We start from the raw sequence: 114,191 nt of genomic DNA on the forward strand, positions 1-114,191 counted from the left end.
TGTCACCCGGCACATGTATATCACAACCCGTAAGTTTCTGCCCCCCGTCTATTGCAAGCACATTGCCCTGTGTCTCAAGATTTACCCCGAAGCATCCAAGCATCCGTTCAGTGTGATCCCTTGACCCTCGAATCTCCTCCACTGATGTCTTTCCCCGTGCATACAATCCTGCAAGGAGTAATGCAGACTTCACCTGGGCGCTTGCAACAGGCAGTTTATGACGGATACCCTGCAGCTCACCCCCCTTAATGGCAAGGGGCATAAGGTCTCCGTCCCGTCTTCCAAGGATGTTTGCGCCCATACTCCTCAATGGGACTGCTACCCTCTTCATGGGGCGACTCCTGAGAGAGCTGTCACCTGTCATGACTGAAAAGAAATTCTGGCCGGACAGGAGACCGCAGAGAAGCCTTGCGCTTGTACCTGAGTTTCCCATGTCCATGACATCAGCAGGTTCAGTCAGTCCATAAAGGTTTTTACCCTCTATGCGCAACGAACTTTCATGAATGTCCTCAATGGAAATCCCCATAGCCCTGAAGGCATTCATCGTTGCCCTGCAGTCATCAGAGGGAAGGTAATTTGTAACGGTTGTAACACCCTTTGCTATTGAACCAAGTATGATGGACCTGTGTGAAACAGACTTATCACCCTGGATCTGAATATCGCCGCTGAGCCCCTTAACCGGCCTGACTATCATTTTGTGCACTGGAAAAATCCCCGTTCAAATCCCCTCTCTCCCCCCTTTTCTAAAGGGGGGGAACTGCTTTCCCCCTTTGGAAAAGGGGGACTGAGGGGAATTTTCATCATCCTCTGTGAGACAAAGCTCCTTTTGCCTAAAGCTTTTCCCTCACCTGCCTCGCCCTTTCGAACTCGCTGTGCAATCCATCCGCATCATCATTTCGAATCATAGATTTTAACCTGGCTATACTCTTTTCATACCTGTCGAGCATTTCAAGGACATTTTCCCTGTTCATGAGGCATATATCACGCCACATCTCGGGATGGCTTGCAGCAATGCGGGTAAAATCCCTGAAACCGCCGGCAGAATATGAGATTATCCCGGCCGACTCCTTCTCAAGATCAAGGAGCGTATTGACAAGGGCAAATGCAACAACATGGGGGAGATGGCTGACAGCAGCAAAAATCCGGTCATGCTGCCATGGGTCCATCCTCTGTACCCTGGCCCCGGCTGCCTCCCACATAGCCTGGACTGTATTTACGGCATCAGGATCGGTCTTTGCCGTGGGCGTCAGTATACACTTTGCATCCTGAAATAGCTGTGGAAATGCGGCCTTAACACCCGATTTTTCCTTGCCGGCAATCGGGTGTCCTGCAACAAAATGTGTGCCCAGCGGCAGAATATTTTCTATTTCTGTAAGAGGACCTTTAACACTGCCAGCATCTGTTACGATAGCGCCGGGGGAAAGGTGCGGGGCAATCTCACGTGATAATCTGATCAGACTCCTGACAGGCGTGGCAAGTATAACAATGTCTGCTCCCTTTACTGCATCCTCAACCCTGAAGGTATAACTGTCAATAGCCTTCAGTGCTACGGCATCCTTCAGGTTCTGCTCACTCCTGCCAACCCCGATCACCTCTGATACTATCCCCTTTTCCCTGCAGGCAAGGGCGAGGGAACCGCCTATCAGGCCCACTCCAATAATGACCATCCGCCGGAAATGGGGAAGGGGAATCATATCTCCCTGCCAACCGCCTGGGCTATCAACCTGACTTGCCTCATCATCTCTTTAAAGACCGACATCTTAAGGGACTGCTCACCATCAGAAAGGGCATTCTCAGGATTAGGATGTATCTCGACCAGAATACCGTCAGCTCCTGCTGCTACGGCAGCACGCGCCATAGGGGTTACCAGGTCCCATTTCCCGACGCCATGGCTCGGGTCAACGATTACCGGCAGGTGTGTCAATTGTTTAAGAACAGGGACTGCGCTCAGGTCAAGGGTGTTTCTGGTAGCAGTCTCAAAGGTACGAATCCCGCGCTCACATAGTATAACCTTGTGATTACCCCTCGACATAATATACTCTGCGGACATCAGAAACTCTTTTATTGTTGCAGACAGGCCTCGCTTCAGTATCACGGGCTTGTCATAGTTGCCGACCTCCTGCAGCAGCCTGAAGTTCTGCATGTTTCTGGCGCCTATCTGAATAACATCTGTATATTCATTCACCATCTCCAAATCACGCGGATCCATAAGCTCTGTCACCACCCGGAGTCCGGTTTTCTCACGAGCCTCAGCAAGGTATTTAAGGCCTTCGAGCCCAAGTCCCTGGAAAGTGTAAGGGGATGTACGCGGCTTGAATGCGCCGCCTCTTATAAACATTCCACCCTGGTCTTTGATCTCTTTGGCAATCCCGATCAGCATCTCCCTGTTTTCTACAGCACAGGGACCGGCAATAAGCTGTATCTTCTTATCTCCAATCACAGCTCCGTTGATGTCAATAACCGTGTCCTCAGCATGGAACTCCCTGCTCGCAAGTTTGTATGGCTTTAATATCGGGACAACCTTTTCCACACCAGGGATGGCTCCGATAGGCTGATCCATGAGCAAACGCTCGTCTCCTATAGCTCCGAGAACTGTGCGCTCCTTGCCCTTTGAGGCATGAACCGCAAGGCCAAGGGCCTCAAGTCTTTCCTTAACATGAGCAATCTGCTCGTCAGTTGCATCAGGACGCAATACTATAATCATAATATTCCTCCGTTCAAATGATCCCCAGCACCTTCCTCAGCGCTGCTGTAAATTTTCTGTTCTCTTCCGGCAGTCCTATGGTAACCCTTAAATCGCGCCCGCCCATATGTCTGATAATAATCCCTTCTTTCAGCATAGCATCAAATATCGCCCTGCCATCATCGGCCCGGAAATAGATGAAGTTTGCCTCAGTGGGTATATACCTGATTCCCATTGATTCAAACTCTTTGTACAGATATTCCTTTCCTTCCCCGTTTATCCGGCGGCTCTCCTCCACATGCCTCTCATCTTCAAGGGCAGCAAGCGCCGCAACCTGTGCAAGGGCATTGGTATTGAAGGGCTGTCTGACCCTGTTCATCATGTCCGCCATTTCAACAGTAGTCAGGCCATATCCTATGCGCAGTCCGGCCAGTCCGTAGATCTTTGAAAAGGTGCGCAGAATAGTTACATTACGCCCGTCTCTCAGGTAGCCGAGTGAATCAGGATATTGATCTGATGTCACATATTCCGCATAGGCCTCATCAAAGACGACCATAACGTCCTGCGGAACTTCCTTCATGAAGTCCCTGACCTCCTGAGCCGTTGACATAGTTCCGGTAGGATTGTTCGGATTGGCTATAAAGACAAGGCGTGTCCGTGAGTTTATTTTTCCGGCCATTGACTTCAGGTCAAACCTTTCATCCTTCATCGGCACTGTAATTATCGCTCCGTTTGCCGCTGTCATAATAAGCCTGTAAACAGAAAAGGTATTCTCCGATGTAACGGCATTGTCACCCGGAGATACAAGGGTCCTGATCAGGAGTTCTATGATCTCGTTAGATCCATTGCCGAGGATTACAGACTCCTGAGAGATACCCCATTTTTCTGCAAGCGCCCGCCTGAGGTAGAAACCTCCACCGTCCGGGTAGCGGTTAACCTTTTTATCAATATATACCTTTATAGCCTCGATTGCTTTTCGGGACGCACCAAGCGGATTCTCGTTTGATGCAAGCTTGATGACCCCCTTTATCCCGAGTTCTCTCTCAAGCTCCTCAATTGGCTTGCCCGGCTGGTACGGCACAAGATTCTTTATATTGTCACTTACGTATTTAAGCATTGCCCAACTCATTGCTCATTGCTTCTTCTAACTCATTGCTTATTATCATTCCCCTGCCGGATATGACCCTAGAACTTTAAGAAATGTGCACTGCTGTTCCAGTGCGTCCAGGGCCTTCCTTATCTTCTCATCCTCTATATGACCCTCTATATCAACAAAGAATATGTATTCCCACATCTTCTTCCGTGATGGCCTCGACTCAATCTTTGTAAGATTTATCCCGCTATCAGTGAATGTCTTAAGACAACTGTAGAGTGCCCCTACCTTATCCTTGATCGAAAACATCACTGAGGTCTTATCCTTTCCGCTTTTTTGTACATGATTTTTTGCTATAACAAGAAAGCGGGTAAAGTTGCTCGAATAATCCTCGATGTGGCTCCTGATTATCCTGAGACCGTAAAGCTGCGCTGCAAGCTCACTTGCAATGGCTGCTGCGGATGGATCCTCTGCACACATCTCAGCAGCCCGTGCAGTACTCGACACCTCAACAACAGGGATGTTTACAAGATTCTTCTCTATCCACCCCGAACACTGGGCGATCGGCTGCGGATGGGAATAGACACACCTGATATCCGCCAGATTCCCTGTCAGGGACAGCAGGTGGTGACTTACCTCCTGTAATATCTCTGAGGTTATCTTAAGGTTGGAATCTATAAACATATCGAGCGTGTGATTCACAACACCTTCCGTTGAATTCTCTATAGGAACAACGCCATAATCGGCTAACCCCTTTTCAACCTCTGTAAAGACCTCCTTAATGCTGTTCACAGCTATATAGTTGGCAAAGACACCGAACTGCTTCATGCAGGCAAGATATGTAAATGTGGCTTTAGGTCCGAGATAGGCAATTCGCAACGGCTGTTCCAGAGAGAGTGAGGCAGACATGATCTCCCTGAAAACAACCCTGATAGCCTCATTGGGAAAGGGGCCCTGATTCTCCTTCTCAATCCGCTCAAATATCTCCCTCTCCCTCTGCGGGACATGGGCCACCATCTTCTCTTCCTTCTTGATCTTACCGATCCCAATGGCCGCCTTAGCCCGTTCATTCAGTAATCTTACGATCTCGGAATCAATCCTGTCTATCTCTTTGCGCAATTTCTCCAGCTCTTTCATAGAGGGATATGATACCGTATTCTATTGGGGTTTGCAACAGAAGTGAGGCAATGATGCCTTCAAAAAGAAACCAGTTATTACAGCAAACTTCCCTGCTCTGTCCCATCAGATTTGACGATCCCAAAGTGCCTGTATGCATTGGGAGTTGCAAGACGTCCCCTTGGCGTCCTGTGGAGGAACCCTTCCTGGATCAGGAATGGTTCGTAGACGTCTTCAATTGTATCCTTGTCTTCACTGATTGCAGCGGCTATCGTCTCAAGTCCTACAGGTCCGCCGCCAAATTTATCTATAATGGTCAGAAGGAGTTTTCGGTCCATGATGTCAAAACCCCTCTGGTCAATCTCAAACATGGCAAGGGCATCCCTGGCAACCTCTCTTGTAATGATACTATCTGCCTTAACCTCAGCATAGTCCCTTACCCTTCTTAAAAGACGGTTTGCTATTCTCGGGGTTCCTCTGGAGCGGCAGGCAATCTCGTCTGCACCGTTGTCGTCAAGCTGCACATTAAGTATCTTTGCTGATCGCAGCAGTATCATCCTGAGCTCTGACGGCTTGTAGAAATCAAGCCTTGTAATAATCCCAAACCTGTCTCGTAACGGCGAGGTAAGAAGGCCGCTTCTCGTTGTAGCTCCTATCAATGTAAATCTCGGGATATCGAGTTTTATAGTCCTGGCTGCAGGTCCCTGACCTATTATGATGTCTATCTGATAATCCTCCATTGCCGGATAGAGTATCTCTTCAATGGCAGTATTGAGCCTGTGGATCTCATCAATAAACAGGACCTCATGTTTCTGCAGATTTGTAAGTATGGCCGCAAGATCTCCCTGCCGTTCAATTGCCGGACCTGATGTGGCCTTTATACCTACGCCAAGCTCCCTTGAGATGATGTAGGCAAGGGTTGTCTTGCCAAGACCTGGCGGGCCGTAGAAGAGGACATGATCCAGTGCATCTCCACGCCTTTTCGCTGCCTCGATGAAGATGTGAAGGTTCTCCTTGACCTTATCCTGGCCAATATACTCATCCAGTGTCGGAGGTCGAAGTGTAGCCTCATATCTTTTTTCCTCTTCATCCAATTGCGCTGTAATTATGCGGTCCTGCATATAATCACTCGAAAATCTCCGTTCAAATCCCCCCTCCCCCCCTTTACTAAAGTGGGGAACTGATTTTTCCCCTTTGGAAAAGGGGGACTAAGGGGGATTTTCATGCCCCTTTATCCCCTGGACAGCATCTTTAATGACTCCCGTATAATAGCTTCAATCGACATCTCACTATTGCCTTCACGAACCCTTTTGATAGCCTCATAGGCCTGTGTCCTCTGGTAACCAAGGTTCATAAGCGCTGAAAGCGCATCAACCGCTGCAGAATGATCTATATGGATTTCACCTTCAGGAGTGCTCAGGGCAGGCAATTTCTCCTTCAATTCCAGTATAATCCTGGCCGCTGTCTTCTTTCCTACTCCAGGTATCATGCTAAGCCTCTTTGCATCCTCGCTTTCAACTATTTTCATCAGGTCAGATAATGATGAGCCTGACAATAAATTTAATCCCATCTTTGGCCCCACTCCTGAAATTGAAAGTAGGGTAGTAAAGAAATCCCTCTCATCAGCGCTCAGGAAACCATACAGGCTCAGGGTATCTTCACGGACATGCGTATATGTATGCAACATTACATCTCCGTTATCGTGCGGCAATCTCGTAAATGTGGAAAGGGGGATAAAGACCTTATAACCAAGGCCATTTACATCAACAACAACAAACTGAGGCGTTTTAACAACAAGATGTCCGCGGACATGAGCAATCATCGAAGCTCTCTGAACTTATATGAATTGAGATGGCAAATTGCAATCGCGAGCGCGTCCGAGGCATGGTGCGAACCGGGCGGTGCCTCCATCCTGAGTATTTTCCCGACCATGTGCTGAACCTGCTCTTTCTTCGCCGCGCCATAACCGACTACCGACTGTTTGACCTCAAGCGGCGTATATTCAAAAAGGGATATACCGGAATTGACAGATGTCAGCATTATTACCCCGCTTACCTGAGACAATCTGACCAGTGTCTGCACATTTTTTGAATAGAAGCCCTTTTCAATGACTACTGCATCAGGCCTGCATGCCTGAATGATCTTGTCAATCTCAATATGTATCTGCTGGAGGCGTCTTGAGATGTCAGACTTCTGCGGAAACTGTATCGTACCGGAAGATACGTGGAAGAGTTGATTGTCTTCTTCGTCTACAAGGCCGTAGCCAGTAACAACTGTACCAGGATCAACCCCCAGTGCACGCATAGAATCTCCTACCCACTTTCCATTTGAATAATAGACGTTACAGCTGGCGAATGTCAAGGGGAACTACCCCGACACTTTAAATGATTTAGGCACAGGCATAGATTCAATTCCTTATAGGCGCAATGAAATAAATGCGTACGGCTACAAATACATTATTAAATTTAGGTTTCAATTCCTTATAGGCGCAATGAAATGTTGAGTGTTTTTCGGACTACTCTGTAATACCCTGGTTTCAATTCCTTATAGGCGCAATGAAATTTGTGCGCACCCGTGATGGACATACCTGTAGAAAATGGTTTCAATTCCTTATAGGCGCAATGAAATTTGACAGGGTTTAACTGTATATAACTGATCTAACTTGTTTCAATTCCTTATAGGCGCAATGAAATGGCCTCACGCACAAACTCTGAGATTTTCTTATCCTCGTTTCAATTCCTTATAGGCGCAATGAAATTGACACGGTCACGAGGAGCCATCTGTTTTATTTCGGCGTTTCAATTCCTTATAGGCGCAATGAAATCCCCATACTTATTGAATATTTTACCACTTGATACCGGTTTCAATTCCTTATAGGCGCAATGAAATCCGAAAGTTACAGTAGACCTTGAACTTATTAAGATGTTTCAATTCCTTATAGGCGCAATGAAATCGGGATACCGTAGCGGTCTTTTTCGACAATAATCCGTTTCAATTCCTTATAGGCGCAATGAAATATTGTTTCCATATCGGCACCCCCTTAATACTCTTCTGTTTCAATTCCTTATAGGCGCAATGAAATGGTGCTGGTGCTGCGGGAACAGGGTATATGTTGCACGTTTCAATTCCTTATAGGCGCAATGAAATAAGCGCAGTAACAGTAAATAAGGACTCCCTTATTACGTTTCAATTCCTTATAGGCGCAATGAAATTGCTGACGTCAACCTTGACCATCTTGTCGGGACATCGGCGTTTCAATTACTTATAGGCGCAATGAAATCAGTGCGACGTTATTTATGAATCCGATCTATGCTGGTTTCAATTCCTTATAGGCGCAATGAAATAATATATCAGATAGTAGACGAGACGATGAAAGCAGTTTCAATTCCTTATAGGCGCAATGAAATTGACTAAAATTCGATTCGCTTTGTATGCTCTGAGGCAGTTTCAATTCCTTATAGGCGCAATGAAATTATATACAAATCAGACTCTCATAGTCTATGAGAGGTTTCAATTCCTTATAGGCGCAATGAAATGTTTCGATGTGGGCAAACTGATATGGATGTAATAGCGTTTCAATTCCTTATAGGCGCAATGAAATTGAGCTACTCCGTAACAAGCCTTTAGTATCTCAGCTGTTTCAATTCCTTATAGGCGCAATGAAATTATTCCTGGTGAAGTACTATCAGCCGTTAATTTGTCCGTTTCAATTCCTTATAGGCGCAATGAAATGAGTGATGCCACCAATGTTACCTGTACGGATTGCGGTTTCAATTCCTTATAGGCGCAATGAAATGGAGCCACTAAAGTCTCAGCGCAGGCATTGTTCTTAGTTTCAATTCCTTATAGGCGCAATGAAATTAAACACGGAAAAAGATGTTGTCTCATATAAGCTGTTTCAATTCCTTATAGGCGCAATGAAATTTTATCTTGTAAAAGGCACAGGCTATAAAACATATTAGTTTCAATTCCTTATAGGCGCAATGAAATTTTATTGCAGTAACGGATTCCGATAATGCAAGTTTGTGTTTCAATTCCTTATAGGCGCAATGAAATGAGGAACCAATATCAGATGGCATTGACTGGCCGTAGTTTCAATTCCTTATAGGCGCAATGAAATTATGCCAGGAGTTTATGTCCTGACAGTGGATGAAAGGTTTCAATTCCTTATAGGCGCAATGAAATCAGAAATGCCCACCATAGCACATTCCGGTAGAACGTTTCAATTCCTTATAGGCGCAATGAAATCAAGTTTTGCCTAAGAGAAAAGTCCTTGCCTTTCCCGTTTCAATTCCTTATAGGCGCAATGAAATGGGAATTGACGGCAATCCTATTGCAAAGTTATATCGTTTCAATTCCTTATAGGCGCAATGAAATCAGACAAAAAGGTACTGGAGGCTTAAGATAACCCTGTTTCAATTCCTTATAGGCGCAATGAAATCGTATCAGTCCACGCAGGACCGTGTAGTATCATCCGTTTCAATTCCTTATAGGCGCAATGAAATCAGCAGAAAGAGAAATCACAGATGGGAACATTACCGTTTCAATTCCTTATAGGCGCAATGAAATGTTATACTTCTTGGCATGAAGCCGCCCTTGACGACCGTTTCAATTCCTTATAGGCGCAATGAAATCATCCGTGCTGCCCCGCATCCAGACTTCTATTACGAGTTTCAATTCCTTATAGGCGCAATGAAATCATATTCATACGCAAATGGATTGACTGCCATATTCGTTTCAATTCCTTATAGGCGCAATGAAATATTGCGCCATATCGGACACAAGCGGCAAAATGTCCGAGTTTCAATTCCTTATAGGCGCAATGAAATGGTTTACGAGGGGTCACTCAAGGTCAAGATTAACTGTTTCAATTCCTTATAGGCGCAATGAAATCGCAAACGCAAGCCAGGTATCCTTTTCGCTCGTAAAATGTTTCAATTCCTTATAGGCGCAATGAAATACCATAGACGCTGCTGGTCTTGCTAATGATGCTATGTTTCAATTCCTTATAGGCGCAATGAAATTTAGAAATAATGATGGAGCGGATATTGTATATAGTAGTTTCAATTCCTTATAGGCGCAATGAAATTCATAGCAAAAAGGACAAAGAGGGCAATTATATGAGTTTCAATTCCTTATAGGCGCAATGAAATGATTTCTTGCAACAATGCGTCTCGTCCCTGCGAAAGTTTCAATTCCTTATAGGCGCAATGAAATCCCCGTATATGGGATACGATAGATATATATTGCTCCGTTTCAATTCCTTATAGGCGCAATGAAATGATAAAATGAAAATGATTACGACTGAAGGTAATGCGTTTCAATTCCTTATAGGCGCAATGAAATGCAGGACCGTGTAGTATCGTCCCGGCTGTATGGTGCGTTTCAATTCCTTATAGGCGCAATGAAATTGAATCTATGCTATCTGTTATACGAGGCTAATAACGTTTCAATTCCTTATAGGCGCAATGAAATTTTGATCCTGTAATATCTTGGTATTTACAGAATAGACGTTTCAATTCCTTATAGGCGCAATGAAATGAGAAGGTTCAGAAGATATTTGAGCATGAATTACAGGTTTCAATTCCTTATAGGCGCAATGAAATCATAGACATAGGGTAAACACAACCCCTTTTGTAATCAGTTTCAATTCCTTATAGGCGCAATGAAATTATCAATAAGGCAGATGCTTTCCCCTGCTGGAAGATGTTTCAATTCCTTATAGGCGCAATGAAATGGCGGCGGCGGTTAACAAAAATTTATGTTTTTCATTGTTTCAATTCCTTATAGGCGCAATGAAATTCCGTTGACCCAACCCTTACTGATAATCCTGCGGCCCTGTTTCAATTCCTTATAGGCGCAATGAAATCTTGCAAAAGAGGATAAAGTACCGAAGCCAACAGAGTTTCAATTCCTTATAGGCGCAATGAAATGGATTATCACGCATCCCTTCTTATTCCATTCTTTTGTTTCAATTCCTTATAGGCGCAATGAAATTTCTATACTGAAAGGGCTGAATTTCAGCGGGAAATCAGTTTCAATTCCTTATAGGCGCAATGAAATGAGTATATATCCAAGGCTAACCCAGATTATTTAGTGAGGTTTCAATTCCTTATAGGCGCAATGAAATTCAGATACGGCGAATGCACCGTCTTCTGGACAAGTAAGTTTCAATTCCTTATAGGCGCAATGAAATTCCTGCTTAAAATTAATGTTGTAACCCCAGTCCCATGTTTCAATTCCTTATAGGCGCAATGAAATAACTACGCACTCGCTCCAGTCACCGAACAGCATGTGTTTCAATTCCTTATAGGCGCAATGAAATGATAAGCTCATGCCTCTCCTATGATGTATACTTCGTTTCAATTCCTTATAGGCGCAATGAAATGCGGACCATTAATGCCAAGGCCACGCTTGGATATATCGTTTCAATTCCTTATAGGCGCAATGAAATCCGATGCCCCCTTTGACCCTATGCCTCAGAAGATACGTTTCAATTCCTTATAGGCGCAATGAAATATTGATATATCGTTCAGAGCTGCGGCTGCTACAATCGTTTCAATTCCTTATAGGCGCAATGAAATCAAATTGAGCAGCCGCAGTAAAGTGTGCCTTTGCCGCGTTTCAATTCCTTATAGGCGCAATGAAATACAGCACCTTTAATTTAAAGATCGTCTGATCTTCTGCGTTTCAATTCCTTATAGGCGCAATGAAATGTTGCTTAAACGGAACATTTCTGAGTTCGATTACAAGTTTCAATTCCTTATAGGCGCAATGAAATTCTGCCGAAATCCTCACCAAAATATGTGCGTCCTTTGTTTCAATTCCTTATAGGCGCAATGAAATGAGGACCTCCTGAACACGGCTACGACTTATAAGATACGTTTCAATTCCTTATAGGCGCAATGAAATCTGTAAAGGCGTACTGCATCAGGTTCCCCATATCTACGTTTCAATTCCTTATAGGCGCAATGAAATATACGCATGCCGGATGAGAACTTTATCCTATATGAGGTTTCAATTCCTTATAGGCGCAATGAAATAGCAATCTGTACGGATGCCTCTTCCATCTCTAACGAGGTTTCAATTCCTTATAGGCGCAATGAAATAAGAATCCTGCCTCTTATCTCCCTGTCATCCAAAGTTTCAATTCCTTATAGGCGCAATGAAATTAGTGTCCGTGATTTTAACCTCAAAATTCATCACACGTTTCAATTCCTTATAGGCGCAATGAAATGATCCTAAGACATATTACAAAATGGCGCTGGCTTTAGTTTCAATTCCTTATAGGCGCAATGAAATAACTCTCCGCAAGCGACGTAAGGTCTGTGACACCAATGTTTCAATTCCTTATAGGCGCAATGAAATTCGTATGCGGTATAGTATTGATGAGAACTTTTCTGTGTTTCAATTCCTTATAGGCGCAATGAAATTATGAGTGAGAAGATGATTGAGCAGGTGAGATCTGGGTTTCAATTCCTTATAGGCGCAATGAAATATCATCAGCAGAGAATGTACTTCCGCCTGCATCCACGTTTCAATTCCTTATAGGCGCAATGAAATACGGCACAACAAGTACCTCTGCCGTGTTATACCAGTTTCAATTCCTTATAGGCGCAATGAAATGATCTCTTCCTCAATATCTGATTGTGTGCAATAAGACAGTTTCAATTCCTTATAGGCGCAATGAAATCGCATCACTGCAAACCTGATTTCCCGTTCGATGATCCGTTTCAATTCCTTATAGGCGCAATGAAATGCCTCCCCACATGGTAAGTGCCATTGCCGCCTTAATCGTTTCAATTCCTTATAGGCGCAATGAAATCGTTTTGCCACCCCAATAAAATAAGGGGGTTATGCAATGTTTTAATAACAAAAAAGCCACTGCTATTCGTCTACCTCCAATTATGTAAAAAGGCCACCCCTTCGACATGACAGATCTATTCCTTTGTATCTCATATTCCACAAGAGGTTACATATAATTTTCATACAGGCTCTCAAAATATGGGGTTTTCTTCCTGAGCTGCGCGATCTTATTCCAAATGGTTGACAGACTACAGAATATTATCCACCGGTTTCTTGTCCGCTCCAACTATTTCCTTTTCCAGCCATTTCTCATTACGCGACTTGAATATTATGAGTGAATCCTCCTCATCTTCTTTCATCACTTTCTTCGCTCTGACTTTCAGTTCCTCCAGTTTAGCTTCCGTTATTTCCCCCTCGAATACTGAGTTCTGTATGTGATGCAAATAAGTCCTGCATAATTTCAACATCCTGCCGCACCTTTTCTGGTCTACATCATACACAACAATTACATACATATCAATATCCGTTTATACCCTTAATATCAGTCAGTTCAGTTCTGCAGGTACTAAGTTCAACTACCAAGACTATTCGGGCTGCAGCATTACCACCAGATTTTAAAACCTTCATACTCCTGTTCTCCAATAAGGTGTTTTACTAATTTATAGCACTCCAGTCTTATTAAATGCCTGTAAGATACCTGTCTATCAAGCTTTTTATGAGTTATAATAGTCTTGAGTTTTTCATCATATTCTTTGATAACTGTCTTCCTCCCCTTTTCATTGAGATAACAGAAATTCACCTCAGTCATAAAATCCTTCTCTGATATCTGCTGTCTGTTAAGGATTGTAAATATTATCCTGTCACTAAAGATTGGTTTGAATACTTCAGCCAGGTCGAGGCTTAAAGAGAACCTCCTTTCTCCTGGTTCGTGAAGAAACGATATAAGCGGATTTAATTGTGTATGGTATATCTCACCAAGACATGTCGTATAGACCAGTGAATTCAGATAAGATATCAAAGCATTTACCATGTTGTCCGGAGGCTGCTTGACCCTCCTCTCAAATTCGATCTCCTGATCAATAATAGTTGGCCATGCCTTGTAGTATGCGTTGCGAATATTTCCTTCTATTCCCATCAGCCCGTCAACTGAATCAGAACTGGCTATCTGAGAACTGTATCCTTCAATCGTATTTATTACTCCGCCTAAATCCTTACCCCTGTTGTTATAGTACCTGAGGTTCTTTAGTATATTGAAAGAGGCTGACTCTATGAATGCACGTGCGAGAGTTATCCTTTTGTTACGATTCGTATAATGATTAACCTGTTTTACGAGGAGCTGGCCTGAGTTCAGCGTCTCACGCGGATAGTAACTGCCGGAATAGAATCCATAATAGTTGAATATATGTACTGCTATCCCCTTTTGAGCGAGATAATTAAACAGCTTGGTATTAAAGTCAATCTCACCAAACGCATAGATAGACTCAGTGTTCTCAATAGGTATGACAGACCTCGACCCATCTTCTTTTTCAAAAAAGATGGTATTCTCCTGCCTTTTAAGGCGTCCGCTATTGAAGATGTAAAAGTTTTGCTTCATATCCAGCACAACTCCCCATAACCGCAGTTCTTGCAGATCTTTCTCTTATCTGCTGATGGAGGTGTTGAAGCCCCGGTAATATCCCTGATCTCTTTCAGGATAGCCTCTATCTTCTCATCATCTCCTGTTTCCAGATATACATCCTGTGTCTTCCTGAGTTTGGGATAATTTATCTTTCCGGTTATACCCTCGACACCCTTTTGTTTAAGATACCAGATATAATATTTCAACTGCCATATATGGGGTTCCTCAACCTTGTCAGACTTTTTAACCTCATGTATTACCCTGTCCTTGCTGATAAAATCTATCCTTATGGTGTCATCAATATCAATCTCCTTTTTCTCGCGCTCATATGAGTTTTCATGAATCAGCTTGCCCAGATATACTGCATCACTATTCTGCTCCATTTGAATATAATGGCTGAAATACCACAGCTTCTTCCTGCAGAGAAAGTAATAATTTATTTCCGTGCCGGTGAAACGGATATGGGTAATAGCATCGTCCATTATTTTTTAAAGAACGCTAAGGTTTGTTATGCAGCTTCTTCAATATTTCTGCAAAGTCCTCCTTTTTGACTTTGCCTTCTACAAGGGCAAGCATATCTTCATAAAGCCTTCCCTTTGGATCAGAAATGCCTATGCCGTTCATATCAAGAAAAACCAGTGCAGATGCCAAAGCAGTTCTTTTATTACCATCAATGAATGGGTGGTTCTGGCAAATATGGAATGCATAAGCAGCGGCCATCTTGTAAATATCATTATGAAGGAATTCGCCATGAAAAGAAGCCTGAGGCATTGCTAAAGCAGAAGAAAGGAGATTTACATCCCTGATACCCTGTGAACCGCCATACCGATTGATCTGGTCAGTGTGGATCTCTATCACCTCCGCAAGTGTGAGAAATAAAATCTCTTTCATCTATTCCGCCAGCTTTTTCAAAGTCTTACCATGCCGATTATTTACATTTATCAATGACTCACGAAACCGCTTTTCCCTGCTTTTTTCCTTGACCGGTGATATAATAAGGTTTACACCATCCGTAGTAATTTCAAGAGGCGTATCCATATCAACTTTGAGAATGTCCAATATCGGCTTGTCAATTATTAATGCTGCGCTGTTGCCATGTGTAATAAGCTTTTTTATCATTATTCACCCCCGAATATAATCTACATTGTATCTACATTGTATCATCTATTTAATATAAAATCATTTCTTGCTCCCTGCAATGCTTCTTAACTTCTTCCTGTAGCCAAATGCAACATTAATATCCACAAATTCAGTATGTCCTGCCGGCAATAGTACGTAAGTAAAATGTCATGCCTGCGAAAGCAGGCATCCAGAAGGCTGGCATTACTGGATTCCCGCTTTCGCGGGAATGACGGTTTGTCATTATACTTATGACCTTCTTAGTATGATCAAATCCACGTCATCTTATCAATACAGATTTCTTATATTTCTTCCCGCTGCCGCACGGGCAAGGATCATTGCGTCCCATCTTTGGATAAATGAAAATGTACAGGCATCTGTATCAGGGTTAGAAATTGTGATAGCGGCAAGCCCCTCAATGCCTATTGAACGTATATACCAATCAGAGGTCTTATCACTTGCAATAGACTTAAGACCAGTCATTGCAACCATACCTATCTTCCCCAATATAGAAGGTAACACATCAGAAATCCAATCACAGTCGTAGACCACTGCCCATCTCATACCTTTTAGAAGCGGTAAAACAACTCCTTTTCCTCCGATACCGCCGAGAATATACATGGCATGAACTACTGCCCACCATTCCGGCAGGGGCTTTGTCCATTTGTATTGACCAGATACAATCTCGGAAAGCGGATCTATCATCCTCTCCCACCGCTTTATGAACTCATCCACCGCAGCACGAGGCAGACGATCCTCCTCGGTAAAGAGAAGATTTAATAAGTCATCGTCAGAAAGGGTTTGGTATTTCATAGAAAAGCTCCTATAAATGAAGATTAAGATATTAAAAACACTCTTGCTACATCAATCAATTATTCCTAAACCTTTCTCCATCTCATCTATCAATAAACCAACTTTGTCATCATATCGAACATCAGCCACCCAATATCCTTCACTTCTTCTGGATAGACGATTTGTTTGCCGAAGCTTGGCCCCTTGGCCAAATGAAATTGATGCAAGGAAACGCATGGCCTCAAAGTGTTGATTTCTTGCCTTACAATCAAGATATTCGCCTTCAAATCTAATCGGGATTACTTCCATGGATCGGATCAAGTCGTAAAAGTCATCTTTATCATCAGAATCGTAAAATGGAGTTAATGAAGCAATAACTCTCCTGAATGAATATAAGGCGCTCTGAAATTCAGCCTCCTCCTTACTGTTGTATCCTTGAGCGTAGACCTGTTCCACCTTCCTACACACAGCATCTTCAGTTAACTCCTCACCGTCACGGAAACATTCGACAGTTTTTAAAACTCTCTCTATGTCATAAAAGTATCTGTCCTTTTCAGAACCCATCGTACATATATGAACAGGCACAACCCCCTTGCTACCCTTTCTGTTAACCCTTCCAAGACGCTGAAGCAAGGCATCAATCGGGGCAGGTTCGGTGAGGATTGTGTCAAAATCAATGTCCAGGGACACTTCGATGGCTTGGGTACCAACAAGCAATTGAACTTTATCGATATTCTTTTCTTTATTCTCCCTATCCCGTAAAATAAACCTTCCGTGTAAAAGTTCTGCTGAATCCGAATAATCTCTTAACGACGAGTATAGTTCTTGTGCTCGTTTGACTGTATTAGAGACAACAAGCACCCTACTGCCTTTTTGCAGCTCCGATCTCATTATTTCAACATGAGAGGTTATGTCGCCATCCAACATCCTAACTCGATGCCTTGGAGTCCGTATTAACTTCTCTCCATCAATATCCCCAATCTCTGGCCCGACTACATTCATTCGGGGCAAAATCTTTTGAATCTTTTCCTTTAAGAATTTTGGAAACGTCGCTGAAAGAAACAGAAACCTCGCATCAATCCTTGCAAGTTCCTCTATAACTCCAATGATGAGTGCGGTGACGTGAGGGTCGTAAGCATGAATCTCATCAAAGATAAAAAGTCCTCCAGCCATTTCCGATATTTGACTTTCCCAGCCTTTTACCCCGAAAAAAGCCTTGACTATCTGAAAAGGTGTGAGCACCTTAATAGGGCGGTAGAGCTTTTTTGATAAATTCTGCGTTTCCCTTGCAAAGGCTGCTGCATTTTCAGGTGAATAATCTCTGTCCAAAAGAGTTTTGTATGCAAAATAAGTGGCTTTGCCATGGAGCACTCCAACATTTTCCTCGCCGAAGCGTCCCGACAATCTTGAGAACATGGCGTTTATACTTGCAGTATATGGAAGAACATAATATATCCGGCGTCCGCTGTCCTGATTATTCCCGGCCCAAAGGAGGCTTGCCTCAGTCTTGCCGGAACCTGTCGGCGCGGATAGAAAGGCACTGCCGGAGATCATGCCTGTCCTTGACTGGTATGGTCTGAACTGGCTAATCCCAAGTTTTGATGCAGTGTCCTTGATGCCTGCCACTATCTCGTTTTTCCCGCCGGACGCCAGATGGTCGCAGGCTATAAGAAAGCCCCGGAGAAAAGTCGGATATAATGGGTTCGCAATCGGTCTTTCTCCATCTTCTAACGCGTTTGCATACCACCTGATAAACCTTTGATAAGGGTCTATCATGGCATCCTGTCGAACAGGCAGTTTAAAACTGACACTGTCTGTGCCAAGATAGCGGACTGCTGCATCTTGCAGGTATTCTATAAACTGATTTATCCCGTCAAGGTTTTCAACCAATTCCCTGATCCTGGCTTCATAAACTTCTTTGCCAATCGGTGATGTAGTATTGAATCTCTCACGCAGTTCTGAAACTCCCTTGTGGTGTGTTGCGATAGCAAGCGCTATAGCCTTTGTAGTTATATCATCGTATGGCGTCAAGCCATTTACCAACGCTGCGGAAAGAAGTTCGTGCCTATATCCCCACTGAGTACCGCCGCTTAATTCCCTTTGGAAACCCGAAGCGCTCTTCCCAACGTCATGCAGAGCAACCGCGGCAAACAGATGGTCAAAGAACCTGGGAGCGCCGCACAAGTCCGGCAGAAACGGATAGTTTTCCCGCACGCTGTTAAATACCATAAGGCAGTTTCCAGTGTGTTCTACAAGCGTCTCCGGTGGTGAGGACTTTGCGAGAAGTTCAGTCATTTATGAAACCATACTCCCCAGCCCTTTTCGCCGTCATAAGGCATCGGCTGCTTATCGTAACCTATGAACGACTCTACCATGTAGTAGGGACGCGTTCCCTCGGCCCTCCTCGGTATCTCATCGGTGAAGTGGGTGGGAAGCGCCTGAAGAGGACCAAATATGCCGTCTAATGGGAAAGGGATGATTGTCCCGCCCAAGGGTACTCCTGTCCTTTGCTCCAATTCGATCTCCTTTATTTCCTCGACCATAGCCAACTCTGTTGAGCGCCCAATTAGCAAAGGATAATGTGGCTTGTCGAAGGCTTTCGCAATAGCATGGTTATCGAAGTAGAGATGAAGGCTCGGCTCAAAAAGCAGCACCCTCCGGCACACATTGGATTTAGCTTTCAACGGCTCAGCAAGCTCGTAAATGGTCTCCAGGTCAACAGCCTTTCCGCTGCTGCTGAAGACATAACCGACAGCCGCATCTGCAGGAGTGACAAGGTTCCCTTTCGCAGCCGAAATAAGCCCGTAAATAGTTGACAGAGGCGGAACAGAGAGTGTCGGCTGAAAGCCTGCAATAAAAACCGGATATCGAAAAGACGCGGTCCAGCCTCTTATATGAACTCGATATGCCTTCATAGCCACCTCACTCGATATGATTTTCAATGGTTTTTACAAACTCTTCCACGGCTTGCTTAGGCGACAGGCAGTGAACGGTTTTACCTGCAAAGTTCAGTCCTTTCAGGTCATTATCGAGTTCATCCATAAAACCTTCCTGCCTCCCGATATAAATGTCTGAAACTATGTTGCCGCTGTAGTCTGACAATACCTGCCGCAACGCTTTTACATTGACCGGTTTGTCATAGCTTTCGTTGGCAATGTTCATGAATATGTGATTGCCGCCATCTATAACAGCAAGAACGATAAACTTAGGGGTAACATCGGTCAGATGCCCTGCGGATTTCGTGGTGCTGTAAAGATAAGGGAGAACAGAGATTGTTTCTCTCGCTCTCTTTACACGCTCTGGCTTTGGGAGTTTCCATGAACCATTTTCTTTCACGGCTTCCGATTCATCTTTTGCAGATTTAATTCTTTCTATCTTCAGATGTTCATCGTCAAGGTTTTTAAAACCTGTTCTTGCACTTTCATAAAATATCCCCATGCTATTCAAATCTAAAGAAAATATTCCTTTAAGGATTGTAGAGTAAAATTGATGAGTGAAGGGGACGGGATCGCCCTCATGCCTGGACATTGAACCGTAATCATCGGTTGGTGCATGGCTAATGACAGAAATAAGAGGAGAGTTCTTTAGTGGAGAAAGTCGTGTAAGTGTTCCCTTTTCATCCTTTTTGGATGCACGCATATAACCAAAGATATCATCGTCTTCGCAAGTAAATGGATTAGCCGCAGTAAATGCCTGATTTCCTTTTCCACCAGACTTCTTGATATGTGTTATTTCTGACATGTTCCAACTATACTTTTCCTTCAAGGCATTTCGCCACCAGTAACGCCATGCCTGTGCAGAAACATAAGGATAAACACTTCTTCCTTTACGAATGACTTTTACATCAACTGTATTTTCTGTACGTGCCTCATCATCCTTTCCAGCATTGTTTAAAGCGGAATGAGGGGCATCAATCAAAACAAAGCCAAGGACATTTTTTGACATAAGCAATCCTCCTTAATAAGTAAATTTAGGAAACAGAAACCTCTTCAGACTCTTCTTCAATCTCGACAACCCCCTCGGAAATAAGCCACTGATGGAGCACTTCATAAAGCCTAAAAAGGAGCAAATCCTGAGTCTCCCTCCAGTTCATGACTCCTTCCGGGAAAAAGGATTCGACATAATCCTCATATGTAAAGAGCGGAACATCCCCCTTCAGTGCTACACGGTCCCTCATCAGGCGAAGCAACACGTTTCGCAGCGAGGCGTAACTTTCCGCTCTTTCAAGCTGTCCAAGCCGCTTCTTGCCATTGGATGAAGTCTTGACTATCTCAGCTATCTCGTCACCCAACTTCCGAATGGCCTCAATCCTTTTTTCATCCATCCTTCTCACCTCCTTCAAGTAATATTTCAGAAGATTCCAATCCCCTATTGCCTCTTTTGCCTTGTTGTTCAAGAAGTATTTCACAATTGACCTGCCTTCAAGTAACGACAGGTACACGGAATTTTTATAATTCCTGTATTCATCCTCCTTCTTTCCAGTCAAGTCCTTGTTATAACCTTTACGGACGACCTTCTGCCAGTCCCTGTACCTTGGATGAGGGCGAATATAAGCAAGGAACCGGAAAACCTGAGCAGGCAGATCATAAATATCCAAGTCCGCTCCTTGATTATAGTTTGTAAAATGATACAGACGAATGGAGGCGTTCTCATCAATCCACCTTTCATCATATGAAAGTATAAGGTCTTGTATTATGTGAAATAGGGCATTGGTCGCATTTGAGTATTGCTCATTAAAACAACCTGAATAATTCCTTGTAGCAATCTGCTTTTGGACATCTGCAATACAACGCTTTGCCCAGAATCTCATTATCTTTGGCGAACTGGAATGAAGGAGCAGAAGTTTTCCGCAAGCGTAGTAAACAAGAGGCGAACATTGAACTGCAAAGGTACAGGCATCGCAGTAGTCCGCTCCTTCAGTTTTAAAGGAGAAGAAATGCGAGCCTTCATAACCGGTCAAAGGAACATCCATTCTGTTTTTCCCATTAACCACCTTTCTTCTTCCGCAAGCGATGCAATTCCCTTTATCACCCATTGGTAAAATGCCTTCCGTAAAATTTTTATAATGCTCGGCTAATCTATGCTTCTTATCCTTAACCGCAGGGTTTGTTATTGGATTATTAGGAAAAACTGAAAAAAGATTCCTTTTCCAGCCTTCTGAGAGGTAAATATCCTGTATAGTTTTAGACATTTCTGCAATGTCGTCATTGCTTATTTCTTCAGGACTGGTTTTATATCGCCACTCTATTATTGCAGCCAGCCCAGCATCCACCCACAGATTCCCTGTCCATGCGAATAACTGCATAAGCCCTCCATAAAAAAAGTTATAAAATCTAAAGTGCTTCCTTACGGTTGGCAGTCCTGTATTTTGCACTACGCTCTTTGGCAACGAATCCAATCTTCCTTTTCTTCGGCTCCGTATGGCAAAGAACCGCCAAAATATTTCCAGTGTGGTATCACATTTTGTGATACCAGTTTTTCAGGTATGGACAACTGCTTCCATACTACTACACATCCTCTCAGAAACCTACTCTTTCGTCTTCTGGTCTCTACATTCATACATTGTAATCTACGCAACTCCATGCCTTCCCTGTCCAATTAAAGGCGTAGGGAAGATACTTGCTGTGTTGTCCCCTTTTTAAGGTGACAATCTGGCACCTTAAAAGTTCATGGTATTCTTCTTTAGTTAATTGAAACATGAAGTCATGGGGGAATCGTTCAATATTTCTTTTAACAGCACGATTAAACATCTTGTTTTCAACTCCATAAAGCACTGATAGGTCCTTGTCCTGCATTACCTTTCTGCTCATGCCTCCTTGCGTCTCGCTGTTTTATATCTTGCGCTGCCTTCTCTCACTGTTATGTGAGCGCATATGGCAGATAACGGCGACCGCCCCACAAACTTGAAGTCGCAAAATGCGACCTCAAGTTTTCATATTCATCATGATTCAACTGAAACATAAAATTATCAGGAGCTATGACGGGCAGCCCTGTATTTTGCGCCACGCTCTTTGACAACAAACCCGATCCTTTTTTTCTTCGGCTCCGGCGGTGATAGCAACTGCTTTATCGCATCAAACACTATTTTGAACTGATGGTCATACTTCTTTTCCATCTCTTCTATTTTCTTCTGCAAATCCTTATGCGTAGCAATCATCTCTCTGAGCCTTGTAAATGTCCTCATTATCTGGATATTAACAGTTATTGCTCTTTCACTACTAAGAACACTTGATAACATTGCAACACCATTTTCAGTAAATGCATACGGCAGGTATTTAACATTCTTTCCTTTCTTCAAGGTCACAAATTGTGACCTTGAAAGTTCTGAGGCTTCGTCCCAACTCAACTGAAACATAAAATCATCGGGAAAACGGTTAATATTCCTTTTGACCGCCTGATTCAGAACTTTGGTTTCAACTCCATAAAGCGCTGCCAGGTCCTTGTCCAGCATTACCCTTTTACCCCTGATCATAAAAATCTTTTGCTCAAGGATTTCATCCGCTACCATTGCCTGCATTTATTCCATCCTTTCCACATACCCGCACCCCATGCTGTTGTTCTGGCCAAATCCGCATTCAAGACCAATCCTTATCAATTCTTTTGACCCGCTGACAGAGAAGGGCTGGAGTGTCCCTTTTATTTCACCTGCGATCTTTCCATCTTTATAGACCTTAAATGATTTTATTAATTTCCCTTTTGCCGGATGATGTTCGAATCCAGGCTGGTCTCCCTCATAAGGCTTTCCATAGAGGGTTTCATACTTGTGAATCAGGTTTTGATTGAGGAGTTTTTCATAATCTTTATCACCAGGGAATAAATATACATCCCGGATTCCCTGTGGATCAGGTTTTTTGACAAATATGGGAGATTCCAGGGGTATCAGGTTCAATCGAATAAAACCATTTGGGCTGTTTGAATAATTTATATCAATTCCCTCTAATGGGTCTGCGAGGGTTTCTACACGATATACAATGACCCTTTGACTGCCGATTGTAATCTCCTGCCCCTCTTTGAAGATTCCATCTATCAAGTGTTGCAGGAATCTATTCACCGGGGATGCAATCTGGAAGGAAAAGGTGAAGGGGATGGCAGGAGATGCCCTGAAGTGAAAACCTGGCAAGCTGTCTGAATTATTTAATTTGGTACTTATCGGCCCGTAAAATGTCAGACCGGAATAGACAAAGAATTTGAATCTCTGTTCACGCTTGTATCTGTATCCCTCTTCATGGAGCCAGCCTGCATAATCCGGATCTGAGTTTGCAAGAAATTTATAGATAACAGCCTGTATCTGGTGCTGATAGTTAAAATCAATCCTTCCATTATCGTCGGCTGATAAGGTTATTTTTACTCTCACAAAATAGGCCTTTCTGAACGTTAATGTCTGGTAGTTTTTTGACTAATCCTATCAGAAACTTTTTCTTTTTGGTAGGGTATATTTTCTTCTATGTGTCCTTAAATCTTCTCCAACACCTCATCCCTTACATTAAAATTGGAATAGACATTCTGCACATCATCATTGTCTTCCAGCGCCTCTATCAGTTTTAAAGCCTGAACAGCACTCTTGTCATCCAGTTCCATATAGTTTTGCGGGAGCATGGTTACCTCTGCAAGGGCTACTTTTATTCCACCTTCCTCTATCTTTTTCCTGACAGTTTCCATATCTCCGGGAACTGTAATCACCTCGAAGTTGTCCCCGTCGCGCCTCATATCCTCAGCACCGGCCTCTACTATAATAGTCATCAGCTTTTCTTCATCCACCCTGCCGCCTTCAACGACGATATATCCCTTTTTATCAAACATCCATGAGACACAGCCGGCCTCACCCATATTGCCATTATGCTTGGTGAATATATGCCTGATCTCAGGAACCGTCCGGTTCCGGTTGTCTGTCATAATGGTTGCAATGACCGCAACGCCGCCTGGGCCGTATCCCTCAAACACAGCCTCTTCATATGTTACACCAGGCAGTTCTCCTGTCCCCTTCTGGATAGCCTTCTTAATGTTATCCGCAGGCATATTGGCCTCTTTGGCCTTCTGGATGACTGTCCGAAGTCTTGCGTTACCATCAGGGTCACCGCCGCCAATCTTCGCAGCTACGGTGATTTCTTTAATTATTTTTGTGAAAATCTTTCCCCTTTTTGAATCTATTGCGGCCTTCTTATGTTTTGTGGTGGCCCATTTTGAATGACCGGACATCTTACTCTCCTCCTTTTACCCCTATCTCCTTTGGCTCATAATCCGAGACCTCTATTTCTCTCACCCGTATCTTATCACCCTCTTTAGACGTAACGACCCTGAGCTTGATATTCAACGCTACATCAAGTATCCCTTCCATAACAGCATTCGTGATCCTCGTCACCTCAGGAACCGGCTTGCCAAGTTCTATGCTTTCCATTGTAATATGCGCATCAGATACAGACTGTCCAGCGCCTCTGTCAGATGATGCCGCTCCGGATGTATCAGACTCCATCCAACTCCTCAGGTCCTCTTTTCTCTCCGGTATTTGCTCCTCTGAAGCAGACAACTGTGTTCCCGGAGCTTCAGCCTCTGACTCCTTCGGAACAGGCATCCTCTTCCGGGGACGGCCGGTCTCTATCATCTCCCGGAGGTCGCCAAGAACCAGTTTGCTGATGGCTGTCAGTGTCTCGAGCACACCCTCACCTGTAGATGCAGCTGCTGAGAAATAGGGAACTCCCCGCGTATTCAGCGTCTTGTCAATAACCTCTACCGGGAGCACATTTGGAAGGTCTCTCTTATTGTACTGAAGGACCAGGGGAAAGTCATTGATATTGATCCCATGGTCTGCAAGATTCTTCTTAAGATTGTAGAGACTTTCGAGATTGGAATCCATCATTCCATCCTGTGAGTCAGCAACAAACACCACACCGTCAGCGCCCTTCAACACCAGCTTTCTCGTCGCATTGTAGAATACCTGACCCGGAACAGTATACAGATGAAATCTCATCTTGTATCCCTTGATCTCTCCGGCCTCGAGGGGAAAGAAATCAAAAAAAAGTGTCCTGTCTGAATAAGTGGGGAGGGTTATAAGCTTACCCTTCTTTTCCGGGATTATCTTCTCATAAATGCACTTGATATTAGTCGTCTTGCCGGACAACCCTGGCCCGTAATAGACTATCTTTGCATTTATTTCCCGTGACGTATAGTTAAATAATGCCATAGAGTAAGGGTAATGCTCAATGTTTTCCTGCCGTGTTAGTTTTATCAGAAAACAGCAAGAAGTGTCAACCTGCGTTTTTATGCCGCGAGATTACAGCCTTGACCATAGACGTTATCATACAATTAACAGGAGTTGGTATATTATGCCTTAAACCCTCCCGGCACACAAAACCATTGAAATAATCTATCTCAGTCGGCTTTCCCTTCATGAAGTCCTCATACATGGAAGTGTGATAACCCCGCAATTTCTGTGTAACGTTTATCTGCTCGTCCATTAGACTGGCATCAATAATAACGCCCTTCTTCCCTGCCACTGCCCTGATTTCCTGAAATATCGCATACGCCACATCCAGTGCATCCCTTGAATCAAGTATATGCTCAAGCGGACCATTCAGGATAACGGACACAGGATTGAATACAGCGTTCCAGCAAAGTTTCTCCCATTTGGTCTTAAGAATATCCTTCGATAGTCTGGTGGGAATCCCCGCATTCTTAAAAAGATTAACAATAGACTGTACACGAGCGCTCTCGCTGCCGTCAAGCTCCCCTATGCCAAGGGAGCCTGCTCCAATGTGGTTAACAACTCCTGGTTCTTCTAATTTGGATGCCAGGAAGGCAACACCTCCAAGGACATTGGCTTCAGGAAAGCGGCGCAGTATTTCCTCTTCGCCGTCAATACCGTTTTGTATTGTGAGTATTACAGTATCTTTGGTAACTACAGTGCGGATTGTATCAAGAACCTTGCCGGTATCGTATCGTTTAACAGCTATTATGATCAGGTCACACGGGCCAAGGTCTTCAGGCTTAGTTGATACAGAAGGCATGGAATTCCAGACCTCGCCTTTGCTCTTTACAGTCAGTCCTTTACTTTTAAGTACAGGAAGGTTCCGTTCGGTAACAAGAAATGAGACGTTTACTCCTGCCTTCATAAGAACGGCACCGTAATAGCCGCCTACCCCGCCTGCACCAACGATCATGATTTTCACTCGAAAATACTCCTAAGTACCCGTCATTCCCACGGAACCTGTCCCCGCAGGATTTAAGCGGGGAGTGGGAATCCAGAACCAGGCTCACGGTCTGGATTCCCGCATTCGCGGAAATGACGTTTTTGATGACCATTTGTGAGATTGCTCATTGCTTTCGACTCATTGCTTCCTTTTCTCGATCAACTCAATCTCGTATCTGTCAGGCGCATCAATGAAGCAGAACCGGCTGCCTGATGACGTACGGGTCGGCCCATCCGTAACAGCCACACCCTTCTGCTTAAGGGATGCGATCATCTTATCAAGGTCATCCACCTCAAAGGCAAGGTGCACAAGGTCTTCCTGGACGACTACCCTGCCGCTGGCCGGAAAAGAGCATAGCTCTATCTCTTCATCACTGTTGGGGATCTTCAGAAAGGCAAGCTCTGACCCGCGCGGCGACTCAGACCTGCGGGACACCTCCAGCCCGAGGACATCGCAATAAAACTGCAATGTCTCTTTCATATCGCTTACCCGCATTCGGGTGTGGAGGAGTTTGGTAATCAATCAGTTTCTTTACGGATCAGGATCTTGTAGGTCTCATCAGTTAATTTCTCAACGCCTATGATCTTATGACCCTCTGCCTTTACGCTCCTGGGGACATTCTTCATGGGTTCTCCATCATCGAGGATGACCTCAAGCACCTGGCCTACTTCCATCTCTTCAAGTTTTAACTTGGTCTTTACAAAGTTTATTGGGCAGAGTACGCCCGAAAGATCAAGTTTATCATCCGGACTTACAGTCTCACCTTTATTTGTCATAAAAATTTCCCTTCGCGTAGTATTTTCTTCTGTCTTTCTGATCTCTTATTGCTTCAAGGCCGAGAGGATCTACAACATCGTTCATATAGCGCTCAAGACCAAGTCTTTCTATAGCCGCTCCAATACGTTCGCGCCCTACTGCATTCTCCTGATACCAGCTCATTGTCTTTTCGATCAGTACATAGACCTGATCATCAGTAAGGAAATTGGCAATTTCATATGAGAAGTACGGGTGTTTGCCATGTTTTCCGCCAACCCTTGCAAGCCAGCCTATCCTGTTGCTGACCATTGCGTCAACCGGACAGACCTTTACACAGTCACCGCAGTGGATGCACTTATCCCAGTCCCTGACAGGTAACTCACCATCCATCTTTAAAGCGCCCTCATCACACGCCTTGACACACAGCTCACAGCCATTACACTCATCCTCTATAAGCTTAGGCTCAAGAACCCCCTGAAATCCAAGGTCCATTTCACGTGTACGGAAGCAGTCAATAGGACAGCCTGAAAAGGATGTCTTGAATTTGTGATGCCTCGTCTCAATGCCAAAGTAACGTTTGTCTACCTCTGCACAGATGCCCTGTGTGTCTGTGAGGCCGTTAGGATTGTAGGTACAACCTGCACAGGCCGTGGGAACACGCAATCTTGGTCCGCATGATGAAACTGCCCAGCCAATTTCTCTCAGGGACTCTGCCACAGCATCAAAATCTTTATAACTTACATATGGAACCTCAATTGACTGGCGGACAGATATGTGGATTTCGCCCCTTCCAAACTTATCTGCAATCTCCCCTGCCTTTCTCATCTGTTCGGCATTAACCTTGCCACCAGGACAGCGAAGACGCACAGTGAAGAGGTCCTTCTGCGTCTGTTTAATGAACCCCCCGCTTTTTAACTCATTGAAGTCAAGCTTTGCCTTCTTTGACTCCTTGCGAAGCTGCTCTTTAAGACCTTCCATTTCCGTCACCTGAGTATCATTATTGCTCATTTATAATCCTCCCCGGATGAGATGTCCTGACAGTTATACTATTTGCGATTTTTTATTGTCAACTTTAGCATAAGTGCAATTAACTTGCCATAAAATATCAGTTACAAGGATTAATTTATGATTTAATACTGCCGATAATTCAAGTTTGGAGGTATCCATACAACCATGAAAAAGTTATATACAAATGAATTCTTTTATGACGGAATCAAATTGCTTAAGGATCGGAGATACATAGATGCCCTGGATTCCATAAAAACTGCCATTAAAACAAGTGGATATGAAGATGCAGACAAAATCCCTGCCACATATCTGTCTTATCTCGGCCTTGCTACTGCCCTCGCTGAAAAGAAGTACAGGGCCGGTGCACTTATTTGTGAAAACGCCATAAAAAAAGAATTCTATAATCCCCTTTTCTACCTGAATCTTGGCAAGGTCTATGCTGCTGGCGGATACAAACTTAAGGCTATTGAAGCATTTAATAAAGGATTACAGATAGATGGAAGTTATGATGAAATTATAAATGAACTCAAAAAGATGGGCATCAGGCGCAGGCCTATCGTTCCATTTCTGACAAGGACCCACGCATTAAACAAGCACCTTGGTTTGCTTCTGTATAAAAACTTGTGAGACAGCCTATCACCCTCTGGTCAGATGCCTGTACTTGATCCTGTGGGGCTGGTCTGCTGCAGCGCCGAGGCGGGCCTTTCTGTCCGTCTCATATTCAGAGTAATTCCCCTCGAACCAGACAACCTTGCTGTCGCCCTCAAACGCAAGTATATGGGTTGCGATACGGTCAAGGAACCAGCGGTCGTGGCTGATGACCACTGCACATCCGGCAAAATTCTCCAGCGCCTCTTCAAGTGCGCGCATGGTGTTCACATCAAGGTCATTGGTCGGCTCATCAAGGAGAAGGACATTGGCCTCTTCCTTCAGCATACGGGCCAGATGCACACGGTTTCTCTCGCCGCCTGAGAGTGCCGAGACCTTCTTCTGCTGATCGCTCCCTGAGAAATTAAAACGTGCCACATAGGCACGGGAGTTGACCTGTCTCTTACCAAGCGGAACGACATCCAGGCCGTCCGAGATAACCTCCCACAGGGACTTATTAGGATCAAGGTCATTCCTGCTCTGGTCCACATATGCCAGCTTCACCGTCTCTCCGATCCTGAATGTCCCGGAGTCAGGCTTTTCCTGGCCGGTAATCATCCTGAAAAGAGTCGTCTTTCCTGCACCATTAGGCCCGATGATCCCTACAATGCCTCCAGGTGGAAGGGAGAATGTAACTCCATCCATAAGGATATTGTCACCGAAGGCCTTACTTACATTATTCGCCTCAACGACAACATTGCCAAGTCTCGGCCCAGGAGGGATGTATATCTCCATCTCTTTGAGACCCTTTTCTGTATCCTGACGCAGCAGTTCCTCATAAGACGTTATACGTGCCTTTGATTTCGCATGGCGTCCCTTAGGGGACATCCGTATCCACTCAAGCTCACGCTGTAATGTCTTCTGGCGTTCACTCTCTGCAGCCTCCTCCTGCTGAAGGCGGTTCTTCTTCTGCTCCAGCCAGGATGAATAATTCCCTTTCCATGGGATCCCCTGTCCCCGGTCGAGTTCAAGGATCCACCCGGCCACATTATCAAGGAAATAGCGGTCATGTGTCACAGCGATAACAGTACCCGGATAGTTCTGGAGATGATGCTCAAGCCATGCGACACTCTCGGCGTCTAAATGATTCGTAGGCTCGTCAAGGAGAAGTATGTCGGGTTTCTTGAGCAGCAGCCTGCAGAGGGCCACACGTCGCTTCTCCCCTCCTGAAATAATTTTAACAGGGGTATCTGCGGGGGGGCATCTAAGGGCGTCCATAGCCATATCAAGGCGGGAGTCCAGCTCCCAGGCATCCAGGGAGTCAAGCCTCTCCTGAATTTTCCCCTGCTGGTCTATAAGACTGGCCATCTCATCATCTGACATTGGTTCTGCAAATTTTTCATTAATCTTATTGTATTCATTAAGTGCATCAACCACTTCCTGCACGCCTTCTTCCACAACCTGTCGAACGGTCCTGGTTTCATCCAGTTCAGGCTCCTGTGCAAGGAGACCAACCGTGTAGCCGGGGGCAAGCACGGTCTGTCCGTTAAAATCCTTATCTATCCCGGCGAGTATACGCAAAAGGGAGCTCTTTCCTGAGCCGTTCAGACCAAGCACCCCTATCTTGGCCCCATAGAAATATGAGAGATAGATATCTTTTAGTACAGCCTTCTTGTCGTAGAACTTGCTCACTCCAATCATCGAGTAAATAACTTTATCAGGCCCATTGCTCATAGTAACAGGAAAATATCACAAAACCGGATTTTATACCAGTCCGTAATTTAACAAGGTTAATAAATTACAGAATTAATTGAATTTAAAATAAAAGATTGCTAAACTTCCCATGAAGGCAACCATCACGATAAATAACATGACCAATCTGTCAGCCAACGATAAATATAAAGATATATTCAATAAAGCATCTGTTGCAATCCTGGAAGAAGACTGCTCAGAGATTGTTGAGGCAATCAAGACACTCAAGGCGCAGGGGGTAGCGGATTTCCCGGGATATCTTGATGAAAACCCGGACTTCGTACGCAGGGCAGCCCGGATGCTGAAGATAGTAGATGTAAATGATGCGGCTGTAAGACTTTACTGCGCCAGAGACAGGACAGAACTGCTCAACTCTGCAGATAAGATCTTTACGCCAGGCTCATACCGGCAATTAAAGAGCGAATTAGCAGCTATTGCCGATGGAAAAGAACATTTTATAGCAGAAGATATAAACAAGACCCTCAATGGAGAGCTTATTCACGTATTATTATGCGTGACTCTACCGCAGGTAAAGGCGGGGATTACGAGCCGTCTTACCGTGATTACAGACATTACAGCCCGTAAACGCGCAGAAGAGGCGCTCCGTATTAGTGAGGAAAGGTTCAGACTTATCGCTGAACATGCACGGGACATAATATTCCGCTACGAGTTTTTCCCTCAGCGCCGTTTTGCCTACGTAAGCCCGGCGGTCACCAGCATAACCGGTTACACTCCGGAAGAACACTACGCTGACGCAGATTTGGGGATAAAGATAATACACCCCGAAGATCGTCCCTTGCTGGACAAGTATTTCCAGGGTAAGGCAGAGGCAGGGAAACCAATTGTCCTGCGCTGGCTGCATAAGAATGGGTCTGTCATATGGACAGAGCAGCATAATACCCCCGTATGTAATGATGAGGGTCATCTGATTGCCATGGAAGGAATTGCAAGAGATATCACTGACCGGGTAAAATTGGAGAATGATTTACTGAGGGCACAAAAACTTGAATCCCTCTCCATCCTAGCTGGCGGTATTGCACATGACTTCAACAACGTTTTAACAGGAATTCTGGGCAACATCTCCCTCGCAAGAATGTATGACATCCTGAATGATGATGTTTTAAGATCACTTATTGAGGCTGAAAAGGGGGGTATCCGGGCACGGGAATTGACCCAACAGCTCATCACATTCGCAAAGGGAGGCGCACCTGTTAAAAAAACTGTCTCGCTCACTGACATCATCAGGGACTCAGCCAGCTTCACATTGAGCGGCTCCAGGACAAGACCAGAGTTCAATATATCTGACGACCTTTGGGCGGCTGAAGCAGATGAGGGACAGATAAGCCAGGTTATTAACAACCTTGTTTTAAATGCGGATCAGGCAATGCCTCAGGGTGGCATTATTGAGATAATATGCGAAAATGCCATAATTAATGACGATCACATCTATCTTCCAAAGGGTAAATATATAAAAATTACAGTAAGAGACCATGGAATAGGGATCCCTGATGAGAATCTTCAAAAGATATTTGATCCGTACTTCACGACAAAACAAAAAGGGAGCGGGCTTGGGCTCGCTACTACCTATTCCATAATCAAAAATCATAATGGGCATATAACTGTTGAATCAGAGTTGGGCAGAGGCGCTACTTTCTGTATATTACTGCCAGCCTCTGAGAACCAGCCTGTTCACAGGAAAGACACTGATGAAATATGCAGTCAAAAGAGTGGAAGGATACTCATCATGGATGATGAGGCGATAGTCAGGGAGATTGCCGGCGCAATGCTGTCTTCGCTTGGATATAAAGCAGACTTTGCAGAAAGCGGCGCGACAGCGATTGAACTGTACAAAAAGTCAATGAAAGATGACAGACCATTTGACGTTGTAATCATGGACCTGACCATCCGCGACGGCATGGGTGGGTTGGATGCCATACAAAGACTCCTTGATATAAATCCAGACGCAAAGGCTATTGTGTCAAGCGGTTATTCCAATGACCCGGTAATGTCAGATTACAGGAAGTATGGATTCAAGGGGGGCATAGTCAAGCCATTCACAATTGCAGAGCTTGGCAGGGTGGTGGATGATGTACTTTCAGACAGGTCAATGGCGTAAATAAATGGCGTCCCCAGGGGGATTTGAACCCCCGTTTGCGCCGTGAAAGTCGTCAAACTGCCCATATTTTAGGCATCCATAGACAACCATAAACAAGCCGATTATCCCGATACCCCTTGCAATTACTGAGTTTCTTGTCTATCACTGTTCACCCTTGACTTTATGTGTTTATTCCCATATATTAAGTAAATGTTAAGTAAGCTATGTTTGCGCTGTATTGTACATTGTATCTTTTTACTTAATATTTACTTAATACAAAAGTCAGTATACAGAAAGGATGGGTAGAATTCAATGGCGAAAGCTACCAGAGATACCAGGTTAGAGAACAGGACAGCACGGGCAAAGTTGGTAATAAGACATCAACCCTACTTTAAATTGATAAGCGAAGGCCTGCACCTGGGTTATCGTAAAGGCAAGCAGTCGAGCAAGTGGATTGCACGTCTTTATAACGGCAAGACTTACATATTTCACGTATTGGCCGAAGCTGATGATTTCAGGGATTCAAACGGTATAGACATACTAAACTACTTTGAAGCACAGGATAAGGCCCGGAAATATGCAGATGATTGCGTAAAAAAAGAAGTAGGTACAACACTGGAGATCAGCAAACCCTATACTGTACAGGATGCTGTAAATGATTATCTGAACTGGTTCAAGCTACACAGGCGTTCTTATGATGATGCAGTGAGAAGATTTGACATGCACATATTACCCGTCTTTGCAAAGAAGCTCTTGTCCGAGATAACTACCAGGGAGATTTCAACATGGCAGCACGGACTATTAGACAGTGTAAAAAGTAATATTGCAAGTGATATGTCTGAAGATGAGATAGTACGAAGGAAGAAAGCCTCTATAAACAGGATACTAAATTATTTCAAGGCTGCGTTAAACAAGGCTTTCCGGGATGGCTACGTTGACTCTGATATTGCCTGGAGACGGGTTAAGCCGTTTGATAAGGTAGATCAGGCCAAAATAAGATTTTTATCTCAAGATGAATGTATACGACTCATTAACGCCTGTTCTGGTGATTTTAAACCACTGGTACATGCGGCACTATTAACAGGTGGCAGATATGGAGAACTGATAGCATTGAGATGCTACGACTATAACCATGAAGCAGGAACTATACATTTCCGGGAAACGAAAAACGGTAAACCGAGATATACCCCATTGACAGATGAGGGGAAACAACTCTTTGAGCAATTAACAGCAGGACGAGAAAAACAGGACTATATTTTCCTTATAAGGGGACGGCGCTGGACTGATTCCTTGCAGATAAGGCGCATGGTAGCAGCTTGCAAGGCCGCTAATATTAATCCGCCGGTGAGTTTCCATATACTACGACACAGTTATGCGAGTTTCTTGGCAGTCCAGGGTGTTCCCCTGCAGGTAATAGCAACCCTGATAGGACATAGTGACATGCGAATAACGACGAAACACTATGCGCATTTAAAGTCAGATTATGTTGCAGATACATTAAAGGCAAACCTGCCGAGTTTTGGTATCGAGAAAAGCAATGTCACAACTCTGAAATTGAAAAAAGGGATTGAAAGATGATAGGTCTTATTGAATTAAATCTTGAACTTGACGCGACAGAGAAAGAGGCCAGGGATATTCTAAAGAATGAGGGAATTGATCCTGATAAAATAGGCCGCCATTTTTTCGGCGGATGGCCTGAAACAAAGATACACTTCGTGGACATCGGCTATATCAACTCGAAACTCTCTGACTTCAATGAAGCTGCTCATTATGCTTACAGCTTACTGGGATTTGTAATACTTACGAGGGAGATGATAAATAACTGTAAGGATGAGGAGGAACTCCGGCGCATGGTCTACTCTATCAACCTGGGGAAGTTTTTTATATTGGCAAACGTAGGGCTGAATATCCCCGAGGCAAGGAAGTTTTTTAAAAGGGAAGCGTCCAGCATGGGTGGCAAAGGAAAAAGGGGCGCAGAGGGGCCAGTAAAGCAAACCGTCCGGCGCATTTTAAAGGAAATTGAAAAAGATAAGCTGAAACCGACTTTTAAAAACGTGATAGATAAAATGATTGACCCTGATTTCATGGCAGACCTGTATGAGACGTTAAAAAACCCTATCCCGCTTTCAATTCGTGGTGTCTACAGGTCAAATGGGGATTCGATCCATAGCGAAGATAAAGATTACGATTTAAAGAATTATTTTGAATATCACCTCAGAACTAACCCAAAGAAAAAAGAACCATTAAAGTTTAGAAGAATTAACGATACCCTCAATGAAATTTTGAAGAAGTAATTTTTTCCTCCCATTTACCCAAGATACCGCTATTTCAGTGAACCCGTCTGGTATGTTCTGTGTGTACACATAAACATGGGGGGTCAAAATGAATCAACAAAACGCTTTCACCATATCTGACTTTTGCGAAAGTCACAAGATTAGTAGAGCCTTTTTTTATCAGTTGGTCAAGGCTGGCAAGGGGCCGTTGATAATTAGACTTGGCAGCAAACGGCTTGTCACAAAGGAAGCAGCCGCAGAGTGGAGGAGGAAGCTTGAGGCTGAATCAGGGGCCGGCCGATGACCGGGGCAGGCGAAAGCTATCCGGAATTCGAAAAAAATTATGAGGCATGGTCACATAAACTCGATAAGCGGGTGAATGAGGCCATTAATCAGGCGCAGCAGCGGCCACAAATTGTCATTACGGATGCGTTCATGCGCCATTTGACGGCGGCTTCCCTTGATGCGATAGAGCGCAGCAACAGGCCAAACCCTTATATTTTCAAGCGAGGTGCGGCACTTGTACGTCTACATGGTGGTCGTGTTGAACTATTAACGCCAGCGGGCTTGCGAGGAGTGTTAGATCGTGTCGCTGATTTTTTGACGAAAAGCCGGGGTGAGTTCAAACCAGTTGAACCACCCCTGACGGTTGTTAAGGATATTCTGTCTTTGCCTGAATTCGATTTGCCTTTGCCTGAACTCCAAGGAATTAGCCGTGTCCCGGTATTTCTACCAGGGGGCCGCCTGCTTTCGACATCCGGGTATGATGTAGAGAGCGGTATATATCTAAGTCTCGAAGGTATGAAGAAATTAAATTCTGACATAGCATTGAATGATGCTGTCAGTCTACTTTTAGATGACTTACTTTCAGACTTCCCATATTCCGATTCGGCCAGCCGAGCCCACAGCATAGCTGCCCTGTTGCTTCCATTTGTGCGCTATATGATTGCGGGGCCCACACCGAATCACCTGGCCGAGGCGTCTTGTCGCGGTACAGGTAAAGGCCTTTTAATGGATGTCATTTCCGAAATTGCAACTGGCGGGCCTGCTCCTGTCATGGGATACTCGCGAGATGAGGGTGAAATGGAAAAAAGAATAACCAGTTTGTTACTGGAGGGGCAGCCTCTCGTCTTGTTTGATAATATAAGTTGCATTAAATCTGCAAATTTATGCGCCGCGTTGACTACCACATCTTGGCGTGGGCGCGTGTTAGGCAAGTCTGAAACACGGACTATTCCTAACTTTACCACATGGCTAACAACAGGAAATAATGTCGAGCTGTCTGATGAGGTTGTCAGGCGAACTATATCTATTCGTCTTGACGCAAACGTAGACCGGCCAGAGGAACGACGGGGGTTTAAACATCCTGACCTAATCGGATGGGTTAGGGAAAACCGGGCCTTTCTTGTCAGTGCGTGCCTCTCAGTCATAAAGGCTTGGGTTGATGCAGGTCAGCCAAGGGGCACGACTACTCTTGGCCGCTTTGAGTCGTGGGCTCAGGTGATAGGTGGTATCCTCAAAATAGCAGAAATAGAGGGCTTCTTACAGGATAGAGATAGATTACACTCTCAGAGTGACACCACATCCACCGAATGGGTCGCTCTTTGTTCTATATGGCACGAAAAACACGGCGAGCGGGCGGTAAGTTCCGGGGACATATATAAATTGGCGCATGAGTCTGAAATTCTACTCGATATTTGGGGTGGACGAAGCGCCTTAGCAGCGCAGCAGAGAATGGGTCATGCTTTATCAGCGAAAAGGGATCAGGTTTTTCGTGTAATCGGTGTTTCGGGTGTTTCGGGTGTTAAAATCTGCAGGGCCGGTCAGGACGGATACACGAAAAATCAGACATATCGCTTGTCTCCTATACAGGATATAAATTCATTTCACTTACAGCATAAAATAAAACACCCTAAAACACCCGAAACACCCCATATTGATACCTTCTTCAGTAATTTATCCGCTGAAACACAGGCACCAATTTTGGAAGGAGACTAAAGATGCGTCTATATGTCCTAAAACCTATCAAACTAATGAAGGCCGGAAAGGTCTTTGACGTGTCCCCTGGGGGTATCGTGGAAATATTAAAACCGGAGAAAGCGCAGGCATTAATTTCCGCCGGGTATGTCCGGCCAATATTGCCGGATGAGGTAAAAGATGTTCAAGCTGCGCGTATATTTTCAAAAACGTTAAATGAGGAGGTATGGATTTTAAGGGATCCGGAAGCTGCAACTTATATTCCTGAGAATGCTATCACATTCACGATTGCTGAACTAAAGCTGCTAAAAGGGGCGTCACCTGAAGAGATACAGGCGGTTCATCGGGTCAAAAAAGAGTTGAGCGGAACCTTAATTTCCGTCCTGGAGAGAAAGGAAAAATCATGCTGATATGTCGTTATTGTCATTGCAGAATTAATGAATATATCAAGTGGCTCTTTCGCGAAAAGAAGTAGGTCAAACGTTACGAATGTCCGGCTTGCGGGGTCTTGCACTTTCAGACCTTGCAGCCGTTGGAACTGGACCGCAAGCCGCTGCAGGAAGACCGGAAGCCGTTAGAGGAACCAGATAAAGGGTTGTTCAAGTAATGAGGACAGAAACGGATGCCGTCACACTTTCACAGGCGGCGAGAGTCTTAAACCGTGACACCAGCACATTGAGACGATGGATTAAAAAAGGCTGTCCCACTGTCCGCATGGGCGAGACGGGCCGGGAAGGATCGCTTGTTTGCCTGGACGATATAAAGAGATGGCGGGCCGGTGTAGACGGTATCGGCAGCACTGAACTACTGGAAACGTTTGCAACGGCACTCCTTGACTCACTCAAGCGTGATGAAGTCCATTTGCGGGCCGAGATTACAGAGCGTCAGACGGCCATCGCGTTGTTGTTGGCCTTTAACAGATTATTTAAAAATATGTATCATCGGGAAATTGATAAGGATGATCCCCTCCCTGAGGCAATCAGGCAAATACGCACGTTTGCGGTAGAATGAACGCATCAAACAATTTTGGAGGAAATTATCATATGGATATACTCACGCGAGCACAGTTAAAACGGATCGGGGAACTCTGTCTTTCAGCTTCACAGGGAAGCAACGAATTCTCAAAATTCAGTCTGGCAACCGCAATCCGGGACATGCAGCACAACCGCTTAAACGGCTATGAATTGGAAGTTCTCGAAGAGTGGTCAAGTAGGGAAAACCGGTCATTCGATAAAAACCGGGTCTTTATCCCGTTCTCCGAATTTAGAGACTTAAGTAAAGGCACTGCATCGGCCGGTGGCTACCTTGTCGCAACAGAGACGCCGGAAGCCGTGGATATTTTGCGGCCGTGGTCCGTCACGGCGAGGGCGGGAATCACGGTCGAGACCGGTCTTATCGGGGACCAGGCTATCCCGAAGACCACAACGAAGGCAACACCTTACTGGGTCAACGAAACGGGACAGGTCACGGCCTCAAACCCTTCCCTGACGCAGGTAGCTATGACACCGAAGACATGCGGGGCACTGGTAAACGTCTCACGGCAGCTAACATTGCAAACCAATGCAGAGGGTTTTATTCGTAGAGAACTTATGCGGACGATCGGCACAGCCGTTGACCAGGGGGTCTTAAACGGCAGCGGTGCATCGGGGCAGCCTTTGGGCCTACTCAACACAACCGGGATCAACACGGAAACCGGAACCTCTCTTGCTCAGGCCGGTGTCGTCTCAATGAAGCGCAAAGTTTCAGATTCAAACGCGATGGATGAGGATATATCGTTTATCAGTACACCATCCATTCGGGAACTTTTGGAAAAGCGGGAGCGGTCAACTGGTTCCGGCTTCATGTGGGATCGTGATATGGTTGCCTCCCGTCCGGCTTACGCTTCAACGGATGTCCCTACTGCCACAATGATATGCGGGGCATGGCCTTATATTTACTTGGGCATCTGGGGCAACGGTTTTGTCGTCGAGATTAACCCGTACGATAACACTGGGTTCAAAACGGGAATGATACAGGCAAGATTGCTTCTCAGTATGGATGTTTCTGTTCTGCATCCGGCGGCCTTTTGTGTGGCAACTTCAATTACATAGAAAGGGAATAAATGAGTTTCTTAACTAACTTCCAGTCATACGTTGTACGGCGATCCATTCTTGAAGAGGAAAGACAGGAGGAAAGACAGAGGGTAGCTTTTCTCAACGATAACTCCAAAATTCCCAAGAATGATCCGGCACTCTTCAGACCAACAAAGGTCCGGGTGTTGCGAGCCTTCTTTGTCAGGGGCGAGCGCGTTGAACCCGGTCAGGTAGTCGAGATCGAGAGACACCTTGCAGAGTCGCTTGCGTCGGTGGGTAAATGCGAGATTGTCGAATGACCAAAGCTCCTGGGCAAATGGAGCTTACCTTGATAATTTGCCAGAGGCGGGTTAACACGCTTTCATCATCATATCAGGGTAATCGTGATGACGCCGGTGACGATGGCGTTTACGGCCTGGGATCGTCAAGGGGACTGTTTACCCCTTTCTGCCGCCAGGCTGTTCCTCCTTTGGCATTGCGGGGCGGGGCCGGCATACCCTGTCCCCACAATGCTTCTTTGGGTCCTTTAGGCCGAACCCGGTTCGGGGCTCCGAGGCGTACGGTTTGATTAAATTCAGAAAAGGAAAACAAGGTTGACAATGACAAGAAATAATCTGGTTTCACAGTCAGAATACGCAAGGCGAAAAGGGGTCTCAAAGCAACATATCTCCCGCCTGACTCAGAAAGGAATTATCTCTTTAGATGATGGAAAGATAGACCCGGTTCAGGCGGACAAGCAGCTTGCAGCCGCAAAGGATCCAGCCCGGGACGGTCTCAGAAAGTCTGATAGTAAGGTTAAGAAGGGCGAGTCCTCCTACTGGAAAGCCCGGACGGAGCGTGAACAAATCAGGGCAAAACGCGAGCGCCTGGAATATGAAAAGGCAATCGGGCAGTTGGTGGACGCCGAGGAGGTCAGACTGTCTGCCTTTAATCGTGGGCGTATCTTAAGGGATGCTATCTTTAACCTGCCGGACAGACTGGCCCCTCTACTTGCTGCAGAAAGTGATGTCAAGAAGGTTAATGCAATCCTTCATAAAGAGTTAAGGGCAGCCCTGGAGGAGCAATCAAATGTTAAACCCTAACCAGGTCTACTACAATGGATTTAACTCAGGTCTTATGCCTGACCCTGATCTGACTGTCTGGCAATGGTCCGACACATACCGGATGCTACCCCGGAAGGGCGCATCTGAGCCGGGTCGGTGGAAGACTAATAGAACGCCGTATCTCCGGGAGATACTTGAGTGTCTTTCTCCATCCAGTCCTAATGAGCGAATTGTCTTTATGAAAGGTGCTCAGGTTGGAGGGACTGAATGCGGTATTAACTGGATTGGGTATATTATTCATCAGGCCCCTGGACCTGCACTTGTGGTTCAACCCACTGGAGATACGGCAAGGAATTGGAGTAAACAGCGGTTAGGAAGCATGATTGAGGCGTCCCCTGCACTGCATGGCCTCATCAGGGATTCCAGGGAGCGGGATTCCGGAAACACAACACTTTCAAAGGAATATCCGGGCGGTATTTTAATTATCGCCTCCGCAAAGTCTACCGCAAGGCTTCGCTCAATGCCGATTCGTTATCTCTTCATGGATGAGGTGGACGAGTACGCCGCAGATGTAGGCGGTCAAGGCGATGCAGTCTCACTGGCAGAAAAAAGAACATCCACTTTTTCCATGCGGAAGATTTACCTTGTCTCAACCCCAACTTTTAAAAACATCTCCCGGATAGAAAGAGAATATGAGGCATCAGACAAACGCAGATATTACGTCCCATGTCCTCATTGTGAATGGATGCAACCGTTAAAATGGTCAGGTATCATGTGGGATAAGGACGGAGAAAAACACCTTCCGGAAACGGTGCATTACGTTTGTGAGCGATGCGGGGAGCGGATTGAAGAATATCATAAGACCTCGATGCTTGAGGCCGGCGAATGGCGGTCTGAGACCCCTGGCATGAGCAAGATTGCAGGCTTTCACCTATCCTCTTTATATTCGCCGCTTGGCTGGAAGTCCTGGGAAGAGATAGTCAGGGAGTTTCTCGAGGCCCGCCGGCTGCAAAAGCAGGGAGATATAACCTCGATGCAGGTGTTCTCAAATCAGGTTTTAGGTGAGACATGGGAACTCGTAACTGAGCAGGCCGACTATGAGGGTATCCTGCAGAGAGTGGAATCCTATGGGCCTGAGATTCCCCTGGGGGCCGCGGTACTGACTGCCGGTTGTGATGTTCAGAAGGATCGCCTCGAGCTTGAGGTCGTTGCCTGGGGAAAAGGGGAAGAGTCCTGGTCCATTGAGTATAAGGTCCTCATCGGCGATCCTTCAAAGCCTGAAGTATGGACAGAGCTTGAAGGCTATCTGCAGAAGACCTGGCCTCATGCCTCCGGTCGCACCCTTCGGATCATGAGTGCTTGTATTGATTCAGGCTATGCAACGAAAGCGGTCTATGACTTCATAAGGGACCGGCAGGTCAGGGGAATTTATGCAATTAAGGGGTCTAACCAGACAGCAGCGCCTATCATCTCCGATAGGCCGCCAAAGAAGCACAAGACCAGTAAGGTCCATCTCTTCCTGATCGGGACAGACACGGCAAAAGCAGCGATATTCGGACGGCTTAATCTTGTTGAACCCGGTCCCGGGTTCATGCACTACCCTGATCACTATCCACCTGAGTATTTTGAGCAACTGACATCAGAGCGTCTGGTCCTTCGCAAGGGGAAACGGGTATGGGAGAGAAAACCGGGTAAGCGAGGGGAAGCACTTGACGCAAGAGTCTATGCGTTGGCCGGCCTTGAAATACTCAAGACGTTCTCAAATTTCAACCTTAACCAGCTGGTGGATTCATTCTCAAAAGTGAAGGAAAAGCAGCCGGCACAGCAGCAAAACATGAAGCAGCGGAGGGCCACTCAGCCGGGATGGGTCAACTCATGGAAGTATAAATGACTTGCCCTAAATGTAGCGGCTTGATGATTCCTGAGAGAACGCTTGATGGTTATTATGTGCTGAATATTGTCAGGTGCTTAAACTGCGGGAAGGTCACTTATCCCTTTGAATCAGCAAAACTTGATGGTATCCCCAGACCGCAGGACGGAAAAGAGCAGGAATAACCGTGTACGCTTTCTGAGGGGCATTTTTATTGTTGACATGGGTGCTGAGACGGGTTCAGATCACGAATAAAGAGTTGTTTCGGGTTTGCCATCTTTTAATGACGGAAGCTGAATCAGGATCAGGGGGGCAAGTGGGCCAAAGATTAGGGCTGCTACCAACCAAGCGAAGGTAAAGCGCCTTTTTAGTTTGGCAAGTGGAGGCGTAATGATGAATGCACTTATGATCCATACGTAAAAAAGCATGTCTTATTATATATTCATGCTGCTTCAATCTCAAGGTGCTGATGATAACTGAAATAACCTGTGTCCCTCAGTGATCCGCTCCTGCCTCTTTAACTCCCTACCCATGTTTTAAGTAAATGTTAAGTAAATCAGGATATTGTTTTATGTTTACTTTGTAACCTGTTGATTTTATTGGCGTCCCCAGGGGGATTTGAACCCCCGTTTGCGCCGTGAAAGGGCGACGTCCTAAGCCGAGCTAGACGATGGGGACGCTGATGATGAGCCGCGATGGATTCGAACCATCGACAGCCGCCTTAAAAGGGCGGTGCTCTACCAACTGAGCTAGCGGCCCATAGATGAGTTCAGAACATATATTAATATCATTTACCACTTGTAAATGTCAAATAATTTAAGAGGGGTCCTCCGGAATATCCTGTGACCCATTTAATTCCCGCAAAATTCCTGTGTTCCTTGGCTTCCTGTCTACCTGCTCAAGCGTTGGGATATCTTCACCTCCGGTAACGCCAAGTTCCTTAAATTTTCTTACAGTGGGCAAAATGCGCAATTCAAGGGAACCGATTACCTTGTTATACGTGTCAACGCTCCTGCCTATCGTACTGCCAAGGTCATCCAGGTGACCTGCTATGACACTTATCCTTTCATACAATTCTTTACCAAGGATGCTTATCTGCTTCGCATTGTTTGTCAGGTACTCCTGACGCCAGCCGTATGCAATTGCCCTTAATAATGCAATAAATGTCGTAGGTGTGGCTATAATCACACCTTTCTGAATTCCATCCTCTATAAGGGTGCTGTCCATTTCAAGCGCAGGGCCTAAAAATGACTCGCCAGGGATAAACAGGACGACGAACTCAGGCGACCTGTCGAACTGGCTCCAGTATTCCTTTGATGCAAGCTTGTTCATATGCGTCCTTATGTGCTGTCTGTGCCTCTCCATTTTGTCCCGTCTCTGGTCCTCGGTATTGACAGATATGGCATCGAGGTAAGCCTCAAGAGGCACCTTTGAATCAACTACTATCTCCCTATCCAAAGGAAGATGAACAATCATGTCCGGCCTGATCCTTCCCTTGTCTGTATCTACAGACAACTGCTCTGTAAAATCACAGTGCTCCGACATGCCTGAGAGTTCAGCAACCCTTCTCAATGTCACCTCACCCCATCTACCCCGCACCTCCGGTTTTCTAAGGGCAGAAACAAGATTACTTGTCTCTTTATGGAGCAGTTCCTGGGTTGACGCCAGTGTCTTTAACTGCGATTCAAGCCCTCCGTAAGCCTTATTCCGGTTTTCCTCGATAGACCTGATCTGCTCATCAAACCTTTTCAGCGCATCATTCAAAGGCTTTATCATTCCGTCCATCGCCACCTGATGCTCTCCAAGCCTTCCCCTGGTCTCAGAAACAATCCTGCTTAGATTTTCAGATGCAAGTTTCAGAAATTCCTCGCTGCTGCTCTTCAGAGCTGCAGATGAAAGGGCATTAAATGTATTGGTCATCTCCCCTTTCATCCCTTCTATAAGCCGTCGCTGTGCCTCAAGGTTCTCATTTGATGCCTCAAGTCTTGTAAGAGCTTCGACTTTGGACTGTTTCTCAGTTTGGATGTCATTCCTGAGCCTGCTCAGGTCAGCGTCCTTATTCTGAATCTGTTGCCGGAGCTCATTTACTATGGCCTCTGCACTCCTTGCCTTTCCCTCAAGCTCCAAAAGTCTTGCGGAGTGTTCTGTCCGGAGTTCAGCGGTCTCTTTTGAGTGAATGTCCTGCAATTTTGACCTTGCCAGGAACCATGCAATTCCGCCGCCTGTTATTACACCGATAATTATGTATATTATATTTTCCATAAACCTGTGGCTGTTCCGTTACTCCCTGTTGTTCCTGTTATTTTTCCTGAGCGGAAGGTCGAGCGACAGGATCTCATTTTCTATTACAACTGCCATGTCTTTTCTCCCAAGCTCTCTGTACAGATCAAGCAGCCTCTCAAGTATGACCATACTGTCAGACTTTCTGTCAGCCATATTCTTTGCCCTGAGAAAGTACCGTTCTGCAGACTCCGTGTCGCCAAGACTGTACATTGCATCACCGGCATTGATTATGACCCACATGTCCCGGGGAAAACGCATAATATTCTCTTCAACCTGCATTATGGCGTCTTCCCGCCTGCCTGCATCCGCCAGTATGCAGGCGGTATCTCTCAGAAAGTCCTGCGGCTGGCTGGAAAACGCGGCAAACCATCTTCCTATGTTTACAGCCTCATCTGTCATGCCATGCTGCAATAATTCATGTGGAATGCTGAGCAGAAATCCCTCAAAGTCGTTGCGTGCATACCACGTAAGATCATTGTAGAGATCCACATCAGGACTACCGTCTTCCCTGATAAGTTTATGATAGAATTCCCTCACCCGTTCATAAATATTTGACAGGAAATATTGTTCGTGCGACTCTGGACTTTCCTCATATGTGTTGACAATGTCATCAATGAATTCAGCCAGCATCTCAGGGGTCTTCTTCTCATATCCCAGATGCCTCCTCCATAATTCAAACACAGCGCCGTACAAAAAAGAATCTTCATCAGCACCGCCAATCCCGTACAAGTATGCCCAGTTTCCCGCAAGCATCTCAGGAGACCCTGCCTTAATTGCCTCAGCCCTGAAATCATCAATGGTTATATCAAGACCGCCCTCTCTAAGCCTCTCCAGTATCTCTTCATCAGTCAGGTCCCCCGGGTCAGGCATAAAGCCATCGTCATCTGTCCTGCCATGCCGCATTGATATCCTCCCAAACCTGATTAATTGAGCAATAAGCCGTATGAATTGTCAAGGTATTTTTAGATGAACTGTCATGAATCCCTGACTCACAAATGATCATGGAAACGTCATTCCAGCGTAAGCGGAAATCCAGACCGAGGCCTGATTCTGGATTCCCACTCCCCGCTTAAATCATGCGGGGACAGGTTCCGTGGGAATGACGGGTACACAGGAGCATTTTCATGTGAAATTATTTGTGTTTTTCTTGACACTATCAGGGTTTTACACTAATCTCAATCTCATGGAAACAGACATAATACCTGCAGAAGGGTATAATAACACTGACAGTCAAACGGATGACAGGTTCATGGATATGGCTATTAAAGAGGCCATGACAGCCGCATCTCTTGGTGAAGTGCCTGTAGGAGCTGTTTTAGCTGCAGGCGGCAGACTTATTGCTCGTGGATACAACCTGCGTGAGTCATTGCGTGACCCGACTGCCCATGCCGAGATTATAGTAATCAGGGAGGCGTCAGCCAAACTGGCCAGGTGGCGTCTGACAGACGCTACGCTTTACGTAACTATAGAGCCTTGCGCAATGTGCGCAGGAGCGATTGTCCTGGCAAGGATTCCCCGCGTTGTATTTGGAGCAAAGGATCCCAAAACAGGCGCAGGCGGTTCATTGTTTCAGATACTGCAGGAGCCGGCGCTAAACCACAGGGTTGAGCTTATCACAGGGGTGCGGGAAGAAATATGCGGCCGTATCCTAAAGAATTTCTTCGCAAGTCGCCGAAAAGTTGAAATAAAATAATACTCTGCTATAATAATTTGGTTTTACCGGTTTTCTATCATATGCCTACTGTGACAGAAGAAGTTAATTTCTCGGAGACACGGACGTCAGATGCTCCGGAGTATCATAAGGCAGGCATTTTTAACCGCTTTGTCGCCCGGATAATTGACCTGATCATTGCTGCTGCTTTCTCAAAACTGTTATATCCTGTCGGTTTTTTCGCGGGGCTCACATACCTCCTGATAGCAGATGGGTTCTTTGACGGCAGAAGCCTCGGGAAGAAACTAATAAACCTCAGGACTATAAAGAGTGACGGGGAACTTTGCTCATATAAAGAATCTGTCCTGCGGAATATGACCATAGCAGCCGGTTATCTCTTTTTTTTTATACCCTACGTGGGGTGGGTGTTTGCGCTTGCGATTTATGTTGTTGAGGCGCTTGTAATTATAGGCAATGAAAAGGGTCTCAGGATCGGAGACGAATTGGCAAAAACAACAGTAATAGAGAATGGAGGGGTGAAAATTGTTAAGTAGCATATTAGGGTGGTTTTCAACGGATTTGGCTATAGACCTTGGTACGGCAAGCACACTCGTGTATATCAACGGCAAGGGTATTGTCTGCAACGAACCATCAGTAGTCGCTATTGAGAAGAAATCAGGCAAGGTGCTGGCAGTAGGAGCAGAAGCAAAAAGAATGCTCGGCAGGACTCCTGGAAACATTGTTGCAATCAGACCTATAAAGGATGGAGTAATCGCCGATTTTGACATTACTGAAAAGATGCTGAGCCACTTTATTACAAAGGCACACAACAGAAAGGCATTTGTAAGCCCCCGCGTAATCATTGGCATCCCTGCAAAAATAACACAGGTGGAGCAAAGGGCGGTCCGTGATTCTGCAGAACTGGCAGGCGCCCGTGAGGTTTATCTTATAGAACAGCCGATAGCAGCGGCCATTGGCGCCGGCCTTCCTATCACTGAGCCATCGGGCAACATGGTCGTGGACATTGGCGGCGGGACAACCGATATTGCCGTAATATCCCTTGCAGGTATAGTCTACAGCGACTCGGTCAGGGTAGCCGGTGACAAGATGGATGAGGCTATACTTTCCTACATAAAACGAAAATACAACCTCCTAATGGGAGACCACATGGCAGAAATGATAAAGATGGAACTCGGCTCCGCCTACCCCATGGAAGAAAAACGCTCCATGCTAATGAAAGGGCGGGACCTGATATCAGGAATACCAAAGACCCTCGAGGTCAATAGTGACGAGATACGGGAGGCGCTTGAAGAGCCTGTCAGCGCTATAGTTGATGCAGTAAAGATAGCTCTTGAAAATACACCGCCCGAATTAGCCTCTGATATTATAGACAGGGGGATTGTCCTTGCAGGAGGAGGTTCTCTCCTCAGGGGGCTTGACCTGCGGCTGAGGGAAGAGGTAAGCCTTCCTATTATCACTGTAGAGAACCCTTTAACGACTGTTGTCATGGGAACTGGAAAGGTACTGGATGAACTTGATCTTCTGAAGAAGGTCTCTGTGCTTACCCAGTAAGACAGCAGGAAGGGTAGGCATGTTCAGGTATTTAACGTTAAACAAGAAGATATTAATTGCTTTTATCCTGATCATCGGAATATTTGTCTTACTCTCCCCTGAGATAAAACAGAGACCTGCGTACAGCCTCATTGAAAGACCCTTTTTAACTATCGCAGGCATCATCCAGTCAGGCCTCGCCAATATTTCCGGAGGCATATCATCAACCTGGAGAGGATATATAAATCTGATAAATGTTCAAAAGGATAATGAGATACTTTCCAAAGAGTTGACAAGGCTGCGCTCTGAAGCCATATTTCTCAGGGAAAAGGCAGCCACTGGCGACAGGTTGACGGCGCTGCTCGAAATCGAAAACAGATATGTGGTAAAACAGGCAGTTGCCGGCATCATAGCAAAAGACCCGGCTAACTGGTATGAGGCCCTGGTAATTGACAAGGGTGACAGGGACGGAATCAAACCAGGCATGGGTGTTATCACTGCAGAAGGGGTTATAGGCAGGGTAACCAAAACAGCACCAGGCTATTCAAGGGTCCTTCTGCTGTCAGATAGAAATAGCGCCGTTGCCGGTCAGATACAACGTACCGGCTACGAGGGTATAGTGGAAGGACAACAGGGAAAAGTCCTTCGCCTCAATTACATTATGACAGATGCTGATGTCCAGAACGGCGACATAATTATTACATCCGGGATGGATGGCGTCTTCCCTCAGGGGATTATTATCGGCAGGATAACCAGGGTCGAGAAACCACAAAACAGGCTGTTCCAGTCAGTAGAACTGATACCTGAAGTAAATCTATCCCTTGTAAAAGAGGTAATGGTAATAAAACCGCCTGTGTCATCCGAAGTTTACCGGCTTCTTCAGGGGGAAAAAGGGGAATGAGGATTATTCTATGGCCTCTGTTTCTGATAGTAGTTGCAGCCTTTCAGGGAAGCATTGCCAATCCAATCGAGGCAGGCGGAATACGGCCTGACCTCATACTGATAACTGTATATTTTACAGGAATGTTCCGCGGAGAAGTAAGAGGCGGACTTACAGGCACACTGCTCGGCATATTTCTTGACATAACCTCAGCAGCTCCTGTCTACAGCAATGTATTTTTAAAATCATTTATCGGCTATGTTGCGGGCGTTATTGGACGCTGGGTTCATAACCCTGGATATTTCCTTCATACAGTAATAATCTTTTTAATATCGCTCATCCAGGGCCTTACTGTATTCATCATCTTCCTGTTCCTGGGCACCGCACAGTTTCCATCGGATATCCTTTATATCGCCCTGCCTCAGGCCGTATTTGACGGAGTCCTTGGTGGAGTCCTGTATTTGCTTATATCATTTTTATCAAAGCAGTCATTTCAGGTTGTCAGGTCATAATAATGGAACAGCAGGATAATAACAGGGGTCTTCAGCAGCGCATAGGTTATCTAAGGGCCCTGTTTATTTTTCTTATTGCGGTCATCCTTTTCAAGGCATGGCATATGCAAATAATCAAGGGCAAATATTACAGGGCGCTTGCTGAAAATAACAGGGTCAGGAGTGTCATAATCTCACCGTTACGCGGAAACATCTACGACCGTAACGGAGAGGTTATGGCAAAGAATGTTGCATCTTTTAACCTTGGTCTTGTGCCTGCTGATATCAAAGACCTTGAACTGACACTGAAGAGAATTGCTCCAATAACAGGAATTTCCACAGATGACATGAAAGAATTTATTGAAGAAAACAGAAACTCTGACCCGTTTTCTCCCTTAATTATAAAAGATGGCATATCCATGAAAGAGGTCGCACTTATCGAATCGTGGAGGTGGTTCCTGCCCGGGGTTCAGGTGGTAGTGGAAGGAAAGCGGGAATACCCAAACCAGAAGAGTGCAGCGCACCTGCTCGGTTATGTCGGTGAGATCAGCAAATCACAATTGCAGGAACCTGAATACGCATCAGAACCGCCCGGCAGGATCATTGGACAGTATGGTATAGAAAAGGTTTACGATGAACTTTTGCGCGGCAGTGTTGGCAGGAAGAATGTTGAAGTAGATGCAACCGGAAGCGAGCGCAGGGTGCTCAGCACTCATGAACCGGTGTCCGGTGACAATATTATCTTATCTGTAGACATGAGACTGCAGAAAACGGCCGAATCCGCCCTCGGCGAAAAAAACGGGGCTGTCGTTGTAATGAAGACAGAGACAGGAGAAATACTGGCGCTTGCAAGCAACCCTGCATTTGATCCAAACCTCCTGTCAAGGAGGCTTTCACACAAGGTTTGGCAGGGAATTGTCAGTAACCCTGCACATCCGCTTAATAACAGGGCTACCCAGGGAACATATCCCCCAGGCTCTGTATTTAAGATTGTAATGTCTGCCGCAGGCCTGGAAGAGGGGTTTATTGACAGGCGGGACAGGATACAGTGCAGCGGCGGGATGCCCTTCGGCAACAGGGTCTTCAGGGACTGGAAGGCAGAGGGACACGGGTCTGTTGACCTTTATAAGGCCATTGTTGAGTCTTGTGACGTATACTATTATCAACTCGGCAACCGCATGGGAGTTGACATGATACAAAAGTATTCCTCTATGTTCGGGCTTGGTACTCTTACAGGAATTGACCTCCCGTCAGAAAAAAAGGGGCTGGTTCCATCAACACAATGGAAGCTTGCAGCAAGAAAGGAACCGTGGTATCCGGGTGAAACTCTTTCTGTAGCCATAGGCCAGGGATACATGTCGGTTACACCTCTTCAGCAGGCCCTGATGGTAAATACTGTGGCTAATTCAGGCATATTGGTAAGACCAAGAATTCTCAAGGGGGTTATTTCCGAAATATATAAACGCACCTATGAGTTCCCGCCTGTTGAAGTAAGAAGGACCGGCATTAACGCTGAGAGCCTGCGGCTGATTAAGGAAGCATTGCGTGGGGTTGTATACAATCCTGGAGGAACCGGCGGTGCAGCACGGAGCAGTCTTACAGAGATCGCTGGCAAGACAGGCACTGCCCAGGTCGTAGGACGGAAATTACAGGGGGCCGGCAGGTTTAATGACCACGCGTGGTTTGCTGCATTCGCGCCTGTTGACAAACCTGAGATAACAGTAGCCGTACTGGTTGAGCATGGAGGTCATGGAGGGGCAGCAGCAGCCCCTGTGGCAAAACAGGTCATTGAGGAATATGTAAAAAATGCTAAATAAAGGCACTATAGCACTGTTTGACTGGAAGGCATTCATATTAATAGTATTAATAATGATACTTGGCCTCTCCACCATATTCAGTGCAACTTATACGAACACCCCTGTGAATGCGACCCCACTTTACATCAAACAGATAGGATGGATTATCATCGGCATCTTCTTTCTGCTGACAGGGATGTCCATTGACTATCAGACCATTGCAAGATATGCCTATCATATTTATGCCTTTTCTTTCATTTTATTGCTGGTTGTCCTGGTGGCAGGAAGAAGCGGCTTTGGTGCTCAGAGATGGATTGCTATAGGAGGTTTCTCATTCCAGCCGTCGGAACTTGCAAAAATTGCGACTGCCTTTGCAATAACAAGATATTTCTCGGATTACCCTGCACGCCATGGCTACAATGTCAGGGAATTAGTTATTCCGGGCATACTTATCGCAATACCCGTCGTCCTCGTCTTGAAACAACCTGATCTTGGAACCGGAATGGTTATAACATTTGTCTCTGTCGTTCTAATCTTCCTTGTTAGAATCCGCTCAAGGCTCCTTGGAATTTTAACCCTCCTGATATTAATGACATTCCCCTTCCTGTGGCATATATTCTGGGAAAACCTGAAACAATACCAGAAGACAAGGCTCCTGACATTTATAAATCCCTCAGCCGATCCCACAGGAACAGGGTATCACATTATCCAGTCAAAGATAGCCATAGGGTCAGGAGGTTTTTTTGGCAAAGGCATTTTACAGAGCACACAAAGTCAGTTAAACTTTCTCCCTGCCAGACATACTGACTTTATATTTTCCGTGTTTGCTGAAGAGTGGGGGTTTTTAGGCATTTTTGTATTGCTTATATTATACCTTCTTCTGATTACATGGGGACTGGACGTTGCAATCAAGGCAAAGGACCGCCTCGGTATGCTGATGGCATGCAGCATTATAAGTTATTTCACTTTCTACTGCGTAATTAATATTGGGATGACACTCGGGGTGTTTCCGGTGGTCGGCATCCCACTTCCCCTTATGAGCTACGGAGGCACATCCATGATTACCACCTTGTTTTCTCTTGGTATATTGTTTAATATAAGGAAGAAACGGTTTTTGTTCTACTGACCATTGAACCCTTTATTAAACTATGTACAATGACATCCTGTTATCCGTCTCCAGGCCTTCCAGATACATTGGCCAGGAGATCAATTCTCTAAGGAAGGATCCTGCCCTTGTCCAAACGAAGGTGGCATTAATTTTTCCTGATACATACGAGGTAGGCATGTCCCACCTCGGACTCAAGATACTCTATCAGATACTGAACAATATGGATGGCGTCAGCGCAGAAAGGGCGTTTGTACCGTGGACAGACATGGAGGGAGCGCTGACATCAAAGGGACTGCCCCTGTTGTCTGCTGAATCATCAACACCACTCACCGGTTTTGACATACTTGGATTCACACTCCCTTATGAACTTTGTTACACAAATATCCTTACCACTCTTTCGCTCTCAGGTATTCCCCTGTACGCATCGGAACGGGATGTTTCCTTCCCTCTCGTAATAGGAGGCGGAAGCACTGCGTTTAACCCGGAGCCGGTGGCGGATTTCTTTGACATCTTTTTCCTTGGCGACGGAGAGGAAGGAGCAGTGGAAATAATCAATGTCTTCATGAAATGGAAACAGGCCGGAGATTCAAAAAACTCCCTGCTGAAAGAGCTCGCTAAAATTGAAGGTGTATATGTCCCTTCCCTCTACTGCGTTGAATACAATAATGACGGCACTATCCGCTCCATTGTTCCACGTGACGGGGCCCCTTCCAAAGTCAGGCGGAGAATCCTCGTGGATCTTGAACATGCGCCGTTTCCAACATCCCCTGTCCTACCCTATATGCAGGCAGTGCACGACCGTCTTACTATGGAAATTGCCAGGGGGTGTACACACGGATGCAGATTCTGTCAGGCCGGCATAACCTACAGGCCGGTTCGTGAAAGAAGCCCTGAAAAGGTCCTGGAGCTCATTGACGAAACCCTCAGAAACACGGGTTATGAGGAGGTTTCATTATCATCCCTCAGCACAGGCGACTATGCATGCCTGGACAGCACCCTTGCTTCTCTGGTCAACAATTACAGGGATAAAAGGGTCTCTTTCTCTCTACCTTCCCTTCGTATAGGGACCCTGACCCCTCCTGTAATTGAGCAGATAACAGAGACAAAAAATACAGGTTTTACCATCGCGCCTGAGGCAGGAACAGAACGTCTCCGCAGGGTCATTAACAAGGAAATGGATGAAGGCACCCTGGACGCAACTGTCAGAGATATCTTTAGCAGGGGGGTTAAATCACTAAAGTTGTATTTTATGGCCGGTCTGCCTACTGAAACTCATGAAGATCTTGATGGCATTATAACCCTTGCACAAAGGGTAAAAGATATAGGAAAACGCTATGGGAAAGGTGCAAAGGACATAACTGTGAGCATATCCGCATTTGTCCCAAAGGCTCATACACCATTTCAGTGGTATGGACAGATACCTCCGGAGGAACTGGTGAGAAGGCTTAATTACCTTCGTGACGGTTTGAAGAAGGTCAGGATAAATTTCAAATGGCATAAGCCCCAGATGAGTTATCTTGAGTCAGTGTTTTCAAGGGGGGACAGAAGACTTGGGAGTGTCATAGAAAAGGCATGGAGGTCAGGCTGCCGGTTTGACAGCTGGACCGAAAAACTCGACTTTGACAAATGGAAGGATGCCTTTGAGGCATGCGGAATTGATTCTGCATGGTATGCCTCGAGAATGATGTCCGTTAATGATATCCTGCCATGGGAACATCTTCATACAGGAATTGATAAAGACTTCCTTATCAAAGAATACCAGCGTTCAGAATCAGGCCGCACCATTCCTGACTGCAGGTACGGCCTTTGTCCAAACTGCGGAGTATGTGATATGGATGCTGTCAGAGGTAAAAAGGATTCGGGGATAAGACCGGTAGCGCACAGGCATGAAGGTGATGACGTACTTTATGACCGGCCATACAAGCCCGATGTCAGAAATAAACTTCCGGATGTCAGGATAAAGATGCGAATCAGATATAACAAGACCGGCGGCCTCAGGATGCTCTCTCAGCTCGAGATTATAACCACATTTGAAAGGGCATTCAGAAGGGCATGTATCCCTGTTCTGTTTTCAGAAGGATTTCACCCTCACCCTAAAATGTCATTCGGGCCTGCCCTGCCAGTCGGTGTTGAAAGTATCTGCGAATATATGGATGTTGAATTGCAGTTGCCTGTTGCACCGGCTGAGATCAGAGAACGGACCAATGAGCGCCTGCCTGACGGTCTGAAGATTATCAGCGTAAAGGAGATTCCGGTCAATTCGCAGTCACTTAATTCTTTTATTACGCATTTTGCGTACGAAATCATGTTCAATGCAGGGACGGCCTTCATGGCTGGCTCAGATTGTAACGGACTCTGGCAAAGCAAAATAAGCCTGACTGATATAACAGAGCTTCCAGTAGAAAGAGTCACGGAAAAGGATGGGAAAAAGACAACAAAGATAATAAACACAAGACGATTTATAGATGAAATTCGCTGGTTGACTGATAACACACTGTTCATGATGCTCAAATCAGTTGACAGGGAATGCTGCCGTCCGTCTGATGTAATAAAGGCATTATTCAACATCTCCCATCTGCAGCCCGACATCAGGATAATGCGCGTCGGCCTTTATAACAGGACATGCGGTATAACTGTATCACCGGACGGACTTTCATATGAAACGGAGAATCTATGCCTACAGAAATAATAATAAATGCACTTCCGGAAGAGGTGCGGGTTGCCCTGCTTGAGAACAAAGAAGTAGTGGAATTATACATAGACAGGCGGAACGAGGGAAGTATCGTAGGCAATGTCTATAAAGGACGGGTAATAAAGATTCTGCCGGGGATGCAGGCGGCATTCGTTGATATAGGACTTGATCGTGCGGCATTTCTCTATGTGAGCGATGCAGGCGCTGATGCTGAAGAGTATGCAAGGATGATCGAAGAGGAAGGGGTGGAGGGAAAACTCGAGTTCAAGTCAACACATTACAGCATAGAGGACATACTGCAGGAAGGTCAGGAAATAATGGTTCAGGTATCAAAGGAACCACTCGGCACAAAGGGCGCCCGCATTACCTCATACATCTCACTCCCCGGACGGTGCCTTGTGCTTATGCCCACAGTTGAACATATAGGCATATCAAGGCGCATCAAAGAGGGACGGGAGCGTACAAGGCTCAGAGAGCTTGTGCAGTCCATCAGAAAGCCGGGCATGGGTTACATTATAAGGACTGCAAGCGAGGATGTTGATATTGAATCTCTTAAGGCAGATGCCGAATTCCTGGAGCTTCTATGGCAGAACATACAGCAGAAAAGGGAAACGGTTACTGCCCCTGCACTGCTCTATTCCGAGCTCGACCTTATCTTTCGTACAATCCGGGACATCTTCACCATGAAGGTGGACAAGCTGGTTATTGATTCAAAAACCGAATATGAAAGGATAAAGGAGTTTATAAGACTTTATCTGTCTGACATGCTGCCGCGCATTGAGCTCTACGAGCGTGAGGAGCCTGTATTTGAGACATATGGGATCGAGGTTGAGATAAACAGGGCGCTGAACAAGAAGGTCTGGCTTAAGTCAGGCGGATATATAGTCATTGACCATGCAGAGGCGCTTACTGTAATTGACGTTAATACAGGCAAATATGTAGGCAAGAGGGACCCTGAAGAGACAATTACCCAGACAAACATGGAAGCTGTAAAAGAAGCAGCATACCAGCTAAGGCTTCGAAACATTGGCGGCATTATCATCATAGACTTCATTGACATGGAAAAAGAGAAAAACAGGGAACGTGTCTTCAACGCCATGGTAGAGGCATTTTCAGAGGACCGGGCGAGAACGAATATCATAAGGATGTCTGAACTTGGCCTTATTGAAATGTCGAGGAAACGTACAAGGGAAAATCTCATGAGGACGCTGTGCGAGCCGTGCAGTTACTGCAGCGGACGGGGTTACACAAAATCTGCAACCTCGATATGCCATGAGCTTTTCAGGGATATAAGAAAGACGGCGCGGTCTACAAAAGACAAGAAGATTATAGTTACTGCAAGCCAGAGTGTTGCAACCCACATATTTGATGAAGAAAGGCAGATAGTCGAGGAACTTGAAAAAGAGTATCAGAAAAGGATAGTAATAAAGGGAGACAAGGGCCTGCACATCGAAGAATATGATATAGTGACCTTATAAAAGCATCAGGGGTATCGGGTCTTTTTCGCTTGCGGCAGGCTTGTCAAAGTGCCGGTAAATTGAATTATCAACTTTCGCGCCGGCCACATCTTCCTTAATCATGGACCACCTGACTTCAGGGATATTAAAGAAAGTATCCACGACAACAGGGTCAAACTGACTGCTCCGGCAACGCAATATTTCCTCTCTCGCTGCTCCATCCGGCAGCGCCCTTCTGTAAGGCCTGTCTGTAGTCATGGAATCATAGGTATCAGCAAGGGCAAATATCCTTGCATTCATTACTATCTGCTCCCTTTTCAGACCCTGAGGGTATCCTGTACCGTCATACTTCTCCTGGTGATGCAGTACAAGAAAAGATGCATCCCTGAGGAAGGGGATGTCCTTTAACATACTGTAACCATATTCGACATGCCTCCTCATCTCCACCCACTCTTCCATTGTAAGGCCGGAAGGCTTTCTCAGGATGGAGTCCGGCACTCCAATCTTGCCAATGTCATGCAGAAGAGTTCCGCATGCAAGGTTTTTGAGCTCATCATTACTGAGTCCCAATGCCCTGCCAATCTCAAGACTGTACTGAACCACCCGCTGTGAATGCCCTTCAGTAGCATTATCCCGGTAATCAAGGGCTGTTGAAAGGGCCTCCAGAGTAGTGTTATATGTAACCTGAATCTCAGCCAGTGCCTTGTTAAGCTGTGCTGTTTTCTGCTGTTCAACATAAAGAAGTCCCCTTATCTCTGCGGTCTGAACCTTTACTATCTCTTCAAGGTGTTCCTGATATCCCCTGTTCTCAAGTATAAGCCTCCTTTTCTCAAGGGCATTCTGTATGCTTATGACAATCTCTTCAAGATTAAACGGTTTGATCAGATAATCTGATGCCCCATGTTTGAGTGCTTCAATAGCTGCATTGGCATTTGATACTGCAGTTATCATAACAACAACGGTATCAGGATAAAGGACCCTTACTTTTTTAATAAGCTCAATCCCGTCAATTCCGGGCATCATTATGTCGCTGAGGATTACAGGAAACGGCCTGTCACGCATCCTGTCCAGGGCCTCAAAGGCATTTTCTACAGCCACTGGTTTGTATCCGGAGCTCGTAAGTTTCCGGATAAGGATGTCCCTTATAATCGGTTCATCGTCCACAACAAGTATGTCTTTTTCTTCAGGCATTTTCATACATAATAGCTATATTATAATCATCATTTTATGTCAATATATTCTGATGAATGTTATCTTTTCCATTGATTTTTTAGGACATTTGTGTTATGAATAATGGTCTAATTTGGGGTATTTATCCCGGGGATCCATAACAATGACAAGTAATGAAATTTTTGATGACGCCGGCAAATACATAATGAACACATATAAGCGGCTTCCCCTTTTTATAATGAAAGGGCGGGGAAACCGTGTATATGATGCTGAGGGCAGGGAATATCTCGACTTCGTCAGTGGTCTTGCAGTCAATAACCTTGGGCATTGCAACCCCCGTGTAACTGTAGCCTTTCAGAAACAGGCGCAGCGGCTTGTTCATACGTCAAATATTTTCTATACAGAGCCGCAGGTAAAACTGGCTAAATTGCTTGTGGAAAACTCCTTTGCGGACAAAGTCTTCTTCTGCAACAGCGGCGCAGAGGCAAATGAAGCTGCCATAAAATTAGTCAGGAAATTCTCGAGTGTAAAGGGAACAGGACGATTTGAAATAATTACAACCTTTAACTCGTTCCATGGCAGGACAATGGCAACCCTTACGGCAACAGGACAGGATAAATTTCACAAGGGCTTTGACCCTCTCGTGCCTGGATTCTCATATGTTCCCTTCAATGATATAGCTTCAATGGAAATGGCAATATCTGACAGGACAGCTGCTGTAATGATCGAACCGATACAGGGCGAAGGCGGGGTTAATGTGCCTGACCGGGACTACCTGAAACGGCTAAGGGAAATATGTGACTCAAACGGCATCCTGCTCGTCCTTGATGAGGTTCAGACAGGCATAGGGAGAACAGGAAAACTATTCGCATACCAGCACTACGGGATTGAACCGGACATCATTACCCTCGCCAAGGCACTGGGGGGCGGGCTCCCTATAGGAGCTATGCTTGCCAAAGACCATGTAGCTTCCGCCTTTACACCCGGAACCCATGCATCCACCTTCGGCGGCACACCACTCGTATGTTCTGCAGCTTTAGAGGTTTTAAGGATACTTACTGAAGACGAGTTTATACTCGACAACTGCAGGAGGATGGGGAGTTACATGATCGCAGCGCTCAATGAACTCAGGTTGAAATATCCTCATCTGATTAAGGATGTCCGGGGCAAGGGGCTTCTAACCGGCATGGAGTTAAATATGAGCGGCGACACCGTTGTCACAGAATGCATTAAAAAGGGAGTTATTATAAACTGCACCATGGAAAAGGTTCTCAGGTTTTTACCCCCGCTGGATGTAAGTCAGGCAGATATTGACAAGCTCGCTGATACACTGGCAGAAGTCTTTAACAGCATCAGGATATGACCCGACACTTATTGACCATATTTGACCTTTCTCAAAAGGATATTGAATCCCTCCTCATCAGGGCAGGAGAACTCAAGGCCATGCAAAAGGAGGGAATTGAATTCCTCCCGCTTAGAGGCAAGACACTGGGTCTTCTGTTTGAGAAACAGTCAACAAGGACAAGGCTCTCTTTTGAAGTGGCCGCTTTACAATCAGGCGCTCACTCCATATATCTCTCACCGCATCAGATCCAGATGGGGCGCGGAGAGGAACTTCGGGATACGGCAAGGATTTTTTCAAGGTATCTCGATGGAGTCGTAATCAGGACATACGAGCACACTATGATTGAGGAGTTTTCCAGAAATTCTGCCATACCTGTAATAAACGGCCTTACAGATCTCCATCATCCCTGTCAGATTTTATCCGACATGCTTACTATACTGGAGAAAAAAGGATGCCTGACCGGAATCAGGCTTGCCTACATAGGTGATGGCAATAATGTTGCCAACTCTTTAATTGAATGCGCCTCATTCATGGGGATACATGTAAGGATTGCCACTCCAGAGGGTTATGAACCTGATAAGATGATTATCGGGGCTGCCGTTCAGAAGGCAAAAGAAACAGGTGCAAGCATAGAAATCCTCAGAGATCCCTTTGAAGCTGCTGCAGGCGCTGATGTCGTTTATACTGACGTCTGGACAAGTATGGGACAGGAAGAAGAAGAGGAGAAACGCAGGAATATTTTTAAGAACTATCAGATTAACAGGGAGCTGATGAAGATGGCCGGGACCGATGCGATAATATTGCACTGTCTGCCTGCGCACAGAGGCGAAGAGATTACGGATGACATGATGGAATCACCTCAGTCCGTGGTATTTGACCAGGCGGAAAACCGGCTTCATATGCAAAAGGCCCTGCTCGAAATGCTGATGGGAAACCGGAAGCAATAGCAATGAGTGCTCAGCAATGAGCAATGAGAGAAAGAAGGAGAATTTTCAAATGAACTCAACAAAGGTTGTTCTCGCATACTCAGGCGGACTTGATACATCGGTAATTATCAGATGGCTTATTGAAAAATATAAGTGCGAGGTTATTGCATTTATTGCTGACCTTGGACAGGCGGAAGACTTAAAGGCCATAGAGCAAAAGGCCATAAAGACTGGCGCAATAAAGGCCATTGTTGAAGATGTAAGAGAAGAATTTGTCAGGGACTATATCTTCCCTGCACTAAAGGCAAATGCAGTATATGAAGGCACATATCTGATGGGGACTTCTCTTGCCCGTCCTCTCATTGCAAAGAAACAGGCAGAGGCGGCGCTTCGTGAAGGCGCCTGGGCTGTGGCTCACGGCGCTACAGGTAAAGGTAACGATCAGGTGCGGTTTGAACTTGCCTACTCTGCGCTCTCCCCTTCTCTGAAGATAATAGCGCCATGGAGAGAATGGGAGTTTGAATCAAGGAGCGACCTGATTGAATATGCAAAAAAACATGACATTCCTGTGCCAGTGACGAAGGCAAAACCTTATAGCTGTGACGCAAACCTCTTTCATATAAGCTATGAAGGCGGAATACTTGAGGACCCATGGGCAGCGTATCCTGAAGATATGTTTACCCTGACAGTGTCTCCTGAATCTGCGCCTGACAAAACTCAGTTCATTGAAATAGGCTTTGAGAAGGGGATACCCGTTTCCATAGACGGAAAAGGGTTATCACCCTTTGAGCTGCTGTCCAGGTTAAACAAGACAGGAGGAGAAAACGGCATTGGCCGCATTGATGTTGTGGAAAACAGATATGTAGGCATCAAATCACGGGGGGTGTACGAAACACCTGGCGGAACAATACTGCATATTGCCCATCGTGCGATGGAATCAATTACCATGGACCGGGAGGTCATGCACCTGCGGGATTCCCTTATACCGAGGTTTGCGGAACTGATTTACAATGGTTACTGGTTCTCCCCTGAGAGGATAATGCTTGAGGCTGCCATCAATTCCTCACAGGAAAATGTAACAGGTACCGTCAGGTTGAAACTTTACAAGGGTAATTGTGCAGTGGTTGGCAGGAAATCCCCTGTCTCATTATACAGGCCCGCGATAGTCACATTTGAAAAGGGGGCCGGATACAACCAGAAGGATGCTGAGGGGTTCATCAGGATAAACGCCCTCAGGTTAAAGAACCAGTAAAATGAACAAAAAGAAACTCTGGGGCGGCAGGTTCAGCAAACCTACAGAAAAATCAGTCGAAAATTTTACCGAGTCCATATCATTCGATAAGCGCCTCTACAAGTACGACATAGCAGGAAGCATCGCTCACGCAAAGATGCTTGGCAGGATCGGCCTGCTAAAAAAACAGGAGGTGACTGACATAGTAAAGGGCCTCGGAGAAATACGTCAGGAGATTGAAGACGGCACGTTCCAATTCTCTGCAGAACTGGAAGATATTCACATGAACATAGAGAAGAGGCTGACCACCAGGATCGGTCCTGCCGGCGCAAAGCTTCATACGGCAAGGAGCAGGAATGACCAGGTGGCATTGGACCTCAGGCTCTACCTGCGTGATGTCATCAATGAGACAATCGCCGCAATATCTGAGTTCAAGAAAATACTGGTTGAAAAGGCCCGCGCCAACATCAGTGTGGTCATGCCCGGTTATACCCATTTGCAGCCGGCCCAGCCAGTCCTCTTCTCTCATTACCTCCTCGCCTGCTGGGAGATGTTGGAACGCGACAGGGAGCGTTTCTCCGATTGTCTTAAGAGGGTCTGCACCATGCCGCTCGGTTCAGGTGCTATTGCAGGCACTTCCTTCCCTATTGACAGGGAATATGTGGCCAGGCTGCTCGGTTTTGACAGGATTTCCCAAAACAGCATGGACGCAGTAAGCGACAGGGATTTCATTATTGAATTTCTGTCCGCGTCTGCACTGCTTGGAATGCACCTGTCAAGGCTCAGCGAAGATATGATTATCTGGTCAACACAGGAATTCCGGTTCCTGGATCTTCCGGATGCCTACTGCACAGGGTCCAGTATGATGCCTCAGAAGAAGAACCCTGACATCCTGGAGCTTGTGAGGGGCAAGACAGGAAGACTGTACGGAAACCTCATATCCCTTCTGACGACCATGAAAGGTCTTCCCCTGACATATAACAGGGATTTACAGGAAGACAAGGAACCGCTGTTTGATACTGCTGATACCATCCTTTCGTCTCTTAAGATAATCCCTGAACTTGTAGCCGGAACAATAATCCGGAACGATGTGACTCTGACAGCAGCATCCAGGGGGTGTATGTGGGCCACGGACGTCGCTGATTATCTTGTCGGGAAAGGGGTGCCTTTCAGGACTGCGCACGAGATTACCGGCAAACTCGTAAGTCATTGTATAAAAACAGGAAAAGAGATACAGGACCTTCTCCCTGAAGAATTGTCAAAATTTTCTGATATGTTTGACAAGGATATTTATGATATTATATCCCCTGCAGCAAGTGTCAATATGAGGCGTGTAAAAGGAGGCACGGCTGCAGAAACGGTACTAAAGAGGCTAAGGGAGATAGAAAAAAATAAACTATGAGGTGCCTTGCCATTTTGCAGGTCCTGTTTATTATATCGCTCATGGTAATATCCGGCTGCGGCAGGAAAGGTGATCCACGCCCGCCGGAGAGAATAGTTAATGAAAGGGGTACGTTGAATGAAAGTATTATTGATAAATCCGGAAAATAAGAAGTCCATCTTTGCCTACAGACCCGAGGATGTAAAGGCATTCTGGTTTCCCAAGCTTAGTATGCCCACTATTGCGGCATATACACCGCCGGATGTTAACGTCGAAATAATTGATGAATGCGTGCAGGATATTGATTTCAATGCAAAGGTTGATCTCGTAGGCATATCTGTCATGACATTCCTGTCAGCAAGGGCATACGAAATAGCTGCTGAGTTCAGGGCAAGGGGCGTTAAGGTCGTCCTCGGAGGAATACATGTCAGCATGTGCCCGGACGAGGCAAAGCAGCATGCAGACAGTGTAGTAGTCGGAGAAGCGGAGAAGACATGGCCGCAACTTATTGCAGATTTCAAGCGCGGTGAAATGAAACCCATGTATGTTGAAAAGGAGCTTTCAAACCTCGACGCTCTTCAGACACCGAGACGGGAACTGCTGAAACCAGGCGCCTACTGGACAACGAACTGTGTACAGACCAGCAGGGGCTGCCCATTTGACTGCGACTTCTGCACAGTCACCATATTCGGCGGCAATCAGTTCAGACTGAGGCCGGTTGAAGAGGTGGTTGAAGAGGTGCGGCGCCTGAACAAGGGCTTCGTCGTATTCGTGGATGACAACATTGCCGGACACAAGGCTTATGCCAAGCAGCTCTTTAAAGCGCTTGCCCCTCTTAAGATAAACTGGGGCAGTCAGGCAAGCCTGACAATGGCAAGGGACCCTGAACTTCTCGAGCTTGCCGCAAAGAGTGGTTGTACTGCCCTCTTTATCGGTGTTGAGAGCATCTCTGCGGAAAACCTCGCTGCTGCCAACAAGAGATTCAACAAAGTAGAGAAGTTCAAAGAGGAATTCAGCAGGTTTCATGACTATGGGATACAGATCATGACAGGTATGATATTCGGATTTGATAACGATGATGAGACTGTCTTTGAACGTACGGTGGAATTCCTTGAAGAAAACAGGATAGAACTCACGATGTTTAATATTCTAACACCATTGCCAGGGACAAATTTATACAAACAGATGGATACCGAAGGCAGGATAATTGACCGGAACTGGGAAAACTATGACGGAAGGCATGTTGTATTCCAGCCCAAACTGATGAGCCCTGAGACATTGCAGGAAGGATTCTACTGGGCCTATCACAGGTTCTTCTCAATTCCATCAGTCCTCAGACGGGTTGTACCAAGCTTCTGGAAGGTACCCAGAAAGAGACTCATCCTGGAGCGTCTCGCAGTTAATTATGCATTCAGGAAGATAGTGAAACGTGTACCGGCAGGGAGCTTGTCCCCTCTTGCAAAGACACTGAGAAACATCCCTGGAATGCTGCCCTCCATTGAGACTGAAGGACTTATTCCCAATGCCCTCAGCACCATTCGTGAAACTATCGGCAGTGTATCCGAGCAGGTCAGCAGTGCAGGGAATAACCTCTACATCAGGGTAAGGAAGAGCGCCAAAGTACAGGCATTACTTATTGAACTTGACGGCACTATGGATAAGATAAACGCCGTAGAACTCAAACAGAGGATAATAGCTGCAGTAGAGAAGTCAAAGATGGACATAGTCATCAATTTTGCAAATCTTAAGGAGACTACGCCGGCCGCGCTGAGCACACTGTTTGATGTCAGCACGCTCAGGGACAAGGTGGCTCCATACAAGATAAAGTGTACAAACCTCAAGTCATCATTCAGCGAGGCGCTTGAAAAGATGAACCAGTTGGGGCTTATTAATCCTCTGTCACTCGAAATACCGGCAGAAGAGGTCTATTAAATGCATGACTTTATATATTCAGGCAATGAACTTTATTGTGAAAAGGTACCTGTAAGGAAAATAGCGGAAGAGGTTGGCACGCCAGTATACATTTACAGCTCCTCTACCCTGCGGAATCACTATCTTGCCTTTGATTCTGCATTTGCCGGGATACCTCACATTGTCTGTTTCGCTGTAAAGGCAAACTCTAATCTGTCAGTATTGAAGCTGTTTGCCTCTCATGGCGGGGGTGCTGATATCGTATCAGGAGGCGAACTATTCCGGGCACTCAGGGCCGGCGTTGACCCCCAGAAGATTGTCTTTGCCGGCATCGGCAAGACAGGAGAAGAGATTGAGTTTGCACTTAAATCAAATATCCTTATGTTCAATGTCGAATCCCCGCTTGAGCTGAGAAAGATCAATGAGGTGGCAGGAAGTCTTGGGAAGAAGGCACGTGTCGCTCTTCGGGTCAACCCGGACATAGACCCCAAGACTCACCCGTATATTTCTACAGGCCTTAAGAAAAGCAAGTTCGGGATTGCAATAAAAAACGCAATAGAAGAATATCAGCTTGCCTCTTCCCTGCCAAATATAGAGGTAGTCGGTATTCACAAACACATAGGCTCTCAGATAACGGAAGTTACGCCATTTGCAGATGCAATGAAACGGATATTGGAAATAGTACGGGAATTGAAGAAGTCAGGCATAAATATAAAATATATTGATGCCGGCGGAGGGCTTGGCATAAGATATGGAGAAGAACAACCTCCGCACCCAAAAGAACTCGGCAGTGTAATTCTGCCTCTGATAAAAGACACCGGGTGCACTTTGATACTTGAGCCGGGACGCGTTCTCGCCGGAAATGCAGGAACGCTTGTGACAAAGGTGCTTTATCTGAAGACAGGCGAGACAAAAAACTTCGTTATCGTGGATGCCGGGATGAACGATCTTATAAGACCGAGCCTCTATGAGGCACATCATGAAATTCTGCCTGTAAACAAACATGCCGTTGAGGCATTTAAGGCTGATGTTGTAGGCCCTATCTGCGAATCAGGAGACTTCCTTGCAAAAGACCGTGAGATCATGAAACCCGAACCAGGTGACCTGCTCGCTGTAATGAGCGCAGGGGCCTATGGATTTACCATGTCCTCAAATTACAATTCAAGGCCGAGAGTTGCAGAGGTAATGGTTGACGGAGACAATTACAGAGTTATAAGGAAAAGAGAAAGTTACGAAGATCTGATCCGGGGAGAATAAACAAAACCCCACACTCACAAAGGCAGATAAAAAAATCCCCCTTAGTTCCCCTTTAGTAAAGTTCCCCCCTTTACTAAAGGGGGGATAGGGGGGATTTGAATGGGAATTTTTAGATGAAGCTGAAATTCACAAAGATGCATGGTCTTGGCAATGATTTCATTGTGATTGATGCCAGGAATCAGGAATTGCCTCAGTTAAGCACATTTTGCAGGGAATATTCAGACCGCAGGTCTGGAATCGGTTTTGATCAGGCTCTGATACTCTACCCTTCAGGGTCAGCGGATTTCCGCATGGATATCTATAATGCGGATGGCTCTCAGGTTGAGATGTGCGGCAACGGTATCAGGTGTTTTGCAAAATTCATCTGGGATAACGATATCTCCTCAAAAGATGAACTCACGGTTGAGACGCTGGCCGGCATAATAAAACCTGTAAAAAAAGGGGCGATGATACAGGTAGATATGGGTGAACCCATATTCGACGGTCCTGCCATACCTGTTAACCTGGACGGCAGGATAATGGGACACCCACTGCATATAGAAGACATGGATTTCAAGATTACCTGCGTCTCAATGGGCAATCCCCATGCAGTCGTATTCATGCAGGATGTTCAATCCCTTCAGATAGACAAGTATGGACCAAAGATCGAAAATCATCCCCTTTTTCCAAAGCGTATTAACGTCGAATTTGTTATGATTGAAAACAGGGAAGAGATTACTGTCCGCGTATGGGAACGGGGGGCTGGAGAGACACTGGCTTGTGGTACCGGCGCCTGCGCCTCAGCAGTGGCTTCTTATCTTAACGGCTATACAGGAAGAGACGTTACTGTCCGTCTTCCGGGTGGAAATCTCCGGATTAACTGGGATGCAAAGGGCAATCATGTCTACATGACCGGCCCTGCTGTGACGGTATTCAGCGGAGAAATGGAATGAAGAAATTATTTCACGGCTCTATGGTGGCAATAATAACGCCATTTAAAGATGGCAAGGTGGACGAGAAGGCCTTCGTTGAGCTTATTGAATTTCATATAGCAAATGGCACTGACGGAATAGTCCCCTGCGGCACTACCGGCGAGTCTGCGACACTGTCAAACGAGGAGCATAACAGGGTTGTAAGACTGGCTGTAGAGGCAGCCTCAGGCCGAATTCCGGTGATTGCCGGCACCGGCTCAAACAGCACTGACGAGGCAGTCTACTTTACAAAATTCGCCAGAGAGTGCGGGGCTGATGCAGCCCTGTTAATTACACCGTACTATAACAAACCTACCCAGGAGGGGTTGTACAGGCACTTCAGTGCAATTGCCAAAGAGGTGGATATCCCGATAATCCCATACAATGTGCCTGGCAGGACCGGGGTTAACATGCTCCCTTCAACAGTCGCAAGACTTGCAGAGATAGACAACATAGTCGGAATCAAGGAGGCGAGCGGCTCCATGACTCAGATTTGCGAGATATACAGGCTTTGCGGAGAAAGGCTCTCAATACTGTCAGGCGAAGATGCAATAAACTTCCCGATTCTTGCTGCCGGTGGAAAGGGAATGATATCTGTTACAGCCAATATAGTCCCTAAAGAGATGGGAGATATGTGGGATGCCTTTGAATCGGGAGATATTGCAAGGGCCCGTCAGATTCATTACAGCATCTTTGACCTGCACCAGATTATGTTTATAGAGACAAACCCTATCCCTGTCAAGACATCACTCGCAATGATGGGCAGATGCACAGAGGAGATGAGGCTCCCGCTCTGCGGCATGGCAGAGGCAAACAAGGATAAACTCAGGCTGGCTTTGTCATTACACGGATTAATCAGATGATCAGGGCAATTGTTACAGGGGCTGCAGGCCGCATGGGCTGCAGCATAATACGTGCGATACATCAAACTGACGGGATTGATGTCGTTGGTGCCGTTGAACAGGAAGGTCATCCGCTTTTTGGAAAAGATGCTGGAGAAGTGGCCGGAATAGGTCCAATGAAAGTCAGGATTGTCTATGACCTCGAGAATATCGTGGACAGGGGTGATGTTGTCATTGATTTTACTAATCCTGCGGCTGCACTGGCCAACATGGCAAAGGTGGCTGCAACAGGCAAGGCATGGGTAATAGGCTCCACAGGATTTACAAAGGACGAGGAAGAAAATCTCCGGAAACTGGCCTCAGGGAAAACACCGTGCGTCTTTTCCCCCAACATGAGTGTAGGTGTCAATATCGTATTCAGGCTCATACAGGACGTTGCAAAGGTGCTTGGTGATGAATACGACGTTGAGATTGTTGAGGCGCATCACAGGCATAAGAAAGACGCGCCGAGCGGAACAGCGATGAAAATGGCCAATATCATTGCGTCTTCTCTCGGGAGGGATCTGTCAGCCGTTGGAAAGTTCAGCCGCCACGGCATCACCGGAGAGAGGGACAAAAAAGAAATAGGTGTACAGTCCATAAGGGCAGGCGACATAGTAGGCGACCATACAGTAATGTTTTGCGGAACAGGCGAAAGGATAGAGATCACACACAAGGCGCAAAACCGTGATAATTTTGCCAATGGGGCTGTTCGGGCTGCCGTGTGGGTTGTAAAACAAAAGCCTGGCATGTATGACATGATGGACGTGCTGGGATTAAAAAAGTAACGGAGGTTTTTTACTGATGGAAGATACGATTCAGAATTTGTTTGCCGGGCGAATAGGCGGGAGCAGATTCGGCAGGGAAGACAAGATATACAAATTCGAGAAGATAAAGAGGGCCAAGACTGCTGCACTTAAAGCAAATCCCGGAACAGAATTGATTGACCTCGGAGTAGGAGAACCCGATGACATGGCCCCGCCAGGGATTGTGGATACCATGCAGAAGGAGTGCGCAAAATGGGAAAACAGGGGATATGCTGACAATGGCATTGCAGAATTCAAGGAGGCTGCGGCCAGGTATATGGAAAGCGTTTACGCTGTCAAGGGACTTGATCCGGGCAGGGAGATAATTCACGGAATAGGCTCAAAACCGGCGCTTGCCATGCTTCCATCTGCTTTTGTCAATCATGGCGACATTACACTTATGACAGTCCCTGGTTATCCTGTTATGGGCACCCACACAAAGTGGTATGGCGGAGAGGTTGTAAATCTGCCGCTTCAGGAAGAAAATGATTTTCTGCCTGATCTTGACTCAATCGGCAGGTCCATACTTGATAGGGCGAAACTACTCTATCTCAATTATCCGAACAATCCTACCGGAGGGGCAGCCACGCAGGAGTTCTTTGAGAAGGTCGTCAGGTTTGCATCAGACAACAATATTATCGTTGTTCATGATGCGGCATATGCTGCACTCAATTTTGAAGGGAAACCATTAAGCTTCCTGTCCATCCCCGGCGCCAAAGAGGTAGGTATAGAGATACACTCCCTGTCCAAGGCGTTCAATATGACAGGATGGCGTATAGCCTTTGTTGCCGGCAATGAAAAGGTCGTAAATGCCTATGGATTTGTAAAAGACAACTATGATTCGGGCCAGTTCAAGGCAATTCAGAAGGCTGGAGCATATGCGCTTGATAATGCATCGCTTACAACAGATATCAGCAGAAAATATGAAAGGCGGTTGAATGCACTCGTTGAAACACTCAATTCTGCAGGATTCTCTGCAAGAATGCCGAAGGGGTCATTCTATCTCTATGTGAAAATTCCAAAACGCACAAAATCCGGCACCATTTTCAATTCTGCTGAAGACTTTTCAGAGTTTCTGATAAAGGATAAACTCATTTCGTCAGTACCCTGGGATGATGCCGGCAGTTATGTCAGGTTCTCTGCGACCTTTATTGCAAAGGATCTGTCTGATGAAACAAGGATTTTGAATGAGGTCAGGAGAAGGCTGTCAGATACAAGATTCGAATTCTGACGGCCTGTTGCTTTTCTACTAACCATTTTTTGAGCGGTGGCGGCTGTCTTGATAGATGCATTTATCGGCATCGGCACCAACCTTGGTGACCGCAAGAAACACATATCAGAGGCATTGGAATGTCTGGGCAAAAGGACTGACATAAAGATAATAAAGTCATCTTCCCTGTATGTCACTGAGCCGATAGGTTACGTCGGCCAGGACTGGTTTTTAAACTGCGTTGTTGAAGTGATGACCACAATGCCACCCTACGAACTCCTCAAACACTGTCAGGCAATAGAAGAACAGATGGGACGAACAAGGACTATGCAATGGGGGCCGAGGATTATTGACCTCGACATACTCCTCTATAACGATGCCGTAATCGAAGACGAGGAACTTACGATCCCTCATCCAAACATGGACAAGAGGCGGTTCGTGCTTATCCCGCTTGTTGAGATAGCGCCAGACGTTATACATCCTGGAATTAACAAGACAGTAACCGACATCCTGAAGAATCTCAATGATGCGCATAAGGTAGACGTTTACAGGGAATGCTGAAAAAAGGTGATAATTTTTCATAGCACAACGGAAATGCAGCATCATGCCGCTGAACTCCGTGAGGCTGGAAAGACGATAGGCTTTGTGCCGACCATGGGCGCTCTTCACCAGGGACATTTAAGCCTCATTGAACATGCAAAGAAGGAATCGGATGTTGTTGTTGTTTCCATATTTGTAAACCCCGTTCAATTTGGTCCAAAAGAAGATTTCAATCAATACCCCAGGAACATACAGGGCGATACAGAAATCTGTGGATCTGCAGGGGCAGATATTCTCTTCACTCCATCAGCTTCTGATATCTACCCGCAGGGATTCACGACATATGTATCAGTTGAGAATCTCTCTAAAGTGTTATGCGGTATAACAAGGCCGGGTCATTTCCGTGGTGTGGCAACTGTGGTACTGAAACTGTTTAACATAATTAAGCCACACAAGTCATTCTTCGGACAGAAAGATTATCAACAGACAGTCATCATAAAGAGGATGTCAGAAGACCTGAACGTGGATACTGAGGTAGTAGTACTGCCAACAGTGCGTGAAGCAGACGGCCTTGCCATGAGTTCAAGGAACAGGTATCTGAGTAAAACTGAGAGGCAGTCTGCGGCGGTTATCTATCGCTCTTTAAAAGCGGGAATATCCCTGTTTGAACAGGGTGAAAGAAACTCTGGAAGACTCCGGGATGCGGTCACAGGCATTATTAATGAAGAACCTTCCATTAAGACTGAGTATGTTGCCGTCATCCATCCGGAGACGCTTCAAGAAGAAACAGATGCCAGAAAAGGCACAGTCATAGCAATAGCAGCCCGTATCGGCAATTCACGACTGATTGATAATATTATATTGTAATGTATAACGACGACATTAACCCACATTCAGAACATTTGGACTCCCTGTCTGCAGATGAAATAATCACACGTATGAATTATGATAATCTGCGGGTAATGAATGCAATCAACAGTGCAAAAGGGCCCATAACAGCAGCTATTAATGATGCTGTTTCGGCAATACAATCAGGCGGGAGTCTTATCTATGTAGGCGCAGGCACAAGCGGGAGGCTTGGAGTCCTTGATGCATCAGAAATACCCCCGACATTCGGAGTGTCTCCGGAAGTGGTAAGGGCAATCATAGCAGGCGGCGACAGGGCTATAACCTTAGCGGTTGAAGGCGCTGAGGATGATGAGGATGCCGGAAGGAAGGATGTATCAGGCATTGGCAACAGAGATATGCTGCTTGGCATTACTGCAAGCGGCTCAACGCCATATACGATAGCCGCACTGAAGGAGGCAAAGCGCAGAGGATCCAAATGCTGGCTTCTTGTCTGCAATGAGGTTACACTGGATTTCCCTGACGGTATAATCAATCTTTCTGTTGGACCGGAAATGATAGGCGGGTCAACAAGGCTAAAGGCTGGAACCGCTACCAAGATCGTTCTTAACATGATATCTACTGCCGCAATGATCAAACTGGGCAAGGTATATAAAGGCTACATGGTGGATGTCATCCCTTCAAACAGGAAATTGAGAAAAAGGGCTCTCAACATTATACAGGGAATCACCGGCTGCAGCAGCGAGGAGGCGGAGGTATTTCTTGAAAAATCCGGTGAAAACGCAAAGACCGCCATACTGATGTATATGAAGGGGCTTAATTTAAATGATGCAAAGGAAGTGTTGAAAAGTAGCGAAGATTCCCTGCGAAAGGCCCTTGAGGGGTGATGCAGGCAGCAAAACAAATTCGTATCATCGGACTTATGTCCGGGACATCGCATGACGGGGTGGATGCAGCGCTCGTAGAAATTGAGGTGTGTCACCCTAAACGTGCTATGTGTCATCCTGAACTTGTTTCAGGATCTCAAACGAAGCCGGAAAAGGAGATCCCGAAACAGGTGCGGAATGACAATGAAGCGGGACTTTCAGGTGAAATTACTGCAAGACTAATAAGGCATATCCATCTCCCCTACCGCAAACCCTTAAGGAATGAAATCAGGAAGGCATTTAATGGTAACACTGAGCTAATCTGCCGCCTCAACTTCGAACTCGGTGCGGTTTTTGCAAATGCCGTACTGTCCCTGCTGAAAGAAAGCGGTCATAGTCCTTCAGACATAGACGCCATTGCCTCCCATGGCCAGACCATCTATCACATCCCGCCATCAGGCGGACGACATGGTTCAACACTCCAGATTGGCGAGGCATCGGTCATTGCAGAACGTACAGGTATACTGACCATCTCTGATTTCAGGACTGCAGACATGGCCGCCGGCGGACAGGGCGCCCCGCTCGTCCCCATGGCAGACTATCTCCTCTTCAGAAGATCAGGAAAAGTAACGGCTATATTGAATATCGGAGGCATTGCAAATGTTACGACCATCAGGGACAAGATAGATGAGACGGTTGCATTTGACACAGGTCCAGGTAACTCTCTGATTGATGAAGCCATGCTGCTTATTTTCAAAGGAGAGAAATCATTCGACAGGAACGGGGCTTTTGCAAGGTCAGGAAGGCCTGTCCCCAAAATGCTTAACGAATTACTCTCTCACCCCTACTTTAAGAAAAGGCCGCCCAAATCAACAGGAAGGGAAACCTTCGGCGCCGGGATGGCAAAAGATATATTAAAAAGGTATAAGAAGTTTGAATATCAGGATATCGTCTCGACACTCACCCACCTTACTGCCAGGACTATTTATGACTCTATAATCAAATCCAGACCGGAGGAAATCATATTAACCGGCGGAGGTGTAAAAAACAGATTCCTTACAGAACTTATACATGGCCACTTTAATGACAGCGCCATCAGGTTAAGTGAAATCTCCTGTTACGGCATCCCGCCACAGGCAAAAGAGGCTGTAAGCTTTGCCATACTCGGCTACCTCTCGATGAACCGCAAACAGGGGAATGTACCATCAGTAACCGGAGCGCGACACGGGGTAATACTGGGCAAGGCAACATTGCCTTCACGTTATTGCACGAACTGAAACCTATCGCTCTTTCTACCTGATAAACGTGCCGTTTCGATATTCTTCAAACGCGGTCTTCAGCTCTTCCTCTGTATTCATCACGATCGGACCATACCAGGCAACCGGCTCACCGATAGGTTTGCCTGATATGAGAAGAAAACGGACCGGTTCGCCTTGTGTTGCAACAGTCACCTGGTCACCATCTCCGAATAACACCGCTGTACCGTTGTGGATAAATGAATCCCGTTCCATGTCGAAATAGTTTTCTCCCTCGGCATCATAAGCAAAAGGGTCCTTTTCACTGCAAAAGACACCCTTGCCACCGATGACATAGGCAAAGACCGTATGGCCCCGGCTTGTGCTGTGGGTAAACCCGGAATGTGCCGGGAGCGTGACATCGAGGTATTCCGGGGCAATGACTATGTCCCTTACCGGTCCCTCTCTACCCTCCACTGCCCCGCAAATGATCTTGACCTTAGCGCCGCCCGTAGTCGTCACCTCAGGCACCTGCGGACTTTTGATGTCGCGATACCTGGGGGCCATCATCTTATGAGATTTAGGGAGGTTGGCCCATAGTTGAAAACCTTCCATCACACCGTCGTCGTCCCCGAGCGGCATCTCCTGGTGGATAATGCCGCTCCCGGCCGTCATCCACTGCATATCACCGGACGATATGACACCCTTATTACCCATACTGTCCCCGTGCTCCACATCACCCCTGAGAACATACGTGATCGTCTCGATACCACGATGGGGGTGCCATGGAAACCCTTTGATGTATCGTTCCGGGTCCGAATTTCGAAAATCGTCCATCAACAGAAACGGGTCGAACAACGGCACTTCGCTGAATCCAAAGACCCGCCTGAGATGGACCCCGGCCCCTTCCAGCGTGGGCTTGCTTTTGAACACCTTCCTGATCCTTCTGTTCTTTATCATAACAAAACTTCGTCTCCCATTATTATTATCCGCCACCTGTCACGACAGTGTCAATCTTATTCATCCGAAAAACCCCATTATTTACCACAAAGACACAAAGGACACAAAGAATTATATTTTAGATACATCATTCAAAAATGCTCCTGTATACCTGTCATTCCCACGGAAGTGGGAATCCAGAACCAGGCCTCGGTCTGGAATCCCGCGTAAGCGGGAATGACGTTTTCATAAACCTTGGTGAGCCAGAGGCTCATGACGGTTCACCTATAGATATGGATTGCTTGACTCTGTTTCCTCAATCCGATAAACTTCCGAATACAGTAATGGAGCAGGCCATATCATGGAGAGTCGTCAAACATTAATTGAAGAGATTAAAACCCTCCTTTCCCCGAGGGAAGAGATTGCCCTGGCTTATCTCTTCGGATCTTTTTCAAAGGGTACCCCCACCTCTCACAGCGATATAGATATCGCTGTTCTCATTAACGGGAATATATCAGAAGAAGGATATCCTTACGGCTACCGCTCAGAACTTCTATCACATCTAATGAAAGGTCTCCGAACAAACAGCATTGACCTTGTGATCCTCAATGAGGCACCTCCCTTCCTTAGATTTCAGGTCATTCGATATGGCAAAATCATCCTCTCAAGGTCCGAGACTGCAAGAATAGATTTCCAGGTAAAGACTATATCAAGGTATAACGACGTAAAGAGACTCATCGGTACTCAACAAAGATACATATCTGAACGACTGAAAAACGGGACATACGGCAAACGGTGATAGACACAACGCTTATCAGAAGAAAACTTGGAGAACTGGAAACTTGCATACATACACTGGAACGCCTTCGAGGCTATTCACTGAAGGAGTTGCAGGAGGACAGGGCAAAGGCATGGTCTGTTGAGCATGGCCTCCAAATCGCTGTGCAAACCGTGATTGATACAGGAAACAATATACTCGCAGCACTCGGTGAACACGAGATCGAAGATTATGTAGACGTTATTGACAAACTTGGAGAACAGGGCGTTATCCCCAAAGCATTTTCACAATCTATCCGTGGGATGGCAGGTTTTAGAAATATACTGGTTCATGAGTACGCTGCAGTAGACCTCACAAAGGTCTATCATGTATTGCAGAATCAGTTAGATGACTTCAGGCAGTTCGCTAAACATATTGATGCTTATCTGGCCATTTGCAGTAAGAACGGGGCATAATAACTCACGTTGTTCCTTCTTCTGCAATTCGACTGTCGTGTCCCATAGTGATATAATGCAACATATGATATCGCCAATGGATAAAAGAAAAGAATATGGCCAGAGGAAATTTCTCAAGTTTTCACCTCTCGAGAGGATGGAGATTATGCATCAACTCCTGATGGAAATAATTGCCATAAAGGCAAAGGCAGAAGGCATAACAGAACATGAAATCTATAGAAGATACCTTAAAAATAATCCAAGACATTATCAAAAATTTTCCGGCTGATATAGATATTGCATTAATCGGGGGATATGCCGCTGTCTTACATGGTGTTGAGAGGACAACCCTTGATATTGACTTCTGTGTCTATTCTAATATTATCCATTCCACAAGAGATTCTTCAAAGTTAGTAACCCTCTTGATAAAATACCTTCCGGAGCGATTTCATGTCGAATTGATTCAGGGAAGTAGAATCCATGATGATCCTTTTAAACATGACGTTATATTTATAGAAGATACTATTGGTGAATTTATTAGAATAGATTTCCTGATTGCTAAATATAAGTGGGAATTAGATGCCATTCGCTCTGCCCTCCCCATGGAAGGTATCCCAATACCGGTTGTAACAAAGCCTTACCTTGCAGCACTGAAGTTAAGATCTACAGGATACAAGGATGCAGGTGACCTGGTCACTCTCATACAACTGATGACCGAAGAAGAAAAGGAAAAGACCATGGAGCTGGCAAAGAAAATAAGCAGGAATAAAAAGCTGGAACAGCTTCTTTCCAATGCGCAACATGAAGAACCTGCTGAAGATACATCTGATGAATTAATCTGAAGAATCAGGAAATATACTTACGGGGGTTTCTGTCTGTGCACCCCTCAATAATGTCTCTATAGTATCCCAGTTCTGCCAATCTTTGTGCCGATTCTGCAAGGGTTAGAGAGCCTCCATGGAGCCTGCCGGCATCGTCCATCACGCCATGTCCGTGATTCGCGCCCGATGTTTTTGTCTCTTTTACTGAATCTGACACGAGGATTATCCTGTCAGGATTCTTTGTCCTGAAGATCAGTTCCAGGGTTTTCTCATTGAGATGGTATGGATCTGCGATGACCTCTACATATATATGTTTATTAAGAAGTCCAAATCCGGCAATTCCAGGCTCTCTGTGGTGAATACCCCGCATAGCATTGAATATGTGAGTGATGCCCCTGGCACCTGCTTTGAAGCCAGCCTCTGCCTCTGCATACGTTGCATCTGAATGTCCCATGCTGGCAATTATGCCGATGTCAGACATCTTTTTTATGAGTTTAAGGGAACCATTCAGCTCAGGGGCTATTGTTATTATCTTCACAATGTCTTCGAAGCCATCAATAATTTTTCTAAGATTGGATTCATTTGGCTCAATGAACGATGAAGATTTGAGTGCGCCGCATTTTTTTGAATTAAGAAAAGGTCCTTCGAGATGGACACCGAGGATGGCAGCTTCCGGAGGCCGGACATGAAGGTTGTCGCTCCCCCTCGCCTTTGACCTTTGCATCTCCATAGCAGACTTCACAGCAATTATGTTATTACGCATTACATCTATGGCATCAGGATAAATAGCCGGGACAATCGCACTAACGCCAAGTGATGCCTGTATCTCAGCCATCCTGAGTATGTCTTGCGGATTGGATGTCCGGGTGTCGTAGCCTCCTATGCCGTGCGTATGGATGTCAATAATATTCATTCTACCTCTTTAAATGACCATACGGAGAAAGCGTCGTAATCCTTGTGTCCTCCAGTGCCTTGCCCACAGTAAAATGGTAGATATCCTGATAGGTATTGTCCGTAAGGCCAAGCAGCTCATGTACAAGGTCATCATAGTAGCACCCGATGCCTGTACCACGCATGGCATGCGCCTCTGCCTCAAGATAGAGTACCTGTCCGATCATTCCCGCCTCCCAGAAGAGTCGCCTGTAGGAGTGCGGTTCATTCTCTATATTATCCCTGAACCTTGCGAGCATCCCTATCGAAAATGCGCCGTCGCCGGCTATCTCCTGATCACAACTTATATAAGCTGCCTCCTGCCTGTAATCTCCTTTCCTGAGCAAGTATAACGGTAACGTATCCGGAACCTCCTGAACCTTCTCCCATAAGAAATCGGACCTGCATTTGCCCATGAACTGAGATATTTCTTCTTCTACACTCAGCAACTTTTCAAATCCCCCCTTACCCCCCTTTTCTAAAGGGGGGAGGGAGTTTACCTGCATATTATTTCTGAAAAGAAAATAGAGTCCAGGCTCAAGCCCCGTCACACGATGAACAAATATTAACAGACACACCGAAGCATCGCCAATATTAACATCAAACGGTGCACATGACTGACGCGGAATCGTCTTGTCGAGTATGGCAAGAAAATCGTTTCTGCTGATTGCCGTCTCCCCATCATAAGACTGACCGCTCCTCCTCTGCCGTATGATGTCTGCCGCATGGACCCCTGTGATTTCCTTTTCAAGAAATTCACTGCCACCACATAAAACCTGTCTGGCTGAAGCCGTCTCTTTGACTGTTGCAGCCGAAACATCATCAATCACCTCCCACACCACATGCTCCTCACTCAGAAATGCCGGATCTCCTATACAAGGAAGTTTCTTAAACTCTGCAATTATTTCGTCCGGTATGCCTGCAGGCACTTCAGTTTCCGTATCCCTGTGGACAAAACAGAGCAGGTCTGCCTCCTCTTTCTCATGCTCTATCCATGCCGTCCTGGGGAACCCAAGTATCGTTTCAATGTCCTTGTCTGCCACGGCATTCAGATACGTCACCTTCCATCCGGAAAGACCCGCTGAAAAGCTCAGACAGGCCAGGGCATGCCCTACGTCATGATTACAATACCGGAACGCCCGCTCACCATATTTCCAGGCCTCCCTCCAGTAGATACTGCTCAGTGCAACAAAAAAGCCTTCTGTCTTAAAATGGGAGATTACCTTCGACCATAGAGATTGATCAAAGGCAGCCCGCCACTCTACTATATGACGGTATGGATTATAGTGATAGAGCCCGCCGCAATCCTCAGATTCCTTTAGCGGCGGCAGTATCAGATGTACCTCTGTGGGATGAAGGTTCCCGCTTGACGGATTGATACGGAGCGCCCAGGTATCACCTGACATTGATTTCCATGCAGACAGCCCCACGGATAACTCAAGGAAGGCGCCGACATTTTCAAAGGTAAAATATTTAGGCGGGTTCCCCCTCCTGTCATAAATCCCGAAGTAATTGGTGTCAGGATCCTTTGCCATAAAAGGAAACTCTATGACAGGTGCCCCCTCGTATCTTATAAAAGGCGTAGGCTGGTTTGCCCAGTCGAGCTGGCCAGGAGACCTTGCGTAGTTGTCCGGGTAGTGTTTGGTACGCTCATGATACTCTATGACCTTCTGAACTCTGCTCTCCAGATCCATTATGGTTCACCTGCCTTCATCCAAATATCCCCTCTGTTTACCACAAAGACACAAAGGGCACAAAGAATTATATTTTAGAAACATCATCATAAAATGCTCCTATATACCCGTCATTCTCGCGGAAGCAGGAATCCAGAACTAAGCCATCGGTCTCGATTTCCGCTTACGCGGGAATGACGTTTTCATAATACCTTGAGAGCCCTGAGTTGTGAGCTTGCCGAACAGTCGAAGGGCTCATGACGGTTCACCTGTCTTAATTTCAGTTATTGTCCCGCGCAATCTCCATAAGAGCCATAAGCCCGGGACTGCCGATACCGCTGTAATAATAAAAAATGAGGCCCACCCGACTGATTCTACCAGATATCCTGAGGTCGGGGCAAGGAATGTCCTGCCAAGCGCAGAAAGGGATGATAACAGGGCATATTGTGTTGCGCTGAAACGCTGATTGCATAAGGCCATAAGCAGGGCAATAAATGACGCTGTCCCCATCCCACCGCTGAAATTCTCAAATGCCACAGCAAAGACCAGCATGCCGTAGCTTTTCCCTGTCAACGCAAGCGCCATAAATGAGAAATTAGACAGTGCCTGCAATATCCCGAAAAAGAGGAGAGAGCGGAAGAGGCCAAGCCTGATCATCAGTGTCCCCCCTGCCATAGCGCCAAAGATGACAGAGAGAAGTCCTAATCCCTTATTAATTGTACCAACATCTGTTGCAGTAAAACCCATGCCTCTGATGAGGAAGGGGGTAGTCATTGTACCGGCATATGCATCACATAGCTTATAAAGCACTATGAGGACCAACATTACCACAGCATATTCGCGGGAAAAGAAGTCTTTAAGAGGACCCCCTACTGCCTCCTGAAGCGTCCCGGGCGGGAGGATATTATTGTCCGGCTCTTTACCAATAAATGCAGCAACAATCCCAGCGAGCATCAATCCTGCCATGAGGAGATAAGTATTCTTCCATCCGATCTGGTCAGAGAAAATAAGCGCCAGCGCGCCACCTACAAGCATTGCTATACGGTATCCTGTGACAAAAACCGCTGCGCCTAACCCACGCTCCTGGTCGCTGAGTATGTCAGTGCGGTATGCGTCAGACACAATATCCTGAGATGCAGAAATGAAGGCAACCATAAGGGCAACGATGCCAAAAAACATCAGGTCATCCTTAGGGGAGCCCATACTCATCAACAGTAAACCAAGCATGACCCCGATCTGTGTCAGGATAATCCATCCCCTGCGCCGCCCAAAAAGAGGCGGGACATATCTGTCCATAAGGGGAGACCAGAGAAACTTGAGTGTGTAGGGAAGGCCAACGAGAGAAAATATACCGATTGAACGGAGGTCAACGCCGGCAACAGCCATCCACGCCTGAAGTGTGCCTGATGTAAGGACAAGGGGGAGCCCGGAGGAAAATCCGAGTAATGACAATACGGCAATATTGCGGCTGGTAAATACCTTTACGATGTCATTTCGCACCGAACTTAACAACCCATCGCCTCCTTGTATTTTCAGAGGGAAATAGCATAAACTGATACGAATGATAACATACTTGGGTAAATGGACAATAGCACTTTTAGACGATCTTTTGCATAAGACCGCTGCAATTACTGACATCGGTGAGCGCATAGGGTACATCTCAGGTCAATTCCTCAATATACCATACAAGGAATCAACCCTGACTGGCAGCATAACCATCCCGGAAGCCCTGGTCATAAACCTTGAAGGGATGGACTGCATGACGTTCATAGAATACATTGAGGCAATGCGTCTTTCCGGCTCATTTAAGGAATTTACAGAGAATCTTAAGAAGGTCAGATACAGGGACGGGGAAGTATCTTATAAAAACAGGAGGCACTTCTTTACTGACTGGACCGCATACAGCCCCCGGACAGTGAAAGATGTAACAACATTAATAGGAGGGATAAGGAGTAGAAAAATCATTAAGCGATTGAATCTGAACCCTGACGGGACATATCTGCTCAACGGCATCCCCCCCACGGAGCGGGAACTCGCCTGCATACCTGCTGATGCAGTAGATGATAAAGTTGTTGAAAAACTAAGAACAGGTGATTACGTGGGAATTTATTCTGACAGGGGGGGGTTGGACGTAAGCCATACCGGAATTATTATAAAAGATGAAAGAAAAATCCATCTTCGCCATGCATCATCACGTAAAGCGACTGGACAGGTGCTGGATGAAGATTTGAAAGATTATTTAGAAAGGAAGCCCGGTCTTATAGTTCTGAGATACCTTTAACTTAAATAATGCTCCCATCTATAGTATCTTATTCAAGTAAAATAGAATAAGGGTGTAGTTTTGTGAAGGCAACCTCACTGACTGTGCTCCTTTGACCCCAGCCTTGACAACATCTCGTCAAAATAGGGACGGTCCCGCAGGTTCATGTACTCTTCCGGGAAGGTGACAACCTCGATGGTGGCCATCTGCCTCACTGGGTCCATGTTCCTGAGGACAAAGGAAAACCTGCTGCCGTCAATCAGCTTCGTATTATTCATAAACGGTGTGTCAAAATAAGAAACACCGATCTCTACAGTCTTGAAATTGAAGCTATCCTCAGCAGAACTCACCCTCACACGGGCCTCGGAAGAAGAAACCTGCCGGAGCAATACGGAAAATTTAAATGAGCTTTTTTTCTTTCCCCTGATAGTAAATGTGTCCATCCTCTTGCATCCTTCGGTCTCTTCCACGCACAGGATCATTTCAATGGGTTCGTTTTCAGGCTTGGTGAGCATGTTCACCTGACGGTCTGCCGCGTCCCGTGCAATAGAGATCAGCCTTGACCTTTGAGCTGGTGTAACCTTGTTATCAAGATCTTCAAACAGGGGTCTGGCATCAAAAAATTCCTGAAAGTTCAGGGTAAGCAGATGGAGATACATCATCTGCTTCTCCGGGTCTCTTACAATATCCTGTCCGAAATATGATGATATCAGGGAATTAAACATCTGGGACCTGAGTGCGCTGTCTGACTGCTCACGCTGGGTCATGATCTGAACGTACAACTGAGTCTCACGATTTTTCTCCTGGTTATAGTTAATTACTACAGGGATGAAGATACCGGCAAGCAGGGCGCCGATGGCAGTCACCGTTTTGGTAATGATGTCAAACCGGCTGGTTATGGGGGGCTTGTTTGTCTCCACAGTTTACTCCAGCTTCAGGTTTTTCTCTGTATCCTGCGGGAAGATGTCCACCTTTTCCTCTCTGACCTTGCCGTCAGGGAGTTTTATCCCGAGCGTATAGGTTCCGGGATCGAGTCTGATGGAATAATATCCAAGGCTGTTCGTCTTGATCTTGTTGTCCTTTATCGTAATCTCTGCATTCTGTAATGGCTTTCCCTTGTACCAGATCGTGCCATAAAGCTCAGAGGCCCCTGCTGTAAGAGGACAGATCATGACAATCATAATCGCTAATATCATACAATATCGTTTCATTGATATCTCCCTCCGGTAATTATTAAGTGTAATCAGGATGTTGCCTATTTTATGGTCAGAGCAGGGGTAATGTCAAGGTCACAGGACGCAAAACATTATGATAAATTTACCGGAAGCCTCCCCCTGAATTGTTCCTCACCCTTCAGGCATCTTATTACAGCCTCCTGAGCATTTACGTTTACATCATACGCGGCAATCAGGATATCAGCATCACTGAAATGACTCAGGATGTAAGGGCTGCCAAAGGAGATGACGATTGATGTCCCGGCATTTTTGATTAGTCCGGTTATCTGTTTCCCTGATTTGTCATCTATCCCTGCACTGCCACGCCAGGCTGCAACCTTTGTAAAGATGGCAATTATAACAATCTCCTCACCAGTCATCACCTGAGTTCCTGAAATTAATTCAGGGCCAAGCCGGGATGTCCATAATATCTTATCGCACCACTCCTCTTCCCCGGCTATCATCAGACTTACCCCAAAGGGGGCAGGCCTTGCATTCTGGCATTTTACTAAAATGCCAGAATGCAAGACCTGCCCCCCTGCTGCTGGTATCAATGTTACAGACATTTCTGTTATGCGACTTGAAATGCCTGCATGGCGGGGTAAATCAATCTCTACCCTCTTGATTTGTGACAGTCGCTGTTTTGTCTTTAATATCCTGTCCATGGCTGTATCTATGGTCTTTTCGGAAAGAAGGTTTAACCTTACAGCCTCTGAAAGTTCTGTTACAGTCTGGCCTGCATCTGAGGGATGCAGCAGTATATCAACACCTGCATTAAGACATTTTGCGACCGCATTCTCTATCCCGCTTATTGCAGACATGTTCAGGGCATCAGTCATTATCAGGCCGTTAAAACCAAGCTCTGACCTCAACATACCGGTTATTATCTTTTTTGAGAGACTTGAGGGATTAGAATCATCAACGGACGGAATCAGCAGGTGACCGGCCATTATACTACTGACGCCGGTCTTTACAGCCTCTGCAAAAGGCCTTGCATCAAACTTTAACAGCTCATCATAAGACTTTTTAATAACAGGCAGCGATATATGAGAATCTGTAGACGTGTCACCATGTCCGGGGAAGTGTTTGGCACAGCTTATCAGATTTAGTCCTTCCAGAACTCTTATATATTCCGCACCGAAGAAGGCTACATCTTCAGGGTCATCTGAAAATGACCTTGTACAGATAATAGGATTATCTGGATTGCTATTCACGTCCAGGACAGGGATGAGCGGCATATTTATGCCGGCATCAATCGCCTCAAGTCCAACCGCCTTTACTGCCTCCCTGAGGAGGGCCATGTCAACGGGCTCGTCCCTGTTAACCGCAGCCCTGACCGCCATCTGGCAGGGGAAATCAGTATAGCCCTTGACCTGCTGTCCCACCCCCCTTTCAATATCTGATGCAATAAACAGTGGGATGGCAGCAATTGACTGAAGCCTTTCAATAAATGGAGTCAGCTCCCCCTTATTTCCGCCAAAGATGATGAAGCCGCCAATACCTTCACGGACGAGGTCTGCAATAGAATCCTGATATTCATGTTCACATATCCTGTCTCCATCGAGCCTGCTGATAATCATCTGATATAGTTTTGACTGCAGGTTCACCTGAAAATGCTCCTGTCTACCCGTCATTCCCACGGAACCTGTCCCCGCATGATTTAAGCGGGGACAGGTTTCGCGGAATGACGTTTGCATGAACCTTGATGAGCCTGAGGCTCATGAAAGTTCACCTGATAATCCCTCTAATCACGTTAGCAACCTTATCCTTGCTTTGCCACAAAGGCATGAATCGTGTTATTATATCAGGTTCTGGGGAGTGGCATCAATTATGTATGACGTTCTAAAGGTACTATTCATATTTGCCTTAATATTGATCCTTGTAAATCGGAAGCTGAATCTAGGCCTGGCCATGATAGCGGGCTCTCTCGGCCTTGCCCTCCTGTACCGGCTGTCGTTAGCAGACATGGGTAAGGTGCTGTTCACAACAGTAACCGGCTACACCGGAATCCAGATGATCCTGGCCCTCGGACTGATCATGGTAATGGAAAACATCCTGAGAAAGACTGAGACATTCAGTGAGATGATGGGGGCACTAAAACATGTCGTACGTGACATCAGGATAGTCCTTGCTGCGCCGCCGGCAATAATAGGGATGGTCCCATCAATAGGAGGTGCATACTTTTCTGCACCATTGGTGGAAGAGGCAAGCAGCGCCATCTCCATCTCAGCTGAGAGAAAGGGGTTTATCAACTACTGGTTCAGGCACATCTGGGAATATATCCTGCCCACCTACCCTGGCATCATCCTGGCCTCTGCACTGACTGGATTTCCACTCGACAGATTGATCGTCTATCATCTGCCGTTCTCAATCATGGTAATCCTGACCGGGACATTATTTTGTTTCAGGGGTATAGGCCTCACCAGCAATACAGGATTGATGCCAAAGCGCAGGGATTATATACTAAAGCTCATCACAAGCCTGCTTCCAATAGGCGCAGTTTTACTCTTTGTCGGTGTATTCCGCATTGATATTGCAATTACCATGGGTATCGTCATAGTATCGCTTTTCATTTACCACCGTTATTCTCCGGGAAGGATAGTTGATACCTTCAGGGAAAGTATATCGTGGAATGTCTTTCTCATCATAGCAGGGATAATTTTCTTCAAAGAGATGCTGGATGCAACCGGTTCAGTTAACAGCATTTCACTTTTTTTCAAGGGCTCAGGCTTCCCACTGATAATACTTTTTTTTATTCTCCCTTTCCTTGTGGGTATGCTCACTGGTCTTACTATCGCATTTGTCGGCGCAACCTTCCCGCTGCTGATTACCATGAGCGGCGGTTCACCTGACATCGGCCATATGGCCTTTGCCTTTGCAAGCGGCTTCACCGGGGTAATGTTCTCCCCTGTTCATATGTGTTTTGTGCTTACAGGTGAATACTTCAGTGCTGACAAGGGGACTATATACAGATATATGATCATACCAAGCAGTATAATCATGTTAACAGCCGCAGTAATGTGGGTTGCTGTATGAAAAAACCTGTTGTCGCCATAATAGGCCGTCCAAATGTAGGAAAATCCACACTGTTTAACCGTATTCTCGGTAAACGGGTCGCCATCGTGGAGGATATCCCCGGTGTAACACGCGACAGAAATTATGCTGATTCAACATATTGCGGCAGGGAGTTTATTTTAGTGGATACCGGAGGCCTCGAACCGGAAACATCAGACTACATACTCTCCCAGATGAGGAAGCAGGCAGAAACCGCTGTAAATGAGTCCGACATCATCATATTTCTCATGGACGGGATAGAGGGGCTTACAACCGCTGATGCTGAGATAGCAGGAATGCTGAGAAAAACCAGCAAGCCTGTTTTCTATACAGTAAACAAAACAGACAGCAAACAGGGGATGTCAAACCTTCCTGAATTCTACTCGATCGGAGTGGAAAAGCTCTATCCGATTTCAGCTGAACATGGCACAGATGTGGACGAACTCCTTGATGCAATTCTTCCGCTTTTGCCCACAGAGGAAGAGGTACAGGAAGGGGATGAATATCCGAAGATTGCCATTGTTGGCAGACCCAATGCAGGAAAATCCACGCTTATAAACAGACTTACCGGGCAGGACAGGCTCGTTACAAGCCCGGTCCCGGGAACTACAAGGGACTCCATAGATACTGTCGTCTCCTATTATAAAAAGCAGTATATCTTCATTGATACAGCAGGTATCAGGAGGCAATCCAGAATAGACAAAGGGGTGGAGTACTACAGTGTTATAAGGGCATTGAGGAGCATAGACAGGTGCCATATCGCAATCCTTCTTCTCGACGCAATGGAGGGGGTTGCAGTACAGGACCTCAAGATAGCCCGATATATCGAAGACGCTGGAAAAGGGTGTATTATTGCAATCAATAAATGGGACCTTGTTGAAAAGGATGAAAAGACCATGGACAGTTACACTAAGAATATAAGGTCGCAATATCCCCATTTATCCCACATCCCGGTAATTTTCATATCCGCACTTACAGGTATACGGGCTGCGAAGATATACCCTGAAATCCATTCTGTAATGGAGGAATACACAAGGCAAATAACAACAGGGGAGTTGAACAGGTTTATCGGAGAAATATCAGCAAGACTCCCGTTGTCTACTTACAGGGGAAAGGCATTAAAGATTTATTATGCCACACAAACAGGCATACGGCCTCCCAGATTCACACTTTTTGTAAATTATCCAGGGGCAATCAGCGTAAATATCAAACGCTTTATAGAAAACAGCATGCGTGACAGGTGGGGGTTTGGCGGAGTGCCAATAAGGATTATGGCGAGGGGGAAATAGTCAGTCTGTTAAAGTAACGGTGATGACTTGCCATGACTGCATGTTTCTCCTTGACGATTTATCTGATATTTTGAAATAATAGGAAATTATGACACGCCTTGGAGTTAACATAGACCATGTAGCCACCCTCAGGCAGGCGCGCGGAGGCAGGGAACCTGAGCCGATAGCAGCAGCCATAATTGCAGAATCCGCAGGCGCAGATGGCATTGTTGTGCACATGCGCGAAGACAGGCGTCATATACAGGAGAGGGACCTGAGATTACTGCGGCAGATATTAAAAACCAGGCTTAACCTTGAGATGGCCCCTGCAGCAGAAATTATTAATATTGCAATTGATGTGAAACCTGATCTTGTCACACTCGTCCCTGAGCGCCGGGAGGAATTGACGACCGAAGGCGGGCTTGATGTGATAAAACACAGGGATGCCTTAAAAAGGGTAATTGCGAGATTCCATAAAAACGACATAGATGTCTCTGTATTCATTGACCCTGACACCAGACAGATCGAGACAGCCCGAAATATCGGCGCGAATATAATCGAGATACATACAGGACGTTACGCCAATGCATCTTCCGGGAAAGAAGAGGAGATGGAAAAGGAAAATATCCTCAACTCTGCCATATTTGCACATAACTCCGGCCTAAGCGTATCAGCCGGCCACGGCCTTAATTACATGAATGTACGTGATATTGCAGCAATAAAGGAAATAGAGGAGCTAAACATCGGCCACAGCATAATATCAAGGGCGGTCATAGTGGGTCTTAACAGTGCTGTACGTGAAATGAAAGACCTGATCCCTATCTCCCCATAATCCTCTTGACCTGCAGCACGCCGTTCAGCTGTTCTATCTTTTGTATAACCCTTTCAAGATGCGGCAGGTCTTTTACTTCTATGACGAAATTGAGGACTGCCTTTTTGTCTTCTGTAGTAGAAATGTCTGCATGGCTGATATTGGCCTCTGATGATGTAATTGAGGATGACACGCTTGCAAGGAGGCCTGGTTTGTCAATCGTAAATACTGAAATGCGGACAGGGTATGATGCTGTACCTGCGACATCCCAGTCCACTGAGATAAGACGGTCTTTATCGAAATCGAGCTCAGCCAGATTTGGACAGTTGACAGCATGGATTGACAGCCCCCTCCCGCGCGTTATGTAGCCGATTATCCTGTCTCCTGGCACAGGACTGCAACATTTGGAAAAATGGAGGAGTATATCATCTATCCCCTTTACACTGACCCCCCCGTCAAGTATTTTTTGCTTTGTAACATCTGCACGTTCATGCACCTCATCCTTCTCTTCCTTGCCTGGGTATACCTTTCGTATAACCTGCTTTACCGACAGTTTTCCATAACCAAGCTGAACGTAGAGATCATCCATACTCCTGATATTCTTTTCCCGCAGGAAGGCGTCTGTCAGCTCTGCTCTTGCAAAACTGCTGAGACTCGTCCCCATTCTCTGGAGTTCCTTTTCCAGTAGTTTGTGTCCGATTTCAAGGCTTCGCCTGTGCTCCTCAATCTTTATTATATGTTTTAATTTATTTCTTGCCTTAGGTGTCCTGACAAATTTAAGCCAGTCCTTGCTTGGGGTATGATTGGGATTCGTCACGATCTCTACAGTATCTCCGCTTTTTAGTTGATAACGCAGGGGGACCATCTTTCCGTTAACCTTGGCGCCGACACAGCGGTTGCCTATCTCAGTATGAATGGAAAATGCGAGGTCAACAGGGGTTGCCCCGCGTATCAGCTCCATGACATCCCCTTTCGGAGTAAATACATATACAACATCAGGGAACAGGTCCACCTTGACAGAGTCCATAAACTGTTTGCTGTCTGAGAGGTCCTGCTGCCACTCCATCATCTGTCTGAGCCAGTTGTATATCTGATTGTCTTTGGTATCTATCTGACCCTTCTCTTTATACTTCCAGTGAGCAGCTATACCCTCTTCAGCGAGTTTATGCATTTCGTCTGTCCTTATCTGGAACTCTACCCGCTGTCCTTTTGGACCAATCACTGTCGTGTGCAGCGACTGATACATGTTCGTCTTTGGTATACCGATAAAATCCTTGAATCTGCCGGGTACGGGCGTCCACATGGAGTGAATCATCCCCAGTATAGAATAGCAATTGACCTTCGTGTCAGTAATAATGCGGATTCCTGCGAGATCGTAGATATCCTCAAATGGTATCCCCTGTGTCTCCATTTTCAGATAGATACTGTAGAAGTGCTTGGTCCTGCCATATACATGGGCATTAAATCCATAGACCTTCAGGTTCTTTTTGACTACTTCAATAACGTCCTCTATGTATTTATCCCTTTCAGACTTGTTCGTAGCAAGCTTTTTTGAAAGCTCTGCATAAACCTCAGATTTCAGGTAGCGCAGAGAAAGATCTTCAAGTTCCACCTTCATCCATCCTATACCAAGACGGTTTGCAATAGGGGCATAGATCTCCAGTGTCTCCTGGGCTATCCTCTTTTGTTTTTCTGGTGGAAAGGGATCAAGTGTCCGCATATTATGGAGGCGGTCTGCAAGCTTGATAAGGATTACCCTTATATCCTTTCCCATGGACATAACCATCTTCCTGAAATTCTCTGCCTGCTTCTCCTCCCGTGACAGGAACTCAACCTTGCTTATCTTGGTAAGCCCGTCAACAATACCTGCTATATCAGCGCCAAATTCGGCATTTATGTCTTCAAAGGTAATAAGGCTGTCTTCAATCGTGTCGTGAAGAAGACCGACAACGATAGATGACGTATCCATCTTCATCCGTACGATTATATGAGCTACTTCAAGGGGGTGTCTCAGGAAAGGTTCACCTGTCTTGCGGAGTTGTCCCTCATGGGCCTTTTCTGCAAACGCATATGCACGTCTCAGGAGTGCTGCGTCTGCCTGAGGGTTATATTCGAGCACTTTTTGTATAAGCTGTTCGGCATTAGGCATATAAACGGCTATTCATTGCTTACCCTTATATCCTTCAACTTTAACTGTATACCGTAGGTTCCCTTCCACAGGTTGAGCTCCGGGGTATAAGCAACGTCAATTTTTCTTTCACTTTGCACAATATTATTATACGCCGATGCCATGCTAAATCCAATACCGTCCCAGAGAGCCCCCCCCTTTTTTAGTTTCACCTTCAGGTGGTCTTTGCCTACAAGCCTTGTTTCAGCAACCCTGAGCCCTCTTGAAACAATGACAGGCTCAGGATTTGAAACACCGTAAGGCGGGAGTAATTCCATCTCCTTCAATAAGGGGAAGCTGATATCTTCAGGGGCAATTTCTGCATCCATGACAAGCCGTGGAATAAAATCTTCCTTTTTTACTCTCTCTTCCACAATATCCGACAATCTTTCCTGTAATAAGGGGACGTTCTCTTCCTTTATAGTCAGTCCGGCAGCATACTTGTGCCCGCCAAACTTCTCAAGAAGGTCTTTGCATGCCTCAAGTCCCTCGTATAAGTTGAAGCCTGGAATACTCCTCGCTGATCCCTTACCTCTGCCATCTTCCTGCAGGGATATCAGGACACAGGGACGGTAGAACTCATCCACAATCTTTGATGCCACAATCCCTACTACCCCCTGATGCCACTCGCGCGAGGCCAGGACAAAGACATTCGCCTTCTCTGCATCCATCTCTTTTAATATCTTATCTCTGGCTTCATTCTTAATCTTAGCCTCTATCCTCTGCCTCTCCTGATTGACCCCATCCAGATATAAGGCAATGCCCCTTGCCTCTTCCCGATCACTGGTCGTCAGCATTTTTACGGCATCATCCGCCGAGGACAGCCGTCCTGAGGCATTAATGCGGGGGGCGAGCATAAAGCTCACTGTTCCGGCGCTGACTTCATTCCCCTTTATGCCGGCAACCTCCTTTAGCGCTGCTATCCCCGGCCTCTTCTCTGCAGAAAGCAGTTTTAAACCCTCTTTCACAAAGTACCTGTTCTCACCTGTGACAGGAGCGACATCAGCAATTACCGCAAGGGCAACAAGATCAAGGTATGAAGAAAGACCGGCATCAATGGAACCATGTAATGCCGTAGACAGCGCCTGAATGAGCTTAAACGCAACACCTGCCCCGGGCAGTCCCTTAAATGGATATGAAGAATCATGCCTGTTGGGATTAAGCAGGGCAAATGCCTGCGGAAGATCAGGAGGACATTCGTGATGGTCTGTAACAATGACGTCAATCCCGGACTCATTCGCGGCTTTTACCGGTATCACAGATGAAGTGCCGCAGTCAGCAGTAAGGATCACGTCAATCCCGAGCGACTTGGCCTTATGCACCGCATTTTCATTAAGGCCATATCCATCCTTCATCCTGTCAGGAATATTCAGGTATGCATCAACACCGTGATTCCTGAAAAATTCAAGGTAGATGGCGCTTGCAGTAACGCCGTCCACATCATAATCACCGGATACGAGTATACGCCCTCTTCGTTTAATGACCTGCATCAGGCGCCCTACCGCCTTCTCCATGTCGTTTAACCTGAAGGGGTCTATGAGATTTTTATATGATACATTGAGAAATTCATTGGCAGAAGCTATATCCCTGATACCCCTGTTGATCAGTATCCTGGACACAAGGGGCGAAATATTGAGCTCAGTGCTCAGGCGGCTTTGAAGCACATCGTCCCCATCACCAATTATCCAGCGTTTTTTCATTAGAAAATGTACCCTTATCCAGCCAGTTTATCGAACTAAAGGCCGGCACTACCTCTTAAATATCCCGCTTTTGCCTTTCCATATGGTGAGAAGGGGACTGGCCACGAAGATAGATGAATATGAGCCAATAAGTACCCCTATGAGAAGGGCAAAGGAGAAGTCATGAATTACATCCCCGCCAAAGAAAAACAGTGCGATAAGCACCATGAGTGTAGTAAACGATACAAGAATTGAACGGCCCAGGACATGGTTTATGCCGTTATTAATAATCACTTCTATGGGTTCCTTGCGCCTGACACGGAGATATTCCCTGATGCGGTCAAATATAACCACAGTATCTGTCACAGAATAACCTGCAAGGGTAAGAAGGGCTGTGATAACAAGCAGATTTATCTCTTTATCCAGGAGATAGAACAGGCCCACTACAACAATAACATCATGAAACGTTGCAATGGCTGCCGCAACACCAAATCTGAATTCAAACCTTAATGCAACATAGATAATGATGCCAATAAAGGATAACACAACTGCCGTAATGGCATCCTTCTGCAGTTTTCTGCCTACAGTAGGGCCAATTTCGAAAGAACTATCAACTATAAATGTATTGTCCGGCACATCCTGTCTAAAGATGGATATCACCCGGTCTGCAACAGGTTCCGTAGTTGCGACAAGTTTTTTCAATCGTATAAGGATCTTATTATCATCAGGAAATTCCTGGAGCTCGGCATCTTCTATGCCATTTTTTATAAGAAGAGCCCTTGCCACATCAATCTTCAGCGGCTTTTCAAATTTCAACTGAACGGCTGTACCACCGCCAAAATCTATCCCGAGGTTTCCATGACCTAAAAGGATCTGAATGATAGCTATTAAACCAATGAGTGTCAGGATGCCGGAAAATATAAAGGCATACTTTCTAAACCCCATAAAGTCTATATGGGTCTCACCAATGAATTCCGTAAATTTCATAATGCCTCCCTGAACCATTTCTTTGTCATATGCTCAACTTCTCCAGTCTTGTCCTGCTGTTTATAAAATCATAAACAACCTTTGTGCCAACTAATGATGTGAACAGATTTATGGCAATTCCAACGCTGAGTGTGACAGCAAACCCCTTAATAGGGCCGGTACCGAACAGGAACAGGATCACGGCAGTGAGAAGTGTGGTTACATGGGAATCTACAATAGATAGAAATGCCTTATCATAACCCGACTCTATAGCCGAACGCACTGGTTTTCCAAGCCGCAATTCCTCTCTGATACGTTCTAATATCAGGACGTTTGAATCCACCCCCATTCCTATCGTCAGTATTATTCCTGCAATACCGGGAAGCGTCAGCGTTGCATCAAGGACAGCCAGCGAACCCACAAGCATGATGAGGTTCAGGAGCATCGCAAAATCAGCGATAACACCTGACAACTTATAGTAGATAGCCATGAAAAGGATAATCAGGATGCCTGCAACAATCGTCGCCTTAACCCCCTTCTCAATGGAATCTCTTCCAAGGGACGGTCCAACAGTGAGGTTCTGAATTATCTCAACCGGGGCAGGAAGAGCACCGGCCCTCAGTACAATTGCAAGGTCCTGTGCCTCCTCCATGGAGAATTTTCCGCTTATCTGCGCCTTTCCCCCGCTGATCCTCTCCTGAATAACCGGCGCTGAATATACATTGCCATCGAGCACAATAGCAAGCCTCTTCTTAACATTCTCTCCGGTTATCCTGTCAAACAACCTGGCCCCGATGCTGTTAAAAGTTATGGAAACATAGGGTTCATTAAACTCCTGGTTAATGCTGACCTCAGCATCTGATATGGCATCTCCGGTCATAAGCGCTTTTGATTTGACCAGATAAGGTATCGCCTGTTTAGCCTTTTTTGTCACCGGGTCAACATCTCTTCCGTAGAGTATCTCATCTCCCTCAGGCACCTGTCCTGAAGCTGCGCCTTTGATATCAGCCCCGTCATCAACTATTTTAAATTCGAGCATTGCCGTCTTCCCTATGAGTTCAATAGCACGCTTGGGTTCTTTAATCCCGGCAAGCTGAACCAGTATCTCATTTTCTCCCTGGCGCTGTATCAGGGGCTCGCTTACACCAAACTGGTCAATCCTGTTCCTGATGGTCTCAAGGGCCTGTGATACAGCTGAGTCCTTAATCCTCTTGATCTCAGACGATGACAATAAATATACAATTTCCCCGGGCTGTTCCTTCTCAACTGAGAACACAGGGTAGTTCTTTTTTATCTCAGCGGCAATATCCGCTCCCTTTGCCGTATCCTGGAACTTTACGACAAGTCTTGATATGGTACTGCCATGACCCGATGATACGTTATTGATACCCTTCTGAGTCAGGACTGCCACGATGTCATCAGCAGCTCGCTGAACGAAATTTTCAACCGCCTTATCACCATTCACGGCAAGCACAAGGTGTATTCCGCCCTGAAGGTCAAGCCCCAGTGTTATGGCTTTTGACGGAAAGACCCGTTTCCAGAATGACGGGAAGCTGTCAAAAACAGGGAGGGACGGGAGGAAAAACAGAATTGCCAGCACAGTCGCTGCAGCAAGTAATGTCACCCTCCACTTAAGAGTCTTTTTCATGATTCCTTCTCCTCTGCCCTTAACTCAGAAACAGAACCCTTCATCATCCTGATCTTGATGTTAGGCGCCACTTGCAGAGTGATGGCATCTTTATCCACATTGGCTATTGTGCCTATTATGCCTGATGATGTAACAACCCTGTCTCCGCTCTTTAGATTATCCAGCATAGCCTGATGTTTTTTCCTCTGCTTCTGCTGAGGCATGATAACAAGAAAATAGAAGATAGGGAATATAAGTATAATAGGCAGAAATGACCAAAGCCCTCCGAGAGGGTTACCTCCCGACTCTCCGGCTGCAAAGGCCAGTGATAGTGACATTAACATTGAACCTCCTCCTTTCTGAAATTATAAAAATCCTCTCTGAACTGTGACAGTCTGCCTGCAGCAATTGCACCCCGTATGTCCTGCATGAGCCTTCCAAAATAATGAAGATTGTGAATCGTATTGAGCCTTGGCCCAAGAAATTCTCCTGACATAATAAGATGCCTGAGGTATGCCCGGGAATATTTTCCGCATGTATAGCAGCTGCATCCCTCTTCAACAGGAGACTCATCATCTTTATAGCAGGAATTTTTTATTGTTATATGTCCGCCTCTTGTATAGAGAAAACCCCTCCTGCCATGCCTTGTCGGCACTACGCAATCAAACATATCAATACCGCGGGCAACGCCCTCTATTATATCATCAGGATGGCCTACACCCATCAGGTATCTTGGCTTATTCCACGGCAGAAGGGGGGCAACATAATCCATGACAGAATACATCATATCCTTGGGTTCTCCAACGCTTACACCGCCTATGGCATAACCGTCAAAACCGGCTTCAACAAGCTTTTCAGTGCAATATTCCCTGAGGTCTTTGTAGTAACCTCCCTGAAGCACACAAAAAAGTCCCTTATCACTGCTGATGTGCGCCTCTTTTGACCTGAGGGCCCACTGTATGGTCAGGTCAGTCGAGGCCTTTGCATATTCATACGAAGATGGATACTGGATACACTCATCAAGGCAGATTATGATATCAGAACCAATGTGCCCCTGAATCTCAATAACACCCTCAGGTGTCAAGAAATGTTCAGATCCATCAAGCGGAGACCGGAACAAGACTCCATCGCTGGTTATCTTTCTGAGCTTTGCAAGACTAAACACCTGATAACCGCCACTGTCCGTAAGAATCGGGCCGTCCCACCCCATAAAATTATGCAGTCCCCCGAACTTTCTGATTACTTCTGTACCTGGTCTGAGATAGAGATGAAATGTGTTTCCAAGTATAATCTGCGCACCACTCGCGCGCACTTCCTCCGGCGTCATCCCCTTAACAGTGCCTGCTGTGCCTACAGGCATGAAGGCAGGGGTGTCAATTATTCCGTGCGGGGTAGTAAGCCTGCCAACCCTCGCATTTGTGCCGCTGTCCTCTGCTGTTATCTCAAACTTCACTCGAAAATACTCCTAAGTACCCATCATCCCCACGGAACCTGTCCCCGCATGATTTAAGCGGGGAGTGAGAATCCAGAACCAGGCCTCGGTCTGGATTCCCGCTCCCCGCTTAAATCCGTGGGGACAGGTTTCGCGGGAATGACGTTTTCATGACTCCATTGTGAGTCCTGAGCTGTGAGCTTGACGAACTGTCGAATGGCTCATGACGGCTCACCTGACAATCCCGGTTATCAGGGCCTGCCCTACATCCGCTCCGGTGCACTTACTCCGATTATTGCCAGCCCGCTTTTCAATACCTGCTTAACTCCCTGCAATAACATAAATCTCGCCTCTGTAAGCCTTCTGTCATCAGTTATAACCCTGTGATGGAAATAATAATTATGGAGGACAGTTGCCAGTTCCTGAAGATAAAAGGTAATCCTGTGAGGCTCCAGTGCCTGGGCGCTTGTTTCTATCAATTCAGGATATGAGGCAATAATCCTAATCATCCTTATTTCTTCAGGAAGGGCAAGCAGAGACAGATCTGTGCTGTCCGGAAGCGGGTCTTTCATACCTTTTTCCTCTGCCTGTCTGAAGATGTTCACGATCCTCGCATGGGCATACTGAACATAATAGACAGGGTTCTCCGAAGACTCTTTTTTTACGAGTTCCAAATCAAAGTCGAGATGGCTGTCCGAACGTCTTGTAAGGAACATAAACCTGGCAGCATCCTTCCCAACCTCATCTATCACCTCACGAAGTGTAACAAACTCGCCTGACCGCGTTGACATTGAAACAGGTTTTCCCTCGCGCAGCAATGTTACGAATTGAACCAGGAGGATCCTCAGCCTCTCAGCCGGATTGCCAAGACACTGTACCCCGGCCTTCATGCGCGGCTCATACCCATGGTGATCAGCGCCCCATATATCAACGATAAAGTCAAAACCTCTCTGCAACTTGTTCTGATGATAAGCGATGTCTGATGCAAAATAGGTCTTTTGCCCGTTTGCCCTCACAACAACCCTGTCCTTGTCATCTCCAAACTGTGTTGTATTAAGCCAAAGGGCGCCTTCCTGTTCAAAAATAAACCCCTTGTCTTCAAGCTGCCCAAGAATATTCTCTACTTCGCCACTGTCATAAAGCCTCTTTTCCGAAAACCACTCATCAAAAAAAACGCCGAAATCTCCGAGGTCTTTTCTGATCCCTTCGAGTATGTTGTCCTTTGCATATTTTACAAAGAACCTGACCGCCTCATTTTCAGGAATTTTTAAATATTTATCCTTTTCCACTCCAATAATACATTTTGCAATATCTTTTATGTAGTCACCCTTATATCCGTCCTCAATAAACGGGACAGAAGGATCAAAGACCTGTTTGTATCTGATCCATGCAGATCGTCCCAGTGTCTCCATCTGATTACCCACGTCATTGATATAATATTCCTTCTTAACATTATAACCTGCACACTTAAGCAGATTAGCCAGAGAGTCACCAAAGGCAGCTCCCCGCCCATGCCCTATGTGGAGGGGACCGGTTGGGTTTGCGCTGACGAACTCAACCTGAACTGTTTTCCCGTTTCCAGCATTGACATGGCCATAAGCATCCCCTTTGACCAGTATATTTTTAAGGACTTCCAGCCATGTGCCGGTCTTTAAAAAGAAATTTATATAACCAGGTCCTGCGATCTCAACCCGTTCAATGATCCCTTCCCTGTCATCAATAAATCCAACTATGGTTTCAGCAATCAAGCGCGGAGATTTCTTTTCATGGGCCGCCATACTCAAACTTATGGTCGAGGCATAATCTCCCTTTGACTCATCCTTTGGAACTTCAAGTACAAGTGCCGGAACAGCTTTCGTATTAAAGGCGCCTGACTCTATTGACCTGTCAATGGCCCGCCTTAATATTTCAATAAGTTCTATTCGCATGTTATAAGGGTTTACAGTATAATCCAAATTTGTTAGCATACTGCATTTACCGGTAAATTGCAAGGGAATGAAGCATCTTTTAAACAAAGTATTTCTGTCTGCCTGCTCTGCCATTATGCTCACACTGTCATTTCCTGTACATGACAAATGGTTTTTGGCATGGGCGGGTCTCATACCTCTTTTCTTTATTGTCAGGGGCAATGACAAAAAACGCAGTTTCCTGTGGTGCTGGCTCTCAGGCACATTGTTCTTTATTTTCACTATAAACTGGATAACGCAGACTATGAACCATTACGGCAACATGCCTTTATGGCTCAGTTTTATGGTGCTGCTCCTGCTATCAGCCTATCTTGGTATATATACAGGGCTGTTTGGATATCTCATCAAATTGATTTCAGAGAAGACTTCCATACCCCTTTTTGTTGCAGCCCCATTTTTATGGGTCTCTCTTGAATTTCTGAAGGCACACTTAATCTCAGGGTTTCCATGGGCATCTCTGGGATACTCACAATATAAATTCCTTCACATAATACAGATAGCAGATTTTTCCGGAATCTATGGAATATCTTTTCTGATTGTTTCAGTTAATGCAGCGCTTTTTCAGGTCCTGGACCGCCGGCGAATGATGCTTTCGGTTTCCTCCATAGCATTGATTCTTGCACTATGCGCGGGATACGGATATTACAGGCTCAGCCTGGATTACGGACCGCGTGATGACAGGGGAATTAAAATTGCCGTCATTCAGGGGAATATACCTCAGAATCTCAAGTGGGACAGAAGCTTCCAGCGGAGGACTGTTGACATTTATAAAAGGCTTACAATTAAGGCAGCGGAACAATATCCTGAGCTTGTGATATGGCCGGAGACTGCTGCACCATTCTTTTTTCAGGACAATCTGCAGTATCGTAATGAGATATTGGATATTGCTGCAGAAGGACACGCCTATCTGCTCTTTGGAAGCCCGGCATTTGAAATAGCAGATCAATATGAACAAAAAATGTTAAACAGCGCGTATTTTATTTCACCTGAGAGGAAAACACTGTCAAGGTATGATAAAATTCACCTCGTCCCTTTCGGTGAGTACGTGCCATTATCAGGCATACTGTTTTTCATAGAAAAGATTACGACTGGGACAGGAGACTTCTCGCCAGGAAGGGATTATACTGTGATGGAACTGCCTCATGGGAAATTCGGAGCAGTGATTTGTTATGAAGTCATCTTCCCGGAACTCTTCAGAAAATTTGTCCTGAACGGGGCGGAGTTTATGACAACTATCACTAATGACGCGTGGTTCGGAAGAACCTCTGCTCCGTATCAGCACTTTTCAATGGCTGTCTTCCGGTCTGTTGAAAACAGGGTCTGGCTTGCCAGGGCTGCCAATACAGGCATATCAGGCTTTATAAACCCAAAAGGCGAGATACTGCAGGCAAGCCCGATTTTTGAAGAAGCCTTTCTAATCCAGAAAATATACCCATCCGCCGAAAAGACATTCTACACAAAGTTCGGAGACCTGTTTGCATACGGGGCAATCTTTATTACCTGCCTGATGCTTGTACGATCCTGCATCTCATACCTCTATCATTGAACATTCAATTGTGTTAAAATTTCAGCGATGTTTAAGCACATTAGGACCAAATTTGTAATCATCCTCCTGATCATAGGCATTCTCCCGCTCCTCATAGGGACTACTATTTACCTTACAACATCCAAACGTGAGCGGATTATTGAAAAAGAACATATCTCCAAGCAGGAGTTGTCGCATGTCTCTTTTGCCATAGAATCAATCTTTCTGAAGGCACAGACAAACCTGCTCCTCGCTGCAGAAAACCCCGCCTTCTTCCGCTACTTCACAGACAAGCCCCGGCAGTCTGACTGGGTCTATGAGCAGACCAAAACACTTCGTCAATTGCAACTCGTTTTCCCGGAGGCGATGAGCGTTACTGCATTCATTGATGTATCAGGCACAGAGATCACAAAGGTCGTTGTAAAACAGATATCCCCCGGGAAAGGTCTGAGATCTATTATAAATGCCCCTTTTTTTGTGCCTGGCCTCTCTCAACCTCCCGGAGGTGTATATCAGGGGGAACCATACCTTAGCCCGGAAACTCATCACTGGGTTATACCGTTCGTTGCACCTGTACATGATCAGGGGAAAATTATGGGGCTTTTGTATTTTGACCTGAATCTTGAATACTTCAGTGAAAAGCTGAAATGGAATCTGTCCGCAGGCAACCATGCTTTCCTGCTCGAGAGGAGCGGGAAGATTCTTGCACAAACAATTATTGCCGTAGGAGAAACAACAGGGCTCCCCAATATACTATCCCTCGATCAGTCCAAATGGTTTCACGAGATAATGAACAGAATCCTGGAGGGCTCACAGGGTACAGAAAGGTTTAAAACGTCCAAAGGGCGTGATTATTTAGTCTCGTATCAGTCTGTCCCGTCAAGTTCCTGGAGTGTAATGGTCCTGACCCCAAACTATGAAAGTATGCGGGACATTCTTCCGCTGGATCAGTTTCTATTGATATTTGCAATTACATTCGTACTGATTATCTTATTTACATTCTACATGGGAAAGAAATTCTCTGACCCTGTAAAAGACGTTGTTACAGGAACACAGATCATTGCCAGCGGAGATTTCACATACCGGATAAATACGAATCTTAATGATGAGCTTGGAGAACTTGCAATGTCATTTAACAAAATGGCAGAATACCTCCACAAGACTTATCAGGACCTGAAATCAACCAGCGCCCAGCTGACACAATCCGCAAAACTGGCTGCAGTAGGAGAGCTTGCGGCCGGAGTAGCACATGAACTGAATCAGCCGCTGATGGTTATCAGGGGGCATGCACAGGAACTTATTGAGGGAAATACAGTCCCAGGACAAATTACAAAGGACCTCAGGCTTATTGAGAAACAGACAGGCCGGATGATGAGGATCATAGACCATCTCAGGGCCTTTGCACGGCAATCCTCAGGAGCTTATGAGCCTGTTAATTTGAATGATGTAATAAATGATTCCTTTACTTTAATTACCCAGCAACTGAAAAATAGCAACATTGAAATTGTCAAAGAGCTGGATGATTCCATCCCAAGGATATGGGGAGATCCAAACAAACTCGAACAGGTATTTCTGAATCTCATAACTAATTCAAGAGATGCAATGGAGGAAATGGGGCATGGAACACTGACAGTTAAAACTCAGCCTCTGTTTGGCAATACGTCGTCAAAGAATGACAAAAAGGCAAATGGGGTTATGGCATCATTCAAAGACACAGGGGGCGGCATATCAAATGATATAATAGACAAGATATTTGATCCTTTTTTTACTACAAAAGAAGTTGGAAAAGGAACAGGGCTGGGTCTTTCAATAAGCTACTCAATATTAAAGGACCATGGTGGCAGCATTTATGCGGAAAGGAATGACAGTGCAGGGACAACATTCATACTTAATTTCCCGGCTGATAGACGAAGATTGCCAAGAAAAAAACACATCCGGGAACTTAAATCACCTGTAGAGGAAATTTAGAATAACGAATGATTTCTTAAGGGAGGTACTATGGGAGCAGAGACCATATTGGTTGTTGATGATGATGAGGATATTCTCGATTTAATTGAACGGCACCTGAGCAACAGGGGGTATGAGGTTTTGACCGCTTATGACGGAGAACAGGCTATATCCCTTCTCGAAAAACTGCGTTTTGATCTTGTTATCACTGACTTGACCATGCCGAAATTCGACGGCATGGCAGTGCTCAAAAGGGCAAAGGAAAAGGACCCCAATATCGAGGTCGTAATACTTACCGGTCATGGGACAATGGACAATGTTGTTGAGGCATTGCGTGACGGCGGGGCATTTGATTATCTGCAAAAGCCTCTGCACAATATAAAGCAATTAAGTTTTGTCACAAAGAAGGCCCTTGAAAGAAAACGCCTGCGGCTTGAGAATCATAAACTGATTGACTCACTCAATGAGACGAATTCAAGGTTAAGGGAAAAACTGACGCGCATATCAAGAGATTTGTCCGGTGTTGCTCAGTTGATCTCCTCATCATCTGATGAAGAGATCAAGGCAACAGTAATACCGGTGCTGGATGCAATAATAGCTGTTCTAAACAGGGAGTAGAAAAGGCCGGGGTCTCTAAGTGCCCATCTCCCATGATGCAAGATACTGCTGCTGTTCTTTCGTAAGCTTGTCTATTTTTATCCCCATTGCATTCAGCTTTAATCTGGCAATCTCCCTGTCAATATTGGCAGGCACAGGATACACATTTTTCCCAAGCTTGCTGCCTTTTTTCACCATATACTCGGCTGAAAGGGCCTGATTTGCAAAGCTCATATCCATTACGCTCGACGGGTGACCCTCTGCTGAAGCAAGATTAATCAGCCTCCCCTCACCAAGCAGATTGATACGCCTGCCGTCTTTCATGGTAAACTCTTCAACATAATCCCTGATTACCCTCCTCTTTCTGCTGAGTTTGCGTAAAGCAGGTATATCTATCTCAACATTGAAATGCCCGGAGTTGCATACAATTGCGCCATCCTTCATGATCTTGAAATGCTCTTCTCTAAGCACATTAATGTCACCTGTAACAGTCACAAAGAAATCACCAATCTTTGCCGCTGCAGACATAGGCATTACCCTGTAACCATCCATAACCGCCTCAAGGGCCTTTAAGGCATCAATTTCCGCAACTACAACATCTCCGCCAAGTCCCTTTGCCCTCATCGCAATACCTTTACCGCACCATCCGTAACCTGCGACAACTACCACAGTACCTGCTACAAGCCTGTTGGTAGCCCTGAGCATCCCATCAAGTGTGCTCTGACCGGTGCCGTATCTGTTATCGAACAGGTGCTTTGTCAGTGCGTCGTTCACGGCAATAATTGGATACTCGAGGACGCCTTCATTCGCCATACTCTTTAAACGTATTACACCTGTAGTCGTCTCTTCTGTGCCGCCGATCACACTTTTTAGCAGGTCTTTTCTCTTTGAGTGCAATAACGAAACAACATCAGCGCCATCATCCATGGTTATATTGGGATTGAGGTCCAATGCTGAATTAATATGCTTATAGTAGGTATCATTATCCTCACCTTTAATGGCAAACACCGGTATTCCGGAATGCTTGACAAGAGATGCTGCAACATCATCCTGAGTGCTCAGAGGATTAGACGCACAAAGCACAGTATCCGCACCGCCTTCCTTGAGTGTCTGGGCAAGACAGGCAGTCTCAGTAGTTACATGAAGGCATGCAGTAAGCCTCATCCCTTTAAGGGGCTTCTCCTTTTTAAATCTCTCCCTGATGAGCCTCAGGACAGGCATATTCTGTTCAGCCCATTCTATACGGAGTTTACCCTTGTCAGCCAAACCAATGTCTTTAATATCAAAATCCATAATGTAATTTCTCCTTTTATATTATCTGACCATACTCTTGCAATTACAGACCGGCGGCCTTTCTCAGTGGCTCTGCCATGTCCGTCTTCTCCCACGTAAACTCAGGCTCTGTCCTTCCAAAATGTCCATACGCTGCAGTCTTCTTAAAGATCGGGCGTCTTAACTGAAGGTGCTCAATTATGCCTTTCGGAGTAAGCGGGAAAAATTCCCTTACGAGTTTGACAATCTTCTCCTGCGGGATCTTACGGGTGCCAAATGAATCCACCAGAATGGAAACAGGATCTGAAACACCTATGGCATAAGCAAGCTGAACCTCACACTTGTCTGCTATACCTGCTGTAACTATATTCTTTGCGATGTACCTTGCCATATAGGATGCGGAGCGGTCAACCTTTGTCGGATCTTTACCTGAAAAGGCGCCGCCCCCATGACTTCCGACACCACCATATGTATCAACAATGATTTTCCGTCCTGTCAGACCTGTATCACCCTGAGGACCGCCTGTAACAAATCTTCCCGTAGGATTTACATGGTATGTCACATTCTCCTCATCCAGGAGATTGGATGGTATAACGTGCTTTATAACCTTCTCAATCATGTCTTCGCGTATCTCCTTTAGGGTAATGTCAGGACTATGCTGTGTAGATATAACTACAGTAGATACCCTCTCAGGCTTACCGTTGGTATATTCTACTGTAACCTGGGACTTTCCATCCGGTCTAAGGTATGGAAGTATGTCCTTTTTCCTGACCTCTGAAAGCCTTCTGGTAAGTTTATGTGCCAGCAGAATCGGAGTCGGCATGCACTCTTCTGTCTCATTTGTTGCATAGCCGAACATAAGCCCCTGATCCCCGGCTCCACCTGTATCAACACCCATTGAAATATCCGGCGACTGCGAATGGATTGCAGTCAGAACAGCGCACGTTTCATAGTCAAATCCGTATTTGGCCCTTGTATAACCAACTTCTTTTATGGTCTCTCTTACAATGTCCGGTATTTCTACATATGTGTTAGTAGTAACCTCTCCTGCCACAAATGCAAGGCCTGTGGTGACAACAGCCTCACAGGCTACACGACACATTGGGTCATTGGCAATTATTGAATCCAAAACAGCATCTGATATCTGATCTGCGATCTTGTCAGGATGTCCCTCAGTCACAGATTCTGATGTAAATTGAAAATTTACCCTTCCCATTTAATACCCCCCTATGTTATTTTCTGATCACATCTCATGATTTATACCATATATTAACAACATATAGCAAGAAAAAAACTAATAAGTATATACTGCCTTATCACAACTTGACAGTGGGTTATGGCAGAGCTATAGTAAAGGCAGAAATACAGTTGGCTAAGGTCCTTGATAATACCCCGATTTTTATTGGGGAGAGTAGGGCTCGCAGCAAATGCGAGAGCTTCAATTTCGTGTAAATTGATACTTACCAATGAGAGGATCTTAGCCTTTTACAATAGCTTCAGACCCGGTATTTACAGGGTCTGAAGCTATTTTTTGAGTATTGGTATTACACCCCTTAATTTTTCCATCCTACTTCAGTTTCGTAGCTGGGTCACCAAAGAAAATGAAGGTCTGAACTGCATCCTCCATTATATTGTTATTTGTGTAAGCCTTTGTCTTGGCCCTGGTTACTGCCTCGCCTAATGATATATTCTCAGAAAGCATGATGCTGTACAGTTCCTGTGCAAGGGGGTCGTGATCTGAAAGATAGCCCCATGAACCCGGCGCCAGCACTGCCACGGCCCCCTTGTTACGGGCAAGGATAAAGGCCTCGGCTATAGACGGGTCCAGCGTATCTGCCCTGACAAAGTATCCGTTCAGACAATTCAGGGCAACAACAAACGGGTAAGCTGAATTTGTGAGCTCCGCTACATCAAGGGATGAAAACATATTATTTGCCCAGTCATCAAAGGCGCCATGCCCTGTGTAATTTACTATCAGTGGATTTGAATTGATAGCAGAGGAAATTGCCGGCTTAAAATTTTGCTGAAGCGTACTCTCATATACTTTGGCTGGTACATACCCAGAAGACGATACGATACCACTGATTGAGTCAGACAGGCCTTCAAAGTTCGGATTGTCGTCATCTGCAATCAGGGCAACAGTTCCAGATTTGACAGAGCCTTCATGAGAAATTATCTTTGAGATTACATCCGAAACCTCAAGAGCTGACCTGGCAGGAATCCTGCCGATGTTCATCTCAGGCAGGACATCTTCAATGACATCAACAAACCAGTTATCGCTCGGCACCTCTCCAAGTCCCGGATAATTGTACAGGTACGCAGGCATATAGTTTTTGCCGTTGCCACTCAAATCCTTATAGTCAACAGTGGCATCGCCCACGAGGAGCACGTATTGAGGCCTGATGGCCCAATTATCATAGGCATATTTCAGATACGCCCTTATCGCGTGCGGGCTCTCCACCCCGCCGCTGAACTGATCATAGATGTCGTTTATCCTGACTGTAACCACGCTGTAACCCTGCTGAGATCTGTAACCGGCAAGTGCTTTAATGGCATCAGCAAAGTCCGGATGGGTGATAATTATATAGTCTCCATTTTTTGACTTAATATCAGAAGGGGTGTATTGTTCGATCACCGGAACCATCTGATCGTATGCTACTGCAACAAACGGTCTGTCTTCTGCATAGGGGCTCGGAAAAGAGACCCCGAAGTTTGGGTCGACTGCAGTACCTATATTTTGGGGCGGGCCAATGCTGATCTTTTCCGGATTGACCGGATCCGATATCTCATAAACAGAGATATCACCTGATGTAAAACCTGAGAGTTTAATGAGATTACTGCCTGTAAACTCTATGTAGTTGTGCTCCGCTTTATATTGACGATTGTACGTAACGTCAAACCAGTCAAGATAAAACATACCACCCCCGACGCTCTCAACATAGAGTGTATTGGGGCCGTTATTAAAATGCAAAGCAGGTATTCCTGAGATGTCAATATCATAAGGGTCCTGGCTGTTCCACACATACTGTCCTGCATAATAACCATTAACATATACCTTAACCAAATGGTCGAAACTGACAGACTGTACCCGCAACTTTATGGAAACCGCGTAATTCTTGTCAATATATCTGGTGCTGAAGGTGAAGGGAATCTTATCATCTGGCTTCGGATAAATCCTGTCCCCCCAAAACCAGTGTTCCCGGACATCTGAAGCAGAATCTATCTCAGGATAGTTCTTCTGTACGTACTCGGTATCCTCCTCTACATGCAGCTTTCTGGTAAAAGAAGACGGTTCCGGAAGAGGCGGCCCCCCGGCAGCCGGGGCAATCCTCCTCTCTATCCGTTTGCCTGTCCCTTCTCCTACCGAGAGCCAGTACACATTGGTCTCTGTATACCTGAACCGGCTGTCGTCACGGCCGATGGCCTTGCCATAAAACTCTATATAGTCTCCGGCTTCAAAGTATCCATTTCCGTTATTGTCAGTGACATCTATTGGGGTAACTACCCCCTGGCTTGAGAGACTCAATGTAGTGAATGAAATGGAGGTTGACGGGCATTCACTGTACAGGTCAGTATACTTAATCCTGTAAATCCCGTCTTTGCTTATCTTAACTTTTGCTACATTACCGGTTCTGGAACATAGCGGATTTATCTTGCCGCCGCCTGTGTTGCCGTTATTGTCTCCGGCAGGCGCACTTCCTCCACCACCAGAACCGCAACCTGCAAGGAAGGATACAATGATGAGTAGAAAGATGTATTTTTTCATTATTTGTTGATTATAAACTGCATTTTTCGTGCCTGCAAATTACTGTTTTGCCGGAGCAGGAGTTTTAGTTGATATTTCAACAGGTTTGGATTCTTTTGCTGATCCATCTTGTGATATGGTTTCGATTTTATACTCATAAACTGTGTTGTCTGTTACACCATTATCCCTGAATGTGTAAAGAAGACCCTTATCACCAGACTGTGAGGCGAAGAATGGCATAGGCATGGTATTAACTTTTACCTGTTTACCGGACTTGCTATCCCTTCTGTGTACATTAAATCCCTTAATATTGCCTGCTGAAACCCATTTTAGGACGACCTTTCTGCCCTCATCTATGGCAGCTTCAAAAGGTCCTTCAACCTTCTCTCCTTCCCGTACCTGTCTGACACTCATCTCATTACCGTTGTCATCTTCTATCTTTATTGAAAAATCAGATGGAGACGGGTATTCTTCCCTGTCAGGTTCTTTTAAGGCACTCTTTGGCACCCTCTCCGTAACTGCATGTTGAATTCCCGGACTTTCAGGACTGTCGTGTGATAACTCATCACCTGTAGCATCTTTACCCAGGACCCCTGAGGCCATCTCTCCATCCTTTTGTTCATCCTTAACACCGGATGCAGGCCCTGTCTGAGAGTCCATAATCACAATCGGAGGCATGAAAGAAGCCGGCTCCTGACCAGTGCCGGCTACCTGAGGCTTAACCACTGGCCCTGCAGACCCCTGATCTTCAGGATTGACACCCGGTCCGGATTCCGCACCTGTCTCCTGCTCATGAGGAGGTGTCAACGGGGTAGCTGAAGATATCATGTGCGTACTTATTTTTCCATTCACATCAACATTCTCAAGTTTATAGAAATACGTAGTCCCATTCTCCACTCCAGTGTCCTCGAAGCTGTAAGTCATGCCCTTGACAGGAGAGCCCTTTGACCTTACAAGCCAGCTATTGATTCTGGTAAAGGGGCCTGACATTGCAGGTCCGCGCAATATGTTGAAGCCCATGCTGTCAACCTCAGCTGCTGTTGACCAGGTTAGAAGCACCTTGCCATCCATGCCCGTGGCCTTAAATGATGTCAGGGTTACAAGCGTGGCCTCTTCTACAGCCGCTGAAAATTCTGAAAAACTATAGACATCGCCGCATACAAAGTTATTATTCACATCAAGTATAACGGTACGGTCCCTGAAATAACCTCCCTCAACATGGAGCCATCTCAATCCCCTCTCTCCCCCGTAACCTATACCAAAGAACCGCGGATCGCTATAAGTGAAGCACATCCTGACCCTGCCTGTATACGATGCAGTAGTATGGATTTCAAAGTATGCCGGCGGTGAGCCAGGGAGGAAACCTGATGGAAGAGGCGATCCTGTCTGAGAGTTGGTGACATAAGTGTCACCCTCTGCAGTAACCTGATCAAAAGTTATAGTCACATTTACATCTGGCTTTACCACTACATTAAGGCCAACCGGCGTATAGGTGTTTGTTACGATGGGGCCGCTAAGGCTTCCCGACTGAGGCAGCAACACCCCCTCAAGCCCGTCAGAGGAATCAAAATAATAATTGTGGGTTCCGTCAGTCAGAATGACACTGTACACATATTGCTCACCATTTACATAATCCCCATCCCTCAGGGTCACTGATGCCGCTGAATCAGGAATCATTGCATAACAGGCCGCATCAATACAGACCCTGATGGAAGAAGGTGCCTGATTGTCCAGATCAGTGTAGACCGTCCTGAAATGGAATGTTGCCGTAGTATTTCCGGTATCAGGGTCAACACCATCGGTCACATAACCCGGATCCGGAGAAAATGACAGTGCCGGCGGATAATTTACATGAGGACTGTTAAGACTTCCTGCAGGCGGAGTTTTGGTATAGGCCAGACCATCGGTCGTCTCAAAGTAGTAGACATGGTCACCTGAGACGAGGGTGCTGATTGAATACAGATATTGTTCACCATTATTGTAATTGCCATCACGCAGGGCAGGGTCTGATACTGCCATATCAGGGCTCATGGCAGTGCACGGCACTGCATCAATGCATATCCTGACAAATGCCGGGGCATTATTATTGACGTCCCTGTACACAATCTTATATGTATATGTAGTGCTCCTGAGACCACTGTTGGGTTCAACGGCATCTCCGCTGCCATAACCTGTCTCAGAAGGGTAGTTTAGCTCAGGTGGGACATTTGTCAGTGTAATGGTTGCATGTCCTGTGGCGCTCCCCTGTACAGAGTTGGCAGTGATGTCTGCAACGCCTTCTGTGGTACCAGACCTGAAGGTAACTATTATTAAGCCTCCGCTGGTTGCAACCTGGATCCCGGCAATACCCCCGTCAGCATCAGGAGATGTAATCAACCCCATTGTTGAAGCAACGGTAATGAGGGTTCCGTCAGAGACAGTATTATTGTTGAGATCCCTTATGACACCGCTTACAATCGTGCTCACAGAGTTCCCATCTGCCGGCATTATAGCGGGATTCGGTGTCAGGGCTATAGTCCCGTAAGGCGGCCCTGGAATGAAGTTGATCTGCGTGCTGCCGCTTGCACTCCCCAATACTGAGAAGGCAGTAATAACAGCCGTCCCCCTGACCGTGCCTGATCTTACTTCAAAGCTTATCATTCCACTGACAGTTGCCATCTGAATACCAGGATAGACACCGTTTTCATCTGCAGTGATTATACTTCCCATGTCAGTCGCTACAGTCACGAGAGTCCCGTCCAGTACCGTATTACCATAAACATCCGTTATTACGCCGCTGGTTACTGTGCTCCATTCAAAGCCGTCAGCAACAATGTTTGCCGGACTTGGCGTAAGAGCTATTGCGCCGTAAGGAGCGCCCGGGAGAAGGGTAATCTGGGTAGCTCCACTTGCAGTGCCATTTACCGATTGTGCTGCTACATTTGCCGAACCTGCCAATGTCCCGCTCTGAACCACAAAACTGACGACACCATTAACCGTAGACCTCTGGATGCCTGGGTAAGCGCCGCTGACATCCACAGAAGTTATATTACCCAGGCCTGTTGCAACTGTAATCAGCGTCCCATCAAGCACGGTATTACCATAGGCATCTGTTACTACCCCGCTCGTTACTGTGCTCGTCGTCACGCCGTCGGCTACAATAGCCGCAGGCACGGGTGTAAGAGATATCGTACCGGCAGGCAGGCCGGGGAGGAATGTTATCTGCGCACTGCCGCTGGCACTCCCCTGGACTGACAGGGCAGTAACATTTGAAATACCCGCCAGTGTACTGGACTGCACAACAAGACTTATTACGCCATTTATCGTGCTAATCTGAATTCCAGGATATGCACCGCTGGCGTCCGCTGTAGTAATAGTCCCGTTACTGACTGACACTGTAATCAGTGTACCGTTGGCAACACTGTTGCCATAAACATCCCTTATTACTCCGCTGGTCACAGTGCTCGTCGTCACACCGTCGGCAACTATACCTGCCGGAACCGGCGTAAGCGAAATAATCCCTGAAGGCACACCGGCAGATATCGTCTCCTGCTGTCCCGCGGGTAGAAGGATTGCAGCAGCATCAGTTGCAGTAATAGTCGGCGTTCCGATTACTGTATCCCTGAAATAAAATGTCCCTGCACCATTAACCATGTTGACAGGGATAGAACCAAGGCTGAATGCACCTCCGCTGCTTGTATCCAGCCTCAGTGTCGCTGAATTACCCGTGATATTCACAGTCCCTGAGTAGCCTGTGTCTGTAAACCCATAATTATCCTTTGCTTCAATCTGAACCACACCTGATACGAATCCGGCTGTTACAGTCTGAGGTGCTGTCGTAAACTGGAGATTTGTGGCGTTTGTCGCTCCGGTTGCAAACTCTGAGAAGCTCGTAACCACGCCGCACACGGTGTTGGTAACTGTATTCACCGAGGTCGTCCTGTCAACAAGGACACTGCCTTCCCTGTGCAACAGCTTTACCAGCCCTTCCCTCGATGCATAGGTCGGCTCATTATAGTTGATGCAAACCGTCACATTACCGTTGTATGTTGCAGTGGTGCCAATGTCAAAATAGCCCGGGCTTACATAACCTGCCGGCAGAGTGGTGCCGGAACCAACCTGCACCGAAGATGTGATACCTATTGTATTGACCGTATCAAAGATTACCGTTGTATCGGCAGAAGGGTTAACAACTATATTTGAACCGGTCTTCGTATTGTAGAAGTTCACAGTTGAGGTCTGGTTCAGGGTAACTGAGCCGTTGACCGTTGCCGATATAACCGCATTACCGGTACTTGTAGAAGCTAAAGTCCCTGTAATCTGTCCTGCAGAATCAGTTACGCCAACAGGCTGTGTGATTATATCGCTCACACCGCGGTTTGAAGAGAGTACCACGGATGCGCCACCCACCAGGTTCATGTTGGAATCCCGTACTGTAATTGTTACAGTTGAAGCGCTTATACCATCAGAAAACACGGGTGTTGTGGCTGTCATAGAACTGTTAGTTGCAGAAGGAGGTCCTGCAGTGAACGCTACCTGAGTGCTGCCGGCTGCACTCCCCAGCACAGACTGTGCAGTTACACCAGCCGTACCTGATACAGTGGACGAACGCACAACAAAGCTGATTATACCGGAGTTCGTCGCTACCTGGATACCGGCATTAGACCCGCTCGCATCAGACGTTGTAATAGTCCCCATGCCTGTTGCTACAGTTATGAGGGAGCCATCAAGTACAGTATTGCCAAATGCATCAACAATTACCCCGCTTGTTACAGTACTTGTAGTAACACCATTTGCAATGATACTGCCCGGGACAGGCGTAAGGGATATCGTTCCGGCAGCAGGACCAGGCTGCAGGACGATACTGTTGTTTCCTGTAATAACAGATAAAAGGGTCCCTGTCGGAGATTCAACGCTGAGGCCCGCTGTCCCGCTTACCGTACCGGTAAGCGTCCTTGTTATTACACCTGAGACGGTAGTACCGCTGCCTGTAATGGCACCAATGGTTGTAACAACCCTGACTGTCGTGCCATCAGGTACAAGATTGCCGCTGGCATCCCTCACTGTTACTGTCAGAGTTGATGAGTCGGACCCATTGGCTATAATAGTCGTTTTCGACGCAGAAATATTGGCCTGGGCCGGAGGACCAGGATTAAACACAATCGTTAAATTACCTGTAACATTAGAGAGTGTTGAACCGGCCGGTGACTGAACGCCAAGCACCCCGGTTCCGCTCAATATACTTGCAAGTGTCCTTGTTACAACTCCATTAACCGTAGTGCTGCTACCGGTTACAGTACCGACTGTCGTCGTTACCATAACTGTTGTACCATTTGCAACGAGGTTATTGTTCGCATCAAACACAGTAACTGTGAGGGTGCTGCTGTCCGAACCGTCAGATACCACGGTAGTCTTTGACGCCGACACTACTGCCTTGGCCGGGACTCCCGGGAGTAATGAAACAGAGGTATTACCTGTTACCGTTGCCAGGGCTGTCCCGGATGGCGACTCGACACCAATGGCAGCAGTCCCTGTCACCAGACCGCTCAAATAACGCGTAACAACGCCGCTAACAGTGGTGCCGCTTCCGGTTACAGTACCGAGTGTCGAAGTAAGATTAACCGTCGTCCCGTTTGTTACAAGGTTCCCATCGGCATCACGGACAGTAATGGTCAGCACAGTCTGATCAACACCGTCGGCGACTATTGATGTCTTTGAGGCCGAAATATTTGCCTGCGCCGGTATACCTGACATAAATGACAGGGAGGTGTTGCCTGTAACCGTCGTCAATGCTGTCCCTGACGGTGACTCAACGCCAAGTGCGGCTGTACCGCTTGTTGTACTCGTGATAGCCCTTGATACGACACCGTTTACCGTCGTAGTTGAACCTGTCACCGTGCCATTGGTCGTCGTAACAGTAACCGTTGTACCGTCTCCGACAAGATTATCGTAGGCATCATACACAGTGACCGTAAGTGTCGCACTGTCTGTGCCGTTTGCTGTAATTGTTGTTTTCGATGCAAGTATGTTTGCCTTTGAAGGACTTGCAGCGGAAACAACAATCGAGTATGCCCTGCTGCCCGTGATATTGTATGCATCAGCAACCTGGACGGTAAAGTTACTTGTACCGCGGACTGTAGGAGTGCCCGAAATAACGCCGGTACTGCTGTTAAAGGCAAGACCCGCAGGCAGTGTCCCTGCGATTATGCTCCATACTACAGGCACTGTACCGCCTGTATAGATGATCGCCTGATTATAGGAGACGCCGGCAGTCCCGGAGCTGAGGGATGCGGTTGTAATGGCAGGGACCTCATTAATCTGGATCGTGAGGGCACTTGTTGAGATTGCACTATTTGAGTCCTGAACCTGCAGGGTAAAGCTGGCAGTACCCACTGCTGAAGGAGTCCCTGATATCACTCCTGTAGCGCTGTTTAGTGTCAATCCGGCAGGCAGGGCGCCGGATGCAATACTCCATGTGAGCGGCGGTTTTCCACCTGATGCGGCTCCAGTCTGACTATAAGGCGCTGTCCTTGTCCCTGCCGGAAGTGATGCTGTTGTAATTGACAGGGCAGAATAGATTGTTATGCTCAGAGACTTCGTTGCTACTGCACTATTGGCATCAACCACCTGTAATGTGAAGTTGGATGTACCTGCTGCAGAAGGTGTACCTGAAATAACCCCTGTGCTGCTGTTTAATGACAATCCTGAAGGCAGTGCACCAACTATTACTGACCATGTAAATGGCGACATGCCTCCCGAGACTGAAACTGTCTGGCTGTAGGCGAGGGCAATCGTCCCATCAGCCAGAGTGGTTGTTGTTATAGAAAGCGCCTGATTAACCACTATAGTCAGAGGCCTGGTATCAATGGCACCGTTTGCATCCTGTACCTGTGCCGTAAAGTTATATGTACCCTGGGCAGTCGGAGTCCCGCTTATCACACCAGTAGAGGTGTTTATGGCAAGACCAGCAGGAAGTGTGCCAACAGGGATGCTCCATACATACGGGCTCTTGCCGCCTGTTGCAGCCAGTGTCTGACTGTATGCTGCGCTGACAGTGGCGTTATTGACAGATGTCGTAGTCAGTGACAGTGCAGTATATATCATAATTGAGAGGGCCCTGGTCGCTGTGGCACTATTGGCATCTGTCACCTGGACTGTAAAATTGCTTGTCCCGGCCAATGACGGCGTACCGCTTATCACCCCGGTGCTGCTGTTAAGATTCAGACCTGCCGGAAGAGTCCCGGTTATGACGGACCAGTTCAGCGGTGTCTTGCCGCCGCTCGCTGCAAGTGTCTGGTTATATGCCAGGTTTACAGTACCGTCGGAAAGCGAGGTTGTTGTAACAGACAGACCTGCATAGACCGTAATTGCAAAGGACTGATTGGCTGTTGCGCCATTGGCATCAGTTACACGCACAGTAAAATTGGATGTACCGGGTGTCGTGGGTATGCCGTTTATCACACCTGTCGCGCTGTTTAGCGTCAAACCTGCCGGCAGGTTACCAACCGGTATCGTCCATGCAACCGGCGATTTGCCGCCTGTTGATACCAGTGTCTGGGTGTACGGAAGGTTCACTGTAGCATCTGCAAGAGATGCTGTCGTGATGGATAAGGCAGTAAAAATGTTAATAGACAGGGCACTGTCAGCCTGAGCTCCGTTGGAATCGGCAACCCTCAAAGTAAAATTGCTTATCCCTGCAGCAGTCGGTGTCCCGCCCACTACACCGGTCGTGCTGTTAAGGGCAAGACCTGCGGGAAGGCTTCCTGAAACAACACTCCAGACATACGGGGTCTTGCCTCCGCCTGCAGCAAGTGTCTGGCTGTAGGCAAGGCTCACTGTACCATCCGGCAGTGATGACGTGTTAAACGACAATGCTGTAAATATTGTAATTGACAATGCCTGTGTGGCTGTTGCACCGTTGGAGTCAGTAACCTGTACCGTGACGTTGGCTGTACCGGCCGAAGTCGGCGTCCCGCTTATAACGCCGGTTGAGCTGTTTAGTGTCAGGCCGGCAGGGAGTGTGCCTGCTGTGAGCGACCACGCAAAAGGTGTCTTGCCGCCTGCTGCTGCGAGCGTCTGACTATAGGCCCAGTTGGCAGTACCGTCTGCAAGCGATGAGGTACTAACAGCAAGAGACGTAAAAATAGTTATTGCCAATGTCCGGGTACTGACTGCGCCGTTCGCATCAACCACCTGAACGGTAAAGTTACTTGTCCCGCCGGCAGTAGGTGTGCCGCTTATAACCCCGGTACCACTGTCAAGGCTTACCCCTGCAGGCAGAACGCCTGAGGTTATGCTCCATGTCAGGGGAGACTTTCCACCACTCGTAGCCAGTGTCTGACTGTAGGCAAGATTAACAGTGCCGTCTGCCAGCGAAGCCGTTGTAACTGACAGCGCTGCATAGACCGTAATAGACAATGCCTGATTTGCAGTCGCCCCGTTTGCATCTGTTACACGCGCCGTGAAATTACTTGTGCCTGCCGCTGCAGGCGTACCGCTGATTGCACCTGTCGCGCTGTTTAGTGTCAGGCCGGCAGGAAGGGCCCCGGCTGAGATCGCCCAGCTATACGGGGTCTTGCCGCCTGCAGCACTGAGCGTCTGGTTGTATGTCAGAGCAACCGTTCCGTCAATCAGGGATGTGGTGGTTACAGATATACCTGAATATATCGCTATTGCCAGTGCCTTTGTAGCAGCAGCGCCGTTGGCATCTGTGGCCTGTACCGTGAAGTTTGATGTCCCTGCAGCAGTCGGCGTCCCGCTGATAACCCCCGTGGCACTGTTAAGGGTAAGGCCGGCC

95 protein-coding genes, 2 tRNA genes and 1 CRISPR repeat array (1 of these 98 running past the window's edge) are annotated in these 114,191 nt (G+C 46.2%); of the genes, 46 read left to right on the top strand and 51 right to left on the bottom strand.

What is annotated here, in order from left to right:
• The 27 genes from aroA to IT393_10670 all read right to left on the bottom strand — a co-directional run.
• A protein-coding gene (gene aroA, locus IT393_10540; protein ID MCC7203081.1) for a 3-phosphoshikimate 1-carboxyvinyltransferase crosses the window boundary here: on the bottom strand, positions 1-694 show its 5' portion. The gene continues 590 nt to the left of window position 1, outside the view; only the first 694 of its 1,284 coding nucleotides appear in the window; it begins with the start codon at positions 692-694; the stop codon falls past the left edge of the window.
• Positions 695-830: 136 nt separating this feature from the next.
• Positions 831-1,694, bottom strand: coding sequence for a prephenate dehydrogenase/arogenate dehydrogenase family protein (locus IT393_10545; protein ID MCC7203082.1), 864 nt, complete (start codon positions 1,692-1,694; stop codon positions 831-833).
• Complete coding sequence (gene aroF / locus IT393_10550; protein ID MCC7203083.1) at positions 1,691-2,704, bottom strand: 3-deoxy-7-phosphoheptulonate synthase; 1,014 nt, start codon at positions 2,702-2,704, stop codon at positions 1,691-1,693. Before aroF ends, IT393_10545 begins: the two co-directional genes overlap by 4 nt.
• A 13-nt stretch (positions 2,705-2,717) precedes the next feature.
• Entirely contained in the window at positions 2,718-3,800 is a 1,083-nt protein-coding gene (locus IT393_10555) for a histidinol-phosphate transaminase (GenBank protein MCC7203084.1), read from the bottom strand.
• 45 nt (positions 3,801-3,845) lie between these two features.
• Entirely contained in the window at positions 3,846-4,913 is a 1,068-nt protein-coding gene (pheA, locus tag IT393_10560; GenBank protein ID MCC7203085.1) for a prephenate dehydratase, read from the bottom strand.
• Positions 4,914-4,990: 77 nt separating this feature from the next.
• Entirely contained in the window at positions 4,991-6,013 is a 1,023-nt protein-coding gene (ruvB, locus tag IT393_10565) for a Holliday junction branch migration DNA helicase RuvB (GenBank protein ID MCC7203086.1), read from the bottom strand.
• Positions 6,014-6,123: 110 nt separating this feature from the next.
• The gene (gene ruvA / locus IT393_10570) at positions 6,124-6,714 is read right to left on the bottom strand and encodes a Holliday junction branch migration protein RuvA (protein MCC7203087.1); all 591 of its coding nucleotides are present in this window, start codon (positions 6,712-6,714) and stop codon (positions 6,124-6,126) included.
• Entirely contained in the window at positions 6,711-7,196 is a 486-nt protein-coding gene (ruvC, locus tag IT393_10575; protein ID MCC7203088.1) for a crossover junction endodeoxyribonuclease RuvC, read from the bottom strand. Before ruvC ends, ruvA begins: the two co-directional genes overlap by 4 nt.
• A 100-nt stretch (positions 7,197-7,296) precedes the next feature.
• Positions 7,297-12,717: a CRISPR direct-repeat array (repeat unit 29 nt; unit sequence GTTTCAATTCCTTATAGGCGCAATGAAAT).
• A gap of 229 nt (positions 12,718-12,946) precedes the next feature.
• Positions 12,947-13,213, bottom strand: a complete 267-nt coding sequence (gene cas2, locus IT393_10580) for a CRISPR-associated endonuclease Cas2 (protein MCC7203089.1) — start codon at positions 13,211-13,213, stop codon at positions 12,947-12,949.
• 86 nt (positions 13,214-13,299) lie between these two features.
• Positions 13,300-14,292 carry a type I-B CRISPR-associated endonuclease Cas1 gene (gene cas1b / locus IT393_10585; GenBank protein ID MCC7203090.1) on the bottom strand — a complete coding sequence of 331 codons (993 nt, stop codon included), beginning with the start codon at positions 14,290-14,292 and terminating at the stop codon, positions 13,300-13,302.
• Positions 14,289-14,798 (bottom strand): CRISPR-associated protein Cas4, encoded by a 510-nt coding sequence (cas4, locus tag IT393_10590; protein MCC7203091.1) that lies wholly within the window; start codon positions 14,796-14,798, stop codon positions 14,289-14,291. The genes cas1b and cas4 overlap by 4 nt, the downstream gene beginning before the upstream one ends.
• Positions 14,799-14,814: 16 nt before the next feature.
• Positions 14,815-15,207, bottom strand: coding sequence for a type II toxin-antitoxin system death-on-curing family toxin (locus tag IT393_10595; GenBank protein MCC7203092.1), 393 nt, complete (start codon positions 15,205-15,207; stop codon positions 14,815-14,817).
• Positions 15,208-15,435 (bottom strand): AbrB/MazE/SpoVT family DNA-binding domain-containing protein, encoded by a 228-nt coding sequence (locus IT393_10600; GenBank protein ID MCC7203093.1) that lies wholly within the window; start codon positions 15,433-15,435, stop codon positions 15,208-15,210.
• A gap of 280 nt (positions 15,436-15,715) precedes the next feature.
• Positions 15,716-15,784: an SEC-C domain-containing protein gene (locus IT393_10605; GenBank protein MCC7203094.1), complete on the bottom strand. Its 69-nt coding sequence runs from the start codon at positions 15,782-15,784 to the stop codon at positions 15,716-15,718.
• Between the two features lie 515 nt (positions 15,785-16,299).
• On the bottom strand, positions 16,300-18,522 hold the full coding sequence (gene cas3, locus IT393_10610; protein ID MCC7203095.1) for a CRISPR-associated helicase Cas3': 2,223 nt from the start codon (positions 18,520-18,522) through the stop codon (positions 16,300-16,302).
• Positions 18,519-19,142: a type I-B CRISPR-associated protein Cas5 gene (gene cas5b, locus IT393_10615; protein MCC7203096.1), complete on the bottom strand. Its 624-nt coding sequence runs from the start codon at positions 19,140-19,142 to the stop codon at positions 18,519-18,521. Before cas5b ends, cas3 begins: the two co-directional genes overlap by 4 nt.
• 7 nt (positions 19,143-19,149) lie before the next feature.
• A complete protein-coding gene (cas7i, locus tag IT393_10620) occupies positions 19,150-20,172 on the bottom strand; it encodes a type I-B CRISPR-associated protein Cas7/Cst2/DevR (protein ID MCC7203097.1) in 1,023 nt (340 codons plus the stop codon).
• Between the two features lie 25 nt (positions 20,173-20,197).
• On the bottom strand, positions 20,198-21,532 hold the full coding sequence (cas8a1, locus tag IT393_10625; protein MCC7203098.1) for a type I-B CRISPR-associated protein Cas8b1/Cst1: 1,335 nt from the start codon (positions 21,530-21,532) through the stop codon (positions 20,198-20,200).
• Positions 21,533-21,782: 250 nt separating this feature from the next.
• Positions 21,783-22,022 (bottom strand): ORF6N domain-containing protein, encoded by a 240-nt coding sequence (locus IT393_10630; GenBank protein ID MCC7203099.1) that lies wholly within the window; start codon positions 22,020-22,022, stop codon positions 21,783-21,785.
• Between the two features lie 173 nt (positions 22,023-22,195).
• Positions 22,196-22,735 (bottom strand): ORF6N domain-containing protein, encoded by a 540-nt coding sequence (locus IT393_10635; GenBank protein ID MCC7203100.1) that lies wholly within the window; start codon positions 22,733-22,735, stop codon positions 22,196-22,198.
• Between the two features lie 9 nt (positions 22,736-22,744).
• Positions 22,745-23,581 (bottom strand): CRISPR-associated endoribonuclease Cas6, encoded by an 837-nt coding sequence (gene cas6 / locus IT393_10640; GenBank protein MCC7203101.1) that lies wholly within the window; start codon positions 23,579-23,581, stop codon positions 22,745-22,747.
• A 98-nt stretch (positions 23,582-23,679) separates the two neighbouring features.
• Positions 23,680-24,423, bottom strand: a complete 744-nt coding sequence (locus IT393_10645) for a YebC/PmpR family DNA-binding transcriptional regulator (GenBank protein ID MCC7203102.1) — start codon at positions 24,421-24,423, stop codon at positions 23,680-23,682.
• A gap of 1 nt (position 24,424) precedes the next feature.
• Positions 24,425-25,405 (bottom strand): hypothetical protein, encoded by a 981-nt coding sequence (locus IT393_10650; GenBank protein ID MCC7203103.1) that lies wholly within the window; start codon positions 25,403-25,405, stop codon positions 24,425-24,427.
• Between the two features lie 64 nt (positions 25,406-25,469).
• Positions 25,470-26,390 (bottom strand): ketopantoate reductase family protein, encoded by a 921-nt coding sequence (locus IT393_10655; GenBank protein ID MCC7203104.1) that lies wholly within the window; start codon positions 26,388-26,390, stop codon positions 25,470-25,472.
• 159 nt (positions 26,391-26,549) lie between these two features.
• Positions 26,550-26,906: a VOC family protein gene (locus tag IT393_10660; protein ID MCC7203105.1), complete on the bottom strand. Its 357-nt coding sequence runs from the start codon at positions 26,904-26,906 to the stop codon at positions 26,550-26,552.
• A 23-nt stretch (positions 26,907-26,929) separates the two neighbouring features.
• On the bottom strand, positions 26,930-27,187 hold the full coding sequence (locus IT393_10665; GenBank protein MCC7203106.1) for a sulfurtransferase TusA family protein: 258 nt from the start codon (positions 27,185-27,187) through the stop codon (positions 26,930-26,932).
• Entirely contained in the window at positions 27,177-28,145 is a 969-nt protein-coding gene (locus IT393_10670; GenBank protein ID MCC7203107.1) for a 4Fe-4S binding protein, read from the bottom strand. Before IT393_10670 ends, IT393_10665 begins: the two co-directional genes overlap by 11 nt.
• 195 nt (positions 28,146-28,340) lie before the next feature.
• Between IT393_10670 and IT393_10675 the strand changes: the two genes are divergently transcribed.
• Positions 28,341-28,802, top strand: a complete 462-nt coding sequence (locus IT393_10675) for a hypothetical protein (protein ID MCC7203108.1) — start codon at positions 28,341-28,343, stop codon at positions 28,800-28,802.
• 9 nt (positions 28,803-28,811) lie between these two features.
• Here the strand turns inward: IT393_10675 and ettA are convergent, their stop codons facing one another.
• Entirely contained in the window at positions 28,812-30,497 is a 1,686-nt protein-coding gene (gene ettA / locus IT393_10680; GenBank protein MCC7203109.1) for an energy-dependent translational throttle protein EttA, read from the bottom strand.
• A 109-nt stretch (positions 30,498-30,606) separates the two neighbouring features.
• Between ettA and IT393_10685 the strand changes: the two genes are divergently transcribed.
• The 11 genes from IT393_10685 to IT393_10735 all read left to right on the top strand — a co-directional run bounded on the left by IT393_10685 (position 30,607) and on the right by IT393_10735 (position 41,866).
• Positions 30,607-32,631, top strand: a complete 2,025-nt coding sequence (locus IT393_10685; protein ID MCC7203110.1) for a PAS domain S-box protein — start codon at positions 30,607-30,609, stop codon at positions 32,629-32,631.
• Positions 32,632-32,922: 291 nt separating this feature from the next.
• Entirely contained in the window at positions 32,923-34,188 is a 1,266-nt protein-coding gene (locus IT393_10690; GenBank protein ID MCC7203111.1) for a site-specific integrase, read from the top strand.
• Positions 34,185-34,904 carry a hypothetical protein gene (locus IT393_10695; protein MCC7203112.1) on the top strand — a complete coding sequence of 240 codons (720 nt, stop codon included), beginning with the start codon at positions 34,185-34,187 and terminating at the stop codon, positions 34,902-34,904. The genes IT393_10690 and IT393_10695 overlap by 4 nt, the downstream gene beginning before the upstream one ends.
• An 88-nt stretch (positions 34,905-34,992) precedes the next feature.
• On the top strand, positions 34,993-35,187 hold the full coding sequence (locus tag IT393_10700; GenBank protein ID MCC7203113.1) for a hypothetical protein: 195 nt from the start codon (positions 34,993-34,995) through the stop codon (positions 35,185-35,187).
• The gene (locus tag IT393_10705; protein MCC7203114.1) at positions 35,184-36,881 is read left to right on the top strand and encodes a hypothetical protein; all 1,698 of its coding nucleotides are present in this window, start codon (positions 35,184-35,186) and stop codon (positions 36,879-36,881) included. Before IT393_10700 ends, IT393_10705 begins: the two co-directional genes overlap by 4 nt.
• A gap of 2 nt (positions 36,882-36,883) precedes the next feature.
• Positions 36,884-37,270 (top strand): hypothetical protein, encoded by a 387-nt coding sequence (locus IT393_10710; protein ID MCC7203115.1) that lies wholly within the window; start codon positions 36,884-36,886, stop codon positions 37,268-37,270.
• Positions 37,271-37,466: 196 nt separating this feature from the next.
• On the top strand, positions 37,467-37,871 hold the full coding sequence (locus tag IT393_10715; GenBank protein MCC7203116.1) for a hypothetical protein: 405 nt from the start codon (positions 37,467-37,469) through the stop codon (positions 37,869-37,871).
• 32 nt (positions 37,872-37,903) lie between these two features.
• Positions 37,904-38,950: a phage major capsid protein gene (locus tag IT393_10720; GenBank protein MCC7203117.1), complete on the top strand. Its 1,047-nt coding sequence runs from the start codon at positions 37,904-37,906 to the stop codon at positions 38,948-38,950.
• An 11-nt stretch (positions 38,951-38,961) separates the two neighbouring features.
• Positions 38,962-39,231, top strand: coding sequence for a hypothetical protein (locus IT393_10725; GenBank protein ID MCC7203118.1), 270 nt, complete (start codon positions 38,962-38,964; stop codon positions 39,229-39,231).
• A 300-nt stretch (positions 39,232-39,531) separates the two neighbouring features.
• Positions 39,532-40,014 carry a hypothetical protein gene (locus IT393_10730; GenBank protein ID MCC7203119.1) on the top strand — a complete coding sequence of 161 codons (483 nt, stop codon included), beginning with the start codon at positions 39,532-39,534 and terminating at the stop codon, positions 40,012-40,014.
• Positions 40,001-41,866 carry a phage terminase large subunit family protein gene (locus IT393_10735; protein ID MCC7203120.1) on the top strand — a complete coding sequence of 622 codons (1,866 nt, stop codon included), beginning with the start codon at positions 40,001-40,003 and terminating at the stop codon, positions 41,864-41,866. The genes IT393_10730 and IT393_10735 overlap by 14 nt, the downstream gene beginning before the upstream one ends.
• 579 nt (positions 41,867-42,445) lie before the next feature.
• Here IT393_10735 and IT393_10740 read toward each other — a convergent pair.
• The 4 genes from IT393_10740 to IT393_10755 all read right to left on the bottom strand — a co-directional run bounded on the left by IT393_10740 (position 42,446) and on the right by IT393_10755 (position 45,031).
• Positions 42,446-42,523: transfer RNA gene (locus IT393_10740), tRNA-Glu, on the bottom strand.
• Between the two features lie 8 nt (positions 42,524-42,531).
• Positions 42,532-42,604: transfer RNA gene (locus IT393_10745), tRNA-Lys, on the bottom strand.
• A 57-nt stretch (positions 42,605-42,661) separates the two neighbouring features.
• Positions 42,662-44,107 carry a DNA recombination protein RmuC gene (gene rmuC, locus IT393_10750; protein ID MCC7203121.1) on the bottom strand — a complete coding sequence of 482 codons (1,446 nt, stop codon included), beginning with the start codon at positions 44,105-44,107 and terminating at the stop codon, positions 42,662-42,664.
• An 18-nt stretch (positions 44,108-44,125) separates the two neighbouring features.
• Positions 44,126-45,031 carry a hypothetical protein gene (locus tag IT393_10755; protein MCC7203122.1) on the bottom strand — a complete coding sequence of 302 codons (906 nt, stop codon included), beginning with the start codon at positions 45,029-45,031 and terminating at the stop codon, positions 44,126-44,128.
• Between the two features lie 280 nt (positions 45,032-45,311).
• Between IT393_10755 and tadA the strand changes: the two genes are divergently transcribed.
• Genes tadA through IT393_10800 form a run of 9 tightly spaced genes read left to right on the top strand, consistent with a single transcriptional unit; the run spans position 45,312 to position 55,775 of the window.
• Positions 45,312-45,821: a tRNA adenosine(34) deaminase TadA gene (gene tadA / locus IT393_10760; GenBank protein MCC7203123.1), complete on the top strand. Its 510-nt coding sequence runs from the start codon at positions 45,312-45,314 to the stop codon at positions 45,819-45,821.
• A gap of 41 nt (positions 45,822-45,862) precedes the next feature.
• Positions 45,863-46,333: an RDD family protein gene (locus tag IT393_10765; protein ID MCC7203124.1), complete on the top strand. Its 471-nt coding sequence runs from the start codon at positions 45,863-45,865 to the stop codon at positions 46,331-46,333.
• Positions 46,323-47,351: a rod shape-determining protein gene (locus IT393_10770; GenBank protein MCC7203125.1), complete on the top strand. Its 1,029-nt coding sequence runs from the start codon at positions 46,323-46,325 to the stop codon at positions 47,349-47,351. Before IT393_10765 ends, IT393_10770 begins: the two co-directional genes overlap by 11 nt.
• A 19-nt stretch (positions 47,352-47,370) precedes the next feature.
• On the top strand, positions 47,371-48,231 hold the full coding sequence (mreC, locus tag IT393_10775) for a rod shape-determining protein MreC (protein MCC7203126.1): 861 nt from the start codon (positions 47,371-47,373) through the stop codon (positions 48,229-48,231).
• The gene (gene mreD / locus IT393_10780) at positions 48,228-48,722 is read left to right on the top strand and encodes a rod shape-determining protein MreD (GenBank protein ID MCC7203127.1); all 495 of its coding nucleotides are present in this window, start codon (positions 48,228-48,230) and stop codon (positions 48,720-48,722) included. Before mreC ends, mreD begins: the two co-directional genes overlap by 4 nt.
• A gap of 2 nt (positions 48,723-48,724) precedes the next feature.
• Positions 48,725-50,518 (top strand): penicillin-binding protein 2, encoded by a 1,794-nt coding sequence (mrdA, locus tag IT393_10785; GenBank protein ID MCC7203128.1) that lies wholly within the window; start codon positions 48,725-48,727, stop codon positions 50,516-50,518.
• A complete protein-coding gene (gene rodA / locus IT393_10790; protein MCC7203129.1) occupies positions 50,508-51,623 on the top strand; it encodes a rod shape-determining protein RodA in 1,116 nt (371 codons plus the stop codon). Before mrdA ends, rodA begins: the two co-directional genes overlap by 11 nt.
• A 22-nt stretch (positions 51,624-51,645) precedes the next feature.
• Positions 51,646-54,294, top strand: a complete 2,649-nt coding sequence (locus tag IT393_10795) for a TIGR03960 family B12-binding radical SAM protein (protein ID MCC7203130.1) — start codon at positions 51,646-51,648, stop codon at positions 54,292-54,294.
• Complete coding sequence (locus IT393_10800) at positions 54,279-55,775, top strand: Rne/Rng family ribonuclease (protein ID MCC7203131.1); 1,497 nt, start codon at positions 54,279-54,281, stop codon at positions 55,773-55,775. Before IT393_10795 ends, IT393_10800 begins: the two co-directional genes overlap by 16 nt.
• Here the strand turns inward: IT393_10800 and IT393_10805 are convergent.
• Complete coding sequence (locus IT393_10805; GenBank protein ID MCC7203132.1) at positions 55,770-56,951, bottom strand: response regulator; 1,182 nt, start codon at positions 56,949-56,951, stop codon at positions 55,770-55,772. The two genes, IT393_10800 and IT393_10805, sit on opposite strands and share 6 nt — an antisense overlap.
• A 136-nt stretch (positions 56,952-57,087) precedes the next feature.
• On the opposite strand from IT393_10805, the gene IT393_10810 reads away from it, so the two are divergent.
• The 14 genes from IT393_10810 to IT393_10875 all read left to right on the top strand — a co-directional run bounded on the left by IT393_10810 (position 57,088) and on the right by IT393_10875 (position 72,351).
• Entirely contained in the window at positions 57,088-58,287 is a 1,200-nt protein-coding gene (locus tag IT393_10810) for an aspartate aminotransferase family protein (GenBank protein MCC7203133.1), read from the top strand.
• On the top strand, positions 58,284-59,216 hold the full coding sequence (gene argF / locus IT393_10815; GenBank protein MCC7203134.1) for an ornithine carbamoyltransferase: 933 nt from the start codon (positions 58,284-58,286) through the stop codon (positions 59,214-59,216). Before IT393_10810 ends, argF begins: the two co-directional genes overlap by 4 nt.
• A gap of 49 nt (positions 59,217-59,265) precedes the next feature.
• Positions 59,266-60,447 (top strand): argininosuccinate synthase, encoded by a 1,182-nt coding sequence (locus tag IT393_10820; protein MCC7203135.1) that lies wholly within the window; start codon positions 59,266-59,268, stop codon positions 60,445-60,447.
• 1 nt (position 60,448) lies between these two features.
• A complete protein-coding gene (gene argH / locus IT393_10825) occupies positions 60,449-61,828 on the top strand; it encodes an argininosuccinate lyase (GenBank protein ID MCC7203136.1) in 1,380 nt (459 codons plus the stop codon).
• Positions 61,829-61,945: 117 nt separating this feature from the next.
• Positions 61,946-63,739, top strand: coding sequence for a B12-binding domain-containing radical SAM protein (locus IT393_10830; GenBank protein MCC7203137.1), 1,794 nt, complete (start codon positions 61,946-61,948; stop codon positions 63,737-63,739).
• Complete coding sequence (lysA, locus tag IT393_10835) at positions 63,740-64,975, top strand: diaminopimelate decarboxylase (protein MCC7203138.1); 1,236 nt, start codon at positions 63,740-63,742, stop codon at positions 64,973-64,975.
• A 119-nt stretch (positions 64,976-65,094) separates the two neighbouring features.
• The gene (locus tag IT393_10840) at positions 65,095-65,907 is read left to right on the top strand and encodes a diaminopimelate epimerase (GenBank protein ID MCC7203139.1); all 813 of its coding nucleotides are present in this window, start codon (positions 65,095-65,097) and stop codon (positions 65,905-65,907) included.
• Positions 65,904-66,788 (top strand): 4-hydroxy-tetrahydrodipicolinate synthase, encoded by an 885-nt coding sequence (locus tag IT393_10845; protein MCC7203140.1) that lies wholly within the window; start codon positions 65,904-65,906, stop codon positions 66,786-66,788. The genes IT393_10840 and IT393_10845 overlap by 4 nt, the downstream gene beginning before the upstream one ends.
• A complete protein-coding gene (gene dapB / locus IT393_10850; protein MCC7203141.1) occupies positions 66,785-67,594 on the top strand; it encodes a 4-hydroxy-tetrahydrodipicolinate reductase in 810 nt (269 codons plus the stop codon). The genes IT393_10845 and dapB overlap by 4 nt, the downstream gene beginning before the upstream one ends.
• 16 nt (positions 67,595-67,610) lie before the next feature.
• Entirely contained in the window at positions 67,611-68,843 is a 1,233-nt protein-coding gene (locus IT393_10855; protein ID MCC7203142.1) for an LL-diaminopimelate aminotransferase, read from the top strand.
• A 48-nt stretch (positions 68,844-68,891) separates the two neighbouring features.
• A complete protein-coding gene (gene folK, locus IT393_10860) occupies positions 68,892-69,383 on the top strand; it encodes a 2-amino-4-hydroxy-6-hydroxymethyldihydropteridine diphosphokinase (protein ID MCC7203143.1) in 492 nt (163 codons plus the stop codon).
• A gap of 6 nt (positions 69,384-69,389) precedes the next feature.
• On the top strand, positions 69,390-70,229 hold the full coding sequence (locus IT393_10865) for a pantoate--beta-alanine ligase (protein MCC7203144.1): 840 nt from the start codon (positions 69,390-69,392) through the stop codon (positions 70,227-70,229).
• Positions 70,229-71,095, top strand: coding sequence for an N-acetylmuramic acid 6-phosphate etherase (gene murQ / locus IT393_10870; protein MCC7203145.1), 867 nt, complete (start codon positions 70,229-70,231; stop codon positions 71,093-71,095). The genes IT393_10865 and murQ overlap by 1 nt, the downstream gene beginning before the upstream one ends.
• Entirely contained in the window at positions 71,095-72,351 is a 1,257-nt protein-coding gene (locus IT393_10875) for an anhydro-N-acetylmuramic acid kinase (GenBank protein ID MCC7203146.1), read from the top strand. Before murQ ends, IT393_10875 begins: the two co-directional genes overlap by 1 nt.
• 15 nt (positions 72,352-72,366) lie before the next feature.
• Here IT393_10875 and IT393_10880 read toward each other — a convergent pair whose 3' ends face one another.
• Positions 72,367-73,269, bottom strand: coding sequence for a pirin family protein (locus IT393_10880; GenBank protein ID MCC7203147.1), 903 nt, complete (start codon positions 73,267-73,269; stop codon positions 72,367-72,369).
• 340 nt (positions 73,270-73,609) lie between these two features.
• On the opposite strand from IT393_10880, the gene IT393_10885 reads away from it, so the two are divergent.
• From IT393_10885 to IT393_10900, 4 genes are all read left to right on the top strand, one after another.
• The gene (locus tag IT393_10885; protein ID MCC7203148.1) at positions 73,610-74,047 is read left to right on the top strand and encodes a nucleotidyltransferase domain-containing protein; all 438 of its coding nucleotides are present in this window, start codon (positions 73,610-73,612) and stop codon (positions 74,045-74,047) included.
• Positions 74,044-74,481, top strand: coding sequence for a DUF86 domain-containing protein (locus IT393_10890; GenBank protein ID MCC7203149.1), 438 nt, complete (start codon positions 74,044-74,046; stop codon positions 74,479-74,481). The genes IT393_10885 and IT393_10890 overlap by 4 nt, the downstream gene beginning before the upstream one ends.
• 76 nt (positions 74,482-74,557) lie before the next feature.
• Entirely contained in the window at positions 74,558-74,749 is a 192-nt protein-coding gene (locus tag IT393_10895) for a hypothetical protein (GenBank protein ID MCC7203150.1), read from the top strand.
• Positions 74,688-75,302 carry a nucleotidyl transferase AbiEii/AbiGii toxin family protein gene (locus IT393_10900; GenBank protein MCC7203151.1) on the top strand — a complete coding sequence of 205 codons (615 nt, stop codon included), beginning with the start codon at positions 74,688-74,690 and terminating at the stop codon, positions 75,300-75,302. The genes IT393_10895 and IT393_10900 overlap by 62 nt, the downstream gene beginning before the upstream one ends.
• 4 nt (positions 75,303-75,306) lie before the next feature.
• Here IT393_10900 and IT393_10905 read toward each other — a convergent pair whose 3' ends face one another.
• The 3 genes from IT393_10905 to IT393_10915 form a co-directional block, all read right to left on the bottom strand.
• Positions 75,307-76,194: a hypothetical protein gene (locus tag IT393_10905; GenBank protein ID MCC7203152.1), complete on the bottom strand. Its 888-nt coding sequence runs from the start codon at positions 76,192-76,194 to the stop codon at positions 75,307-75,309.
• A 1-nt stretch (position 76,195) separates the two neighbouring features.
• Positions 76,196-77,905 (bottom strand): SagB/ThcOx family dehydrogenase, encoded by a 1,710-nt coding sequence (locus IT393_10910; protein ID MCC7203153.1) that lies wholly within the window; start codon positions 77,903-77,905, stop codon positions 76,196-76,198.
• A 234-nt stretch (positions 77,906-78,139) separates the two neighbouring features.
• Positions 78,140-79,522: an MFS transporter gene (locus IT393_10915; protein ID MCC7203154.1), complete on the bottom strand. Its 1,383-nt coding sequence runs from the start codon at positions 79,520-79,522 to the stop codon at positions 78,140-78,142.
• On the opposite strand from IT393_10915, the gene IT393_10920 reads away from it, so the two are divergent.
• A complete protein-coding gene (locus IT393_10920) occupies positions 79,494-80,165 on the top strand; it encodes a DUF1460 domain-containing protein (GenBank protein ID MCC7203155.1) in 672 nt (223 codons plus the stop codon). The genes IT393_10915 and IT393_10920 overlap by 29 nt on opposite strands.
• A 74-nt stretch (positions 80,166-80,239) precedes the next feature.
• On the opposite strand, the gene IT393_10925 is transcribed toward IT393_10920, so the two are convergent.
• The 3 genes from IT393_10925 to IT393_10935 all read right to left on the bottom strand — a co-directional run bounded on the left by IT393_10925 (position 80,240) and on the right by IT393_10935 (position 82,965).
• Positions 80,240-81,064, bottom strand: coding sequence for a hypothetical protein (locus IT393_10925; GenBank protein MCC7203156.1), 825 nt, complete (start codon positions 81,062-81,064; stop codon positions 80,240-80,242).
• A gap of 3 nt (positions 81,065-81,067) precedes the next feature.
• Positions 81,068-81,355: a carboxypeptidase regulatory-like domain-containing protein gene (locus IT393_10930; protein MCC7203157.1), complete on the bottom strand. Its 288-nt coding sequence runs from the start codon at positions 81,353-81,355 to the stop codon at positions 81,068-81,070.
• Between the two features lie 95 nt (positions 81,356-81,450).
• Positions 81,451-82,965 (bottom strand): hypothetical protein, encoded by a 1,515-nt coding sequence (locus tag IT393_10935; protein MCC7203158.1) that lies wholly within the window; start codon positions 82,963-82,965, stop codon positions 81,451-81,453.
• 223 nt (positions 82,966-83,188) lie between these two features.
• Here IT393_10935 and IT393_10940 point away from each other — a divergent pair, with 223 nt between their 5' ends.
• The 3 genes from IT393_10940 (at position 83,189) to IT393_10950 (ending at position 86,512) form a co-directional block, all read left to right on the top strand.
• Positions 83,189-84,394, top strand: coding sequence for a DUF401 family protein (locus IT393_10940; GenBank protein MCC7203159.1), 1,206 nt, complete (start codon positions 83,189-83,191; stop codon positions 84,392-84,394).
• Positions 84,391-85,701 (top strand): ribosome biogenesis GTPase Der, encoded by a 1,311-nt coding sequence (gene der, locus IT393_10945; GenBank protein ID MCC7203160.1) that lies wholly within the window; start codon positions 84,391-84,393, stop codon positions 85,699-85,701. The genes IT393_10940 and der overlap by 4 nt, the downstream gene beginning before the upstream one ends.
• 88 nt (positions 85,702-85,789) lie before the next feature.
• Positions 85,790-86,512, top strand: coding sequence for a pyridoxine 5'-phosphate synthase (locus tag IT393_10950; protein MCC7203161.1), 723 nt, complete (start codon positions 85,790-85,792; stop codon positions 86,510-86,512).
• Here the strand turns inward: IT393_10950 and IT393_10955 are convergent.
• The 7 genes from IT393_10955 to IT393_10985 form a co-directional block, all read right to left on the bottom strand.
• Positions 86,499-88,640, bottom strand: a complete 2,142-nt coding sequence (locus IT393_10955; protein ID MCC7203162.1) for a bifunctional (p)ppGpp synthetase/guanosine-3',5'-bis(diphosphate) 3'-pyrophosphohydrolase — start codon at positions 88,638-88,640, stop codon at positions 86,499-86,501. The two genes, IT393_10950 and IT393_10955, sit on opposite strands and share 14 nt — an antisense overlap.
• A gap of 8 nt (positions 88,641-88,648) precedes the next feature.
• Positions 88,649-90,358, bottom strand: coding sequence for a single-stranded-DNA-specific exonuclease RecJ (gene recJ / locus IT393_10960; protein MCC7203163.1), 1,710 nt, complete (start codon positions 90,356-90,358; stop codon positions 88,649-88,651).
• Between the two features lie 48 nt (positions 90,359-90,406).
• Entirely contained in the window at positions 90,407-91,324 is a 918-nt protein-coding gene (gene secF / locus IT393_10965; GenBank protein ID MCC7203164.1) for a protein translocase subunit SecF, read from the bottom strand.
• Positions 91,325-91,349: 25 nt separating this feature from the next.
• Entirely contained in the window at positions 91,350-92,951 is a 1,602-nt protein-coding gene (secD, locus tag IT393_10970; GenBank protein MCC7203165.1) for a protein translocase subunit SecD, read from the bottom strand.
• Positions 92,948-93,268 (bottom strand): preprotein translocase subunit YajC, encoded by a 321-nt coding sequence (yajC, locus tag IT393_10975; GenBank protein MCC7203166.1) that lies wholly within the window; start codon positions 93,266-93,268, stop codon positions 92,948-92,950. Before yajC ends, secD begins: the two co-directional genes overlap by 4 nt.
• A complete protein-coding gene (tgt, locus tag IT393_10980) occupies positions 93,268-94,383 on the bottom strand; it encodes a tRNA guanosine(34) transglycosylase Tgt (protein ID MCC7203167.1) in 1,116 nt (371 codons plus the stop codon). Before tgt ends, yajC begins: the two co-directional genes overlap by 1 nt.
• Before the next feature lie 242 nt (positions 94,384-94,625).
• Positions 94,626-96,290 (bottom strand): arginine--tRNA ligase, encoded by a 1,665-nt coding sequence (locus tag IT393_10985; protein ID MCC7203168.1) that lies wholly within the window; start codon positions 96,288-96,290, stop codon positions 94,626-94,628.
• Between the two features lie 67 nt (positions 96,291-96,357).
• Between IT393_10985 and lnt the strand changes: the two genes are divergently transcribed.
• Genes lnt through IT393_11000 form a run of 3 tightly spaced genes read left to right on the top strand, consistent with a single transcriptional unit; the run spans position 96,358 to position 100,419 of the window.
• The gene (gene lnt, locus IT393_10990; GenBank protein ID MCC7203169.1) at positions 96,358-97,875 is read left to right on the top strand and encodes an apolipoprotein N-acyltransferase; all 1,518 of its coding nucleotides are present in this window, start codon (positions 96,358-96,360) and stop codon (positions 97,873-97,875) included.
• A 27-nt stretch (positions 97,876-97,902) separates the two neighbouring features.
• Complete coding sequence (locus IT393_10995; protein ID MCC7203170.1) at positions 97,903-99,822, top strand: HAMP domain-containing protein; 1,920 nt, start codon at positions 97,903-97,905, stop codon at positions 99,820-99,822.
• A gap of 30 nt (positions 99,823-99,852) precedes the next feature.
• The gene (locus IT393_11000; GenBank protein MCC7203171.1) at positions 99,853-100,419 is read left to right on the top strand and encodes a response regulator; all 567 of its coding nucleotides are present in this window, start codon (positions 99,853-99,855) and stop codon (positions 100,417-100,419) included.
• Positions 100,420-100,434: 15 nt separating this feature from the next.
• Here the strand turns inward: IT393_11000 and IT393_11005 are convergent, their stop codons facing one another.
• The 4 genes from IT393_11005 to IT393_11020 form a co-directional block, all read right to left on the bottom strand.
• On the bottom strand, positions 100,435-101,691 hold the full coding sequence (locus IT393_11005; protein MCC7203172.1) for an adenosylhomocysteinase: 1,257 nt from the start codon (positions 101,689-101,691) through the stop codon (positions 100,435-100,437).
• 43 nt (positions 101,692-101,734) lie between these two features.
• A complete protein-coding gene (locus tag IT393_11010) occupies positions 101,735-102,886 on the bottom strand; it encodes a methionine adenosyltransferase (protein MCC7203173.1) in 1,152 nt (383 codons plus the stop codon).
• Positions 102,887-103,237: 351 nt separating this feature from the next.
• Positions 103,238-105,436 carry a hypothetical protein gene (locus IT393_11015; protein MCC7203174.1) on the bottom strand — a complete coding sequence of 733 codons (2,199 nt, stop codon included), beginning with the start codon at positions 105,434-105,436 and terminating at the stop codon, positions 103,238-103,240.
• Positions 105,437-105,475: 39 nt separating this feature from the next.
• On the bottom strand, positions 105,476-114,191 hold an 8,716-nt coding region (locus IT393_11020; GenBank protein MCC7203175.1), incomplete at its 5' end, for a putative Ig domain-containing protein.

It is taken from the genome of Nitrospirota bacterium (assembly GCA_020851375.1).
In the GTDB taxonomy this organism is placed as follows: Bacteria; Nitrospirota; 9FT-COMBO-42-15; order HDB-SIOI813; family HDB-SIOI813; genus RBG-16-43-11.

Coding starts and splice junctions, on each gene's coding strand:
- IT393_10545 (MCC7203082.1), bottom strand. CDS start 1,694: ATGATTCCCCTTCCCCATTTCCGGCGGATGGTCATTATTGGAGTGGGC.
- aroF (MCC7203083.1), bottom strand. CDS start 2,704: ATGATTATAGTATTGCGTCCTGATGCAACTGACGAGCAGATTGCTCAT.
- IT393_10555 (MCC7203084.1), bottom strand. CDS start 3,800: ATGCTTAAATACGTAAGTGACAATATAAAGAATCTTGTGCCGTACCAG.
- pheA (MCC7203085.1), bottom strand. CDS start 4,913: ATGAAAGAGCTGGAGAAATTGCGCAAAGAGATAGACAGGATTGATTCC.
- ruvB (MCC7203086.1), bottom strand. CDS start 6,013: ATGCAGGACCGCATAATTACAGCGCAATTGGATGAAGAGGAAAAAAGA.
- ruvA (MCC7203087.1), bottom strand. CDS start 6,714: ATGATTGCTCATGTCCGCGGACATCTTGTTGTTAAAACGCCTCAGTTT.
- ruvC (MCC7203088.1), bottom strand. CDS start 7,196: ATGCGTGCACTGGGGGTTGATCCTGGTACAGTTGTTACTGGCTACGGC.
- cas2 (MCC7203089.1), bottom strand. CDS start 13,213: ATGTATGTAATTGTTGTGTATGATGTAGACCAGAAAAGGTGCGGCAGG.
- cas1b (MCC7203090.1), bottom strand. CDS start 14,292: ATGAAGCAAAACTTTTACATCTTCAATAGCGGACGCCTTAAAAGGCAG.
- cas4 (MCC7203091.1), bottom strand. CDS start 14,798: ATGGACGATGCTATTACCCATATCCGTTTCACCGGCACGGAAATAAAT.
- IT393_10595 (MCC7203092.1), bottom strand. CDS start 15,207: ATGAAAGAGATTTTATTTCTCACACTTGCGGAGGTGATAGAGATCCAC.
- IT393_10600 (MCC7203093.1), bottom strand. CDS start 15,435: ATGATAAAAAAGCTTATTACACATGGCAACAGCGCAGCATTAATAATT.
- cas3 (MCC7203095.1), bottom strand. CDS start 18,522: ATGACTGAACTTCTCGCAAAGTCCTCACCACCGGAGACGCTTGTAGAA.
- cas5b (MCC7203096.1), bottom strand. CDS start 19,142: ATGAAGGCATATCGAGTTCATATAAGAGGCTGGACCGCGTCTTTTCGA.
- cas7i (MCC7203097.1), bottom strand. CDS start 20,172: ATGTCAAAAAATGTCCTTGGCTTTGTTTTGATTGATGCCCCTCATTCC.
- cas8a1 (MCC7203098.1), bottom strand. CDS start 21,532: ATGCAGTTATTCGCATGGACAGGGAATCTGTGGGTGGATGCTGGGCTG.
- IT393_10630 (MCC7203099.1), bottom strand. CDS start 22,022: ATGCAGGACAAGGACCTATCAGTGCTTTATGGAGTTGAAAACAAGATG.
- IT393_10635 (MCC7203100.1), bottom strand. CDS start 22,735: ATGGTAGCGGATGAAATCCTTGAGCAAAAGATTTTTATGATCAGGGGT.
- IT393_10645 (MCC7203102.1), bottom strand. CDS start 24,423: ATGTCCGGTCATTCAAAATGGGCCACCACAAAACATAAGAAGGCCGCA.
- IT393_10650 (MCC7203103.1), bottom strand. CDS start 25,405: ATGGCATTATTTAACTATACGTCACGGGAAATAAATGCAAAGATAGTC.
- IT393_10660 (MCC7203105.1), bottom strand. CDS start 26,906: ATGCGGGTAAGCGATATGAAAGAGACATTGCAGTTTTATTGCGATGTC.
- IT393_10665 (MCC7203106.1), bottom strand. CDS start 27,187: ATGACAAATAAAGGTGAGACTGTAAGTCCGGATGATAAACTTGATCTT.
- IT393_10670 (MCC7203107.1), bottom strand. CDS start 28,145: ATGGAAGGTCTTAAAGAGCAGCTTCGCAAGGAGTCAAAGAAGGCAAAG.
- IT393_10675 (MCC7203108.1), top strand. CDS start 28,341: ATGAAAAAGTTATATACAAATGAATTCTTTTATGACGGAATCAAATTG.
- ettA (MCC7203109.1), bottom strand. CDS start 30,497: ATGAGCAATGGGCCTGATAAAGTTATTTACTCGATGATTGGAGTGAGC.
- IT393_10685 (MCC7203110.1), top strand. CDS start 30,607: ATGAAGGCAACCATCACGATAAATAACATGACCAATCTGTCAGCCAAC.
- IT393_10690 (MCC7203111.1), top strand. CDS start 32,923: ATGGCGAAAGCTACCAGAGATACCAGGTTAGAGAACAGGACAGCACGG.
- IT393_10695 (MCC7203112.1), top strand. CDS start 34,185: ATGATAGGTCTTATTGAATTAAATCTTGAACTTGACGCGACAGAGAAA.
- IT393_10700 (MCC7203113.1), top strand. CDS start 34,993: ATGAATCAACAAAACGCTTTCACCATATCTGACTTTTGCGAAAGTCAC.
- IT393_10705 (MCC7203114.1), top strand. CDS start 35,184: ATGACCGGGGCAGGCGAAAGCTATCCGGAATTCGAAAAAAATTATGAG.
- IT393_10710 (MCC7203115.1), top strand. CDS start 36,884: ATGCGTCTATATGTCCTAAAACCTATCAAACTAATGAAGGCCGGAAAG.
- IT393_10715 (MCC7203116.1), top strand. CDS start 37,467: ATGAGGACAGAAACGGATGCCGTCACACTTTCACAGGCGGCGAGAGTC.
- IT393_10720 (MCC7203117.1), top strand. CDS start 37,904: ATGGATATACTCACGCGAGCACAGTTAAAACGGATCGGGGAACTCTGT.
- IT393_10725 (MCC7203118.1), top strand. CDS start 38,962: ATGAGTTTCTTAACTAACTTCCAGTCATACGTTGTACGGCGATCCATT.
- IT393_10730 (MCC7203119.1), top strand. CDS start 39,532: ATGACAAGAAATAATCTGGTTTCACAGTCAGAATACGCAAGGCGAAAA.
- IT393_10735 (MCC7203120.1), top strand. CDS start 40,001: ATGTTAAACCCTAACCAGGTCTACTACAATGGATTTAACTCAGGTCTT.
- rmuC (MCC7203121.1), bottom strand. CDS start 44,107: ATGGAAAATATAATATACATAATTATCGGTGTAATAACAGGCGGCGGA.
- IT393_10755 (MCC7203122.1), bottom strand. CDS start 45,031: ATGCGGCATGGCAGGACAGATGACGATGGCTTTATGCCTGACCCGGGG.
- tadA (MCC7203123.1), top strand. CDS start 45,312: ATGGAAACAGACATAATACCTGCAGAAGGGTATAATAACACTGACAGT.
- IT393_10765 (MCC7203124.1), top strand. CDS start 45,863: ATGCCTACTGTGACAGAAGAAGTTAATTTCTCGGAGACACGGACGTCA.
- mreC (MCC7203126.1), top strand. CDS start 47,371: ATGTTCAGGTATTTAACGTTAAACAAGAAGATATTAATTGCTTTTATC.
- mreD (MCC7203127.1), top strand. CDS start 48,228: ATGAGGATTATTCTATGGCCTCTGTTTCTGATAGTAGTTGCAGCCTTT.
- mrdA (MCC7203128.1), top strand. CDS start 48,725: ATGGAACAGCAGGATAATAACAGGGGTCTTCAGCAGCGCATAGGTTAT.
- rodA (MCC7203129.1), top strand. CDS start 50,508: ATGCTAAATAAAGGCACTATAGCACTGTTTGACTGGAAGGCATTCATA.
- IT393_10795 (MCC7203130.1), top strand. CDS start 51,646: ATGTACAATGACATCCTGTTATCCGTCTCCAGGCCTTCCAGATACATT.
- IT393_10800 (MCC7203131.1), top strand. CDS start 54,279: ATGCCTACAGAAATAATAATAAATGCACTTCCGGAAGAGGTGCGGGTT.
- IT393_10805 (MCC7203132.1), bottom strand. CDS start 56,951: ATGAAAATGCCTGAAGAAAAAGACATACTTGTTGTGGACGATGAACCG.
- IT393_10810 (MCC7203133.1), top strand. CDS start 57,088: ATGACAAGTAATGAAATTTTTGATGACGCCGGCAAATACATAATGAAC.
- argF (MCC7203134.1), top strand. CDS start 58,284: ATGACCCGACACTTATTGACCATATTTGACCTTTCTCAAAAGGATATT.
- IT393_10820 (MCC7203135.1), top strand. CDS start 59,266: ATGAACTCAACAAAGGTTGTTCTCGCATACTCAGGCGGACTTGATACA.
- argH (MCC7203136.1), top strand. CDS start 60,449: ATGAACAAAAAGAAACTCTGGGGCGGCAGGTTCAGCAAACCTACAGAA.
- IT393_10830 (MCC7203137.1), top strand. CDS start 61,946: ATGAAAGTATTATTGATAAATCCGGAAAATAAGAAGTCCATCTTTGCC.
- lysA (MCC7203138.1), top strand. CDS start 63,740: ATGCATGACTTTATATATTCAGGCAATGAACTTTATTGTGAAAAGGTA.
- IT393_10845 (MCC7203140.1), top strand. CDS start 65,904: ATGAAGAAATTATTTCACGGCTCTATGGTGGCAATAATAACGCCATTT.
- dapB (MCC7203141.1), top strand. CDS start 66,785: ATGATCAGGGCAATTGTTACAGGGGCTGCAGGCCGCATGGGCTGCAGC.
- IT393_10855 (MCC7203142.1), top strand. CDS start 67,611: ATGGAAGATACGATTCAGAATTTGTTTGCCGGGCGAATAGGCGGGAGC.
- murQ (MCC7203145.1), top strand. CDS start 70,229: ATGTATAACGACGACATTAACCCACATTCAGAACATTTGGACTCCCTG.
- IT393_10875 (MCC7203146.1), top strand. CDS start 71,095: ATGCAGGCAGCAAAACAAATTCGTATCATCGGACTTATGTCCGGGACA.
- IT393_10880 (MCC7203147.1), bottom strand. CDS start 73,269: ATGATAAAGAACAGAAGGATCAGGAAGGTGTTCAAAAGCAAGCCCACG.
- IT393_10885 (MCC7203148.1), top strand. CDS start 73,610: ATGGAGAGTCGTCAAACATTAATTGAAGAGATTAAAACCCTCCTTTCC.
- IT393_10895 (MCC7203150.1), top strand. CDS start 74,558: ATGGATAAAAGAAAAGAATATGGCCAGAGGAAATTTCTCAAGTTTTCA.
- IT393_10900 (MCC7203151.1), top strand. CDS start 74,688: ATGAAATCTATAGAAGATACCTTAAAAATAATCCAAGACATTATCAAA.
- IT393_10905 (MCC7203152.1), bottom strand. CDS start 76,194: ATGAATATTATTGACATCCATACGCACGGCATAGGAGGCTACGACACC.
- IT393_10910 (MCC7203153.1), bottom strand. CDS start 77,905: ATGGATCTGGAGAGCAGAGTTCAGAAGGTCATAGAGTATCATGAGCGT.
- IT393_10915 (MCC7203154.1), bottom strand. CDS start 79,522: ATGTCAGTAATTGCAGCGGTCTTATGCAAAAGATCGTCTAAAAGTGCT.
- IT393_10930 (MCC7203157.1), bottom strand. CDS start 81,355: ATGAAACGATATTGTATGATATTAGCGATTATGATTGTCATGATCTGT.
- IT393_10940 (MCC7203159.1), top strand. CDS start 83,189: ATGTATGACGTTCTAAAGGTACTATTCATATTTGCCTTAATATTGATC.
- der (MCC7203160.1), top strand. CDS start 84,391: ATGAAAAAACCTGTTGTCGCCATAATAGGCCGTCCAAATGTAGGAAAA.
- IT393_10950 (MCC7203161.1), top strand. CDS start 85,790: ATGACACGCCTTGGAGTTAACATAGACCATGTAGCCACCCTCAGGCAG.
- IT393_10955 (MCC7203162.1), bottom strand. CDS start 88,640: ATGCCTAATGCCGAACAGCTTATACAAAAAGTGCTCGAATATAACCCT.
- recJ (MCC7203163.1), bottom strand. CDS start 90,358: ATGAAAAAACGCTGGATAATTGGTGATGGGGACGATGTGCTTCAAAGC.
- secF (MCC7203164.1), bottom strand. CDS start 91,324: ATGAAATTTACGGAATTCATTGGTGAGACCCATATAGACTTTATGGGG.
- secD (MCC7203165.1), bottom strand. CDS start 92,951: ATGAAAAAGACTCTTAAGTGGAGGGTGACATTACTTGCTGCAGCGACT.
- yajC (MCC7203166.1), bottom strand. CDS start 93,268: ATGTCACTATCACTGGCCTTTGCAGCCGGAGAGTCGGGAGGTAACCCT.
- IT393_10985 (MCC7203168.1), bottom strand. CDS start 96,290: ATGCGAATAGAACTTATTGAAATATTAAGGCGGGCCATTGACAGGTCA.
- lnt (MCC7203169.1), top strand. CDS start 96,358: ATGAAGCATCTTTTAAACAAAGTATTTCTGTCTGCCTGCTCTGCCATT.
- IT393_10995 (MCC7203170.1), top strand. CDS start 97,903: ATGTTTAAGCACATTAGGACCAAATTTGTAATCATCCTCCTGATCATA.
- IT393_11000 (MCC7203171.1), top strand. CDS start 99,853: ATGGGAGCAGAGACCATATTGGTTGTTGATGATGATGAGGATATTCTC.
- IT393_11005 (MCC7203172.1), bottom strand. CDS start 101,691: ATGGATTTTGATATTAAAGACATTGGTTTGGCTGACAAGGGTAAACTC.
- IT393_11010 (MCC7203173.1), bottom strand. CDS start 102,886: ATGGGAAGGGTAAATTTTCAATTTACATCAGAATCTGTGACTGAGGGA.
- IT393_11015 (MCC7203174.1), bottom strand. CDS start 105,436: ATGAAAAAATACATCTTTCTACTCATCATTGTATCCTTCCTTGCAGGT.